We start from the raw sequence: 115,343 nt of genomic DNA on the forward strand, positions 1-115,343 counted from the left end.
ATGATGCTTGGCCGTGGTGAGCGCACCCTGGTCAGGATGGATAGTGATGAAAAAATTGTCGGCTGGGGCGTAGTTGGCGTGGAGCAGCTTCCGAACTTTCGCGTCCTCTATACCTACGAGATGTACGCCCCGCATGGGCACTTCGAAAGTTTCTTTGATGAGCTAAAAGCGCTGGCGTTTTCTCTGGGCTGCCTGAAGTTGAGGTGCGCAGCAAAGCCGGCTCAGGCACGTCTTTATCACCAGCGGTGCGGGTTTACGCCGGTCTATCAAGTCTTGGAGGTCGATCTGTGAATATTGAAACCTTGCATCAACAGCTGAGTGCTGATTTCGGCGGCCCGGCTATTGGCGCGCTGCCATCCTTCAAAGGCGACCAGATCCGTCCGCACAAGGGAGGCGGCGGGTCGAGCACGACCACGCAGACCATCCCTGCGGAGCTGAAACCGCTGGCTACTGCCTACAGCAACAAGGCAATGGATCTTGCGAATCAGTCTTATCAGCCATACGGCGGACAGCAAGTCGCCGACATGAACTGGTGGCAGGGCCAGGGCGAACAGGCCATCGCGAACCGTGTATTCGGCGGCGATCAGTTGCTGAATCAGGGCAAAAGTACCATGCAGAACGCCCTTGCCAGCGGTAACGCTGCGACTTCATTGGGCAACCTTGGCACCAATAGCTATGCCGGTCCAAACCCTTACCTTCAGCAGAACATCGATGCCGCGATGGGCGATATCACGCGCAACTATAACAACGCGATCGCTCCAGGCCTCACGACGCAAATGGTTGGATCTGGATCGTTCGGCAATACCGGCAATCAGGCTGTTGTGCAGAACTCTCTAAATGATCTGACCAAAAATCTCGGTAATACCGCCTCGAACATGCGCATGCAGGATTACACCGCTCAGCAGGGCCTGGCCGAAAACCAACTGAACCGTAACCTCGCCGCGGCTCAAGACTATGCCGGGCGAAATGACCAGCTCAAATCGCAATACCTGAATCTGGCGCCGACCTACGGCAATCAGGCCTACGAAGATGCGGCGCAATTGATGAAGGTCGGCCAGCAGCGTCAGGAAAACACCCAGCAGGGGCTGGACGCCAGATATCAGAGCTATCTCGACCAGCAGAATCTCCCATACAAGCAGCTCGCGGCCATGTCCGGCGTGTTTGATTCCGGTCTTGGGCAGTCTTCGTCCACCAAATCCTCTGGAGGCGGCAAATAATGCTCCCATTACTGATTCCGATCGCAATCGGCGCTATTGCTGGCGCGATGTCGAACAAACAGAACCCGTTGAAAGGTGCAGCGATTGGCGGCGCGATGGGGGCTGGCGGTGGCCTGCTGGGCGGCGCGGCTCTTGCTGGCGGTGCTGCCGCCGGCGGTGCAGGAGCTGCAGGTGGTGCTGGCGCAGCAACAGCCGGTGCCGCCGGTGCTGGTGGCGCAGGAAGCGGTGTTGGTTTCGGCCTTGGGCAGTCTCTGGCTTCCGGGACTGCTGGATCGGCCACCATGGCTGGCGGCGCTTCGGCCGCTCCGTCGACCGGCCTCTTGGGGACTTTCGGCCAACAAGCTGGTCAGTTTGCCAGCAGTGCCAAACCGTTCATGGACGCGGCTTCAACTGGCATGACGGCCGCCGGGCTGCTGTCTGGTGGCCAAAACCAGCAGCAGGCGCCACAAATGCAGCCATTGAGCGCCAGTGGTTCACAAACTCTTTCCCAGCTCGCCCAAGGATCGCAGGACCCGCTGTTGGCCCGGCGTCAGCAAATGATGGCGCAGCAACGCGGCATGTGGGGTTGATATGGACGGATTACTCGACTTTGTGAAAACCCCAGCGGGCCAAGGTCTGTTGGCTGCGGCATTTGGCGGTTTGGCGACGGCGGGGCGCGGCGGACCGATGAATACGCTGGGCGCTGCCGGTCTTTCCGGGATCGCCGGTTACTCTGCTGCCGGTGCAAACGCATTGAAGCAGCAAAAGGCTCAACTTCAGCTTCGACAAGCCGAGGCGATTCCTACCCTTTATGGGAAAGATGCTGATGGCAATAGTACATTTGACTGGAAAACAGCCGCATCTTTGGCAATACCGCCTGAAGAAATTGCCAAATATGCCCAGTTGCCAAATTCTACGCTGAACAAAGTGGCGCGCACGGTCGAAGTGCCTGGAGCCAATGGCAGCAAGCAGACCATGCAGTATGACGAATACGGGCGACCAGTGGGCAATGCGATTGACTCCTACGTCGCGCCGCAGCTTGTGGATCTGGGCGCAACCAAACAGTTCGCCGTGCCAACTGCCGGCCAGAGCTTCGGCGTCAGCATGTCGCCGGCAGAGCAAGCCGCCAATTCGCGCGGCTGGGCCGGTATCGCCAACCAGCGGCAGCAGAACAGCATCATGAACGATGCGAACAACATCAACAAAGAGGCCCAGCGCGTTCAAATTATTACCGGTCCAGACGGTAACACTTACCGCGTCGATAAAGGTACGGGGCAAGCAACGCCAGTGATGACGCAAAGCGGGACGCCTTTCAAGGATGGGAGCGCTTCGAAACTGACGGAGTCGGAAGGCAAGAACACTCTGTACCTAAGTCAGATGGCAAGCGCCGAAAACGTCCTTGATAGCCTCAGTGGTTCGGCTTCACCTGCGCGTGTAGAGCTTGCGCGTAATCCGCTGACCAATGTTCTTGCTGGTAAAGACGGTCAGCGAATTGCCCAGGCTCAGGAACAGTGGGCAGAGGGATTTTTGCGAGCAAAAACTGGTGCTGCATCAACTCCAGCTGAGGTAGCAGCCAACTTGCGTACCTTTTTCCCAGTGGTAGGCGATAGCGACGAAGTGATCAAGCAAAAGAAATTAGCTCGCGAGCAAGCGGTCAAGGATATGGCGATTCCAGCTGGTCGTGGCGCGGAAAAGGCCGCTCAACGCAGTGCGCAGCCTCCGGCGCCAATGGCAATGCCACAAGCTGGCGCATTTTCCGATCCAGCTAAAGAAGCTCGCTATCAAGAATTCAAACGCCGGCAGGGGCAATAACCATGTCCGAAGACGAAGAGTTCGAGTTTCGTTTGCGCCTCGAGCAGGAGCAGGAGCAGGAGCAGGTGCAACAATCTGGTGGCTCGCCTCAGAAAAACCCTGTGCAGCCGGTCGCGCCACAACCGCAATCCAATAGTACGCCACCCGATCGACTCGCGGGCCGCAACTGGCTGGAAAAAGGCACTCTCGGAGCAGGGAAGGCAGTCGCTGACCTAATGGAAGGCATAGGCCTGGGAGGTGTTTTGTGGTCGCGCGGCTGGCAGCGTGCTCCGGGCGCAGATTCCGATCTGATGTCTGACCCGGCCGGCATCGTTGGTAACGTCGGTGGCCAGATTGGATTGGCCTATCTCGGTGGGCGTGGTCTGCAGGCAGGCGGCAAAGCGATTCAGGCAACGAGCGCAGCACGCACTATGCCGGCTGTCAAAACCTTGGGCGGCCTGGTGGAGGGAGGCGGAAACGCCATAATCAATCCGGCCAGCTACAAACAGGCTGCGACCGGCGGCGCGGCTTTTGGTGCGGTCTCTCAGCCTGGTGATATGTCCGACCGAGCTGCCAACGCATTGACCGGTGCGGTAGGTGGCAGTGCAGGTTTGGCAGTTGGTCGCGGCATCAGCAAGGTGGCGAGCGGCGTCAAAGCGATGGTGACGCCTACCGCACCAGTCGAGATGGAAATTTCAGCCAAATTCGCCCAGAAAGGCATCGACTACAACGCGCTTCCGCAAGCCGTCAAAGACAAAGTCATCAATATCGCCAAGAAGTCCATGGAGGACGTGGACAGCCTCGACGCCGTCCAACTTGGACGCATGGCCGACTTCAATGCGCTGGGTATCAAGCCAACGCGAGGATGGCTGACTCGAGATCCCAAACAGTGGTGGCTGGAAAACAACCTCAACACGGTTGATGACCAACTCAAAACGCGATTTATGGATGCTCACCAGTCACTGCTCTATGGCGTGAGAAAGGGCGCAGGTGACGCGACGGATTATCAGCGCGGGCAAGTGCTGCAAAAGTCCGTGACCGACTATGACGCGGGACTGAGGGCCAAGGCCGACGATCTGTATCAAGCGGCTCGAAACACCGCCGGCCGAGATATTCCCCTCGACCCTCACAAGTTCGTCAACGACACCTCCATGGAGCTTGATCAGCAGATGCTGGGCTCGAAGTTGCCGGCGGACACGCTGAGCTGGTTCCAGAAGGCGACCACCGGCAAAGAGCCATTCGACATGGGTACCGCTTTGCAGCGCCTACAAGCGCTGAACGGCAGGATTTACAGCACGAACGATCGCGCGGAAGCCGTGGCGCTCGGGATCGTCAAAAAGCACCTGATCAATGCGATCGACAATGGAGAGACGGCGGCATTCAACCCTGCACCGGGCATGCGCAGTCCCAACTCGTTCACTGGCGATTCGAGGCAGCGGTTCACTGCCGCGCAAATTGGCGGGCAGGCAAGGCTCTCAGGCGCAGCACAAGGCTCTAATAAAGGTGCAATAGTCCCATTCCAAGGTGGTGTTGGTCCTGTCGGCGCTGGGCAGTCTGGTGAACAAGCGATCCCTGGTATTGCGGAGGCGTTCCGCTCCGCACGCTCGGCCGCAGCCGATCGGTTCCGCTTCCAGGAAGCCAGCCCATTGATCGAGAAGGTCTTGAAGGGCAATTACGCGCCCGAGGATCTGCCGGACATCGTCGGGAAGATGAAGGTTGACCAGCTCAAAGGCTTGGCCAAGCTGGAGCAGGAGCGCGGCGTGCCGATCATGAGTTCGCTTCAGGATGCCGCCCGGGCTTATATCCGCGATTCGGCAACACTTCAGGGGGAAACAGGTGGTTCGTTTACAATCAATGGCCTGCGCAAGGCGCTCGACAAGATTGGGCCGGAAAAGGGTAGGGCTCTTTTTGGGGCTGATGGATGGGCTGAATACCAGAGGATCTTGCGGGTTGGTGGTGCTATCAACAATCCACCGATGAAGCCGGCCGGATCGACCACGATGCCGAACTTAATGCGCTTTACGCAAACCCTTGGGAAAATTCCGATTCCGGGTGCCAAAGGGCTTCTCGACATTACGATCAGTGCCGCCGGCAAGGCCAAGCAAATGTCTGATGTTGGCTCAGCGCTGAATCCGCCATTGAGCATGACGGTGCCCAAGAAGCCACAATCAAGCTTGCTGCCATTGCTCATGGGGCCTGGACTGTTGGGGGTCTCGGAGCAGTAACGACTAATCCTCGTCAGGCTTGATCAGGACGATTTTCCTGATCAGGCTGCCCTTGGGCAGATATTTTTTGGCAAGGATCGTCAGCCAGTCCTCCAGTTTGACCACCAGTTGCACGCCGACGAGCACGGCAGAGATTTGTAGCGCCTGCAATAAATGATCGCCAACCACAAACACCTCCAAGCCCGCCTAGTGCGGGCTTTTTCATGGGATGACCAAAAATGCCGATCCCTTCTTCGATCAATGACCTTTCGACCACCGCCGGCAGTAACTCTCCGTCAGGCTCAGAATCGCCATCGCTCATTGACGACTATCTGCGAACGTATGCCTCGTATATTGCCCTGTTGCACGATACCAAGCTGGCAATTGCTGGTGGCACCCTGTCAGGGGCAGTAAATGATGCACCGCCACCGACAGTTGCGTCAGCTACCACTACTGACATTGGCGCCGTGTCGGCAAATGTGATGTACATCAGTGGAACAACCACGATCACCGGTCTTGGCACTATAGCCGCGGGTGCGCGGCGCACACTCAGGTTTTTGAATGTGCTGACCCTTACCTACAACGGGGCATCATTGATTCTGCCGTCAGGTGCCAACATTGTTACGGCTATCAATGATACTGCCGAGTTTCTGAGCTTGGGTGGCGGCAACTGGATTTGCCTTTTCTACAAGCGCGATAGCGGCGGAACGATCGCTTTCTCCTACAACCGGTCGAACATTGTAGGCACTGTCTCGCAGTCTGCTGGAGTGCCAACCGGTGCAGTCATTGAGTACGTCACCAATGGCAATGGATCATGCATCAAGCTTGCTGATGGGACGATGGTGGCGTGGCGGTTAGGTGCCGGCGGCATCGGCTTCTTCAACACGTCAAATATCGGGTTCACCTGGACATTCCCCATTACGTTCGCAGCCTTGGGCTACGTGGGCGCCAACCTGCTCGGCACGCTCGGCACAGCAAAGCAGGTAACCTCCGCGAGCGCCTTCAGTCGCACAGGCGCAAGCGCAAGCGTCTCTGTATTCAGTCTCGCACAGTTCGTTGTTGGTGATATTGCCACTTACTCGATCGACTTCGACTGCATTGCAATCGGGAGATGGTACTAATGAAAATAGTTCTTAGCCCTCAGCGCCGCGATGACACCCTCGTTGTTTATAAGTCCGGAAGTGTCCTTACAATCAATGGTGAGGTTTTCGACTTTTCACGAATGGCAGACGGCGATACTTTGCCGCGATCAGCATTCCATAGCGTCTGGCTGTCTGAGGCTGGAGCTGTTGAGGTCGTAGGCGGGGAGCTGTCGATCACGCTGCTTTTCCCGATCCCGTGGAATTACAGCCAAGAGCAGGCCTTTCCTGTTCCGCTTCTGGACGTTCCGGATGGCTATGTTGCATTTCCTCAGCCGGTTCTTGGCGAGAACGACCCGCCCTATCAGGCACCTGAGTTCCCTCCAGAGAATACATCTGACGGGTATATCAACTGGTCTCTACTCGTTACTGCTGCGATGAAGGCAGCGGCCGCAGATGCCGAGCATTTGGCGGCAATGAAAGCAGAACTGGCGCAGCGCAATGCGCAGGCAGTCTTTCAAATCGCGCGTATCACCGATCGGATAGAGACCATTGGGTATGGCATCGAGCTCGGCGAAGCAACAGAAGATGAGATTGCCGAGCAGGCGGCATTGGCCCCTGTCCTAACCGCATGGAAGGCCTACAAATTCGCACTGGGCAAAGTCACCAAACAGCCAGGATGGCATGCAAATCCGACATGGCCGGTTGCGCTAGCAATCCCGGTTATCGTGGCAGACCCTCAAGGCAAATCGCCTGACGCGTCCTAACAGGAGGCAGTATGCCTATCACACAAAAGCAGCTATTGCAGATCCTCCCGAACGCCGGCAGCCAAGCCGGCGTTTTTGCATCTGCACTGAATTTGGCGATGGACCGCTACCAGATCAACACGCCACTTCGTATGGCGGCGTTCATCGCTCAGGTCGGTCACGAGTCAGGCCAGTTCCGGTACGTCCGGGAGCTGGGCGGCGACCAATACCTGAGCAAGTACGATACCGGTCCGCTGGCCAAGAGACTGGGCAATACGCCAGAGGCTGATGGCGATGGGCAGCTATACCGGGGGCGCGGCGCAATTCAGATTACGGGCCATGACAACTATCTCGCCTGCAGCAAGGCGCTGTTCGGCGATGACCGCCTGTTACGCACTCCTGAACTGCTTGAGCAAGCCGAATGGGCGTGCAAGTCGGCGGCATGGTTCTGGAACTCGCGCAATTTGAACGCCCTGGCAGACGCTGGCGACATGGAAGGCATTACCCGGCGCATCAATGGGGGCTTGAACGGTCTTGCTGAGCGCTTGGAGTTCTATGACCGCGCCAAGAAGGTGCTGGCATGACTTCCATCTGGCTGAGATTCCTTCCTTATATAGCTGCGCTGCTGCTCGGTGCCGCCTGCGCATTGCAGCTACAGGACTGGCGCTACGGGAAGCAACTGGCCGAGCAGGATCGTCTGCACACCGAAACCCTGAATCAGCTGACCATGGCAGCCGCATCCGCGCAACAGGCCGAGCAAGACAAGCGGCTGGCGCTCGAGCAGCGGCTGGCGGCCAGTGATAAAACCCACTCCGAGAAAATGACCAATGCACAAAAAGACCAAGCTCTCCTGCGCGATCGCCTTGCCACTTCTGATCTGCGGCTGTCAGTCCTCCTCGATGCGAGTTCAGCCAGTGGCTGTTCAGTGCCTGCCGCCACCGGCGCCGGCGGCTTGGATCATGCAGCCATACGCGCCCGACTTGACCCGGCGTATGCTCAACGAATTATCGCCATCACCGCCGCCGGGGACCGGGGATTGATTGCTTTGGCAGCATGTCAAGCCTATGTGAAAACAGTTTCCCAAAAGCCGTTGGGACTGGAGTAGACATTTGATCCTCGTTTAGGATTAGATTGTCATACTTACATGTGTCGGGAGACAGCACTGTGAAGGTATTTGATATCGTTAAGCCTGGCACCAATATTGTTCTTCAAGGTTTTTCTGATGAAGAGCGACATAGAGTGGAGTCATTAGTGTTTGCTATCACTCGCGCGTTCGAAACCGCTGCTGTTGCGTTGGAAATGTTCAAGACTGCTTCGGCTGAGAGCCGCTTGATTGTTAACTCCAGAGAAGAGTTTCAATATCGAAGGGCTCGTACCGAAGAATTGCGCAAAGAACTCGATTCAAAGTCGATAGCTGCCCAACTAGATCTCGATGCCATGCATAAACGGGACAACGAAATTACCCGGCTTTTTCTTGTAGAACAGTGGAGGAAAGGAGAAGTACCAAGCGCATTCAAATCACATAAAGTCGCGATAGTTGCGCGGGCTTTTATTTTTGCACTGGATGAATTTGAAAAGTGCCTGAAGAAATTAACGAAAAAAGTACTGCCCGGTTGGAATGGCCTAGCGAAAGTTTATGATGAAATGCTCGCAGAGTTCGGGAGTGTTTATGATGTGAGGAATACTGCGCACCATTTAGAGGATCGTATATTAGGTCAGAATAGACATGGAGATAAAATAGTGCCAGGAGGAGGGGTTTTTATAGAGAATTTTGACGGTTCACGGTATATGACTTTATTGGAAAATGGTCAGCAGGGATATGTTGATATATCCGATGAAAGTATGGATAGGCTGGGGGCTGTGCTAATTAGTTTCTACGCGTGCTTCACTTGGGATGGTCGAGAAAGTTTGCTGGTATACTAATTTGCCTCGTAAAAATTGTACGATTGTTTTGGTAGTGGGTGTCAGCCCATCTAGAGTTTCACGCAGCCGATTAGCTTCGCGCAGATGACCTCTTGACGTGATGCCTAGGTCATAAAGGTTTTTGCGAAGCTTGGCCGTTTCCGCCGCTTTTTCCCTTGGGGTTGTCATTGCTTCGTCTTTTTGACTGATGGTTTCAGCGTGCATATCGACCAGCTTGAATATCAGTTCACGGGCTTGTCGAAGATGCAAATTCAGTTCATCGAATTCGTACTCGTGCAGCCTCAACTGGTGCTGGCAGGTTTCAGGGGCGTGGGGCATCCAAGCCAGTCGTCTGTGTTTTCGATATCGGAAGGATCCACGGTGGCGCCTTGCTTTATGCTAGTTGGATATACAGTAATCGAGGCAAGAAAAAGCGGGCGAGGGTTATGCGACGAGCTGTAATAAGCGGCTGCGTTCGGCCAAAAGCGGACGTTTGCCGCGCTCCGAAACAAGCCGTCGGACATTCACGAAAAGCTTCATTCGGCCAGAAAGAGAATCTTTAAGCCCGAACCCGAGCAACCTTGGGAGGCAGGGGGACGCCCTCACCAAGCTTTCCACTTGAACAGCCTTGGCCCCTCATACAGAAGTCATGGTTGCTTATGAGCGGCCTTGTGCCGCGAAAGGGTCGCAAGCGACCCCAGCAATCTCAAATCGAAACGCCGTAATATCAGATACCCCAGACACATCGAAAAGGTTAGACCTTTGGTCGACACTGATCTGCCGAAACTGTTAACCAAGTCTCCCTCTCTGCGAAAATTGCAAGTCCAGCCTTAAGGATGGAGAAGGTCGGGGTTCCCCCAGGTCAATCTCTACCGTCCAGTTAAATCAGAAGACTCAAGTTTTTGAAGCGCATTTGGAATAAGTGTCTCACTAAAGCCCGCTGCTATACACACAGCCAGCATTGCGTACATAGGTTCAGCAGAAGTCAGAACGAGACTAAGTACTAAGCCACTTTTTACTGCTACAAACGCAAAAGTCCCACCTAGAGCGGCCAAAACAATACGCTGCACTCCATAAACAAAGTATGCGTACAACTGCAGCTCTCGCTCAAAGGCTATGGACTTCAAGTTTAGCGATATGGATAGCAACCCGCCGAGCGCAGAAAAAGATACAGCATATAAAAAATCCTTAATCACACCAATATTTTGCGCCCATTCGGAATTGCGAAGTGAGTATGAAATCAATGCAAATAAAACCAACATGATCGCCGAAGAGAATGCTCCAGAAAGGTACAGAACTCTACCTCTCTGAACTATCATATACTCCTTGTTTACCTGCTCGCGTATTTTAATAAATATCTTTTTTGCCGAATCAGGATCGCCACGAAGGGCGGTGGAAACAGCATTGGCAGCGCGATGTTTTATAGACTTATCGTGCACTCCCTTGTGCAAAATTGATCTAAAATCTGCCAATTCCTCTTTAATCGATTCCAGTCTGCCCATGATATTTTTCGGGTCTGACTCGATTTCTGTATCGACATAAACTTTAAATGTTTCAGGCTCATCAGCATCAGCTATTGCGTAAACAACAAACTCATCCCCTCTTGTAAAGACATTTACAATAGTATGCCCAGATGTATCCTTGCCACCGATAACAAATTGCCTGAGGCGCTCACGCTGCCCTTGCTTGTAAATTACAGAGCTATTCTCAAGGTTATTATCGTTATCCGGTTCATCGTCAAGCATTTCAACCCCAAAAATCAGTAATTATTAATCACTTTCATCAAGACTTACCAAGGTTGATATCATAATGATATTGGGGGGCGGGGATCAAGATCTGCCGCACATCCCCATTCTGCCGGAGTGTTAACAAAACAAGGTGCTATAGACCCCACCAATAGCGGCTGAGCGTCTTTTACATTCCCTCATAAAGGGCGACTGGTTGGCTAAGCAGGCGGCTAGGGGAGTAGTGAAGCTTCGCAGCGAGTAAGAAGGCTCCGCAGCCGAGGTGTGTGGCCCCTACGCATGGAACACCTTCACTGCCACCTGCTCAAGCCCCGGCGAAGTTCGCTATCGGATTACGGAGGCTATTCGAGATCTGTGGTCTCCCGGTTCTTGTGGGAGTGGAGGGTTGGTCGATCTGAGGAGAATAATTGAAGAACGGCTCAAATCCGTCGCAGTCAAGTTCAAAGGAAAAATCTCGAACATCGATGACTACTGCACAACTCTCTGGGCCTATTTACTATCAGATGACAGTGAGTGTCACCTTACTCATACCTCCATACACCTAATCAGGATATCGTTGCGCCGATGGATGTCCCGTAATACGCATCTTGGGAAAAAAGGCCGACTGCCCCAGCGCGAAAGCCATGGAAACCGTTGGCTATCCACGGAGTTCTGAGTCCCGGTTGAATTGCCCGCTTTCGGCCGATAGCTGTCAGTCAGGTGTCATCAATACGGCCAGGGTCATCTTGATGAACTCCTCATTCCGATCGATTGCGGCCAGAGACTCGCGAACGTTTTCTGCGACGTCGGCAGATCCGCGCTGCTCCACCCAGAGGGTGAGCTCCATGATGGCGGCTTCAAGGGCGAGTTGGTTCTCGTTGATTTTGAAGAGCAGGGAAGGGAGCAGATCAGAGTTCGGCATTCGGGTTTCCTCTGTGGACGAAACCAGCCTAGCAGGGGGAACGTTCGAGGGGCGCCATGAAAAGTGGTGGTTCGATTTCGCAGAGCGAGCTACTGATTAAGATTCAAAATAATTTTGGACATTTTCCAGCATTGCTAGCACTGCATCGGTTTCAGTGATTGTACCGGTTGACAGGTCTATCTTCACGGAAACTCCTTGGCCGTCATCTGCGTCTATGCCTACAGCAGGCGTTATGAAAATGCCTGCAAAGGTGCCGAAAAGCTGTACCGATGTAACGAGCTTTTCATTCAGCACTGTAGATATAAGGACATGCGTGTTTGCTTCGCTTTTGCAGGAAATTCCTGGGATTCTAGTTGTGGTTCGTTGTAGGCCGAACGAATCCATGTCGTCATCGCGGTCTTTTTCAAGTCCTATTCGGTAAATCCTCCCGCTTTCTGAATCGATTGCTTGGTCTCCAAAACACCAAACCGTCATCAAGTAGGCAATTTTCAGCAGTTCTTTACCGATAATATAAGTGTCGCCAGTGAACGATACGTTCAATTGTGGTCGCGGATCGCTAATTGTTTCACCAATATCTAAATTGATATTTTTCTTCGCGTAGTCCCGTTTAATTCTTTGGGCGTGCTCGTGAGCTGCATTACCAAACCCCCTGACAGCCGAAACTCTTCCAGTCTCTGGGTCAGTCACAACTGGATTCGTAAATTTCAGTTCTAAACCATTTTGGGAGAACGCCACTTTTACAGCTTCTCCGCTTGAGGTGACGGTGGCTGGTAGCTGAGCGGTAACTGGCCCTGATCTGGACACGACACCCTGGCTCATAGCTAAAAAACGAATGAGTTGATCATTAGAAAACGGGGCGTCGATGAGATCGTTCATCTTGCTGTTTTCCAGTTCGGAAGCCATGACGGAAAACTTCACTGGTGCGCCAATCGCTACAGGTAATACATGCTCTTCATTGATCCGCTGGATTGAGCTGAGCGGTTGATTGCTATAAGGGCACAACGTCTGCGAAGCTTGCACGAATCAGGAACCTTGAATTTTGGCTGATCCTGAAACGATATCACAATGACTTTTAGACTGACGTTACCTGCCTAGTCCATCATCGAACTTCGATCAACGATTACATCTGAGGGCACTCGCAAAAATGCGGGGTGTGCTCGATGCTGGCACAAACGTGATGCGCAAAACCTCCTCTGGAGGCCGCGTGTTTCCGTTTGCATAAGCACAAAAAAGTGGATGTTTTGTTGTCAGTTAAACGCGCCATATTCCTTTTAAATCAATAGATTGCGATTCTTCAGTCCCCAGCATGGGGTGCTAGGGGTCGAGTGTTCGAATCACTCCGTCCCGACCATATAATTCAAAGGGGTCGCGAGATTTTATCTCGCGACCCCTTTTTGTTTTTAAGTGTTTTTACTCCCACAAAACAGCTGGCTCCGGATGGATTTTTCGGATGTGGTACCAAGATCGGAATTTGTCCTGCGGACTTTGGCCCCAGCTTGATAATTAAGCTGCTTCGGTCTCCGTAGTCGGACATTCGATGATGGGATGAGAACTCAGTGACGACCAAAGGCACATTACGGCTCTCACTAGAAGGGATATCATCCAGCCATCAGCTCAAGAGGGGCTCCCAGGCCGGCCGATACCGACACTCCCTTGGGCATAACGACAAGGATGGTTGCACATGGACGACATCGTTCAGCCCCTCACGCCCCAAGAAGACGTCCAGCCTAAAGAAGTAAGAATCCTTGCCACCTTGGTGGCGAAGCTGAACCTTGCAGATTTCCAGAACGCCATTCCAGTGATTCGCGAGCTTCGCATCTCGAACGAGACGAGTTATCGTTTCGTCAATGCCACGCTTACCCTGACCTCGGTGCCCGAAGTATTTAAGTCCAAGATCTGGCGGATTGACGAGATCGCTGCAGATAGCTTCCGGGTCATACCAGGGCTTGATCTTGTCCTGGACGGCCCGTTGTTGAGTCGTCTGACAGAAGCAGAGATGTCGACCTTTACCTTCGTCCTTGAAGCCGACGACAAGGAGGCGGAGAACGGTCGCAAGGAAGTTGCTCGGCTTGAACAGGTCGTAGACCTTTTGCCCAGAAACCAGTGGGGCGGATTGCGGCATATACCAGATATGACTGCGGCTTTTGTTCAGCCGAATGATGCAGCGGTTGAGCGGTTGCTCAAACAGGCAGCCGAGTTGCTTCGTCTTAGCGAGAAGCCATCTGCGCTTGATGGATATGAGGGAGGCCCTAAACGAGCCTGGCAGTTGGCATCTGCAGTGTGGGGGGCGGTGGCGCGCATGAAGCTCGACTATGCCTTGCCACCGGCTAGCTTCGAACAATCAGGACAGAAGATTCGTAGCCCCAGTCAGATTGCTGACTCCGGCTTGGCCACCTGTCTCGACCTGACTCTGCTTTTCTGTGCGGCATTGGAGCAGATCGGCCTGAACCCTGTGATCGTATTCACTCATGGTCATGCCTTTGTTGGTTTGTGGCTTAAGCCTGAGGAGTTTACAACTGCGCTAGTGGATGATGTCACTGCCATACGTAAGCGAGTGAAGCTCCAGGAACTCGTGCTGTTTGAGACCACCCTTGTTACCCACAACCCAATACCACCGTTTTCTTATGCGGTGGAAAGGGGAGCGAAACAGATAGCCGAAGACGCTGAAAGTGTTTTCGAAATGCTTTTGGATATTCGTCGCGCCCGTCTGCAACGTATCAAGCCACTCGCCAGCTCAGAGGCTCAGATTGCGCGTGTTGCCGTTGCTGAATCTGATGAAGCTCCATCGCTTCTGGTGGAGGAAGGGATCGGCATCGCCGATGACAACATTGAGGTGCAGGTTGAGGATCTGTCCAAGCTCGACCCAGCAGATCGCCTCGGTCGTTGGCAGCGTAAGCTTTTGGATCTGTCGCTTCGAAATAACTTGCTCAATTTCAAAATGGGTAAGCGAGCGCTGAAGCTAGAGTCTCCTGATCCAGGTGCGCTCGAGGACATTCTTGCAAGTGGACAAGCGCTGAAGCTGCTTACCAGGCCTGACCTGATGGACGGAGCAGATCCGCGGGAGCGCGCACTCTATGAGCAGCGTGAGCGAGAAGATGTCCGTCGTCGTCATGCTGAAGATGCTCTCAAGCGTAGGGAAGTATTCGTTGCGCTGACGTCCGCCGAAATGGATGTCCGGCTAACTGAGTTGTATCGAAGCGCTCGTACTGCTTTGCAGGAAGGTGGCTCCAACACGCTGTTCCTGGCCATCGGTTTCCTTAGCTGGACGCGTGAGGATAGGGCCGGGCAGAAATACAAAGCACCGCTGGTCCTGGTTCCGGTCACTTTGGAGCGTAAGAGCGCTCGCTCCGGATTCACCATGGTGCTGCACGATGATGAGCCTCGTTTTAACCCAACTCTGATCGAGATGCTGCGTCAAGATTTTGAGCTGGGCTTGGGGTCGCTGGAGCAGGAGTTGCCTCGGGACGACTCCGGTCTGGATATCGCAGGCATTTGGAACAAGGTTGGTCATGCGATCAAGGACATCGCTGGTTGGGAGCTGAACGAGGACGTTGTGCTCTCGATGTTCTCGTTTGCTAAGTATCTCATGTGGAAGGATCTTGCCGAGAATGCAGAGCACCTTCGACAGAGTCCTGTAGTCCAGCACCTTCTGGATACGCCACGCGATTCGTTCATCTCAGATACCCCGTTTCCGGAGGCTGAGTCGTTGGACCGTGATTACGGCCCGACTGAAGTGTTCTGCCCACTGCCATCTGATTCATCTCAGCTTGCGGCTGTGATGGCAGCAGCCAAGGGCAAAGACTTCGTTCTCATCGGCCCACCTGGTACGGGTAAAAGCCAAACGATTTCCAACATGATCGCCCAGTCGATCGCTCAAGGGCGCCGTGTGTTGTTCGTGTCTGAGAAAATTGCTGCGCTGGATGTCGTGTACCGGCGCTTGCGTGAAATAGGTCTGGGTGAGTTCTGCCTTGAACTTCACTCCAGCAAAGCTCGGAAAACGGATGTCCTTGCTCAATTGCAGTCGGCTTGGGAAGCGAAAGGGCAGGTAGACGCTGCCGCATGGGAGGTGGAAGCGCAGCGGCTCGCTTTCCTGCGTGACAGCCTCAATATTTATGTCGAGCGTCTGCATCGCAGGCACCGCAACGGCTACACCATTTACGATGCCATCGGAACGGTGATATCAGGTGTTGATGAAGCAGTAGCTCCACTTGGTTGGCCATCTCCAGACACGCATGATCAGAGGGCCATGCTTGAGCTTCGAGAGCTGGGCGATCGCCTTGAAGTGAACGCCCAGGCTGTGGGTTACAGCCAGTTGGCACGTAACGCTTTGTCCGCGGTAGGCCAAGCAGAGTGGTCGCCTCATTGGCAGCAACAATTCGTGCAGGCTGCTCGTGACGTGCTGCCCGCTGTGCTTGAGGTCCAGCGAACTGCTGATCGCTTTGTTGAGCTGTCCGGGCTTCCTGTTATGGAATACACCCCAACAGCGCTTGAGGGATTATCGATTCTTTCTCGAGCACTTCCTGCTGCCGCTGGGCAGGATTGGCGTTTCGCACTTCGACCCGATGCTCGCTCGATTTCTCAACGTCTGAGTGACGGTTGTACTTGGGTCGATGAGCACCGGGACATTAACTCCAGGCTCTCAGCTCTCTGGCCATCTCGTATTATTGCTGAAGCTAAACAAGGTATTGATCTGCTGCAGCAACGCCGCGCTATTTCCGTTGATCTAGGCCCGGCCTGGCCACAAAGCGTCACTGACGTTATTGGGCAAGCTGTCACATTGCTGGGACAGATAGACGACCTCAAGCGCCAGCTAACGGCGTCCTACGGTGACGCCATTGAAGCACTTGATGTCGAGCTACTGCTGCGCGAGTGGAAAGACGCGGAGGAGTCTTTCTGGCCTAAGTCTTGGTTCGGAAAACGCCGCATCGCTGGGCTATTAGCTCCGACACAGACATCAACAGGTGAAGTCGACAATGGCAAGGATCTCGCTATTTGGGTAGAGATTCGGTCGGTGCGTCGAGCAATCGATGAGCTGGAGCCAGGTCATGAGTGTGTTGCTGTTTGGCAAGGTGCCAAATCCGAAGCAACGCATCTCCTGACAGCGATCAAGCTGCAAGAGGCCATTAGGCTTCAGAAAAATGACTCTGCCTGGATCGATGACGACTTGCAGTTGGTTGAGCAGGGCCAGCTTGGTGATGAATTGAAGGAGGAACTCCGCCGGCTGCGTGCGCTGACTCGCCTCGATGCTGGGTTAGATGAGCTGGTTGATCTCAGCTCAGCAACTAGCGCTCTCTGGAGGGGTTTGACCACTGATGTTGACGTGCTGATTGCAGCGCTGCGCTTCCAGGCTGAACGACGTGACATCGAAGAGCGCGGTCGTCTTGTCGACGACCATCCTCATGTAGAGGAGGGGCGTTGTGGCTCGTCGTTAAAAGCTGATTTTGATCTGCTCAAGCAAAGAGCAGCAGTTGAACGAGAGTTGATGGATCTGGCTGATCTGCGAGAAATCGTTCCTGTCTGGAATGACTTGAAAACGAAGGTTGATGTCGTACGTAGGGCGGTAGCGTTCCAAGGGGAGATGGCTACCGCGGTGGCGAAGCTTGCACTCAATCCTGAGCAGGTCGCGGCCTACAAAGCACCGCTTCAAACTTTGCTGGGGGATGGTAACGCACTGCTTGAGCCGGAAGCTGCTATAGCCATTGCCGGCGTTACCCTTCGTGAAAAGCTTGAGCTGCTCCAGGAGCGAGTAGCGCAGCTGACTGCTGTCGGTCATTTCACCGAAATGGGCGTCATCGAAACTGCCCACCTGGCACTAAGTGATATCAAGAAAAACTGCGAAACTGTCGTCTCGTCTGAATCGCGCCTCAAGGCATGGTGCGCTTGGCGGAAGGTTCGCGATGAGGCCTACGCTGTCGGCCTGGCTCCGATTGTTCAAGCGATGGAAACAGGAGCCATCACCTCTGGAAAAGTCCGCCGTGTATTGGAAGTAAATTATGCCCGCTGGTGGCTGAACACGATGGTGGACAACGAGGAGGTGATCCGGACGTTCGTCAGCGTAGAGCATGAACAACGCATTCGTGATTTCCGGGCTTTGGATGACAAGTTCACCAAGTTGACCAAGGACTGGCTCCGAGCTCGGCTGTGTTCCGACCTACCGAGCCAAGACAGCGTAAGTCGCTCTTCAGAATGGGGAGTCCTGCGCCATGAGATGGGCAAGAAGACCAAGCACATTCCATTGCGGGAACTGATGAGTCGTGCGCCAGAAGCGCTAACCAAGCTGACTCCTTGCTTGCTCATGAGCCCTCTCTCTATTGCTCAGTATCTGCCGCCTGCCTCAACACCATTCGATCTCGTTATCTTCGATGAGGCATCTCAAATACCTGTCTGGGATGCCATTGGCGCCATGGCCCGGGGAAAGCAGGTGGTGATGGTGGGCGACCCCAAACAGCTCCCTCCAACTTCGTTCTTTAACCGAGCTGAGTCGACTGCTGAAGATGAGGATGTAGAGGCTGATCTCGAGAGTATTCTGGACGAGTGCATCAGTGCCAACCTGCCGATGCGTAACCTGAACTGGCACTACCGTAGCCGCCACGAGAGTCTGATTGCTTTCTCGAACCAGCGTTATTACCAGTCCAAGCTGGTGACCTTCCCATCACCGTTTACGGCCGACAAAGCAGTACGGCTGTGCCCTGTCCCGGGTGTATATGACAAGGGCGGGGCGCGAACCAACTTGATCGAAGCAAGATCTTTAGTTGCTGATCTGGTTGCTCGTCTTCAGTCGCCGGCCTTCCGCGAAAGCAGGCGAACCGTGGGGGTTGTAACCTTCAACGGAGAGCAACAGAAACTCATCATGGACATGTTGGATGAAGCATGCCGGAAAGATCCAACACTCGATTCGTACTTCGCAGAGTCCGAGTTGGAGCCGGTGTTCGTCAAGAACCTGGAGAGCGTTCAAGGTGATGAGCGAGACATCATCTATTTCTCGACCACCTATGGGAAAGACGCTGCTGGTGTGCTGTCGATGAACTTCGGCCCGATGAACCGCCCTGGTGGTGAGCGTCGGCTGAATGTGGCTATCACTCGCGCTCGACAGGAGCTTGTGGTGTTCTCGACTCTACGACCAGAGCACATTGATTTGGCCCGTACGCAAGCGATTGGGGTGCGTGATCTGAAGCACTTCCTAGAGTTTGCAGAGCGTGGCCCGCGGGCCCTGGCAGAAGCTGACTTTGGTAGCGTAGGTGGTTTCGACAGCCCATTCGAAGAGGCGGTTGCAGCAGCCTTGGCCAAAAAGGGGTGGCAGATTCATACCCAAATTGGCGTTTCCTCCTTCCGAGTAGACCTTGGGGTTGTTCATCCTGATGCTCCTGGTCGATTTCTTGCCGGCGTTGAATGCGACGGTGCTACCTATCATCGCAGCGCGACTGCTCGCGATCGTGACAAGCTCCGTGAATCTGTACTGCGTGGACTTGGCTGGGAGATCGTTAGGATATGGTCGACGGACTGGTGGATAGATGCAGTTGGAACTGCCGAGAAGGTACATCAACGTCTGAACGAGATCCTTGCTGAGTCCCGAGCAAAGCAGGCTGTCATCGATGCTGCTCAAGAGGCAGAGCGACTGAAAATCGACGCGGCTATGGCTGAGGTCATTGAGGTAGTGGATCAGGTTGCTGTGGTCGCCGCAGCGGATGGAGTGGCTGAAGCGAATGATCCCTCAGGCGCTTTGGATGAGTTGAAGTACGCCAAGGCGGCATCCATCACGCCAGTTGAAGATGTCCTGGCCTTTACTCGTCCCCTTGTAAATTTGGTTTATAAGGAAGCCGATCCTCGTCAAGCGGTAGGGTTGGTCGATCCAGATCAGTTCTTTGAGCCGAGTTACACAGTAACGTTGGAGCAGATGATTGCTCATGTGGTTGCGGAGGAGGGGCCGGTTCTGGACACCGCGCTCGCAAGGCGCATTGCCCGGGCGCATGGCTGGGTACGAACCGGCTCGCGGATTCGTGATCGGGTTGACCAAATTGCCCGGGCACGATTCCGGTCGCATGAAGAGGAACAAACTGGGGTCTTCTTCTGGCCCGCTCATATCGAGTCGGACACCAGTGTCGTCTTCCGTAGGCCCGGCGACGAAGACTCCATGAGAGCGCTAGCTGAAATCTGCCTACCAGAACTGCGTGCTTTGGTTGATGAGATGGTGCGGCGGGGGCACGAGGGGGAGGCCTTGATATACGCGGTCGCTAAGGAAGCTGGTGTAAGCAAGCTTGCTCATGCGGGACGTCAGCGAATTGAAAAGGCCATACGTCGAACAGTGTAGTAGCGAGAAGGAGGGGTACTGTAGAGGTACCCCTTATTTTGTGGATTTTGATCCTGCCCTTACTCTGTGATGCATGAAGTAAAAATGTGCTCCTTCTGGATTTCCTAGTATTTTCAATTTCCAGGAGCTCAGGTGATTCAGGCAGAGCTATGCTTGTGCCATCACATCAATGGTATGGAGAGTCGTGATGGGCTGGAAAGGGACTGTACGCTCGCTGCAAGCGTCTGCGCGGAGGTCAGAGCGCAACGCTCATCGCCGGCAACGTGAGCTCGAAAAGCAACAGAAAGAGTACGCAAAGATGGAAGCGCTGGAGCAAGCAGCGTATGAAGTCGATGTGTACGAAAATCACATAGATATCCTCCTTTCGATGCACAAGGAGTGTGCCGAGCCTGTGAAATGGAAGCGGCTTCTCTCCAATCCCGAACCTAGACAGCCACTGAAGAGCGGTACGCTTGAGCAAGAAGCCACGCATGCGGCCGCTACATATCACCCAATTTCTGGGCTCGGCTCTTCAAGCTAGAGGCTCGTCAACGCGCAGTCCTATTCGACAAGATTGGCGCCGCACAGGCGGAAGATGAAAGGCAGTATCAGGCTCAGCTTGATGAATGGAAGACTGCCCATACCGAGTGGGCAGAGGAGCGGGATATTGCGATCCGTATCCTTGATGGTGACCGTCAAGCCAAGCTCGATGCCATCGTAGCTTTCGAGTCGTTTGCAGAAATCTCGCACCTCGGCTCAGCCATTCAGATGATTGTTCATGAAGGAGGCATCCTAGAAGCCAAGCTCGCTATCCATGGCTCCGACGTGATTCCGACTGAAATCAAATCTCTACTCAAAAGTGGCAAGCTGTCGACCAAAGCTATGCCTGTTGGGCGGTTCAACGAGCTTCACCAGGACTACGTGTGCAGCTGCGCTCTGCGAGTAGGTCGAGAGTTGTTGGCAATTCTGCCGGATGACCTAGTCATCGTCACCGCTCTGGACAATGTGCTCAACAGCTCGACAGGTCATATGGAAGAGCAGCCAATTCTGAGTGTTGCTTTCTCTAGGTCAACTGTTGACGGACTTAACCTCGAAACCATCGACCCGTCTGATGCGATGAAGAATTTCGTCCATAACATGAGCTTCAAGAAGGGCGCAGGATTCTCGGCCGTTGCCGCCCTTGATGCTCAGCGTTTCGCCGTAACCGTGTAACTGAATCGCATGCGCAGTCGGTGGCCGACTATGAAGAGTTGTTGCCGTGGAACTGCGCACCAGAGATGTCACGGTAAACACGAAACGCTCCTGGCGGTAGGTGTACTTCGTGGATCGCATACCCACGGTCGGTGACCGCACAGCAGTGTCCCGCCTGCTACCAGCAAAGTAGCGAGCGGGGAGTGCTGAGTTATTTTGGTCAAGAGCGCGGTGCCATCTTTGATCCGGTTGGCACAAGCGTTTAAGAAAGGCAGCGACTTTTCTCATGTGTTTCCGCGATGTATGAGCACGCTTGCTGAGTGAAAAGATCAGTGCAGTGAATCATCGAATACTCGTCCAGTTCATGCACGAAAAGTCGGGCGTTATCCTCAGGGCTGCGATTGGCTATAAACATATCGATTTCCCCATCGGAAATAAACGCCAAATCGGTGCGCTCGACGATCTCGTCCCGGCTAGTGGTGTGGCGAAATCTTACAGACTCTAGATAAACGATATTATCGCGGTGGACGATTTTGATCGAGTGAAAAGCAGGATCCAGATAAGTCGGGTACTTGCGCTTCAAGTCCGGAAGAATTTCCACGCCGCTGTTAGAGCCCACCTGAGGCACGCGGAAGTTCAGTGCCTCCTCCATCAATCCTCGAATGGCCTCGCGAATGGGGAGTTGGAAGAACTCTCGGTTGGGTTTGTATTGGTAGTCCAGGTAACGTTGTTTCATCAGGATTTCTACCTGCCGGCAGTCGGTGACAAGTTCATCGTAGACGACCTCAAAATTATCAGGTACCCAAGTTCCTTTTCCCTCCCTCGCCCGTTGTTTGGATGAGCGTGTTGACTGGCCGATTTTAACCAGTCCGGGCATGCTGGGATTGATAATCAAGTAAACAAAACCTGCGCTCATTGTTGGGGTTCCTTGAGCTACGTAATGAATCAATCGTTGTATGGGGCGCGCTCTGCGTGTGCTTTTTGAACGGCAGAGTGCTCAACCCACCTCAACGCCTACGTGAAATAAAAATGACCCGGAGCAAAACTCAAGGGGCATTTCTCGTTATGTTGGCGCTAGTGATTTCGTCGGGTGTAGTGGGCCAGCGTTAGGTTTGAGAACAAATCGTGGAGAGAAAAGTCTTTTTCCTGGAACGGTTGCTCAAGCGTTTCAATCAGTGATTGTGGTGCGACCTGTAAGCCTTTACTGCGCTTTGACGGTACATCGAGATCATCGAGAAACCCCGGATCGCAGTACACCACGATCCCATGATGAATAGCATCCTTGAGCACCCGCTTGTCAATCAGGTCGCAAAGTGACAGCAGGGCGGCCTGGATATTCACGACCACCGTGGAGTTTTCAGCCCTTCTGGTTAGCAGGGATTGAGTGATCAAGTTATAGCTTTTTTTGTTACCCGCCCGATACGCGATCAAGGCTAAGCTAGCCTTTTCAAGGAGCGACTCTTTAGCCTCAACTTTCATAAGGAAATTGGAGGTCCCAAGTTTCGATTGATACCCCATGAGTCGTCGCGTTGATGCGTAATCCACGATTTTCGATGCAAGGAAGGGATTGTCGGTTTGAAGCACAAAGAACTCTTCGTCACCAGACGGTTTGAGTTCGACCTTCAAATAACTGTCGATCGCAAAATTCGAGGCAGGCGTGATGTAGAACAGCTTGTGGTAACGGCCTTCGGATTGAAATTGATCAAGTTCGCAATCCGAGTGAGAAAAGACGCCATCCATTAGACTTTTGAAATGCTCATGGTGTTCACCATCATGCTGCCGTGTCTGGTTGTTGATGGTGATCCATTCAATACACACAGGCTGCTTGCCGAGCGTCACCAGAGTGGTGTCGTTGTCCCACTCTGAGTCAAACGCGACTGAAGTACTGTTGAGCACAGGGAGATTGGCAGGAGCGGTACAGGGTACGCCGAGCACTAGGTAACACCCTACTGGAAGAGCATAGGGCACAAAATATTGGTCACTCTCACCATAACGGCTTTCGTCACGCCATGCGTTCAAGGCATTGTCGAACCATCGTTGGTGAATGCGCATGGCCTCATCCAAATGTTCCTCAGGCAATATCAGCTCGACGTCATATTCATCGTCATCCGCTGTACGGTCAAAGGCCTCCAGATAGTCGCAGGTTGCCTTGTACCAACCCATCGGGTCGGACCAAATGATTTTGATCTTCTCGTTGTAAGGCTCGGCTATTTTTGCGAGAGGTTGGTAGTGCTCTCCGAGATCGTAATATTCTGGAAGGTAGACACGAGTCGCAATGAGTTTGATATAAGTGTCATTGATTCTCGTATAAGCATGAATAACAGCGGCAGGATCGGGGCCGATGTGACTTGGCTGCCAGGCGCTGGCCTCTATCTTCGTAGCAATATCACTGAGCGAGACTGGTACTTGGGATATAACAAAGACGTACCTGAGTATTTCGTACAAACCGGCCAAATTGGTGTTTGTCAAAATGCGGCGGCTGAGCGCCTTCGCCAGCTCACGTATGTTGTTGGCAAAATAAGCTTGTGCCGCGTCCACGTGCGGTAAAGCCGCAAGGATCAATGATTCGTCGTGTGGGGAAGGTGACTCCAGTCGGGCGTTTAAATCCGCCCAGCTCGCGCAACCGTAAGGCCCTGAAGCGAGTATCTCTTTGGCGGTAGTTAGCGGGACGGCAAGTTTCTCGCTAAGACGTTTGGATTGACGAACGATGTTTTCACGAAGATAGGAGGTTTTCAGCAATGCCATGGTGATTTCCGTTGCTCTCGAAGAGCTACACCGGAGACGCCCACCCACATTCCCCGGTGCCCGAAACAGGAGCGGCCAGAGGCTTCTATAGATACATGGTTGAATATCCACTTAGCTGCGGCCTCTAGGGCCCCTGGGGGTGGGCAGCGCGCCGACCATGAGCGGCGCTGGTGACTGAGCTTATCGCGAAACGTAAATGAATCGCAAGGCAGACCCTGCCACAAGTGCATTTCCTTCGATCAGAAGCATTCCAGTTGTATGAAATTCAGTATTGGCGGTTCGATTTTGGACAGGGTGTTCTGAAAAAATAACCGATCGGTAACCCTATTCACTTCACCGGTTCTTCTCGGTTGGATCATAGTTTGAGCTGGTGCTCCCCCTACTTTTCCCCCCACAAAAACGTCGGCTCTTGATGGACGTTGCTGGACTCTCGTAGAGCAGAACACCGCTGGAGCTCAAGTAAATATTCACTTGGAAAAATCCAGAGTGATATTTTCAAAGCTTTCAAGAAGTATGCAAAAGGAGATGGGGTGCTAGGGGTCGAGTGTTCGAATCACTCCGTCCCGACCATATAATTCAAAAGGGTCGCGAGATTTTATCTCGCGACCCTTTTTTATTTTTGTTTTTTTACCCCCACAAAACGGCTGGCTCTGGGTGGAATCTTAGGTCGCGCGTTGTTTCTGGAAAGGCTGTACAAGGGGGCGCTGATCGGCAAGAACCAACAACTTCCGCCTCCCCCTTTGCATTTCGAGAGCGTACGCCTTACTAAACCACCGCTCCGAAAAGCGATCCCACCATTGCCGTAATGCCCATAGCCAGCGCACCCCAGAATGTCACCCGCCAGGCCCCGGTGATGACCTTGGCTCCGCCGGCCTTGGCGGCGATGGCGCCTAGTGTCCCGAGAAACACCAAGGACATGCCTGATATCCAGGGCACCACGCTGTGCTCCGGCGCGACAAACGTCACCGCCAGCGGCAAGGCGGCGCCCACCACGAAACTGGCGGCGGAGGCCAAAGCTGCCTGCAAGGGTTTGGCGGTGAGGGTGGCGCTGATGCCCAACTCGTCCCGGGCGTGGGAGCCCAATGCGTCATGGGCCATCAATTGATCGGCCACTTGATGGGCCAGTTCGGGTGATACGCCGCGATGCATGTAGATGTTGGCGAGCTCGATGTGCTCGGCTTTCGGGTCGCTCGACAGTTCTGCCCGTTCGCGGGACAGATCGGCCCGCTCGGTATCGGCCTGGGAATGTACGGAGATGTACTCGCCAGCGGCCATGGACATGGCTCCGGCCATCAGGCCCGCCATTCCGGTGACCAGCAATGTGGCGTGGCTGGCATTGGCGGCCGCGACGCCCATCAACAGGCTGGCGGTAGATACAATCCCGTCGTTGGCGCCCAGGACGGCGGCGCGCAGCCAGCCGATACGATCGCTTCGGTGTGCCTCGGTGTGCCTGTGCATGAACTTCATTGTAGAACGGGGCTCCCTGTCATTAGGCGGTTCACGTCGGATGGGTTCCGAGCGGCCCGGCAATCTGCGTCAGCGGGTTTCAATTTGCGCCTGCAACTGGCCGCCGACAATGGATATTTCTTTGAATTGTTCACCCTCGCGCAGCACGAACAACGCGTCCATCCCGCGTTCCTGAGCCAGACGTGGGCCCTCGGTTTCGCCCAGGACCATCAACGCTGTGGCCCAGGCATCGGCGAGCATGCACGAGGCCGCCACCACGGTGACGGCGGCGAGCGGGTTACACAGCGGCGCGCCGGTGGCCGGGTTCATGGTATGAGCATAGGACTGACCGCCCACGTCTACCCAATGTCGATAGTCCCCGGAGGTCGCGATAGCGGCATCGCCAAGTTCCATCACGCCCATGACTTCACGCACGCCCCGGTTGGGCTTTTCCAGGGCCACGACCCAGCATTGGCCGTCAGGTTTGACGCCCCGGGCGCGCATTTCGCCATCGATGCCGACCAGGTAGCGGGTGATGCCCAAACCCTCCAGGCAGCGGGCCAGTTCATCCACGCCAAAACCTTTGGCGATGCCACTCAAGTCAAGGTTCAGCGGCACGCGCTTGCGTGCCTGATTGTGTTGCGGGTCAACCACCAATGCGGCGCTGGCCAACAGTCGGGCGCGCAGCGGCATCGTGCCGATCGCCTGCTCTGTGATTGTCTGTTCCCCGGGGCCGAACCCCCAGGCGTTCACCAGGTCACCGACAGCGATGTCGAAGGCGCCGCCCGATTGCTGACTGACGCGCAGCGCAGCCGACAGCACCGTAGCCAGTTCCTTGGGCACGGACACCCACTCCTGCTCGGGGGCGGCGTTGAGGCGGTTGATGTCCGAGTCGGGTTTCCAGGTGGACATTTGCTGGTCCACTCGGGCCACGGCGCGCGCCAGGCGACGGCCAACGTCGTCGGCATCGATCCCGGCCCCTGCATAAAACAGGGCGGTGTAGCGAGTGCCCATGGTTTCGCCGTTCAGGCTATAGCGCTGCAACTCAGTAGACGTCTTCACGGTAGCGTCCTTGTGCCTTGAGGGTCAGCACACTCAGGTTGAGAGGCGCCAACACTTCATCGAGGGCCTGTATCACGCCTTTGGCCATTTCGCGGCTGCCACACACCAGCACTTGGGCACCTTTTTCAATCAGCCGGCGCAAGGTCAAGGCATCGCCGATCAGCCGGTCTTGAACGTAGCAGCGGTCCTGAACCTGAGAGAAGGCCGCGCGCAGTGCCGTGAGGCGACGGTCTGACAAGTATTGGTTGAGCTCCGGCTCATAGAGAAAGTCCGAGGTCGGGTTGCGCCCGCCCCAATACAAGTGCATCGGGTGCCTGGCCTTATTGTTTCGGATAAAACCGGCCAGAGGACCGATGCCGGTACCGGCGCCGATCAGGATCACCGGGTGCGCGCCCGACGCCGGACGAAATTGCGGGTTGGGCTGGATAAAAGCTTCGATCTGCGCGCCGATGTTCAGGCCATGAAGGAATTGCGAGCACATGCCACCGTTGTGTTTACGCACACAGATCTCCAGCACGCCGTCCCGGGAGCCGCTGGCCAGCGAGTAGAAGCGCGGGATCGGGCTGCCGGGGGGCACAATCCCGACCAGGTCACCGGCCAGAAAACCCGGCAGCTCGCCGCAGGCTTTGAAGCGCAGGATGTGGGTCGGCGCATTCACCTGTTCGCCATAGGCAATCCGCTCTGTCAGCTGCAATTGATGGGTACGCGGCTGCTGCGGGGTGTGAACCAGCACCAGATCCTGCCCCAACACTTCGCCCAACGCATGACCCCAGCGGGCAAACTCCTGAGAGGACTGGCGGTTGACGGTTTCCAACCCCAGCAATGGCGAGCCACCGGCCTGCAGCATCGCGTCCTGCACCTGATGGGCGTACTGACAGAACTGTGCAAACTGACGGTCGCCCAGGCCCAGCACCGCAAAAGGCAGACCGGGCTTGAGGCCGGTTTTGGCCAGCCGTGCCAGGAACTGCGAAGCCGAGGCCGGCGCATCGCCGTCACCGTGGGTCGCGGTGAGGATGAACACCCGTTGGGCTTTACGGTAATCACCCACCCAATCATTCATCGCCGCGCTGTGCACCTGATGACCACTCTGGTGCAAGGCGTCGTGCAAGGTTTTGGCAAAGCCCCAGGTGCTGTTATTTTCACTGCCTACCAGAATTACGCTGTCGGCGGAGTGGGCAGGGCTGTTGTGGCGGATATTCGGGCCAGCCTTGCGGCGGCGCCACCACAACAGGATGCCGGTCACGCTCATCAACGGCACGCAGAGGGCGCAGAGTCCAAGCGGCAGGCCCAGCCACCAGAAGCCTTCACCGGTGTGCAACTGATAGATCCATTCGTAGAGGTTGTGCATCGAGTCATGGGCTTGATAGGACAACAAGGCGCCGCTGGCCTGGTCCACGTAGCCGTCTCCCTGGGCCGTGCGCAGGGAAAACACATCGTGCGGGTTGCCAGGGCTCGGGTAAACCAGCTCGCGCAGGTCGTTGAGGTCGGTGGCCTGCAAGGCTTGCAGTGTCGCCACCGGCAAGGTCGGACCGGTACTGACGTGGGCGGGGAAGGCGGGTTCACTCTGACTGCCGTCGGCGATAAAACCGAACGTGGTGGCGGACATGTAGAGCCCGCTCAATGCCGACAGCAGCAGCCCGAGCAACGCCAGTCGCCCAACTTCAGCATGCCAGCGCTGGCTGAAGGTGCCCCGCAGTGGCCGCAGCAAGTTGCGCCAGCCACCCAGGCGCCGGGCCAGCAATAGCGCGCCGGACACCGACAACATCAGCATGAACAGCGCGCCGACACCCGACGCTCCGTGGCCTGGCGTGCCAAGGAACATCGAGCGGTGCAGCTCTTTCACCCAACGCGTAAACGCGGAGGGTGCATAAGGCGCCAGGCTTTCGCCGGTCAGTGGATCGACCGTTTCAGCCCCGGCCTGACCGTTCTTGTTGTAGTAGACGATGACCGTCCCGGACGCCGTGCGCTGGATCTGCTCCACGCCCGGGAAGTGATTGGCCACACGTCCGGCCAGTTGGCCGACGTTGAGTTGCCCGGTGGCGGTGTTGTGCAAGCGTTCCAGCGCCGGGTCGACCGACAGGATCGCACCGCTTATGGCCAACAGCATGACCAACAGGGCGGCGATCAGGCCGGGCAGGGAATGGGACTGGCGAAGCATGTTCAGCCTCCAGAAAGGGCAGGTGCTACAGATCGTAAGTAAAGGACTCGACATAGGTGCTGCCGGTCGCCGGCTGGCCCGCGCCCTTGGACGTGAGCGGCGCGCTGACATCGGCGCGAGCGTCGCGTTTGTCCTCGACGGCACTGTCGATGCGGATCTGATACCCGGCATCAATCAGGGTGTCTGCCAGTTCGACGCTGACTTTTAGCGTGCGCCCACTGCCGACACTGGCGCCGCTGACCCCGTCAAACTCGCTCGGGTTCATCCCGCTGCCACGGGCCCAGTCGCTCAGGTGCTTGTAGTACTTGGCTTTCTTGCCGGCCACCCAAAGGGTTTTCTGGTATTGGCCGTTGGCGTCGGTGACATAGATCGCCAGGTAGGCATCATTGCCGCTGTAGTCCTTGAGCTGTGTGGTCAAGGTCACTTCACGAGCCTGAGCCAGACCCGGCAGGGCAATGGCGCCGGCAAGGCAGGTGGTTGCGATGATCTTTTTCATGAGGGTGTCCTTTTGATCGTTAGGTCGAGAGCCTGGACCTGCTTGCTGACAGCAACCTGAAGCGCAGGGAAAACTCATCGACAGGTAAGGCGTCATTCGGTGAGCGGGCTGCCGAGGTAATCCCTGGCATCGCCGTCGTCGCGGAAATGGATCTCGAGTGTGCGCAAACGCAGCGAGGCCGGTGAGTAGCTGGCTTCGATGGCGTTGCCTTTTCGATCCAGCCCCTTGAGCTCGTAACAACCGTCGTCGACCTTGATGCGTTGCACGCTCCAGCCGTATTGCCGCTCGACCTGCTGACGCAAGGTTTCGCGCGGTTGCCAGTCGCTCACCGGGTCGCTGCAATCGTCATCGGCCAGGGCGTAACCACTGAGCAGCAGGCTCAACAGCGTGGCATTGGCAATAGAACCTGTTTTCATGATCTGTCTCCTGCCGAGGTCGGTGTCTGTGGCATACCCTAAGGTGCATTCCTGACAACCAGCTGAATCTTCAGATTCACGTCAGGTAAAGCGATTAAGGTGCTGCATGACAACCATCGCAGGAGGTGCCAGATGCGGGTTCTAGTGGTCGAGGACGCTCCAGGCTTGGGGGAAGCGGTGCGCGAGCAGATTGCCGATGACGGCCACGCCGTCGATTGGGTGCAGCGCCTGGACCACGCGCGCAACAGCGTACGCACCACGCCTTACGACCTGATCCTGCTGGACCTGATGCTCCCGGACGGTCGCGGGCTGGATTTTTTGCGTCAGCAACGTTCGGCAGGGGACGTGACCCCGGTGATTATCCTGACCGCCCAGGATCAGATTTCCGATCGTATCGCTGGCCTCAACGCGGGCGCCGACGACTACCTGGTCAAACCGTTCGATCTGTTCGAGCTGTCGGCCCGTGTGGCGGCGGTGGCCCGGCGCTGCAGCGGCAACCCCAATCCACAGATCAGACTCGGCGACTTGCAGGTCGACATGAGTGCCCGCACGGTGTTGCGGGCCGGTGCGACGGTGGACCTGACCGCGCGGGAGTGGGCGCTGTTCGAAGCGTTTGTGCAGCGCCCCAGCGCGCTGCTGTCCAAGTCGCAGCTAGAAGAGCGGTTGTATGCCTTCGGCGCCGAAATCGAGAGCAACACTATCGAGGTCTACATCAGTCGGTTGCGTAAAAAACTCGGGCGCGACCTGATTGAAACTGTGCGGGGCATGGGCTACCGGTTGATGTCCGCATGAAGCCGTCGTCAAGCCTTCAAAAACGCCTCGGCCTGGGGCTGACGTTGGGCACGACCTTACTGTGGCTGGCGGCGACCGTTGGCGCCTGGCTGGTGGTGCAGCATGAATTGAACGAGGCGTTCGACAGTGCACTGGAAGAGACTGCGCAGCGCATTCTGCCTCTAGCCGTGCTGGAAATCAGCAACCGGGAAAACCCCAGTGAGGCACAACATGTCGCCACCCTGAAAATGCACAAGGAATACCTGACGTACCTGGTGCGCGATGCCAAGGGCGAGATCCTGATGCAGTCCCACGACGCCAACCCGAAGATCTTCAACCAACAACCGGCCGAAGGCTTTTCAACCACAAAAAAATACCGTCTGTACGGCGCCAGTGCGCTACGTGAAACAGTGTTTATCGAGATTGCCGAACCTCTGGAACACCGCCGTGAAGCGGCACGTGAAGCGTTGCTTGCCCTGTTGTTGCCATTATTGGCGCTGATTCCCATCAGTCTGTTGGGCACGTGGTTGTTTGTGCGCATCAGCTTGCGCAGTGTATTGGCCTATCGTCGTGCCGTGGAGACTCGTGGGGTGGGTGATCTGTCGCCGATCAGCGGAGCGCGATTGCCGGCGGAAATCGCACCACTGGCGGAGGCGGTCAATCATCTGCTGGAGCGCTTGCGCAAGGCTTTGGAGAGCGAACGCAGCTTTACTGCCAACAGCGCCCATGAACTGCGTACGCCACTGGCGGCAACCCTGGCGCAAATCCAGCGACTCCACCAAGAGGCGCCCGAGGGTCCGTTGCGAGTACGTGCGGCGAAAATCGAAAACGCGTTACGTGAGCTGGCGCGGCTTTCGGAAAAACTCATGCAACTGGCCAAGGCCGAAGGCGGTGGCCTGTTGTCCGAAACGCCTCAGGACCTCATTCCGTTGCTCGCCCATGTGGTTGATGAGTGGAACAACCGCAGTGGGCACCGGATCAGGTTGCAGCTGCCAAACCAGACCTGCGTGTACTCGACCATTGATCCGGACGCCTTTGGCATCCTGTTGCGCAACCTGATCGAAAATGCGCTGAAGTACGGGGCAGCGGATCAACCGATCGATGTCAGTCTCACCGAACAGGCACAGCTACGGGTGGTCAATAGCGGCCCGGCGGTGCCGCAGTCGGTATTGCAGCACCTGACAGAGCGCTTTGTGCGCGGTCACAGTGAAATCAGTGGTTCAGGGCTGGGGTTGGCGATTACTAAAACCATCGTGCAGGGGGGCAACGCGAGAATGAAATTGTTTTCCCCTGCAACAGGTCGACAGGAGGGGTTCGAAGTGTGCGTCTGGTTACCGCTTGCCTAGTTCCAATCAGGTCGTCAGGCGCCACTTGGCTTTTTCTCAGCGTCGAGAATAACGAGCAAAAGTTGAGTTCGGCGCGTCTACAGGCTCATTTCATTCATGTCCTCTACTCCTGGGATGCAGGCGCACTAGTGCACGGACGGATCGCCAAGACAGGCCGCGATCTCATTCACTGTGCTGCGTGCTGTGCGTGTTACACCGATCAGCGTGGCGGAAGCCGAACCTGTCCACTCGCCATAGCCCACCAGCCATAGTCTTGGTTCCTGGATCGAGTGAGTGCCGTCGACCTTAACGCGACCTTCAGTGTCGATCACCCCCAACGTATCCAGATGCTGAAGTGCGGGCCTGAACCCGGTACACCAAATGACCGCGTCCACTGCAGATTCAGATCCATCGGCCCACATCACGCCATCGCGAGTGAAACGTTCAAATGGGCGTACAGACTTGAGAGCATCACGCTCACGGGCTTCTACAACGGGTGGCACCATGACGATGTCTCCCAACCCGCCGACCGGCTGGTCAATGACACGCCCCTCTTGCTGGGCCTTCAAGCGCTGAGTGGCGCGCTCGAACAGCACCCGTCCATCCACATCGTCAGGCAAAAAGACCGGTTCAGTAACGGTTACCCAAGTGGTCTCGGCGACCTTGGATATTTCTGCCAGAATCTGCGCTCCCGAATTGCCACCACCCACCACCAAAACCTTCTTGCCAGCAAACGCTTGTGCATCGACATAGTTCGCGGAATGCAATTGCCGACCGGCGAATAATTCGGCACCAGGGTAGTGGGGGATATACGGATTGCTCCAGGTGCCGGTAGCGCTGATTACAACCTTGGCATCCCAATACTTGCTGTCAGAACGTACTCGTAAGCCAGACTCTAAGCGTTCCACGGAAACGACCCGAACCGGGCGTTCCACCGGAAATTGGTAGCGCTGCTCATATTGGTTGAGATAGTCGATTACATGATTTCGTGTGGGATAGCCTTCTTGCGCGGGCGGCATCATCCAGCCGGGTATTGAACTCCAGGTGGCCGGAGAGAATAAGCGCAGCGAGTTCCAGCCATGCCGCCAGGCACCACCGGGCTCTTCCTCTGCGTCGAGGATGACGAACGAAAGTTGAGTTCGGCGCAGGAAATACGCTACCGCCAAGGCTGACTGACCTCCACCGATAATCACTACATCTCGTTGGTTGCTGGGCGAAGGAGTCATGGTGGAAACCTAAAGTCGATGCCGGTGGCCAGTATAGCGACCCACGTTTGAATCCAACTGATCTGGCTCATAGTTTGAGGATGCTGATCGACATTGATTAAATGCTTCGAATGACTGCTTATCGGTTTTGGATCCTCGATCCACGTAGCAGCTTGAATGTCTGTACGCCGGGCATCTGCAGTAGTAGCCCGGATCGTTCAATCACAAATCCAAATGCCATCAGCGAAAGGCTGGTTCGGTTCCACGCCAGCAATGTTCGCTCAGCGGCAAAGAACACGCGTGGATCGTTCAGGAAATGGAGTGCTCACTACCAGTGGCCAGCGGCACTAAACTGATCCGACCCCCGCGCCGATCACACCGGACAGACTGAGGCCAATGAGAAGCAGGCCAGCGACAATGCGCAGGCGACGGTCAATGGTTCGAATGTCCGCTTTCATGGCGGATCTCCCGATCAATGGCTGCGCCGGCGCTCCAGTGCAGTAAACAACAACATGCCGGCCAGCATGGCCAACATGAACACGATCACTTGCCAGTGTCCTGTCAGTAGAATGGCCACTGCGGGGCCAGGACAGATGCCCGCTATTCCCCAGCCGATGCCGAACAACAGGCTCCCGCCAATCAAGCGCGGGTCCAACTCACGTTTGATCGGTAGCTGCATTGGCCTTCCCAACAGCGAACTGGATTGTCGGCGGGCCCAGGTAAGCGGGCCAATGGCCACGCCAATGGCCCCGACCATGACCAACCCCAGGGAAGGGTCCCAGGCACCGGTTAAATCCAGGAAAGCGAGTACTTTGCTCGGGTTTGCCATGCCTGCCAGAAGCAGGCCCAGGCCGAAAAGCAGGCCAGCAATGAACGCAGTCAGTTTGGTCATGTTCAACCCCCCAGCAGATGACGCAAGACAAACACCGTGACGAAACCGCTGAACATGAAGCACACAGTGGCGACCATCGATCGCGGCGAAAGGCGCGATATGCCGCAGACCCCATGGCCACTGGTGCAACCTGATCCGTATCGGGTGCCGATGCCGACCAATACACCGGCGACGATCAGTCCGCCCCCGCCACTTTTGAACTCAATCTGCGGCAGCACGGCGAACAAACCCCATAGAAGCGGCGCGATGAGCAGGCCCAGGAGAAAAAGTGCTTTCTCACTCACCCCCTCGCTCCCACGCTGTAAAAGACCGCCGATCAAGCCGCTGATCCCGGCGATGCGCCCGTTGGCGACGACGAATAGACTGGTCGCCAGGCCAATCAATGCGCCACCGGCAAGTGATGACCAGGGAGTGAAGTTGAGCCAGTCGACATTCACGAGCTTTCTCCTACGCAAAAGTGTTGATACAGGGTTTGGATGACTGCCAATGCTGCGGGACTGCTGATGCAATAGACCACCTGCTTTCCGTCACGGCGAGTGCTTGGGTACATGGCAACCTCCAAGATAGCGATTTAAGTATCGCTTCTTGGCGTCCGTTGTCACGGGACAGGTCCACGGGACAGGTCCACCAGTTTCCCTCCTCATCAAAGTCCGACACTCAAGCCGATCGCCTGGATCGGCTTTTTTGTGTCCCCACAAAACTAGCCAGTGATTTCACTGACAGACACCCAGCGCCGCTCCTCAGCCGCGATCCGAATCGCCGTCGCCAGCCTCTCCACTTCAAACGCCTCCTCAAAATCAGTCCCGGTTTGCCCGTTCCCGGCCAACGCTACGATCAGTTCATGCACTTCCAGCGTCTTCAATTCGTTGTAACCCAACTGATGCCCCGGCGCCGGGCTGAATGCGGCGTAGCCGGGCAAGTCCGGTCCGGCCAGTAAACGCTGGAAGCCGCCTTGGCCGGCGCGACACAGGCGTAGCTCGTTCAGGCGCTCCTGATCGAACGCCAAGGTGCCTCGGGTGCCACTGATTTCGAAGCTCAGATGATTCTTGTAGCCATGCTTGAGCCAGCTGCTGCTGAAGGTGCCGCGCGCGCCGCTTGCAAAGCGCAGCAGCGCATGGGCTTGGTCATCGACCGCAATGTGGCGTTGTTCCTGGCTGCCGGTTGTGGCCGGGCGTTGGCGATGGACGGTGTGGGAATCGGCGCACACCGCTTCGACATCGCCCAGCAGGTAGCGCGCCATGGCGAGCAGGTGGCTGCCCAGATCCGCCAGTGCTCCACCGGCATGTTCGGGTTCACAGCGCCACGACCAGGGGGAGGCTGGATCGGCCATGAAGTCTTCGCTGAATTCACCTTGAAAACTGATGATCTCGCCGAGTTCGCCACTCAGCATCAGATCGCGTGCCAGACCAATAATCGGGTTGTGCTGGTAGTTGTAGCCGACCCGGGTGACGACGCCCGCATGCTTCGCCGCCACGTGCATCGCATGAGCTTGCTCAAGATTCACCGCCAGCGGCTTTTCGCAGTACACCGGTTTGCCGGCAGCAAGGGCGGCCATGGCCATCGGGTAATGCAAGTGGTTGGGAGTGGTGATGGCGATCAAATTGACCTTGGGGTCGTCGATCAATCGCTGCCAGTCGCCATGGGCCTGCTCGAAGCCCCAGGCGGTGGCGCAGGCTTTTGCGCGTGCGGGATCGGCGTCAGCCAAGGCGGCCAGGCGAAGGGTGAAGGGCAGTTCGAATGCCCCGCTGACATTGCGAAAGGCCAGGGCGTGGGCGCGCCCCATGAAGCCCGTGCCGATCAGGCCGATTCCGAGTTCACGCATGACAGGATCCTTTGAGTTCTTGTTTTCAGAGGTCCTGTTTATAGAATAAATATTCCCTATACTCAAATAATGGAATAAATATTTTGAGTCGGCGTGTCAGCTGGGATGACGGAGCTCCGGTCAGTCCTCGAATCCGACCTGCTCGTGAATCTCGTCCACCTTCAACTCCAGTCGATAGGCCACCGCGATAAACAGCGCCTGGCACAGGCACAAAGTCGCACTCAAGGAGCGGAACGCGAACGAACTGCCTTCGTTGACCAGCAGCAAAGTGTTGGCGCGCTTGGCCAATGGCGAGAGATTGCTGTCAGTGATGATCAAGGTTTTCGCCTGATGGTGCTGGGCGATGCGCAGGCAGTGCTGGGTTTCCTTGCCGTACGGCGTGAAGCTGATGGCGATCACCAGGTCATTGGCGCGCACGCTGCGCATTTGCTCGCGGTAGCTGCCGCCGAGGCCCGAGACCAAATGGATGCGCTTGTTGGTGTGTTGCAGGTTGTAGACGAGATAATCGGCCACCGCGAACGAGCGGCGCACGCCGACCACGTAGATATTGTCGGCATTGACCACCAGGTCCACGGCCTTTTCGAAGGCCTGGTCATCGAGTTCCTGTCCCAGACGTTCGATGCCCGACAGGGTGGCGTCGATGCATTCGCGGGCCAGGTCGCCGCCGCTGGCTTTCTGCGACTTGTTGGCGATCATGCTGCGAATGCGCTGCTGGTAGTTCTGCACCGGCGTAGCTTTGTGGGTATACGCCTCGCGGAACAGCGCCTGCATTTCACTGAAACCGCTGAAACCGAAACGCTGGGAAAAACGCACGATGGCCGACGGGTGCACTTCGCACTCGCGGGCGATGTCGCTGATGCGGTCGACCATGATCCGATCACTCTGCTGGCTCATGTAACTGGCGATACGTTTGAGCTGGCGCGGAAGGCTTTCGTATTCAGTGGTAATGAGTTGTAGCAGACGCTCGGCATTGATCGGGGGGCTGGCAAGATCGCTCTCGGGCGTGCTCTCGGCGGTAGCCGGCTGATCGGTGCGGGACATAAATAATCCTTCTGGCTTGTTCTTATAGGGACGGTTGTACGTATCGTCCCCTGACAATAGGTTGGCTGTGCGCAGTCTACAGGCTCGGCCCGGACAAAATCTTGAGCTTGCGCCAGCAGGATGCCTGCTGAAACGATGCACTGTGTCTGGAGCGCCTGCACTGAAGTTTATTGGAAAAAATATTCCATGTGAAAAACAATTGGAATATTTATTGATTGTTCGATCCGGCTCGTTTTAGTCTGCATCCACCAAGAGTGCCCGGCGCGGTCACCGCGTTGGGCGCAGGCTGATAAAAATAACAGGAGCCAGCATGGGCCAGACTCGTTTTGCCAGTGGACGTCAATTGGATCTGATTTGCCTCGGGCGCCTTGGCGTCGACCTCTATGCGCAGCAGGTCGGGGCACGGCTGGAGGATGTGAGCAGCTTCGCCAAATACCTCGGCGGCTCGTCCGCCAACATCGCGTTCGGCACCGCCCGGCTGGGGCTCAGGTCGGCGATGCTGAGCCGGACCGGCGACGATCACATGGGGCGTTTCCTGATTGAATCCCTGGCCCGTGAAGGTTGCGATGTCAGCGGCATTAAGGTCGATCCGGAGCGACTGACCGCCATGGTGCTGCTCGGTCTCAAGGATCGGGAAACCTTTCCCCTGGTCTTCTACCGTGAAAATTGCGCCGACATGGCGCTGCGGGCCGAAGACATCAGCGAAGCGCTTATCGCCTCCAGCAAAGCCTTGCTGATCACTGGCACCCATTTCTCCAGCGATGGCGTCTATAAGGCGAGCACCCAGGCGCTGGACTACGCCGAAAAGTACGACGTCAAACGGGTGCTGGACATCGACTATCGCCCGGTCCTGTGGGGGCTCGCCGGCAAGGCGGACGGCGAAACCCGTTTTGTTGCCGATCAGAACGTCACTCAGCATGTGCAGAACATCCTTCCGCGCTTCGACCTTGTGGTCGGGACCGAAGAAGAGTTTCTAATGGCCGGCGGTTCCGAGGATTTGCTCACTGCACTGCGCAATGTCCGGCGATTGAGCGCGGCAACCCTGGTGGTCAAGCTCGGCCCGCAAGGTTGCACGGTGATTCACGGAGAGATTCCGGCGCGTCTTGAAGACGGCGCGATTTATCCCGGGGTGCGCGTTGAAGTGCTGAACGTACTGGGCGCCGGCGATGCGTTCATGTCGGGTTTCCTCAGCGGTTGGCTGGAGGACGCCAGCGACGAGCGTTGCTGCCAGTTGGCCAATGCCTGCGGGGGGCTGGTGGTGTCGCGCCATGCCTGCGCGCCGGCGATGCCGACCCGGGCCGAGCTCGATTACCTGTTCAGCAGCCCGGTGCCGATTACCCGGCCGGATCAGGACGCCACCCTGCAACGCCTGCATCAGGTCAGTGTGCCGCGCAAACAGTGGAAGCAACTGTTCATCTTTGCCTTCGACCATCGCGGGCAACTGGTGGAACTGGCCCAGAAGGGCGGACGCGACCTCGGCGCCATCGGTGAACTCAAGCAACTGTTTATCAAGGCCGTGGAGCGGGTCGAAAGCGATTTGCGCGAGCAGGGCATCGAAGCCGATGTCGGGCTGCTGGCGGATCAGCGTTTCGGTCAGGACTCGCTGAACGCCGCGACCGGTCGTGGCTGGTGGGTGGCGCGGCCGGTCGAGATGCAGGGCTCGCGGCCGCTGGCCTTCGAACACGGGCGCTCGATCGGCAGCAACCTGATCGCCTGGCCGCAGGAGCAAATCATCAAATGCCTGGTGCAATTCCACCCGGACGACGAACCGATGCTGCGCCTGGAGCAGGAAGCGCAGATCAAGGCGCTGTATCAAGCATCGCAGGTCAGCGGTCATGAACTGCTGCTGGAAATCATCCCGCCCAAGGATCACCCCTCAGCGCATCCCGACGTGTTGTATCGCGCGCTCAAGCGCCTCTACAACCTGGGCATCTATCCGGCGTGGTGGAAGATCGAAGCGCAGAGTGCCGAGCAATGGCAACAGCTCGACGAACTGATCCAGGCGCGCGATCCCTATTGCCGAGGTGTGGTGCTGCTGGGCCTGAATGCCCCGGCATCAGCATTGGCCGAAGGCTTCCAGCAGGCCAGTCAGAGCCAGACCTGCCGCGGGTTTGCCGTGGGCCGGACGATTTTCCAGGAGCCGAGCCGCGCCTGGCTGGCCGGGGAAATCGATGACGAGACGCTGATCCGCCAGGTACAGGGCACCTTCGTCGAACTGATCGATGCCTGGCGAACGGCCCGGGCCTGAGCCGCGGTTGAACATTCTAGAAATAACAATAAAAGGTGCAGCCATGCCCGCTATCCGAATTGGCATCAACCCGATTTCCTGGAGCAACGACGACCTGCCGTCCCTCGGCGGTGAAACACCGCTGAGCACCGCCCTCAGCGAAGGCAAGGCCATCGGTTATGAAGGCTTCGAACTCAACGGCAAGTTTCCCAAGGACGCCAAAGGCGTTGGTGATGTACTGCGTCCGTATGACCTGGCCCTAGTGTCCGGTTGGTATTCCAGTCGTTTGGCGCGGCGTTCGGTGGCCGAGGAAATCGACGCGATTGCCAGCCATGTCGAGCTGCTGGCGAAGAACGGCGCGAACGTGCTGGTTTACGGTGAAGTCGCCGATTCCATTCAGGGCCAGCGAATTCCGCTGGTCGAACGCCCGCGTTTTCACACCGAACAGGCGTGGCAACAATACGCCGACAAGCTGACCGAACTGGCACGCTTCACCCTGTCCCAGGGCGTGCGTCTGGCGTACCACCACCATATGGGCGCCTACGTCGAATCGCCGTCGGACATCGACACCCTGATGGCGTTGACCGGCAATGAAGTCGGGCTGCTGTTCGACTCGGGCCATTGCTACATGGGCGGCGGTGAACCCTTGCAGGTGCTGCGCAAACACCTGTCGCGCATCTGCCACGTGCATTTCAAGGACGTGCGCAAACCGGTGGTGCAACTGGCGCGCAACAATCTGTGGAGTTTCCCCGACTGCATCATCAACGGCACCTTCACCGTGCCGGGGGATGGTGACATCGACTTCGCCGAGTTGCTGGACGTGCTGCTGGCGGCCGATTACCACGGCTGGCTGGTGGTCGAGGCCGAGCAGGATCCGGCAGTGGCACCGAGTTATGTCTACGCGAAAAAAGGCTTCGACACCTTGCGTGCGCTGCTCGACGAGAGGGCTGCACGATGAGCCTGCTGGTCAAAAGCAATGCCCGTGGCCGGACCATGGTCGAGTTGGCTGAAGGTGAACTGCAATACGTGGGATTCGCCGCCTATCGCTTGAGCCTGGGTGAAACCTTGCCTGTCGCGGCGGGCGACAAAGAGTTGTGCCTGGTGCTGCTCAGCGGTCGGGTCGGCATCCACGGCGAAGCACCGGGGCAGGGTACGTTCAGCTGGGACAACATCGGTGATCGCCAGTCGGTGTTCGAAGATAAATCTCCGTTCGCCGCGTACCTGCCACCCGGCAGTCAGGCTCAAGTGGTGGCGTTGAGTGATGCGCAAGTGGCGGTCTGCGCCGCTCCCGGTTCGACCATCACGGACCTGGGCCCGCGCCTGATCAGACCTGAAACCATGAAGCGCAGCGTGCGCGGCAAGGGCGCCAACACCCGCTATGTCTGCGACATCCTGCCGGACAGCGAGCCGGCGCATTCGCTGCTGGTGGTGGAAGTGCGCACGCCGTCGGGACATTCCTCGAGCTACCCGCCGCACAAACACGACACCGACGACCTGCCGCATCAGAGCTTCCTCGAAGAAACCTACTATCACCAGATCAACCCGCCCCAAGGCTTCGTGTTCCAGCGGGTCTACACCGACGACCGCAGCATCGATCAAGCCATGGCCGTGGAAAACAGCGACCTCGTCGTCGTGCCCAGGGGCTATCACCCGGTCAGCGTGCCGTATGGCTACGAGTCCTACTACCTGAACGTGATGGCCGGGCCGAAACGCGTCTGGCAGTTCCATAACGACCCGCAGCACAGCTGGCTGCTGGATCTCTGAATTCCAACTTTCGCACGGAGAACAAGAACAATGAGCGACGCCCCGGTCATAGGCCATTACCTCGACGGTCAGGTGCAGGACAGCGGTAGCGAACGATTCAGCGATGTCTTCAATCCGGCCACCGGCTCTGTCCAGGCGCGGGTTGGGTTGGCCAGCCAGAAGACCGTGGACGCTGCCGTCGCTTCGGCGCTGAAGGCCTTCCCGGCGTGGTCCGAGCAATCGTCCCTGCGCCGTTCGCGGGTGATGTTCAAGTTCAAGGAATTGCTTGATCGTCATCACGACGAACTGGCCGAAATCATCAGCCGCGAACACGGCAAGGTGTTTTCCGACGCCAAGGGCGAAGTCACCCGAGGCATTGAAATCGTCGAGTACGCCTGTGGTGCGCCGAACCTGTTGAAAACCGAGTTCAGCGACAACATCGGCGGCGGCATCGACAACTGGAACCTGCGTCAGCCGCTCGGCGTCTGCGCCGGGGTCACGCCGTTCAATTTCCCGGTGATGGTGCCGCTGTGGATGATTCCGCTGGCGCTGGTTACCGGCAATTGCTTCATCCTCAAGCCCTCCGAGCGCGATCCGTCCGCCAGTTTGCTGATGGCTCGCCTGTTGACCGAAGCCGGTTTGCCGGACGGCGTGTTCAACGTGGTTCAGGGCGACAAAGCGGCGGTCGACGCCTTGCTGCAGCACCCGGACGTCGAGGCGATTTCGTTTGTCGGTTCGACGCCGATTGCCGAGTACATCCACCAGCAGGCGACCTCGCGCGGCAAGCGGGTGCAGGCGCTGGGCGGCGCGAAGAATCACATGATCGTCATGCCCGACGCGGATCTGGATCAAGCGGCGGATGCCTTGATCGGCGCCGCTTACGGATCGGCCGGTGAGCGCTGCATGGCGATTTCGATTGCGGTCGCGGTCGGCGAAGTCGGCGATCAGCTGATCGCCAAGCTGTTGCCACGCATCGATCAGTTGAAAGTCGGCAACGGTCTGCAAGGCGACAACGACATGGGGCCGCTGGTCACCGCCGAACACAAGGCCAGGGTGGAAGGCTTTATCGATCAGGGCGTGGCCCAGGGCGCGCAGCTGATTGTCGACGGCCGCCACTTCAAGGTACCGGGGGCCGAGAAGGGCTTTTTCGTCGGCGCGACGCTGTTCGATCACGTCACCACCGAGATGAGCATCTATCAGCAGGAAATCTTCGGCCCGGTGCTGGGCATCGTGCGCGTGCCGGATTTCGCCAGTGCGGTGGCGTTGATCAACGCCCATGAGTTCGGCAACGGCGTGTCGTGTTTTACCAGCGATGGCGGGATCGCCCGCGCCTTCGCCCGCAGCATCAAGGTTGGGATGGTCGGCATCAATGTACCCATTCCGGTGCCCATGGCCTGGCATTCGTTCGGTGGCTGGAAGCGCTCGTTGTTTGGTGATCACCATGCCTATGGGGAAGAAGGCATTCGTTTCTACAGCCGCTACAAGAGTGTGATGCAACGCTGGCCCGACAGCATTGCCAAGGGTCCGGAATTCAGCATGCCGACGGCCAAATAAAATCATCTGCGCGGAGAACAACAAGAATGAGTACTCCCCTGCGTTTTGCCCTGAACCGAATGGTCGCTCCACGTTTGTCCCTGCCGGCGTTCATCGACTTGGCGGTGGTCCTCAAGGCCGGTGCCATCGAAATCCGTAACGACCTCAAAGGCGTCGAGATCGAGGACGGCACCGCACCCGAATATGTGCGTGAGTTGTGCGCGGCCAACGGCATCAGCGTGCTGTCGATCAACGCGTTGTATCCGTTTGATGTGTGGAACGACGAGCGCCGCGAGCAGGCCTTGAAGCTGGCGGCCTATGCCCGCGATTGTGGTGCGCGGGGGGTGGTGATGTGTCCGTTGAACGACCGCGCCGATCCGCGCGGCGTCGCCGAACGTTCGTCAGGCCTGCGCACCGCGTTGAGTGAGCTGGCGCCGATCCTGCGTGATCACGACTTGCTGGGTTTCATCGAGCCGCTGGGTTTCAAAGCCTGCTCGCTGCGCCGCAAACGCACGGCGGCGGAGGCGATCAAGGCCGTCGGCGGTCTGGATGTGTTCCGTCTGGTGCATGACACCTTTCACCACCACCTGGCCGCTGAACAGGAGTTTTTCCCCGAGCTGACCGGGCTGGTGCACATCTCCGGTGTCGAGGAAAACGAGGCGCCTCTGGCGGCCCTTGGCGATGGCCACCGGGTGCTGGTGGGCGCGGATGACATTCTCGGCAACGCGGCGCAAATCAACAGCCTGCTCGCTGGCGGTTACAGCGGCTATCTGTCGTTTGAACCGTTCGCCGACAGCGTCCATGGCCTGGCGGATATCCAGACGGCGATCGGCGCGAGCATGGACCACCTGAGCAAATCCCTGAGTTGACAGTGCCCCTTGCAGGGATCGGATCTGAATTTGAAAGGTGCGGTTATGACCACAACAAGATTGACCATGGCCCAGGCCCTGGTGAAATTTCTCGACAACCAGTACATCGAGGTCGATGGCGTTCAGAGCAAGTTCGTCGCCGGGATCTTTACCATTTTCGGCCACGGCAACGTGCTGGGTCTGGGGCAGGCGCTGGAGCAGGACAGCGGTGACCTGATCGTCCATCAGGGCCGCAACGAACAAGGCATGGCCCATGCGGCGATCGGTTTCGCCAAGCAGCATCTGCGGCGCAAGATCTACGCCTGTACCTCGTCCGTGGGGCCGGGCGCGGCGAACATGCTGACCGCTGCCGCCACCGCGACCGCCAACCGGATTCCCTTGCTGTTGTTGCCGGGCGATGTCTACGCCTGTCGTCAACCGGACCCGGTGTTGCAACAGATTGAGCAGTTCCACGACTTGAGCATCAGCACCAACGATGCGTTCAAGGCCGTGAGCAAATACTGGGATCGCATCAACCGTCCCGAGCAATTGATGACCGCGGCGATTCACGCCATGCGCGTGCTCACCGACCCCGCTGAAACTGGCGCCGTGACCCTGGCCTTGCCGCAGGATGTGCAGGCCGAGGCCTACGACTATCCCGATTATTTCCTGCAAAAACGTGTGCACCGGATCGAGCGTCGCCCGGCTACTGAAGCAATGCTCGGCGATGCCGTGGCGCTGTTCAAAGGCAAGCGCAAACCGCTGATCATCTGTGGCGGCGGCGTCAAATACTCGAGCGCCAACGCGGCGTTGCAGGCGTTTGCCGAGCGTTTCGATATTCCCTTCGCCGAGACCCAGGCCGGCAAGAGCGCGGTGGTGTCCAGCCATCCGCTGAACGTCGGCGGCATCGGCGAAACCGGTTGTCTGGCGGCAAACCTGCTGGCCAGGGAGGCGGATCTGATCATCGGGGTCGGCACCCGCTACAGCGATTTCACCACGGCGTCGAAATCCTTGTTCCAGCACCCTGACGTGCAGTTTCTCAACCTCAACATCAGCCCGTGCGATGCCCTGAAACTCGACGGCGTGCAACTGCTGGCGGATGCCCGAACAGGTTTGTCGGCGCTGGCCGAAGCGCTGGGCGACTACCGTTCCGCTTGGGGCGATCAGCCTCGTCAGGCTCGGGCGCAACTGGATGAGGAAGTGGATCGGCTGTATCAGATCGACTATCAGGCTCGGGATTTCATCCCGGAAATCAACGACCACCTCGATCCGGCGGTGTTGCGCGAATTCATCGAGTTGACCGGTTCCTGCCTGACCCAGAGCCGCGTGCTCGGCGTGCTCAATAACAGCCTCGCCGATGACGCGGTGATCGTCGCCGCCGCCGGCAGCCTGCCCGGTGACTTGCAACGCAGCTGGCGCAGCAAGGGGGTGAACACCTATCACGTCGAATATGGATATTCGTGCATGGGCTATGAGGTGAATGCCGCGCTGGGCGTGAAGCTCGCCGAGCCCGAGCGCGAGGTCTATGCGCTGGTGGGCGACGGCTCTTACATGATGCTGCACTCGGAACTCGCCACCTCGATCCAGGAGCGGCGCAAGATCAACGTGGTGCTGTTCGACAACATGACCTTCGGTTGCATCAACAACCTGCAGATGGGCAACGGCATGGACAGCTTTGCCACCGAGTTCCGGTTCCGCAATCCGCAGAGCGGCAAGCTCGACGGTGCTTTCGTACCGGTGGATTTCGCCATGAGCGCGGCGGCTTACGGCTGCAAGACCTACAAGGTGAACACCGTTGAAGAGCTACAGGCGGCGCTGGCCGATGCGCGCTTGCAGACGGTCTCGACCCTGATCGACATCAAGGTTCTGCCCAAGACCATGATTCACGGTTACCTGTCGTGGTGGCGGGTCGGCGTGGCGCAAGTCTCCACCAGCGCCCGCACCGATGCGGTGGCCAAAACCCTGAACGAACGACTGGCCAAGGCCCGTCAGTACTGATTGCCCTGAATCGAACAACCACAAGGAATCCCTTTCATGTCATTGCTTTCCCAAGCGTTGCGGCTAGGCGTCATCGGCACCGGGGCCATCGGCCAGGACCACATCCGTCGTTGCAGCCAGACCTTGCTCAACAGTCAGGTCGTGGCGGTCACCGACATCAATCTGCAGCAGGCGGCCAAGGTCGTGGATGACCTGAAACTGACCGCTGAGGTCTATCCTGACGGCCACGCGGTGATCCAGGCGCCGGACGTCGAGGCGATCCTCGTCACTTCCTGGGGCCCGAGCCACGAAGAGTTCGTGCTGGCCGCGATTGCGGCGGGCAAACCGGTGTTCTGCGAGAAGCCGCTGGCGGTCACTGCCGAAGGCTGCCGCAAGATTGTCGAGGCTGAAATGGCCCACGGCAAACGGCTGGTGCAGGTCGGTTTCATGCGCCCGTACGATGAAGGTTATCGGGCGTTGAAGTCGGTGATCGACAGTGGCCAGATCGGCGAGCCGTTGATGCTGCATTGCGCGCACCGCAACCCGAAAGTGGGTGAAAACTACAAGACCGACATGGCGATCACCGACACGCTGATTCATGAGCTGGACGTGTTGCGCTGGTTGCTCGACGACGATTACGTCTCGGTGCAGGTGGTGTTCCCGCGCAAGAGCAGCAAGGCGCTCGCGCACCTGAAGGATCCGCAGATCGTGCTGCTGGAAACCGCCAAGGGCACGCGCATCGACGTGGAAGTTTTCGTCAATTGCCAGTACGGCTACGACATCCAGTGCGAAGTGGTGGGGGAAACCGGCATCGCCAAACTGCCGGAACCGTCCCAGGTTCAATTGCGCAGCGGGGCCAAGCTGTCCAACGCGATTCTGATGGACTGGAAGGATCGCTTCATAGCGGCCTATGACGTCGAGTTGCAGGCGTTCATCGATGGCGTGCGGGCCGGGCAGGTCGGTGGGCCTTCGGCGTGGGATGGCTTCGCCGCCGCTGTTGCTGCCGATGCGTGCATCGAAGCGCAGAGCAGTGGGGCGATCGTCAATGTTGTACTGCCTGATCGCCCGAGGTTCTACGGCTAACGCTGCTCCCACAACCACCGCGGTTTTCCCGAAACGCGGTGACATAACAATAAGAAGGAGTTCAGACATGCGCATCGGACTTGTCGGTTACGGCCATGGCGGCCGGTTTTTTCATGCTCCGCTGATCAGCAGTCTGCCGGCGGCGACGTTCGTCGGCGTGGTCACCCGTTCAGCGGAGCGCCGACAGTTGCTGGCGGCGGAGCATCCGGGGGTGCCGGCCTTCGACAGCATCGGCCAATTGGTGGAAGCCGGGATCGATGTGCTGGTGGTATCGACGCCCCTCAAGGGGCGGCCGGCACTGGTGCTCGACGGCATCGAACACGGCGTGGCGGTGGTCAGCGACAAGCCGTTCGCCGCCGACTGGCAGCAGGCGCAAACCCTGATCACCATGGCCGAGCGCCAGAATGTACCGCTCAGCGTCTATCAGAACCGGCGCTGGGACTCGGACTTTCTAACCGTACGCAAACTCATCGAATCCGGCGCATTGGGCCAGGTCAGCCGGTTCGAGTCGCGGATCGAGCGTTACTCGCCGTCATCGGTTCACAACGGCAGCGGCGGTGGTTTCCTGCGCGATCTGGGCAGTCATCTGGTCGATCAGGCGCTGTTACTGTTCGGCCCGGTGACGCGGGTCTACGCCGAACTGGACTACCTGGAAAAAGACCAGGCATGCGATCACGGCTTCTTCATGTCCCTGACCCACGCCAACGGCGTGACCTCGCATCTGGGTGGCAGTTGCCTGCAAAACAGCCCCGGCCCGCGCTTTCGGGTGAGCGGTACGCTGGGTTGTTACAGCGTCGAGGGGCTGGACGGGCAGGAGGCCCAAGCGCTGGCCGGGCTCTCGCCGAAAACCGAAGGCGAGCGCTGGGGCGTCGAGGAACATCGACGTTGGGGCTGGTTAGAACACGGAGAAGAGCGCGAACGGGTTCCTTCCGAACGTGGCTGCTGGAGTCAGTTCTATTTGCAGCTACAAATCGCGCTGCAAAACGGGGGGGGCCTGCCCGTGGATGCCCGTGATGCACTGGCGACAACCCGCGTGCTAGACGCTGCGCGACTGAGTTTCAAGCGCCGTCAGGTGGTGGAACTGAGTGAGTTTGCAAGCCATGGAATGAAATCATAATAAAATTCTAAAACAGGTTGATATGGAAAATATTTTCCAATAAAGTCGATTCCAGATTCACTGTCTCGCGACACGTTCCAACGCCTCGACTGCTTGTCCGCTTACTGAAATCGTCATGCCTCATCCATAAAACCAACAAGAATGTGGAGAAAGACTTTTCATGAAGACCAAGACCCGTTTTGCCTCACTGGCCTTGTCCCTGATGTTCGCCAGCGGCGCTGTGCTGGCCGATATGAAGATCGGCGTCAGCATGTCCCAGTTCGATGACACCTGGCTGACCTACCTGCGCGAATCCATGGACAAGAAAGCCAAGTCCTATCCCGACGGCGTCAAGCTGCAGTTCGAAGACGCCCGCAGCGACGTGGTCAAGCAACTGAGCCAGGTCGAAAGCTTCATCAGCCAGAAGGTCGACGCCATCGTGGTCAATCCGGTGGATACCGCCGCCACCAAAAAGATTACTGAAGCGGCGGTGAAGGCCGGCATTCCGCTGGTCTACGTCAACCGCCGCCCCGATGACTTGAACCTGCCCAAAGGCGTAGTAACTGTTGCGTCCAACGACCTGGAGGCCGGCGAGATGCAGATGCAGTATCTGGCCGACAAGATGGGCGGCAAGGGCGACATTGTGATTCTGCTGGGTGATCTGGCGAACAACTCCACCACCAACCGCACCAAGGGCGTCAAGGAGGTGCTGGCCAAATATCCGGACATCAAGGTCGAGCAGGAGCAGAGCGGCGTCTGGCTGCGGGATAAGGGCATGACGCTGGTCAACGACTGGCTGACCCAGGGCCGTAAGTTCGACGCGGTCGTCTCCAACAACGACGAAATGGCGATCGGTGCCGCCATGGCCCTGCAACAGGCCGGCGTCGCCAAAGGCAGCGTCTTGATTGCGGGTGTCGACGGTACGCCGGATGGCTTGAACGCCGTGAAGAAGGGCTCGCTGGCCGCTTCCGTGTTCCAGGATGCCAAGGGGCAGGCCGACGGCTCCATCGATACGGCGGTGAGAATGGCGAAGAACGAGCCGGTCGAGCCGGCGGTCTGGGTGCCGTTCCGCCTGATCACGCCGCAAAACGTTGACCAGTTCAAATAGTCCGTCCGTTCAATAACAACAATAAGCCCGCAAGGTGGCGATCGCTGCCTTGCTGATGGAGTACCTGATCATGTTCGCTTCAGCGACTGCTTCGAGCACCCCTGTGACGGGGAGCCCGCCCACTGCAATACCTGTCGAAGAGCCGTACCTGCTGGAGATCCTCAACGTCAGTAAGGGATTCCCCGGTGTGGTGGCGTTGTCCGATGTGCAACTGCGGGTACGCCCCGGTTCCGTGCTGGCGCTGATGGGCGAAAATGGCGCGGGCAAATCCACCCTGATGAAAATCATTGCCGGCATTTACCAGCCAGACGCCGGCGAACTGCGCCTGCGGGGCAAGCCCGTGATATTCGAAACGCCGCTGGCAGCGCTTCAGGCCGGGATCGCGATGATCCACCAGGAACTCAACCTGATGCCGCACATGAGCATCGCCGAAAACATCTGGATCGGCCGCGAGCAACTCAACGGCTTTCACATGATCGACCACCGGGAGATGCACCGCTGCACGGCGAAACTGCTGGAGCGCCTGCGGATCAATCTCGATCCTGAAGAACTGGTCGGCAACCTGAGTATTGCCGAGCGGCAGATGGTCGAGATCGCCAAAGCCGTGTCCTACGACTCCGACATCCTGATCATGGACGAACCGACGTCGGCCATCACCGACAAGGAAGTCGCCCACCTGTTCTCGATCATTGCCGACCTGAAAAGCCAGGGCAAAGGCATCATCTACATCACCCACAAAATGAACGAAGTGTTCGCGATCGCCGATGAAGTGGCGGTGTTCCGCGACGGCGCCTACATCGGCCTGCAGCGGGCCGATTCGATGGACAGCGACAGCCTGATCTCGATGATGGTCGGTCGCGAGTTGAGCCAGCTTTTTCCGGTGCGTGAAAAGCCGATCGGCGATCTGCTGCTGTCGGTGCGCGACCTCAAGCTCGATGGCATTTTCAAGGGCGTTTCCTTCGACCTGCACGCCGGGGAAATCCTCGGCATCGCCGGGTTGATGGGCTCCGGCCGGACCAACGTGGCCGAAGCGATCTTCGGCATCACGCCCAGCGACGGTGGCGAGATCCGTCTCGATGGCGAGGTAGTGCGCATCAGCGATCCGCACATGGCGATCGAGAAGGGCTTCGCGCTGTTGACCGAGGACCGCAAGCTCAGCGGCCTGTTCCCGTGCCTCTCGGTGCTGGAAAACATGGAAATGGCCGTCCTGCCGCACTACGCCGGCCACGGGTTCATCCAGCAAAAAGCCTTGCGCGCCTTGTGCGAAGACATGTGCAAGAAGCTGCGGGTGAAAACTCCGTCGCTGGAGCAGTGCATCGACACCCTGTCAGGTGGCAATCAGCAGAAAGCCTTACTTGCCCGCTGGCTGATGACCAATCCGCGAATCCTGATTCTCGACGAGCCGACCCGCGGCATCGATGTCGGCGCCAAGGCCGAGATTTACCGGCTCATCGCTTACCTCGCCAGCGAAGGCATGGCGGTGATCATGATTTCTTCGGAGCTGCCGGAAGTGCTCGGCATGAGTGACCGGGTGATGGTCATGCACGAGGGCGACCTGATGGGCACCCTCGACCGCAGCGAGGCGACTCAGGAGCGGGTGATGCAACTGGCTTCGGGCCTGTCCTCGGTTCATTAATGGATACCGCTGGTGGCCGAGGCCGCCGTCGATGATGCGATAGAAAGGTGAGTGGTTATGAACGCGATACTGGAAAACAAACCGGCCACGGCACCGGTCAAGAGTCGCCGGCGCTTTCCGACGGAACTGAGCATTTTCCTGGTGCTGATCGGCATTGGCCTGGTGTTCGAACTGTTCGGCTGGATCGTGCGCGACCAGAGCTTCCTGATGAACTCCCAGCGGCTGGTGCTGATGATCCTGCAAGTGTCGATCATCGGCCTGCTGGCGATTGGCGTGACCCAGGTGATCATCACCACCGGAATCGACCTGTCGTCGGGCTCGGTCCTCGCCTTGTCTGCGATGATTGCGGCCAGTCTGGCGCAGACCTCGGATTTCGCCCGGGCGGTGTTCCCGTCACTGACCGATTTGCCGGTCTGGATTCCCGTGATTGCCGGGCTCGGTGTCGGGCTGCTGGCGGGGGCGATCAACGGCAGCATCATCGCCATCACCGGGATTCCGCCGTTCATTGCCACACTGGGCATGATGGTTTCGGCTCGCGGCCTGGCGCGTTACTACACCGAAGGCCAGCCGGTGAGCATGCTCTCGGACTCCTATACGGCCATCGGCCACGGCGCGATGCCGGTGATCATTTTTCTGGTGGTGGCGGTGATCTTCCACATCGCGCTGCGCTACACCAAGTACGGCAAATACACCTACGCCATCGGCGGCAACATGCAGGCGGCGCGCACTTCAGGCATCAACGTCAAACGCCATCTGGTCATCGTCTACAGCATCGCCGGATTGCTGGCGGGGCTGGCAGGCGTAGTGGCTTCGGCCCGCGCCGCCACCGGGCAGGCCGGGATGGGCATGTCCTATGAGCTGGACGCGATTGCCGCTGCCGTTATCGGTGGTACCAGTCTGGCGGGCGGGGTAGGGCGCATCACCGGCACGGTGATTGGCGCACTGATTTTGGGGGTGATGGCCAGCGGGTTCACGTTCGTCGGGGTTGATGCGTACATCCAGGACATCATCAAGGGGCTGATTATCGTGGTCGCGGTAGTGATCGACCAGTACCGCAACAAACGCAAGCTCAAGCGCTGAAATTAATCGTCCTGGCCTGCCAAGGCGGGATTAAAGCCGATCGAGAGATCGGCTTTTTTATGCCTGTGAAAACTGCTGAGGTGGCTAAGTCGTTCAGGGTTTCTTTTCTTTCATCCCATCCTTTGAGCCGCTGGACGTTTGCGCATCCTTCTCGGTTTCATGGGCCTCTGCACCGGAGTTCGAGCCCGAGGCCTCTTCACCCTTTTTGTCGGCCTTTTCTTCCTTGGACTCGGTGCCTCCCTGGTTGACCCCGGGAATACCGGTAGGCGGGACGGTGCTTCCCGCCATCGCAAGCGGTGCGGTGGCGGATAAAAGGCTTCCAAGCATGAGGGCTGCAATGGTTCTGTTCATCGTCGGGCTTCCGCATCAGGTGAATAAATGTTGGAAGATCTGACGCGGGGGAAAGTGCCGGTCAACTGACGGGCGGGAACTCGGGAGTCACCGGCATTAGCCCCGACGGCATCCATTCGTTCACGGACGCTTCACTGCTCGCGCAGCTGGCTCCAGTCAATGCCGAACCGTGCGAGGTATTTCCTCAAACGGTCGGCATCGTTGGGCTGCGCCTTCGCCTGTCGCGAGACGCCGAAGAGTCGCCTGCCGGCATCCGACAGACTGTCTGCCTGTCTGCAAACCTCCAGCACCGCCTTCAATTGCAATCGATCAAACAGATCCTGCGTCTTGGCATCGCCCGGCAGGTCATCCGCAACACCGCCCGGTTGCGCCAGCCCCCAGGCATACCGCAGCCGATCAATTTCCTCCTCGACCTGCGCTTCATCGATTCGCCCGCTGTCGGCCAGTGTCGCCATGCGCGTGATCGATGCCGAAAGTTCACGGAAGTTACCCAGCCACGCAGCTTCCCGTGAGCTGGCGAACCCCAGATAGCGCCGTCGGGCTTCAAGGTTGAAGCGCACCATTTGGCCGTGTTCGCGCGCGTGGCGTTCAAGCTCGAAATCGATGTTGGGTTCGATGTCTTCGCGGCGGCCTGCCAGGCCTGGCAGGTCGAACGTCCAGAGGTTGATCCGAGCGTAGAGATCTTCCCGGAACAGACCTTCAGCGACGCGACTGCGCAGGTCGCGGTGAGTGCCGGCGATGATCAGGAAGTCGCTGTCGACCTCCTTGTCCGAGCCCAGCGGAAAGAAGCGCTTCTCTTCGATGGCCTTGAGCAGCATGGCTTGTTCGTCCGCCCCGAGTTCGCCGATCTCGTCGAGAAACAACATGCCGCCGTCAGCCGCTCGCAGCAGGCCGTCGCGGGCATTTTGCGCGCCGGTAAAGGCACCTTTGACGTGGCCGAACAGCGCGGACATTGCACCGTCGCCACGCAGGGTGGCGCAGTTGACTTCAACGAAACGCCCCTGCATTTGATGGCGACTGCGTTTGAGCTCGTAGATGCGTCGGGCGAGAAAGGACTTGCCGGCGCCGGTCGGGCCGACCAGTAGCATCGGCGCTTTGGATCGCACAGCCACGCGTTCGATCTGCTCGATGGAACGGTTGAACGCGGTGTTGCGGGTGGCGATGCCGGACTTGAGAAATTCCAGGCCTTCCAGACGTTTGTGGGTGAAGCGTGAGGCAATCCGGTCGTAGCGCGACAGATCCAGGTCGATCAGGGCGTGGGTACCGGTGGCCGGCTCTTCTTCGCTCTTGCGGCGGGCGGGGGAGGTCTGGATCAGGCGTGCCGGCAGGTAGCGCGCCTCGGTCAGCAGGAACCAGCAGATCTGCGCGACGTGGGTCCCCGTGGTGATGTGCACCAGATAGTCCTCACGCTCGGTATCGAAGGTGTATTCGGAGGTGAAGTCGTGGAGGGCGCCGTAGACCTCTTCGAAATCCCAGGGGTTGCGCAGCGCCATCGGGTGCAGGCGCACTTCTGTGTCCGGTGACACCTGACGGATATCCTCGCGAATGCGTTCGGCCAGGCTCGCGTCCCGGGCATCCGTGCCGTGTATCAGTTCCAGTCGATGGATCAAGACATCCGGTTGCTGACACAGGCCCACGCTCGGGCGCCAATGGTTCCAGCGGTTGGCGCCTTTGCCGACGCGATCAAGAGTGGCGCCGATGAAACCGATGGCGACGGTGCGCTTGCTGGACATTGATTATCCTGAAAGATAAATGACGATATCCAATGATAGTGTTCGAGGGCGTTATTTGTCGTGACGAAAATTCAGGAGTACTCGCTATTGAAGTAAAACCTTTAAAAATCAAATAGATAAAAATAACTCACGAACGTTTTCAAAAACTGGCACAGCGGCTGCAATACCTGTCGCAACGAACAGGACAACACAGCGAGATGCCACGATGGCCAACTTCAACCTCTTCAACACGCAATCGAAAAGCCTGCCGGCCTGCGACACCTTGAATGCTTCCGGAGCTGCGGCTTATGCCTACACGCCCAAGCATCAACTGGCCCAACTGGCCGTCACCGGTTGCCTGAATTCGACTTTTTACGCATCTGCTCAAAGTCAGTTTGATCAGGTGTTGAAGCTGGTGGCGGAGCTGGACAGCCGCTACGTGGCGAATGCTGCTCTTTACGCTCGCCAGAAAGGCCATATGAAAGACATGCCGGCCTTGTTGCTGGCGGCGCTGACGGCTCAGCGTTCGGCTTTGGTGCCGGAGGTGTTCGGGCAAGTCGTGGACAGCGGCAAGATGCTGCGCAATTTCGTGCAGATCCTGCGCAGTGGCGCCACCGGTCGCCGCTCCCTGGGTTCTCAACCCAAGCGTCTGGTGCAGAACTGGCTGAACAGCGCAACCGAACGACAGCTGTTGCAGGCATCGATCGGCAATCAGCCTTCGCTGGCGGATGTGGTGAAGATGGTTCACCCAAAACCGTCCGAGGCCTGGCGCGAAGCGTTTTTCGCCTGGCTGATCGGCAAACCGGTGGATGTACAGGCGTTGCCCGCCCTCACTCGCGATTTGCTGGTCTTTCGCAGTGGCGCGAGTGATCAAGTGCCTGAAGTGCCTTTTCAATTGCTCGGTAACGAAACATTGAGCAAGGAGCAATGGGCGGTTCAGGCGCGGAACATGGGCTGGCAGGGGCTGCGCATCAACCTCAATACGCTGGCGCGCCACGGCGCTTTTGAAGTGCCGGGGTGCGCCGAATACGTGGCCGCGCGGTTGGCGGATCCCGAAGCAGTGGCCAGGGCGCGGGTGTATCCGTACCAGTTGCTGGCGGCGTACCGGATGGTCGGCGATGACGTGCCGGCGCTGATTCGCGAGGCTTTGCAGGATGCGCTGGAGCTGTCGTTGACCAATGTGCCGAACCTTCAGGGTGCAGTGGTGGTTTGCCCGGATGTTTCCGGCTCGATGGGCAGCCCGCTGACCGGTTATCGTCAGGGCGCGACCACCGCGGTGCGCTGCATCGATGTGGCGGCGCTGATTACGGCGGCGGTGTTGCGTAAACAGCCGACGGCACGGGTGATGCCGTTCGAATGGAAGGTGGTGGATATCACCCTCAACCCGCGCGACAGTGTGATCAGCAATGCCGAAAAACTTGCGGGCATTTTCGGCGGCGGAACCTGCTGTTCGGCGCCGTTGAAGAAACTGGCGGACAGCAAGGCCAGGGTCGATACGCTGATCATGGTGTCGGACAACGAATCCTGGATTGATGCGCGACGCCAGGGCGCCAGCGAGACGATGCTGCAATGGGAGCGGATAAAGCGGATCAACCCGCAGGCACGCCTGGTCTGCATTGACCTGCAACCGGGTTGGGCAACACCAGCGGCGGATCGTGATGACATCCTGAATGTCGGCGGTTTCAGTGACGCGGTGTTCGATGTGATCGAGCAGTTCACCGCCGGCCGGTACGGACCGCAGCACTGGGTCGAAGCGATTGAAAGCATGGGATGACGCGATGAGCCACCCAATGAATTGATTTGTCACGGGCACTGAATGCCGGTGGGACTACATCCAAGACGTCTCACCAAACCCTTGTCAGTGTGCGTGACGGCACGAATGCCGATGGCTGTACATCTGAGGCCGGCTAACCCCGGTGCGCGGCAACGCGCAACAGTCATCAACTTTTGTCGTGCCACCTTTTTTGAATCTGCCGGCGAATGCCGGTGGAACTACCTGAAGAATCGAGATGATGAAAGAACACACTTACCAATTGCTGGAAGTCGCCAACGGCAAACCGATCAAGCTCTGGACCGAAGGCGTCCCGGTGGAAAACGAAGCGCGCGAGCAGTTGATGAACACGGCGAAGATGCCCTTCATCTTCAAGCATCTGGCGGTCATGCCGGACGTTCATCTGGGCAAGGGCTCGACCATCGGCAGCGTGATTCCCACGGTCGGCGCGGTCATCCCGGCAGCGGTCGGGGTGGACATCGGTTGCGGCATGATTGCCGCGCGAACCTCGCTGACTGCGGCCGATCTGCCGGACAACCTGCATGGCCTGCGCAGTGCCATCGAGCAAGCGGTGCCTCATGGCCGCAGTTCGACCCGGTCGCGCCGGGACAAAGGCGCCTGGGACGAGATTCCGCAACAGGCCGATCAGGCCTGGGCGGCGCTGAGTCCACGGTTCAAGGCGATCACCGACAAGTACCCGAAACTGGCCAACACCAACAACCGCGGGCATCTCGGAACACTGGGCAGCGGTAACCACTTCATTGAAGTGTGCCTGGATGAGGCCAACCGGGTCTGGTTCATGTTGCACAGCGGCTCGCGCGGTGTCGGCAACGCCATCGGCAACCTGTTCATTCAGATGGCCCAAGCGGATATGCGTCAGCACATCGCTAACCTGCCGGATCGTGACCTGGCGTACTTCGAAGAAGGCAGCCGACACTTTGATGATTACGTAGAAGCCGTGGGCTGGGCCCAGGATTTCGCCAAGCAGAACCGGGCGCTGATGATGCAAGCGGTGATTCAGGCCACGCGGCAGATTATCCGCAAGCCGTTCGAAGTCGCGCTGGAGGCGGTGAACTGCCACCACAACTACGTGCAGAAAGAACGGCATTTCGGCGAGGACATTCTGGTTACCCGCAAAGGCGCGGTGTCAGCGAAGAAGGGCGAGTTGGGGATCATCCCCGGTTCGATGGGCGCCAAGAGTTTTATCGTGCGGGGTCTGGGCAACGAAGAATCGTTTTGCTCCTGCAGCCACGGTGCCGGTCGGACCATGAGCCGTACCAAGGCCAAAAACACCTTCACCGTCGAAGACCAGATCCGCGCCACTGCGCACGTTGAATGCCGCAAGGATGCTGAGGTGATCGATGAAATTCCGATGGCCTACAAGGACATCGACAAAGTCATGCACGCCCAGCGTGAGCTGGTTGAAGTGCTGCACACCCTGCGTCAGGTGGTGTGCGTCAAGGGATAACGCGTGCCGCAAGGCGCGCCGGAAAAAGGATTAAAGGACATGAAATTTGAAGAACGACACCCGCTATGCAGCGCCATGCGCGCTCGGGTGTTGGAAGAACTGGCGCGCATAGAACGCGAACGCAATGTCACGGTGCTGTATGCCTGCGAATCAGGCAGCCGGGCCTGGGGTTTTGCCTCGCCGGACAGTGATTACGATGTGCGCTTCGTTTATGTGGAGAAACCTGAGTGGTTCGTCCAGGTCGATGCGCCAAGTGATGTGATCGAGCGACCGCTGGATGACGAGCTGGATGTCAGTGGCTGGGAGCTGCGCAAGACCCTCGGGCTGTTGCGCAAATCCAACCCGACCTTGCTGGAGTGGCTCGACTCCCCGCTGGTTTATCGCAGCGAGACCGCAGCGGTTGCGCAACTGCGGGCGCTGGCCGAGACGTTCTACAGCCCGCCGGCCGCGCGCAATCATTATCTGTCGATGGCGAAGAAGAACTTCCGTGGTTATCTGCAGGGTGAAAGCGTGCGGTTCAAGAAGTATTTCTACGTACTGCGGCCGCTGCTGGCGGTGCGCTGGATCGATCAGGGGCGGGGTCGGCCGCCGATGACGTTCAGCGATCTGCTGAGTACGGTCGATGATCGTGCATTGCTCGATGAAGTCGACGAACTGCTCGCGCTCAAACGCAATGCCGACGAGAGCGCTTACGGTCCTCGTCGTCCGGCGTTGCATGCGTTCATCGAAGCGGAACTCGAGCGTGCGGTGCCAGCATTGCCAAGAACCCGGGAAGATTCGCGGCAGCTCGATCGATATCTGCGGGAAACCGTTGGTTTGTACGCATAAGGAAAAAAATGAAACAGGACGTTATTGAACTGGACGGCGCCATCGGTGGTGGCCAGGTGTTGCGCAGTGCGCTGAGTCTGTCGATGGTGACGGGCCAGGCGTTTCGCATTGAGCGGATTCGGGCCAGACGCAGTCGTCCGGGACTGTTACGCCAGCACCTGACCGCCGTGATGGCGGCGGCTCAAGTCTGCGGTGCAAAGATCCAGGGGGCTGAGCTGGGCTCGCAGACATTGAGCTTCGAGCCGGGGCCGATTCGTGGCGGCGATTATCGCTTTGCCATTGGAACCGCCGGCAGTTGCACACTGGTGTTACAGACCTTGCTGCCCGCTTTGTTGCTGGCGCCGCAAGCCAGCCGTGTGCGGATCAGCGGCGGCACGCATAATCCGCTGGCGCCACCGACCGATTTTCTCAGCCGCAGCTGGTTGCCGCTGCTGCGACGGATGGGCGCGGAGGTTGAACTGACGTTGCTGCGCCACGGGTTCGTACCGGCGGGCGGCGGTGAAATTGACGTCAGGGTGCAACCATCGAAACTGTCAGCACTGCACCTGTGTGAGCGCGGCTTGCCGCTCTCGCAACAGGCGTTTGCGCTAACGGCCGGACTGGCACCGAGCGTCGGTGTGCGCGAGCTCGACAGGGTGGCCCTGCGATTGAAAATGGCGTCAGCAGAATTGAACGCCGTCACCCTTGATCCCGCATGTGGCCCGGGCAATGTGTTGCTGCTGGAATATGCGTTTGAACACGTCACGGAGATCTTCAGCGCTTTCGGTCAAGCCTCACTGCGTTCGGAGAAAGTGGCGGACGCCGCGATCGATCAGGCGGCCGATTGGTTGCACAGCGGTGCAGCGGTGGCAGAGCATATGGCCGATCAACTGTTGTTGCCGATGGTGCTGGCCGGGGGTGGATCGTTTACCACGCCCAGGATGACCGAGCATTTGCACAGCAATATTTCGGTAATCCAGCGTTTTGTCCCCGTCGTCGTCCAGTGCCGGGAAGAAGGCACAGAGCGGTTGAAGGTGGAAATCCGCACCCGGGAGCAATAGGCGGCAAATTGCTGGCCCCCGAACGTTTCAAGTCCCGGCAAACTCGCCTTTTTTCAAAAGGTTAGGTGGGCCATATGCGGACGATTGTCATCACCGTAGCAACGCTTTCCCTCGCTCTGTTCGCGTTGGAGGCCCAAGCCAGGGAGCTGAGCAAGAGCCATCGTTTTGCGTGTACCTGGGGTTCGGACATCGCCGCCGGTGCGCAACAGTCGAAGCTGTCAGGCATTTCCCTGTATGGCGCGCGCAAGCGCTTGCAGGCGCGCAAGTTCCAGCAACCGTGGATGCGCATGACCGCCATGGGTATTACCGAGCAGACTTACGACAGCGCGTCGCGACTCAAGCCGGCGGCCGTCAAGCAAACCTATTACGAACAGTGCGTTCGGCACGAACTGGCCCAACGATGAACGAAAAAGCCCGACCTGAAGAGGTCGGGCTTTTTCATGTCCGGAGCAGTGGCAGCATCATTTGTCACTTTCGCAATTGACCATCCACGACACGCCAAAACGATCCACCAGCATGCCGAAGCGCGCGGCCCAGAAGGTGGCTTCCAGCGGCATGTCGACGCGACCATCCTTGGCCAGGGCGTTGAACACCCGTTCTGCCTCGGCGATGGTGTCGACATTCAGGGAAATCGAGCAACCGCTCATGCCTTGGGTCGGGCGGTCGGGAGTGGTGTCCGAGGCCATGAGCATCTGATCGCCGACTTTCAGGCAGGTGTGGATGATCAGGTTGTGATGCTCTTTGGGTACATGTTCGGCGGCTGGGGTTTCGCCGAAGGTCATCATCGCTTCGAGCTTGCCTTGCAGGCATTGCTCGTAAAACGTGAAGGCAGCGCGGCAGTCGCCGTTGAAGATCAGGTACGGGTTGATTTTCATGGTGGTGCTCCCGAATAGGCAGTGGAACGCTGCGCGGCCGGGTGTGCCGAAGCAGCATCATGGATTGACTCCATCCAGCAAAGCGTTAGAACGCCGGATTGCCAGCCGATGCTGCAAGAATTTCTGTTCAAGGTGACCGATGGTCTGTTGGAAGGGCGTCAGGAGTCGCGCGGGTTCTTCTGCACCGCAGCGCCCGCCACCCGGGCGGCAGGTCGGGTTTGCATCAGCGCATCAATCGCCTTGCGATAGTTCTGTCCGCCCAGCGCCATGCTGTTGTTGTGCGTAGCACCGGGCACCAGCAACAGGCGTTTCGGTTGCCGGGCGGCGGCGAACAGTTGCTCGCTGAAGCGTGACGGCACAAATGCGTCAGCCAGACCGTGCACCACCAGCAACGGCATGTGGATCTCGGCGATCTTGTCGATGGAGTCGAATTTCTGCGACAGCAACCAACGGACTGGAAGGGAAGTGTTGGCCACGGCTGCCGCCACATCCGCCAAGGAGGTAAACGTGGATTCGATAACCAGTCCGCGCACCGGCAATGGGGTGTGATGGCTGGCGGCATCGCGACCGAGTTCGGCAGCCAGATCGATGGCGACTGCGCCACCCAATGAATGCCCGTAGATCAGGCGTTTGTTCGGGTCGGGTTGCAACAGCTGGAAGCGTTCCCAGGCCACTCGCGCATCCTCATACACCGTGCTCTCCGACGGCAGGTCGCCATGACTCTGGCCGAAGCCGCGATAGTCGATGGCCAGTACCGAATAACCCGCCGCGCGCAGTTGCTCGATACGAAACAGTTGCCCGGTCAGATTCCAGCGTACGCCGTGCAGATAAAGGATGGCCGGCGCATCGGCGCGTTCCGCCGGCCACCACCAGGCGTGAATGTTTTGCCCGGCCTTGAAGCTTTTCGGTTGCAGGTCGAGTTCCTGCACGCTGCCGGGCAATCCGTGATACCAGCCGGCGGTGCCCGGTTCGATGCGAAACAAGAGTTTGCGTTCGGTGTGTTCCAGCACAGCACAACTCGCCGGCACGCCGATAATCAGGGCAGCCATGCAGGCGAACGCCAGACGGCGGCGTCGAAGTCGGGTCATGAAGGCAAGGAACATTAAACGTTTCACCACGGCGTGGACAAAGAACGCTTTTTACCAGATGCCTTGACCCGCGCGTGACATTTTCGACCACCGCACGCCTGCAACGATTACAAAATGCTGCAACGACTCAGTTGACCGTCAGCACGATCTTGCCGATGTGGTCGCCCGCTTCCATGCGCGCATGGGCTTTGGCCGCTTCGGCGAGCGGGTAGATCTGGTCGACGATCGGCAGGCAGCGCCCGGCAGCCAGCACTGGCCAGACGTGTTCGCGCAATTGATCGGCGATGGCTGCCTTTTCCGCAGAGGTCCGGGCACGCAGGAGGGAACCGGTGACCACCGCACGCTTGCCGAGGATCGCCAGCAGATCGATGTCATTGGCTCGCGCGCCACCGAGGAAACCAAGCATCACCAACCGCCCATCCATCCCCAAGGCGCTGATGTTCCCGTTGAGGTACGAGCCGCCCATGATGTCGAGAATCACATTCACGCCCTGGCCAGCGGTTTTCTCGGCGATGACAGTCGCGAAATCCTGTTCCCGGTAGTTGATCGCTTCGCCGCCCAGATTGCGGATCGCTGCGCATTTGTCGGCGCTGCCGGCGGTGGCGAAGGCTTCGATGCCAAACTCGCGGCACAGCATCAATGCGGTGGTGCCAATGCCGCTGGTGCCGCCGTGGATCAGGGCGCGCTGACCACGGCTGGCGCCGCCGAGGCCGAACAGATTGGCCCATACCGTGAAAAAGGTTTCCGGAATGGCCGCTGCCTGAATCCAGTCCAGCCCATCGGGGATTGGCAGGGCCTGGCCGGCCGGGACTGTGCAGTACTCGGCATATCCTCCGCCATTGGTCAGCGCGCAGACCCGGTCACCCACCGCAAATCTGCTGACACCGCTGCCAATCGCCACGACCTCGCCGGCCACTTCAAGGCCCGGAATCGGGTTCATGCCGGGCTTCATCGGGTACTTGCCGGCGCGTTGCAGAGCGTCGGGGCGATTGATGCCGGCGGCGTGCACGCGGATCAGTATTTCGCCTTCTGAAGCAATCGGCAGCGGCACGCGTCGGGATTGCAGAACTTCGGGCCCGCCCGGTTCGGTGATTTCGATGCGGGTCATTTCAGTGGGCAATGTCATTTTCGATTCCTCTTGAAACAAGTGATCAGTAGATGGGAGCGCAGTCAGGGCCTAATGATTCCCGTCAATGGGCGCAGCGGCGTTGTTCGATGGAGGAGGGCAGCAGTTTCATGACGTGCTCAAGTATCAGCGCGATCACGATGGCACCGCCGGCAATCACGAAGAGCAGCACATGCTGTCCACCTGTGGCGTTGAACAGCGCCGAGTAGGCGAAGCCGGCCAGCGCCTGAAACGTGGCGAACGACACCGTGGCGCGGCTCCACGCCACCTGTTGGCGATGATGATCCGGTACCAGTTCATGCACCCGGGCCAACGCCAGCGGGACAATGCCCGGCGGAAACGAACCGAGCACAACCGCCAGCAGTGCCAGCGCCAGGAACGAATGCGAAACGGCCAGCAAGCCAAGGGTGATCGCCTGTATCACAAGCACCAGACGAATGCCGGTCCGCGCACCTAGATGATCGGCGAGAAAACCATAGCTCACCGGACCGACGATGGCACCCAGACCGTACATGACCCAGACCAGCGCGCCGACGTGCGCCCCGGCGCCCAGCCCTCGGGCGACGTAATCCACCAGGAAAACCATGGCCGGCACCAGCCCGGCGGCCATGAACGCGTACTGGGCAAACAACAGATACACCGCAGGCGGTGTGGGTTCTGCCGGATCCACCTGAGCCGTTGTGGTAATTGCATGAGGCAGCTCCGAAGGCCAGCCGAACCAGCTCAATACCGTCAGTGCCAGCGACAGCGCGCCCAGTCCCAGCCAGGTCGCTTGCAGGCCCAGACTCAACAGCATGGGGACGATCGTGCCGGAGCCGGCGATGCCCAGACCGATGCCGAGGAAAATCGCACCACTGGCCAGGCCCTTGCGCGCGGCGGGTACATGGGGCAATACAGTCGCGGCCACCAGCACCATGATCGCGCCGCCCGCGATGCCGGACAGCAGGCGCCAGCCGAAATACCAGCTCACCGACACCGGGTACGCACAGGCAAAAAACGCCGCGGTCACCGCCAGCATCATCAGGCGCAAGGCGTTTCTCTGAGTGACCCGGCGTGCCAGCGGTCGGCCGAGGAGGGCGCCGATCAGGTAACCGACCAGGTTGGCCGCGCCGAGGTAGACCACATCATGGGCGGAAAACCATTGCGCCTGAATCAGCGAAGGGATCAGCGGCGTGTAGGCGAAACGCGCCAGACCGATGCTGACCAGGCTGGCGCAGAGTCCGGCGAAGATCGCCAGCCAGACACTCGTGTCCGGACGTTCGGGCGAAGCAGTTGAAGTGCGCATGACGGCGGTCCTGTGGAAAGGTTTATGGCGCCCAGCATATCGGCTATCGTTGCTGCGTTAATGCAGCGAGTTTGCGTTGTTGTGATGCGTTTATGCATCAATGGGGAACGTTATGAACTGGGATGATGCAAGGGTCTTTCTTGCGGTCTGCCGCGAGTCGACATTGCGCGGCGCCGCACGGGTGCTGGGCGTGGATCAGGCGACGGTCGGGCGACGCATCACGGCTTTGGAAAAGTCGTTGGGCGCGACCTTGTTCCTGCGCACCTCCGAGGGCTATGCGCTGACGGCAGTCGGTGAAGCTGCGTTCAAGTCGGTGGAAAAAATGGAGCATTCGGCGCTGGAGCTGGAGCGGCGTATCCAGGGCCTGGACGATCGCCTGACCGGCAGCGTGCGGGTCAGCACCACCGATTCGCTGGCCATCGATTTCCTGATCCCGGCCATTGCGCAGTTGCACGAACGGCATCCGGACGTGCGCGTACACCTGGACGCCTCTACGCAGATCCTCAGCCTGGCCAAGCGCGAAGCAGACATCGCCGTGCGCAACACCCGTCCGGACAACCCAGACCTGATCGCCCGGCGCATCGCGCGTTGGCCGGTGGGTTTGTTCGCCTCGCAGGCCTATGTCGACAGCCATGGTGTGCCGGTGCCTGGCAGTGCGTTCGAGGGCCATGATCTGGTGGTGTACCAGCCTTATCTGCAAGGCAACAAGGACCTGACTTTGGTGAACGAGCCCGTGACTCGCGGGCGGATCGTCGCCGGTCTGAGCTCCAGCTTGCTGGTACGACGCTCGATTGCCGCCGGGCTGGGTGCAGGAGAAATCCCGGTCTATATGGGCGAGCGCGATGGTCTGGTCAGGCTGTGGCCGGAGCGTACACGGCCAGAGCCTTATGACGTGTGGCTGGTGACCCACGCGGATTTGCGCCATACCGCGCGGGTCAGGGCTGTGATCGAACACATTGTCGAGGCGTTCGCGCTGGAGAATGAGTAGTTCATTGAGGCTGTGTAGGACGGCTACATCAGCTGACGATCTTGCCTACAACAGCGCCAGAATCCGCTGGCTTGTGAGTTTTTTGGCCGGGCCCTATCGTTTCTCGCACCCGGAGTGAGCAGGTGAAACGCTCCGAGGTGATCAATCCAGGGAAGTATTGATAAACGTCAGGGGTGCGGAATTGATTGCAAGGGAATTCAGCCAATTTCAAGCAAGCGACATGGCCGGGAAAACGGATAGTAGTGAGTCTATGAACTACATAACACGAGACGAATTCAGCGCCAGGATCGAAGTCATCGAGACAAGAATCGATGCACGGATCGAGTCCATGTCCGCCAAGATCGATGGCTTTCTGACCCAGCAGGCCGAGCGGGATCAGGCACGGCTGGAGCTCGAGAAAAGTCAGGGGCAGGCCCGACTGGAGCAAAAACGCTCCATGGAGGAGGCCCGATTCGGTTGGGAGCGATCTCAGGAGGGCGCGCGGCTGGAGCAGAAACGAGAGCAGGAGGCTTCACGGCAGACGTGGGAGAAGTCTCAGGAGAAGTCGCGCGTTGAGCGGGAGGAGGCTCAGGAGAAGTCGCGCGTTGAGCGGGAGGAGGCTCAGGAGAAGGTGCGCCTTGAACGGGAGCAGGCTGAGAATAAAATTCAGCTGGCGCATGAGCAGAATATGGAAAACCTGCGGCAGGAGCGCTTGAAGGCTCAACTGGGGTATGAAAAGGTCTTGGAGACAGCCCGACAGGAGCGGGAAACCGCTCGGGTCGAGCGAGAGAAAGCCTACGAAAAAGTCAGACTGGAGCAGGAAAAGGCTCACCTTGAGCGCGACCAGCGTTACGCGATCGTTTCGGCTCGCATTGACAGGTCTCTGGAGCGAATTGACGAAGCCGTCAGGCAGGTCTCGACGATCAAGGCGAATTACTGGGCGGCAACGGCCGTACATTTTCTCGGGATGGTTGCCATACTCGCGGGTTCTTACTACGCGAATCAGGCAAACGTACTCGTCACGATGCAGACCACTCTGGCAATGGTTCAGTCGGTGAAAGAGGCTGGAAGCTCTGCGCCGGCAGCGATGATGACATTGCCGGCAGAATGAAAAACGGCCTTCAACAAAGGCCGTTTTTTTCGAGCGATGAAACCACCGAATCATGGCATTTCCGGCAGTTCCTGCGGGCGCAGATCAAACACCAGGACTTCGGCATCATGGCCATTGCTCAGGGTCAGTGCCTGCTCTTCACGAACCCGTACGCCGTCGCCTTCCTTCAACTGCACGCCGTTCAGTTCAACGCTGCCGCGAGCAACGTGTACGTAGGCGAAGCGGTTGGCAGGCAGCTTGAGGGTGGCACTTTCCTCGCCATCGAACAGCCCGGCATACACCCGTGCATCCTGGCGCACTTTCAGCGAGCCGTGGTTGCCTTCGGGCGAGATGATCAGTTGCAGACGACCGCGTTTTTTCTGCTCGCTGAAGTGCTCTTGCTGGTAACGCGGTTTCGCGCCGCTGACGTCTGGTACGATCCAGATCTGCAGGAAGTGCACAGGTTTGGTCGCCGAATGGTTGAACTCGCTGTGGGCCACGCCGCTGCCGGCGCTCATCAGTTGCACATCGCCGGGGCGAATCACCGAGCCGGTGCCGAGGGTGTCCTTGTGTTCCAGGGCGCCTTCGAGCACATAGGAGAAAATCTCCATGTCTCGGTGGGGGTGTTGGCCGAAGCCCTTGCCGGCGGCGACGCGGTCATCGTTGATCACCAGCAGGTCGGAGAAACCCTGTTCACGCGGGTCACGATAGCTGGCGAAGGAAAAGGTGTGGAACGACTTCAACCAGCCATGATTGGCCAGACCGCGGTCGGAAGCTTTACGAAGGGTCAGCATGATGAAATCTCCTTTCAGGACGTTGATTCGTCCGAGTGAGGAGAAGGTTACTGGTAACCCTGTGATGCAATAAGTAGATAAAAATTGAAATACTGTCCCTTTTGAGTTGACAGTTGTGTGCACTGGATCACGTATTCTTTCCAACGGTTCCACCGTATCTGGCCATAATGCGCAGACTTATGATTTTGCATGGATTTTGGTGATACTCCCATGAAGACCGTGGCAATGGTGCTGTTCCCGGAGTTTCTGCTGCTCGACATGGCCGGGCCGCTGGAGGTCTTTTCAGTTGCCAACCGTTACCTGAAACCGCAAGCCCACTATCACCTGACGACCCTGGGCACCGAGCGTGGGCCGTTGCGTGCGTCCAATGGCGTCCTCGTGCACGCCGATCGGCACATCGACGAAGCCGATGAGTGCTATGACTTGTTGCTGGTGCCGGGTGGCCCCGGCGCCTACAACGAAAAACACCCGCCGTTGCTCGCCTGGCTGCAGGACGCGGTCACGCGTGCCGGGCAATATGGCTCGATCTGTACCGGCGCCTTCGTGCTTGGACACGCCGGTTTGCTCGACGGCTACCGTGTAACCACCCACTGGAATTACACCGAACGCCTGATCAAGGGCTTTCCAATGGCAAACGTCGCAACTGACCAGATTTTTGTCGAGGATCGCAATCTGATCACGTCCGGGGGCGTCACGGCCGGCATCGATATGGCGTTGGCGGTGGTCGCTCGCGATCATGGCAAAAAGATTGCCCAGGACGTGGCCAAGGTGTTGCTGGTGGTGATGAAGCGCCAGGGTGGGCAAGCGCAGTTCAGCCCGTTGATGGCAGCAGTGGCGCCCCAGGAAACACCGATTACCCGGGTGCAGAACCATGTGCTGGAAAATCTGGAGGAAGCTTTCACCGTCGAGCGCATGGCAAGTCTTGCGAACATGAGTGCACGACACTTCGCTCGGGTGTTCGCCCGCGAGGTCAACATGACACCCATGGAATTCCTGCAAAGTGCGCGCATCGATTGCGCGCGCAATCTGCTGGAAACCAGCGATCTGCCGTTGAAGACCGTTGCCTATAAAAGCGGTTTCGGCAGCGTGCGGCACATGCGTTTTCTGTTCGGCGAAAAGCTCGGGCTGACCCCCACGCAATATCGCGAACAGTTCAGCTAGAGCGGTTCTGTCCGTCAAACGCACCCGGATGTCCGTGCTGCGCCCCGTGTGACGGTTGTACCGTCATCGAGGCCTGCGAAGATAACGGACATGAACAGCCTCAACCAATTGAACTCGGCGTCGGTCCTGCGTTTCGGCCCGTACGCGTTCCATTTGCGCCAACGGCTGATCCTCGAAGGGGATCGGCAATTGCGCATGGGCGGTCGTGCGCTGGATATCCTGCAGGTGCTGGTCGAGCGCGCCGGGCGGGTGGTCAGCAAAGAGCAATTGATTGCTCTGGTGTGGCCGACCTCGGTGGTCGAGGAGATCAACCTGCGTGTGCACATCGCCGCGTTGCGTAGGGCTCTCGGCGACGGCGAGAACGGTCAGCGCTACATTGTCAATGTGCCGCAATGCGGGTACAGCTTCGTGGCACCGGTGCAGGGCGACAGCGTCGCTCAGGTGGTTTTCGAAAGCCTGCAAGCGCCCCAGCATAACTTGCCCGCACGGCTTACGCCGGTCACCGGGCGCGACTCACTGGTCGGCGGTCTGGTCCGGCAACTGCCGTTGTCCCGGCTCCTGACGGTGACGGGACCTGCCGGCGTCGGCAAAAGCACCGTGGCGCTGCGCGCAGCGGAACTGCTGCTGCAACATTTTCGTGACGGCGTTTGGCAGGTCGATCTATCGCTGATCGATGAAGACATTCCGCTCCTCGATCACCTGCTGAAAACCCTCGACATCGACTTCCCCACATTGGCCGCGCGCCACGCCTTGCTGGTGCTGGACAACTGCGAACACCTGCACGAAGCCTGCCGGAGCCTGCTGGAAACGCTGCTCGACGTTGCCCCCCGTCTGTCGATTCTTGCCACCAGCCGCGAACCATTGCGCCTCGGTCGGGAAGTATTGCAACCACTGCCGTCCCTGACCCTTCCCAAAGCCACGGCGCTTAACAGCGTCGATGAGGTCATGGGCTATTCGGCGGTGCAGCTGTTTGTCAGTCGTGCCCGTGCGCGTCAACACGGGTTTGGTCTGCGTGAGCAGGATCTGGAAACGGTGCGCGATATCTGTCGACGCCTCGACGGCCTGCCGCTGGCGATCGAACTGGCAGCGGCGCAGATCGATGCGCTGGCGCTGGTCGGCCTTCAGACGCAACTGGATCAGGGTCTGCAAGTCCTGAGCCATGGACGCCGTACCGCTGTGCCACGCCATCAGTCGATGAAAGCTGCGCTGGACTGGAGCTATCAGCGCTTGAGCGAGCAGGAAAAACGTGTGCTGCAAAGGTTATCGGTGTTCAAGATGGCATTCACCCTGGACGCCGCCATCGGCGTGATCAGTTGTGCGCAATTACCACCCTCGACGCTGGTGGCTGTGGTTGAACAGTTGGCGGCCAAGTCGCTGCTGGCAATTGATCGATCTAGCGGAACACTGCGCTATCGAATGCTCAACACCACGCGCCGGTATGCCCGCGAGCAACTCGAGCAGGGCGGCGAACTGAACGATGTCGAGCGTCGGCACGCGCGTTACCTGGGCCGCACACGGCCAGCCTCACGCAGCCGACTGACCGCCCAATTCGTCGAGTAGTAAACGCACTTTGCGCAAATCGGGGGTGGCATAGCCTTCGGTGAAGCGCTGGTAGATCGGTGTCAGCAATTCGAGTGCTTCACGGAAACGCGACTGGCGCTGCCACAATTGAGCCAGCGACGTTGCGCTGCGCAGTTCCCAAGCCAGTGCGCCTTGTGTCCGGGCGATCTCAAGGGATTGCTGCAAGGCGCTTTCGACCGTGTGATGGCAGGGCGATTCAGTCGCCAGCAATCGCTCGGCGCGGGCCCGCAAAATCTCCGCAGTGCTCCAGCCGGCCGCGCCGCTTTGTGCTCGTTCGAGCAAAGCATCATCAACGAAAACCGGATCCAGCGTGACCATGATCTCCCTGACCAGACCGCTATCGGCGGGCGGGATGGCGGGAGCCTTGTCGGCGTCGATCACCTGCGCGTAATGCCGCGCCCAGGTGTAGAACAGCAGCACCGAATGTTTCTGCGCCTGTTCGAGCAGCAGTTGCAGCAGCGCGCGAGCGTTCTGCACATCGCCGTTGTAGTAGGCGATCAGGCACGAGGCGAGTGCCAGGGTGTAGCAGATCGAGGTGCCGTGGTTGATCTGCACCGCGATGTCCAGCGCCTGCCGCGCCGTGCGCCAGGCCTGCTCGGGAAAACCCTGCAGCCACAGCACCCGGGCGAGGACGGTCAGCGAGGCGACGCTCTGATCGTATTGCACGCCGAAACCGTGCGTGAAGCGGTTGAGGTGGCCGCTGTGGGCCATGCGCTGGATCACTTGTTCGGCGTGGATCCGCGCCTGATGCTGATCGCCGGCGTAATGCAGCGCGAGCACTCGCAAGCGGTGGGTACTCAAGGACAACTGCGCATCGCCCTGCACGCCGAGGCTTTCGAATTGCTCGCTCTGCTCCAGCGCCATCTGGTAATGCCCGCAACTGAGATTGACCGCCATGTGCCCGGATATGGCGCGCAATTGCCCGGCCATGTCGTCGTGCCGTTGCGCCAGCAGACGGGCGCTGACGAAGGCTTCGATGGTTTCCGGTGTGCCGCCCCAGGTGTGATAGCAGGCGCTGCCGAGGGCCAGTTTCAAGGCGATTTCCAGTCGCGGGCAGGGCTCGTCGGATGACGCCAGCAATGCGAGTGCCCGCCGCACGTGAACGCCGTATTCCTTTAGCAGAGACAACTCTTGCCACAACGGCGCCGAGGTCGCCGTCAGTCGAACGCCGAGAGGGCGCGAGCCTTCGTCATTCAGCGTCCAGTCCAGCGCCGCGCGCAGGTCTTCGAGGCTACGGGCGTAGCGCTCGATCCAGACTTCAGTCGCGGTGTTCTCCCAGTCGGCCTGGGCCTGGTGCATCAGCGCCAGGCTGCGTTCGGCATGGCGTTCGCGGGTTTCGCCGAGTTCGGCAGCCTGATCGAGTTTTTCCAGTGCATAGCGGCGGGTGGTGTCGAGCAGGCGATAGAACACCTCTTCATCACCGACCTCTACGGTGAGCAGCGACTTGGCCACCAGTTGCGTGATCGAGGCGAACACTTCGTTCGGCTCGATGTGCTGACCGACAATGACCGCCGCCGCAGATTCCAGCGTGAACGCGCCACGGAACACACCCAATCGGCGCAGGCCGGTCTGTTCGCAGGCGTTGAGCAGATTGAAGCTCCAGTCCAGCGTAGCGCGCAGCGTTTCGTGCCTGCCGAGACGCGTCTGATTGCCTGCCGGCAACCGCCCCTGAAGTTGACTCAGCAAACCGTCCAGCCCAAGACCCGCCACCTGCGCGGCGGCCAGTTCCAGTGCCAGCGGGATGCCATCCAGTCGGCGGCAGATTTCGATGATCGAGGGCAGATCAGCGTTGCCCGGCTCAAAATGTTCGTGGGCCGCCATCGCCCGTTCGACGAACAGTTGCAGCGCAGAAAACCCCATCGCCTGATCACGTTCGAGCACCGCAATCGGCGGTGGACAATCAAGAGATTCCAGACGCTGCACATACTCGCCCTCAGCTCGCAGGCTTTCGCGGCTGGTGGCCAGAATATGCACCTGCGGCGCGCCGCGCAGAATGCTTTCACTGAGCAATGCCACGGCATCGATCAAATGCTCGCAGTTGTCGATCACCAGCAGCATCTGCCGCTCGCGCAGGCTGTTGATCAGGCACGCCATCGGTTCACTGTCGTGCAGCGAAAGATCCAACAGGGCGGCGAGGTGCGAGCAGATCGAATCAGGGTCATCTAGCGGTGCCAGATCCAGCAGACGAATACCGTTGCGATAATGGCCGATCAGTTGCTCGGCGACCCGCAGGGCCACGGTAGTTTTGCCGATGCCACCGGGGCCGACCAGGGTGATGCAGCGCTGGCGCGGCAGTTGGGTCATCAGGCTGTCGACCACCGACTGGCGACCGATCATCCGTGTGCGACGCAGTGGCAGGTTATGCTGGCCGAGGTTGGCGGCGGGGCGTTGTTCAATCGATTGCAGCACGACCGGCGCGACGAAACTGTAGCCGCGCTGCGCCACCGTGACGATGTAGCGCTGGCCGGCCTGACCGTCGCCGAGGGCCTTGCGCAGGGCCGCCATGTGCACCCGCAGATTGATGTCTTCCACCACACTGTCCGGCCATACCCCAGCGATCAGTTGCTGCTTGCTCACCACCTCGCCGGCGTTGGCCAGCAGGATCAGCAGAATGTCCATGGCGCGCCGGCCCAGGCGCAAAGGCTGGTCGCCTTCAAGCACCAGCCGCTGGCCAGGGTGGATCCGATAGGGGCCGAAACCGATGGCCTGATTCGGGGAAAGACTCAACCGCTCACTCCTTCGACGTTTTTTTGATCCTGATCCGTCGGGGTGAAGAATCCGTGACGGGCAGGGCGCAGAGCGACTCGAAGGTCACGCAAGCCGTCTGATCCGCTGTATCCCGGCATATTCCTCAGGATTTGCCGCCAGTGCAACGTGCGCGAGAGGCCATACGTTCGGGCATCGCTCGGCATCCAGCGCAGTCACTACTGTATTTAAAGGGCAGAACCTGTGTCCGCTCACCCGACAGCCGGGAAAAATTAACAACGATTAACTCGTCCGCGCCCGCGTCAAAGCCAAAACTTCGGGGCAATGGAATGCATACGTCCGGAGGACGCTGCGATGAGCAAAGTAGTGGTGGTCTATCACAGTGGCTACGGGCACACCCGCGTCATTGCGCAGGCGGTGGCCCAGGGTGTGGAGCGCCATGTGGGCAGCACCTGCCTGTTGCTGGCGGTGGAAGACGTCGAAGCCCACTGGGATGACCTGCACCGCGCCGACGCCATCATCTTCGGCGCGCCGACTTACATGGGCAGCGCCTCGGCCGCGTTCAAGCAATTCATGGAGGCCACGGCCTCGTTCTATCTCGCTCGGCCATGGCGCGACAAGCTCGCGGCGGGCTTCACCAATTCCGGCAGTCTGTGCGGCGACAAACTCAATACCTTGCTGCAAATGGCAGTGTTCGCCGCCCAGCATTCGATGATCTGGGTCGGACTCGATCTGCTGCCGGCGCGTGCGTGCGAAGGTGTGTTCGACGGCCAGTTGAATCGCCTCGGCAGCTCCCTCGGGGCGATGTCCCAATCCTGCGTCGAACAACCGCCCGAGCAGGTACCTCCTCTGGAAGACCAACACACCGCCGCTCACCTGGGCGAGCGGGTGGCGCGACTGGCTCAGCGGATGGCTCGGGACTGAAACCGCCTCAGCGGTTTTTCATGACCTGACACCGCCACGCAAACGGATTGATCCCTTCGCTGCGGGTGAAGATGTGGCAGAAGTGCGCCTGATCGCAGAAGCCGCATTCCAGGCTGATTTGCGTGAGGCTGTGGTTGGTGTGCTGGATCAACAACTTGGCCCTGGCAATGCGCTGGGTACGAATCCAGTCTTGCGGCGAGTACCCGGTGCTGCACTTGAACGCCCGGGAAAAATGGCTGCGTGAGAGTGAGCAGGCGCTCGCCAGTTCGGTGACCTCAAGGCTGTCGCCCAGGCGTTCGAGGATCAACTGCTTCACCAGCCGCTCGCGCTGCGGGCTGAGGCCGCCCGTACCGGTTCTGCGTGGTTCGATGGCAGGAGCGAGGGCGACGGTTTGTTGTGAATGAGCCATGGCCAGGGTCCGTGTTGGGGGGAATGCACTGTCAGGCTTTCCCTTGGTTCAAAAAACAACGTTGCGCAGAGGGTTTCATTGTTCGGCGAGAGGCGAGGGCTGACGAGTTAAACGTTGTTAATTACGCTGGCGGAACCTGAACACAGCACACCGCTGCAAGTCCTCGCGGCGCAGGGCGGGCAGGATGGCGAGGATAGGCGGGCCATTGGGGGCCGCAGTTTCGGGCTCGACCAAGGGGATACGCATGAAAGGATTATTCAGCGCAGTGACTGGTCTGGCGCTTGCCGGTGTGATGAGCAGTGCCATGGCGCAAGCGCCACAGATCGGTACTCAGGCACCCGGTTATTTCCGTCTGGCACTGGGCGATTACGAAGTCACCGCGTTATTCGACGGCTACAACGATCTGTCGCCGAAACTGTTGCAGGGCATGAGCCAGAGTCAGATCCGTGCACTGCTGGCCCGTCGCTCGATTGAAACGCCGGGTGTGCAGACCGCGTTCAATGCGTTTCTGGTCAATACCGGCAAGCAACTGATTCTGGTCGATACCGGTGCGGGGCAGTGCATCGGCGCCACCGCCGGTCAGCTCTCGGCAAACATGCAGGCCGCCGGATACAAGCCTGAACAGGTCGATACGATTCTGCTGACCCATCTGCACCTGGATCACGTTTGTGGATTGGTCGACGGCCAGCAACAGCCGATCTTCGCCAACGCTACGGTCTACGCCGCCAAGGCTGAAGCCGATTACTGGCTTGATCCGCAGGCAATGGCCAAGGTGCCGGCCGGCGCCCGGGAATTCTTCAAGATCGCTCAGGACTCCACCGCGCCTTACGTGGCGGCCGGACGCTTCAAGACATTCGCAGAGGGGCAGTCGCCTTTGCCGGGTGTGGTCGAAGCTACACTGGAAGCCGGGCACACGCCGGGCAGCACCACCTATCGCTTCACTTCGCAGAACCAGAGCATCGTGTTCATGGGCGACCTGGTGCACAACCTCGCGGTGCAGTTCGATCATCCCGAAGTGTCGATCAGTTTTGACGTCAACAATCAGCAAGCGATCAAAAGCCGTCATGCAGTGTTCAGCGCAGCGGCCGCGAGCAAAACCTGGGTAACGGCCGCGCATTTGCCGTTTCCGGGTATCGGCCACATCACGGCGGTTGACAAGCACTTCCAGTGGGTACCGGTCGAATACGGCCCCTACAAACGCGCGGCCAAAGTGCCGCTGATCGAGTAAAGTGCCCACCTTTCACGTCAGGCTCAAACAAGGAAAACGTGCCCCATGAACCGAAACGATCTGCGCCGCGTCGACATGAACCTGCTGGTGATTTTCGAAGCGCTGATGTTCGAAAAGAACCTGACCCGCGTCGCCGAAAAACTGTTCATGGGCCAGCCGGCGGTGAGCGCGGCGCTGGGCCGCTTGCGCGATCTGTTCGACGATCCGCTGCTGCTGCGCAACGGTCGCGGCATGGAGCCGACAGCGCGGGCGCTGGCGATTCTTCAGGAGCTGCAACCGGCGATGGACGTGATTTCCGGCGCGGTCAGCCGGGCCAAGGAATTCGATCCGGTGACCAGTTGTGATGTGTTCCGCATCGGTCTGTCGGATGACGCCGAGTTCGGACTGTTCCCGCCATTGCTGCGCCAGTTGCAGGAAGAGGCGCCGGGGATCGTGGTCGTGGTGCGCCGCGCCAACTATCTACTGATGCCGACGTTGTTGGCGTCCGGGGAAATCTCCGTGGGCGTGAGTTACACCACCGATCTGCCGGCCAACGCCAAGCGCAAGAAACTGCGCGACATTCCCTGCAAGGTCCTGCGCGGCGATAACCGCCCGGGCCCGCTGACCCTCGACGAATATTGCGAGCGGCCTCATGCGATGGTGTCGTTCTCGGGGGATTTGAGCGGCAACATCGACGTGGACCTGGCCAAGGTCGGTCGCAGCCGTCGTGTGGTGCTCGGCGTGCCGCAATTCAGCGGTTTGCGCGCGCTGCTGGCCGGCACCGAGATGATCGCGACCGTGCCGGATTACGCGGCGTGTGCGTTGGTTGAGGGTTGTGCGTTGCGGGCTGAAGATCCACCGTTTCCGATTGATGCGGCGCAACTGTCGATGGCGTGGAGCGGGGTGCATGACAACGATCCGGCAGAGAAATGGCTGCGTTCACGGATCAGTCAATTCATGTCGGCGTCGCTGGATATTCCGGCGATCTAGTTGCTCCGGTTACAAAGAAAACGGCCAGCGGATCGTTTTTTTATCGGTGCCATATAGCGTTGTTGGGCCGTTTGTCTTAAACCCACACGCACCTGTAATTTCTGACAGTAGCCAACCCCGCTACAGCGCCGTTCAATGCCTCCATCGTCCTGCCATTTGATCGGAGTTCGCGCGATGACTGTCAACAATCCCGCTGGTTCCTCACCGCTGGTACTCAAGGAGCTCGACGTTCCCGGTCGCACCGGTCCCGTGTCGCAAGCGCCGGATGTCTGGGGGCTCAATAAGGCGGCCGTGCAGGACAACTTCCCCAAACAGGGTTTGCTGTGTCGCGCCGGGGCGTGGGGGGTCATGAGCCGGGGCGACAAGTTGGTGATTTCATTGGGTGGTCAGGCAGTACTTAACAAAACCGTTGACGCACACGAAGTCGACACCACGCTGGCGATGTTTGTGCCCGCCGCGCGCTTCAGTGATGGCTCGTCCACCCTGTCCTACGCCGTCACCCGACAGGGCGGAACGGCCGAGCCTTCCGAGGTGATGCAGGTGCGGGTCAAACTCACCCGCCCCGGCGGCCATGACAGCGACGAAGGCCCGGGCCACTCGAAACTGAAAATGACCGTCCCCAAGGAGATTCTCGAGGGCGGCATCGACAAGGACAACATCGCCGCTGGCGTGCCGATCACGATCGGCCCCTCCGACGACGGGCCAAAACCCTATCCCGACGCAGCGGTCGGTGACTGGGTCCAGGTGAGCTGGGGCGGGGTTTTCGTGCTCTACGGACCGCTGACTCAGGCTGAGGCCGACGGCACAGTGCCGCTTGTCGTGCACATTACCGAGGCAACCATTCGCGAGGCGGGTGACTCCGGAGATTCCGGTCTCGCCGTGGCCTTTGAGCTCTACGACATGGTCGACAACCGCTCCGAAGACTGGAGTCATGAGCAGCGTGTGGTGGTCGCGGTCGACGCCGACAGATTAAACGCACCAATCTGCAAGGAAGCGCTGAACAATGTGCTGGACGCCGACAAACTGGGGGATACCGATGGCACGGCGCAGATCATTGCCATGGACAGCAACAAGTTCAAGGTCGGTGACATCCCCATCGTCCGACTCAGGGGCACACCGGATGAAGGGGCACCGATCAACATCGAAATCACCGGTGAGCCGCTGGCCAGTGTGCCGAGCATCCCCGAAATCAAAATTCCCAATACCGCGCTGCGGCAACTGGCCAAGACCCAGATCGCCTTGTCCTTTCGCCTGAAAAAAGCCGATGGTTCCGCCGATCTGTTGTCGAAGACCCAGTTCATCAATGTCATTGGCGAGGTTAAACGATTACTGGCCCCGGTCGCCCTCGACGCGGCACAGGGCGCCCTTGATCCGGAACTGGCACAGGCCCGCATCCAGATTCCATTTGACAAGTCCTTTGCTGCCGGCCAGGCGATCAAGCTGTTCTGGCTCGGCACCCGGCCTGACCTGAGCACCTATTTGCCCGACCTGCCGCTACGCCCGATTACCCAAGGCGATATCACGGCCGGTGCGCCCTTGCTGATCAACGTCCCAGGCCTTCATCTCAAACAGATCGAAGGTGGCAAACTGGAGCCGTATTACCAGTTACTGATCGAGGATGCGGTGCTGGGGACGATGAACCGCGTCAACGCCACCCACGCCATCCGCGAGTCGATCCACGCCGAGAGCCTGAACGTCGGCGAACCGAGGCAAGAGCTGCCAGAGCCGAAAGTGGACGGCGTGGTGGACGGCGTACTGCCGGCGGATACGGCCGGCACCACGCTGACTGTGGAATACCTGAACACGGTCAAGGATGACGAGGTGACCTACTTCTGGAATGGCTCGAAAACCGGGCCGGACAGCGACTCGGTCAAGCTGTCCTCGTTTACCGCCGGCCAACCGATACCGTTCACCATCAAGGCTGAGCTGATCAAGGGTAATGAAGGCGGAACGGTCGAGGCGTCCTATTCAATCAAATGGGCGGATGGGCGGCCTACGAGTTATTCCGATGTGAAGGCGTTCAGTGTGGGGGTGGCGCTGGAGCTGAAAGCCCCGAAAATCAAGGAAGCGCCGAACGACACCAGTCTGGTGCCCAATGCTGCGAAAGATACCCTGACCGCTATCGTGGATTACGTCGGCATGGTGCTCGGCGACAAAATCAGTGCCAGATTCACCGGTGCGTCGGGTACGCCGGCTGGGGGCTCACACACGGCGCCGGAAAAAACCGTCACCGTGCTCGGGCCGCAGGAAATTGCACTGACCAATAGCGTGGTGGCTTTCAACCTGAACAAAGCGGTGACGGTCAGCTACACGGTCGAACGCGGGAATGCGCCACCATTGCCTTCGGATATTCGTTCCCTGGCGGTACAGTCGCTGGTGCTGGATCTTTCCAACGTGCCAAAGATTCTTCAGGCGGCCAATAACGGTGATGGGCTGGAACTGGATCTGGAAGCGATCAAGTCGTCAGCAACATTACGCGCCCTTGGCTGGCCGTTGATTGCCCTGAAACAATGGGTATGGCTGCGATTCAAGGGGACACTCAACGACAACACCCCCTATGACAAAGCTTTCTGGGCCCAACCGGGGCCCGTAACCAATAGCGGTTGGATAACTAATGATTATTACGACTCTGGCGTCTCTGCTACGATTTTGAACGAATTAAAAAATCTGAAGGATGGCTCATCGTTTTCCATCGAATTCAAAGCCGCGTTGGGGGGAAGTCAGATTGAAGTCGAAGCAGTGTCCTTTCCGCTGCGAACCTACACGATCAAGGCTATCGCGGATGTAAAACCGGTGATCACCCGAGCAGAAGACTCCAAAGGCGTCGAAATCCTGCCTGGTGGTTTTACCGTCGACCCCGCCGTAACACTGATCGGCACGTCAGCCCCAGGTCAGAAAGTCCAGATATTCGATGGCCCCACACCCGATGGCCAGCCAACAGCCGATCCCGTCACTGGCATCTGGAAACACACACTTAGCGGCCGGACACTCACGCTGCACACATTCACTGCAAAGGCGCTGTACGCGTCAGGGCAGACATCAGCCCCGCTCACGTTGACCGTGACGGCCGCCACCCCGCCGACCATCACCTCGGTCAAGGGCTCGCCGAGTAATGTCGAAATCCCCAACGGCGGCACCACCGTCGAAACCAGCGTCACCCTGACCGGCGCCGCCGCCAAGGGCCAGAAAGTTGATGTGCTACTGGGCATCGTGTCCGCCATTGCCTACGTGTACGCCAGAATCCGCCGGCTTGTGCGCCTTGGGGGCGGGTTCTATTGTTTGGCGGTCGCTGAAAAACAGTGATCGGGTTTAGCAGCCCGGATCTACTCTAGACGCACAACTCCGTTCGTTCGTGATCAGGCTCACGCCTGTCCGTTCACGTTATGGCGGCTTTGCGTGGGGCACTTCGGTGCGCCGGGTTCTAGAGTCCTGGTCTGCTAACCCGCGTACGGCCGCCACCTCTTTCGTTTAGCAGCGAAGCGTGGCGCCTCCACTACTCTAGAGGCTTTACCCATGATCAAACCCACGCCAAACCCGCCGGAAGTCGATTCGACTTCCCCCTACGAAACCCTCGATTCCAAGAAATTCCACGAAGCCGCCGAACGCGCGCTCGATCACTACCTCAATCCGCTTCTCCCCAGAAAACCTCTGCTCAAACCCAACGCCCGCTACCTCATAGCGCCCGCTGTAGCCTGATCACTGATCGATCCAGAGCAAAGAGAGCACACCCATCCAATTTCCCCTTGATCAATCGTTGCACCATTACCTGCAATGATTGATCAAGGATGGGCCCATGAACGCGGCACAACGCAATGACCAGGCGCAAGACTTCGGCCTGCTGTTCCTGCGGGTTACCGGCGGGTTGTTTCTGCTGTTCGTCCACGGCTTGCCCAAGCTGCTGGACTTCACCGCGCAGCTGCAACTGATCGAAGACCCGTTCCACCTCGGTGCCCACCTCACTTTGATTCTGGCGATCTTCGCCGAAGTCCTCTGTCCACTGCTGATAGTCGCCGGGGTGCTGGCGCGTCTGGCGTGTTTGCCTATTCTGTTTGTGCTGCTGGTGGCGCTGCTGCTCGTGCATCCGCAATGGAGTGTGGCCGAAGGGCAGTTCGGCTGGTTGCTGTTGATTCTGTTCACCACTGTTCTGATCGCCGGGCCCGGACGGCTCGCGCTCAATGTTCGTTTGCCCGGAGTACTCCGTTATGCCTGATGCCCAGACCCTGAAAAAACCGGGACCCGAAGAAACCGTGACGCTGATCGTCAAGCACCGGGTCAAGGCCGGTTTTGAGCAGCCGTACGAAGCCTGGCTGCGCAATATCGTCAGCGTGGCGGGGCGCGAAGAAGGGCACCTGGGCGTGGACGTGATGCGCAGCCAGCAGGGCGGGCTCGCGCTGTTCACTTGCGTGCTGCGTTATTGCTCGACCGAGGCGATGCAGCGCTGGCTCGACTCGCCGCAGCGTCAGAAGCTGATCGACGAAGCCGCGCCAATGCTCGCCGACGGCGACCAGACCGAGGTCAATGCGGCCAACGAGTTCTGGTTCACACCACTGGCCGATGCCGCTTCACCACCGCCGCGTTGGAAGCAGGCTGTGGTGACGTTATTCGTGATTTTGCCGCACACCTTGCTGGTGCCGCTGATCTGGGGGCCGCTGCTGCAACTCAATGCGTTCCTGTCCAACTACGTGGTCGCCACGTTCCTGATCACCCTGACCATCGTGCTGTCGGTGGTCTACGTCTGCATGCCGGTCGCGACCCGTCTGTTCGCGCCGTGGCTGACCGCCAGTCAGCTCCATGAACATCTGGATTCCAACACCAACCCGCCGCGCTGAGCCGGCAGGTCTGGGTTTCGTTTCACTTATATCGAAGGAACTGCGATGAACGCCAACGCTGATCTGATTCTGTTCAATGGCCAATTTCATACCGTAGACCGCGCAAAACCCCTCGCCAGTGCCGTGGCGATCAAGGACGGCCGCTTCGCCGTCGTCGGCAACGATGCGCAAGCCATGGCCCTGCGCGGCGCCGGCACCCAGGTCGTCGATCTCAAGGGCCGCTGCGTGATTCCCGGCCTCAACGACTCGCACTTACACCTGATACGTGGCGGTTTGAACTACAACCTCGAACTGCGTTGGGAAGGCGTGCCGTCGCTGGCCGATGCGCTGCGCATGCTCAAGGATCAGGCTGACCGCACGCCAACCCCGCAATGGGTGCGCGTGGTCGGTGGCTGGAACGAATTCCAGTTCGCCGAAAAACGCATGCCGACCCTCGAAGAAATCAACCAGGCAGCGCCGGACACCCCGGTGTTCATCCTGCACCTGTATGACCGCGCGCTGCTCAACCGCGCCGCATTGCGTGTCGCCGGCTACACCCGCGATACGCCGAACCCGCCGGGCGGCGAAATCGTGCGTGATGCCAACGGCAACCCGACCGGCATGCTGGTGGCACGACCGAACGCGATGATTCTGTACTCGACGCTGGCCAAGGGGCCGAAGCTGCCGCTGGAATATCAGGTCAACTCGACCCGCCAGTTCATGCGCGAACTCAATCGCCTCGGCCTGACCAGCGCCATCGATGCCGGCGGCGGTTTCCAGAACTACCCGGACGATTATCAGGTGATCGAACAACTGGCCAAAGACGACCAGTTGACCGTGCGCATCGCCTACAACCTGTTCACCCAGAAGCCGAAAGAAGAGCTGACCGACTTCCAGAACTGGACCGGCAGCGTCAAGTTGCATCAGGGCGATGACTTCCTGCGTCACAACGGCGCTGGCGAGATGCTGGTGTTCTCGGCGGCGGACTTCGAAGACTTCCTCGAACCGCGCCCGGACCTGCCGCAGACCATGGAGCAGGAGCTGGAGCCGGTGGTGCGCCACCTGGTCGAGCAGCGCTGGCCGTTCCGTCTGCACGCCACCTACAACGAATCCATCAGCCGCATGCTCGACGTGTTCGAGAAGGTCAACCGCGACATCCCGTTCAACGGCTTGCCGTGGTTCTTTGACCACGCGGAAACGATCACTCCGCAGAACATCGAGCGGGTCAAAGCGCTGGGCGGCGGTATTGCGATCCAGGATCGCATGGCGTTCCAGGGCGAATACTTCGTCGACCGTTACGGCAAGCAGGCCGCCGAAGCCACGCCACCGATCAAACGCATGCTTGCCGAAGGCGTGCCGGTCGGCGCGGGTACCGATGCCACGCGGGTGTCCAGCTACAACCCGTGGACTTCGCTGTACTGGATGGTCAGCGGTCGTACCGTCGGTGGTCTGGCGCTGTACGAAGAAGGTTTGCCACGCGCCACCGCGCTGGAACTGTTCACCCACGGCAGCGCCTGGTTCTCGTCCGAGCAGGGCAACAAGGGCCAGATCAAGGTCGGTCAACTGGCGGATCTGGCGGCGCTGAGCGCGGACTTCTTCCACGTAGAAGAAGAAGCGATCAAGTGGATCGAGTCGGTGCTGACTGTGGTCGGCGGCAAGATCGTTTATTCCGCTGGCGACTTCGAAGACCTCGGCCCACGTGCATTGCCGGTGCTGCCGGACTGGTCGCCGGTGGTCAAAGTCTCTGGCCACTGGCGCCCGAATTCGCCATTGCAGGCCCAGGTGCACCAGTGCAGCGGCCCGTGCGCGGTGCATACCCACAGCCATGAAAAAGCCCGGATGTCGAATGCGCCGGTCAGCGATTTCGCTGGTTTCTGGGGTGCGTTCGGTTGTTCCTGTTTCGCTTTCTGATCCCGTAAACGGCGCCGGTCTTCGTGGCCGGCGCTTGTCGCATCACCCATCCCCGAGGAGTTTCACATGAGCAACGTTCCTTACAAACGCCTGAACAAAGACGACGCCGTGGTGCTGCTGGTCGACCACCAGACCGGCCTGATCTCGCTGGTGCAGGATTTCTCGCCGAACGAGTTCAAGAACAACGTGCTGGCCCTGGGCGACATCGCCAAGTTCTTCAAGCTGCCAACCATCCTCACCACCAGCTTCGACAGCGGCCCGAACGGCCCGATCGTGCCTGAGCTGAAAGCACAATTCCCGGACGCGCCGTTCATTGCCCGCCCTGGCCAGATCAATGCCTGGGACAACGAAGACTTCGTCAAGGCGATCAAGGCCACCGGCCGCAAGCAACTGATCATCGCTGGTGTGGTGACTGACGTTTGCGTGGCGTTCCCGACCCTGTCGGCCATCGCTGAAGGTTTTGAAGTGTTTGTGGTGACCGATGCTTCCGGCACTTTCAATACCACCGTGCAGCAAGCTGCCTGGGCGCGTATGTCGGCCGCTGGTGCGCACCTGCTGAACTGGTTCGCCGTAGCCTGCGAGCTGCAGGGTGACTGGCGCAACGATATGGAAGGCCTGGCGAATCTGCTGTCGGAACGCCTGCCGAACTATCGCAACCTGATCAACAGCTACACCAAGTTCACTGCCAAGTAATTGGTTGAAGAAAAATGCCCGCTGAAGAGCGGGCATTTTTTTGTCTGCCGAAAAGGGCTCAACGCTTTTGCAACCACCCCAAAAAGCCACCCTTGCGAACGGGCACAGGCTTGGCCATCAACGCCAGCCGGCTGTTCTGCTGCCGTACCGCCTGCAACTTGTTCAACGCCTGGCCCACTTCACTGCGCTGTTCCATGCATTGGCGAGTCAGGTTTTTGTCGAGGCGATAAATGATCGAAGACGTCAGCGCGGTAAACGTCGCCTGCGAAGGTGTATCCGCCAGAATGCTTTGCTCGCCCATGACTTCGCTCGGGCCCATGCGCCCGGCCTCGGTGAAACCATTGCCGTCCGGCACGCTGGCGCTGACCACGCCGGTGGCGATCACGAACAGGCTATCGGGGACTTCCTCCAGACCGAGCACCACCTGCCCGGCGCTGTACTGCTGCGCGACCATCGATTCTGCGAGGCGATCGCGTTCTTCATGGCTCAGCGAGCGGAAGATCTTCACTTCATCGAGCAAGGCGCGAGCGCGGGTCGAAGGTTCGATCACGCCGTCCGGGTGCCGCGAAATGCCGGCGGCTTCGAGATGGCGGTGGGCGAGGTCGAACAGTTGATTGCGCACTTCAGCCTTTTTGCCCAGCTCGGCGATAAAACCGCTGGCCACGTATTCCGACATTTCTTCGCCGGCCTCTTTGAGCACGGCTTTCGGCGCAGGCGTCAGCAACAGGCTGCTGCTGCCTTGCAAGGTGCGGTCGAGGGCGTCGAGTACCCGGCGCGGGCGAATGTGGTTCGGCACCTTGATGCTGATCGACACGCCGTGCAGGTTGGTCGGGCGGCTGAGGTTGACGATCTTGGCCTTGGCCGCCACCGAGTTCGGCACCACGGCCAGGGTGCCGGCGCTGGTCAACAGGTGCGTGGCGCGCCAGTCGATGTCGAGCACTTTGCCTTCGACGCCGTCGATCACCACGAAATCGTCGACCTGATACGGCTTGGTGGTGTTGAGCACGATGCCCGAGAACACATCGCTCAAGGTGCTTTGCAGCGCCAGACCGACCACGATGGCGAACACTCCGGAGGTAGCGAGCAAGCCTTTCACCGGCAGCTCCAGCACATAACCGGCGGCCGCGACGATGGCCACCAGAAACACCAGTGCCCCGATCACGTCCTGCAGCAGACGGCCGCTGTGGCCGATGCGCCGCATCAGGATCAGGCCGATCACTTCGGTCAGCGCCCGCGCGGCGTACAGCCACCAGAAAATCCCCAGGGCCGTCGCGCCCAGTTGCGCCACCTGATCATCGGCAAAGACTGGCGCCTGCAATGGGCTGACGCCGGCATTGATGATCAGCGCACTGAAGGCCAGAAACAGCACCAGTCGCACACCGACCCGTTGCGCGCGATGCTTGAACGGCGCGAGGTGCCAGAGCAGGGCGTCGAGTACCAACAGCAGGGCACTCCAGGACAGCAGGTGGGCAGAAAAAAGGCTCATGGGATGAACTCCGGCGGGCACAAAAGAAAACGCCACACCCGAAGGTGTGGCGAGGGGTTGCACTCAGTTCAGATGGGTCTTCAGTTCTGCCGCTGCCTGGCGCACGGCGGCCTTCACTTCAGGAATCCCGTTCAGCGGGTTGAGCAGGCCGAAGTCGTGAATCATCCCGTTGTAGCGCACCGAGGTCACCGGCACACCGGCGGCGTCAAGGTGGCGGGCGTAGCCTTCGCCTTCGTCACGCAGCACGTCGAACTCGGCGGTCTGCACCAGTGCGGCGGGCAGGCCCTTGAGCTGTTCGGCGCTCGCGTTGAGTGGCGAGGCATGGATCTGCGCACGCTCGGCCGGGTTGGTGGTGTAGTTGTCCCAGAACCACTGCATCATGCCTTTGGTCAGGAAATGGCCCTCGGCGAATTGCTGGTACGAGCCGTTATCGAACCCGGCGTTGGTCACCGGCCACATCAGCAACTGGAAGCGCAAGGCCGGGGTTTTCTGTTCCTTGGCCATCAGTGCCACGACCGCTGCCATGTTGCCGCCGACGCTGTTGCCGGCCACCGCCAGGCGCTTGCCGTCGACGCCGATATCTTTACCGTGCTCCGCCACCCACTTCGTCGCGGTGTAAGCCTGATTGATCGCGGTCGGGTACTGCGCTTCCGGCGACGGCGTGTAATCGACATACACCGCGACCGCACCGGAACCCACCACCAGATCACGAATCAGGCGTTGGTGCGTCGGGAAGTCGCCCAGCACCCAGCCACCACCGTGGAAGAACATGAACACCGGCAGCTCGCCCTTGACCTTGGCTGGACGCACCACTTTCAGGTTGATCGTCTGGCCATCGACCTTGATCGCCTTGTCGCTGACTTCAACGCCCGACAGGTCAACCTTCACCGAAGCCTGGGCGCCGGTCAGCACCGCACGGGCGTCTTTCGGGCTCAGTTGCTCAAGCGGTTTGCCACCACCGGCGGCGAGGGCATCGAGGAAGGCCTGGGTGTTGTGTTCGACGCCAGTGCCTTCGGCGGCGAATGCGTTGCCGATGGACAGGGCGAGGAGGGAAGCGGCGAGGGTTTTCTTGATGTTCATGTGTAATTCCTTTTTAAGTCGTTTGAGTTTTTGTATGCCTTGGGATAGGGCTGCTGTGGCGCTGGGCTTCAGGTCTCAGCAACACCGTGAGCACAGATTAATGAGGTGCCGGAAAGTGAAAAAGCGGCTATAAAGCGTTTAACTGTCAACCAGAGAGTGACAATGAACCCGTTCGAAGACATGCGTATTTTTTGCCAGGTGATGGATTCCGGCAGCTTCACGGCGGCGGCCGATCAGTTGGGTCTTTCCAAGCAGTTCGTCAGCCGTCGGTTGATGCAACTGGAGGAGCGCCTCGGCGTGCGTCTGCTCAACCGTTCGACCCGGCGCCTGGACGTGACACCGCTGGGCCAGAGCTATTACGAGTCCGCGCTGCGGCTGTTGAGCGAAATCGAACAGGTGGAGCAGGGCATCGCCGGGCAGACTGCCGAACCCCGTGGGACGATTCGTGTCAGTGCGCCGTTGTCGTTCGCGGTGGCGCACCTGGGGTGTCTGCTGCCGCTGTTCTTGCAGCGTTATCGCGAGGTGACGGTGGAGGTCGATCTGAGTGACCGCCCGGTGGATTTGCTCGGCGAGGGGTACGACCTGGCGCTGCGCATCGGCGTGCTGGAAGACTCGACCCTGATCGCCCGGCGCATCGCTGCCATCGAGCGGGTGTACTGCGCCAGTCCCGCGTATTTGGCCGAGCGCGGTACGCCGGTCAAACCGGAAGACCTGCTCAGCCACGACTGCCTGCCTTACGGCCACGGGCGCTCGGTGCAATGGCGATTCAATGCGGGGCAGGCCAAGCCGCTGCTGGTGAATGTCACCGGGCGGATGCGGGTCAACAACGGTGAGCTGCTGCGGGATGCGGCGGTGGCGGGGATGGGGATTACTTATCTGCCAACGTTCATTGTCGGCGCGGCATTGAAGGATGGACGGCTGGTGCCGGTGCTGGATGATTTGCGTCCGGAGCCGTTGATCCTGTCGGCGGTGTACCCGCAGCATCGCCAGGCGTCGCGGCCGGTGCAGGCGTTGATCGAGTTTTTGCGCGAGCGGCTGGATCAGCGTCAGGGGGTGTTGTAGCCCCAGCCGCTCGCACAATCTTCAGCGTGGCTCAGTTGGCGCGCTTGTCATCGCCTGGCTCGCCGCCAACGTGTACGCCACGGTTATCACCGATTTCGCCAGCGCGGTGTACGCCATGGTCGTCGCCGATTTCGCCAGCGCGGTGCACGCCATGGTCGTCGCCGATTTCGCCAGCGCGATGTACGCCATGGTCGTCGCCGATTTCGCCAGCGCGGTGCACGCCATGGTCATCGCCGATTTCTCCGGCCCGATGAACCCCATGATCGTCGCCAGCTTCGGCGTGGGCGCCGTTGCGTCCTGAAGAGGCGCTGTCACCGGAATGACCCGAACCATGGTCGCTACCGCTGTGGCCACTGTTTCCACCGCCGCCACTGCCGCTGCCGCCGTGGCTACCACCATTTCCGCCACCGCCACCGCCACCGCCACCGCCGCCGTTACCACCCCCTCCGTTGCCGCCCCCGCCGCCCCCATTTCCGCCACCACCCCCTCCATTGCCGCCTCCACCGCCACTACCTCCGCCGCCGCCACCACCGCTGCCTCCACCCCCACTGCCACCTTCCTTGGCCTGAACGCTGGACACCCCGGACAGGTTGTCCGGGATCAATACGGTAGACGCCGACAGGACTGCGCCGATGGTCATCGCTAGCATGAGCTTTTGAATGTGCATATCGTTCTCCGTCTTTGTTGTCTTGAATGGGAACGTGGATGTGCCTTGTTTGCGTGTGATCCGACCCGTTCCCGGGGTCAGTGGATACTTGAAGCGAGTTCGAAGATCGGGATGTACATCAGGATCACGATGACCCCGATCAACAGACCGATGAAGGTCATCAGCAGCGGTTCGAACAGCCGCACGAACCACTCGATCCAGCGGCTGATTTCCTCGTCGTAGAAATCGGCGCTGCGTTCCATCATTTGCCCGAGGTTGCCGGACTGCTCGCCAGCGCGCAGCAGGCGCAGAGACACCGGCGTCACCAGCCGATTGAGCTCCAGTGCGGTGGACAATGACTGTCCTTCGCGCACCCGCTCGCAGGCCTGGTCGAGCCGCGCCCGCGAGGCCACGGTGAGCAGGCCGCGCACCATGCCCATGGCGGTCACCAGCGGAATCCCGCCTTGCAGCAAAATCCCCAGTGATCGGTAAAACCGCGCCAGCTCATACATGAAGATCCGCTGGTGCACGGCGGGGAGTTTCTCCACCAGCCGATCCAGCCCGCGGCGAAACGCCGGTTGTTTCTGCAACACGGCGAGGGTGGTGATGATGGCCGCCAGAATCCCGAAAAACTCACCCTGATGCGCGTGCAAAAACATCCCGCTGCTCATCAAGATCTGCGATAGCCACGGCAGGTTCGAGCCCAGCCCTTCGAACACCAGGCTGAAACGCGGCACCACGTACCCCATCAGAAACAGCACCACGCCACCGCCGACTACCAGCAACAGCAAGGGGTAAATCGAGGCGCTGATGATCTTCTGCCGCACCTCGTCCATGCGCTGGCGATAGCTGACATAACGCCCCAGCGCATCGCCGACCGCGCCGGTCTTCTCGCTGGACTGTACCAGCGCCACGTACAGTGGCGGGAAGACCGCCGACAACTGGGCCAGTGCCTGGGAGAACGACTTGCCCTCATACAGAAGCCGCACCAGCTCACTCAAAGTTTTGCGGGCAGCGGGGGCGGTTTCTTTTTCCGCCAGGCTTTCCAGTGCATCGATCAACGGCAGGCCGGCGTTGAGCAACGTGGTCAGCTCTTGGCTGAACAGCACCAGATTGAAGGTCTCGTGTTTGCTCAGACGCAACGAACGCCAGTGCCGTTCGGCGTGCAGGCTGACCACGCGCAGGCCCTGATCCTCGGCGATGCGCCGCGCTTCGCTGTGACCGGGCGCCTCGATGTTCAGCGACACCACGCCGGCCTTGCCCACTGCCTTCAGATGAAAACGCATGCCCGGTGCTCCGCTCATTGCCAGTTGGTGATTTCGGCGTTTTCGCCTTCGCCGCCGGGCTGGCCGTCCTTGCCCATCGACAGCAAGTCGTACTCGGCGTTTTCGCCGGGGTAGCGGTAGGTGTAGTTGCGGCCCCACGGGTCCTGCGGCAGTTTTTTCTGCAGATACGGGCCAGTCCATTTCGCCTCGTCGCTCGGTGCGGTCACCAACGCCTGCAAGCCTTGTTCGGTGGACGGGTAGTGGCCGACTTCCAGCCGATACAAGTCCAGCGCCTTGCCCAGGCCTTCGATCTGCGCCTTGGCGACTTTCACTTCGGAGCGCCCCAGCTGGGCGAAATATTTGGGCGCGACGATCCCGGCCAACAGACCGAGCACCACCAGCACCACGAGCAATTCGAGCAGGGTGAAACCCTGTTGGGCGCGCGGACGAACATGCAGCTTCATGATGACCTCCGGTGAATGGCAGCCGAGTCGCCAGAGGGCTTATGCAATTGCCATGCTCAGCACCCGATAAATCCTGCGCGCGGGCTGAAGCCCTTGAAATACGGGCTTCTGAAGAGTCGGCACAGTGCTTGCGTACGGCTGAATCACGACAGGTCAGTGGGGCATTTCCCCCAATTTTTCGGGGCCTGTCAGGGGAGGCCCAATGCTCAATCCAATCTGCGCAGGACTGCTTGGCTGCATGCTGTTGACCGGCATCGCCGAGGCCGATGTGTTTGTCTCCGTGGACGCCAAGGGCAGCTATGTGCTGTCCAACGTCCACCGCCCCGGACGCACCTACGAACGGGTGATCCACGAGGCGCAAATGCCCGTGGTCAGCCTTGACCGGCAACCGCAATTGATCGCCAACCAGCCCTACGCGGAACTGGTATCGGCGGCGGCCACGGCCAATCACTTGCCCGAGGCACTGCTGCACGCGGTGATTAACGCCGAGTCGAACTACAACCCTGGCGCCACCTCGCCCAAAGGCGCCGGCGGGCTGATGCAACTGATGCCCGACACAGCCCGGGAACTGGGAGTGACCGATGTCTACGACCCCAAGGCCAACATTCAGGGCGGGGCCCGGTATCTCAAGCGTCTGATGACCCTGTTCGATAACGACATCGCCCTCGCCGTGGCGGCCTATAACGCCGGCCCCGACGCGGTGTTGAGCCGTGGCCGGGTGATCCCGCCGTTTGCCGAAACTCAGCGTTATGTGCCCAGCGTCCTGCGTCAGTACCGGCGTTTGCAGGGGCTGGCGGCGGACGCGCCGTTGTAAACCTTCAACCCGGTTTTCCCCACTTTCGGGGCAAACCTGCCGGGTTGGAAAAGCGGGGAATCGGGTGGGGAATATCCCCCGGATTCTCAAGTGGTTTTTGTAACTGACTGACCAGCAACAAAAATTTTTGTGGCATGCGGATTGCTCCGAGGGCTTTGTCGAGAATCATTCCCTGTGAGCACCCACTACGAGGTTTCCGATCATGGTTGGCATTCACCACGCACCGTCCCTGCTGAACTGGCTGCTGTTGCTGGCCTCGATGCTCAGCGTCGAACTGGCCAGCGCCGCCGTGCGCTGCGAACGCAATCTGGTGGCCAACGTCGTGGCCTTCGATCAGCCGCTGATGTTCAACCGCCTCGGCGCGCAGAACGTCAACGGCATGATGTTCGCCTTGCGCCGCGACGTGGTCGATGACCATGACCGGTCGCTGGCCCAGGGCGGATCGGCGGTGCCAGGCAAAGTTTCACTGCGTCCGGACAAGCGTCCTCGGCCACTGGTGCTGCGCGTGGCAGCGGGGGACTGCCTGACGATCAACCTGCAGAACCTGCTGGCTTATCAGGCCAACCCGAACCATCACTCTGAGCCTGAGGGCGAAGAGGAAAACGTCAATGTCGGCGAAGCCTTCAAGGCCGACGAGCAAGTCGCCGATCGGCATGTCGGCTTCCAGGTCAACGGTCTGCAAGCGGTGAACAGCATCGACGACATCGCCTCGTTCACCGGTCGCAATGCCAACAGTCTGGTCGCCCCGGGTGCCAGCCGTTCCTATCTGTTGTACGCCGAGCGCGAAGGGGCGTTCGACGTCAGCAGCCGTGGCGCGACGTTCGGCGGGGAGGGCGCGGCCGGCAACAATGCCAATGGTCTGTTTGCCCAAGTGGTGGTCGTGCCCAAGGGCGGCCGCACTTACCGCAACACCCTCACCGAAGAAGACATGCGCCTGGCCAGCACTGGCCGCACCCCCGCCGGACACCCGATCGTCGATTACCAGGCACGCTACCCGCAGCGCGAGCCGTGGCTGCGCGAAGGCAAGGCCGGCACACCGATCATCAGCATGGTCGACGGTAGCGAAATCATCTCCAGCGAAAGCGATGCCATTGTCATGGGCAGCAACCCCGACGGCAGCTTTCCGCCGATCACTTATCCGCTGGAATCGCTGGGCAAACGCAACCCGGCGCTGCCCAATCGGCTGGAGCCGTTCCGCGATTTCGCCGCGCAGTTCCAGGACGAAACCGCCGTCACCCAGGCGTTCCCGGCGTACTTCGCCGATCCAGTGATGGGGCACGTGCTGGAGCCGACCCGCGATTCGTTCATGATCAACTATGGCGCTGGAGGCATGGGCGCTGAAGTGATCGCCAACCGTTTGGGCGTGGGGCCGATGCACGATTGCCTGTCCTGCGCCTACGAAGAATTCTTCCTCAGCTCGCACACCGTCGGCGACGTGGCGATGCTGGTGGACGTCCCGGCCAACTCCGGGCTTGAGAACATCGCCCCTGGCCAGGCTCCGCGCGCTGATCAGGTCGGCGTCAAAGCGACGATGGCGCTTTATCCGTCGGAGCCGTCGAACGTCGCCCACAGCTACATCGGTGACTTCGTCAAATTCCGCAACACCCACAACGGTTACGAGCACCACATTTTCCATTTGCACGGCCACCAGTGGTTGTTCAACCCCAACGACGACAACTCCGATTACGTCGACGCTCAGGGCATCGGTCCGGGCGCCGGTTACACCTATGAAATCGCCAACGGCGGTTCGGGCAATCGCAACCGGGTGGCGGGCGATGCGATCTACCATTGCCACTTCTATCCGCATTTTGCTCAGGGCATGTGGGCCATGTGGCGGGTGCATGATGTGTTTGAAGAGGGCACCAAACTGGAGGTTTCCGAGCAAGGTGCCGACGGTTTCCACAGCGAGCCTTATGCCCTGCGCAGCGGCAAACCGGCCGCTGGCGCCCGCGCCTTGCCGGATGGCGAAATCATTGCCGGCACGCCAATCCCCGCCATCGTGCCGCTGCCGGGCAAAGCCATGGCGCCGATGCCGGGCAAGGTTGTTGTCGTACCGAAAATCGGTGAAACCCTGGTTACCGGCAACGATGACGACAATGAGGAAGAAGAGGGCGACGATGATCATCACGGCGGCAACGCTGGCGGTCAGGCGGTGGGTTCTCTGGCCCTGGTGGATCGCAGCGAAGCCAACCGCAACGCTGACGGCAGCCTGAAAAATCCCGGCTATCCGTTCTGGATCGGCGGCATGGAAAGTTCGGTCGGGCAGCGTCCGCCGACTCCGCCGCTGGACATGCTCGACGCCGCCACCGCGCAATCGCTCAAAGCCAGTGGAAAGGCACTGTGGGCCAACCTCGACCCGACGCAATCCGGCGGCTGGGACGGTGGTTTGCCGCGCCATGCACTGGACGGCAAATCCGCCGGTGGCGAAGCGCACACCGTGACCACGTCGCTGGATTTCTCCAAGGAAGTCACCCGCGCCAAACCGATCTATCTGCCCGAAGAGGGCACTGAAGTCGAACAGGCCGCGATGGCCTTCCACGCGAAAAAGGACCACCCAAGCTTCGCCTTGCTGCCCGGTAATCAAGTGGTGGCCAAAGCCTTCCGCACCAATGGCGCCCTGCCGATTGCTGGCGCGCCGTACTACGAACCGTGCATGGACGACCGGCAAAAACGCCTGACCAGCAGCGCCGGCAGCGGCGAATTCAACAGCGGCGAGCGCATCGACGGCATGTCGTTTGTCGGGGCCTCGGCGTTCACCGCCGACCGGCCACGAGTCTACAAAGCCGCCAACATCCAGTTCGACGCGGTGTACAACAAGGTCGGTTATCACTTCCCGCAAGCCCGGATCCTGGCGCTGTGGGAAGACGCCTGGCCGGTGATCACCAAGCAGCGTCCGCCAGAGCCGCTGGTGATGCGCATGAACACCTTCGACTGCGTGCAATACCAGCAAACCAACCTGGTGCCGGCCGTCTATGAGATGGACGACTATCAGGTGCGCACCCCGACCGACGTGATCGGCCAGCACATTCACCTGCCGAAGTGGGACCTGACGGCAGCGGACGGTTCCTCCAACGGCTGGAACTACGAGGACGGCGTGCTTTCCCCCGGCGCCGTGCAGGAGCGTGTGCACGCGATCCGCGAATTCAACCAGTGCGCCGGCACCGACACGCGCGACGGCACCCCGGCCTGCCCGAAAGCCAAGGCGCATCCGTTCTTCGGTCAGTACGGACGCAGCGACTGGATGGGCGCGCGCACGGCGATGCAGCGCTGGTTCGTCGACCCGGTGATCAACAGCAAAGGCGTGGATCGCGGCCTCGGCACGATTTTCACCCATGACCACCTCGGCCCATCGACGCACCAACAGATCGGCCTCTACGCCACCGTGCTGGCTGAACCGGCCGGTTCCACCTGGTTTCACGCCGAAACCGGCGAGCCTTTGTACAGCGGTGCCCGGCAGGATGGCGGGCCGACGTCGTGGCAAGCGGTGATCAACACCGGCGACCTCGACGGCGACGGCTTGAACGACAGCTTCCGCGAGTTTTTCCTGGAGTACAGCGACTTCCAGCACGCCTATGAAGCCGGTGTGTATGTTGGCGCCGGCCCGAATGGCATCCCGAATGCGCAAGCGTTCCCGGCCACGGCCGACAGCTTCCGCTTTGCGATCAACCCACCGGTGCGCAACAACGCCGGCAACCTGCTCGAAGCGGTGGTCGAGGCGCGCGGCGGGATCAAACCGGGCTGCCCGAGTCGGCCATGTCCGCAGGCGATTTCCGTGGATGACCCCGGCATGTTCGTCGTCAACTACCGCAACGAGCCGCTGGGCCTGCGGGTGTTCGATCCGAACAAGGTCGGCCCGGACGGCAAGCGCGGCATGCAGGCAGACGGCCTCGGCGGTGACCTGGCGTACGCCATGCAAAGCCGCACCGACCGGGCGATCCCGGCACTGAACCTGGCACCGAACCAGATCAGTTCGGCCACCGGGCCTACCGGCGGCACCACGCTGTTCCCGCCGCACATCAACAAGGGCGGTGCCGAGCCGGGCGATCCGTTCACGCCGATGCTGCGCACCTACACCGGTGACAACGTGCGGCTGCGGGTGCATGCCGGCGGCCACGAGGAAGAGCACAACGTCACCCTGCACGGCGTGAAGTGGCTGCAGAGCGGCTCCGGGTTCGGCAACAGTTCCAACTCTGGCTGGCGCGCTTCGCAGATGGTCGGGATCTCCGAGCAGATGGGCTTCATTGCGCCGGTGTCGATGCTGTCGAGTTCTGCGGCGACCACCGGGGATTATCTGTACTCGATGGACGCTTCGATCGAAGGCTACTGGAACGGCATCTGGGGTGTGATGCGTAACTACACCGCGCAACGCAACGACCTGTTCGCGCTGCCGAACAACCCGAAACCAACCGGCATGCGCAACACTGTTGCGTTCGAAGGCACCTGCCCACGGATCAGCGCCAACCCCAACGGCATCGGCACCCGGCCGACCGTGCAGCGCAACTATGAAGTGGTCGCGGCGCTGGCCAATGACATCCTGCGCAACCCGCTGGGGCTGACCATCGGCGATTCGGCCGGGCTTGGCCAGCATGTTGGCGGGCCGTTGAATCCCGCCGGCGGCACGCTGGTGTTCAACTCGCGGCCGGTGAGCATTCCGCAGGTGACGGTGACCGACCCCGAGGATGGCGAGACCATCACCATCGGCGGCCAGAGCGGGCCGATCCATGACCCGACCGCGATCCTTTATGTGCGCAAGGCGGATCTCGATCCGGCCACCGGCAAGCTCAAACCCGGCATTCCGGTGGAGCCGCTGGTGCTGCGCGCCGCTGCCGGCGACTGCATCAACATCACCCTGGAAAATCGCTTGCCGAGCGTGATGCCCGATCTGGCGCAGACCGCGATCCTGCAAGGTCTGGTCAAACGCGACCGTAACGGTGGCGACGGCTCGACCACCTTCAACAACAACCTGCTGCGACCCTCCAGCCACGTCGGCCTGCATGCGCAATTGCTGGCCTACGACATCACCAAATCCGACGGGGTGAACGTCGGCGCCAACCCGATCCAGACCGTGCCTCCGCGTGTCGGCAGCACCGGTGCCTACCCGACCCGTACCTATCAGTACTACGCCGGGCACCTGGAGCGTGAAGGCAAACCAGTTACCCAACTGGGGCGCAACGTCGACAACATCAACGCCACGGCGGTGGAGTTCGGCGGCCTCAACTTCACCCCGGCGGACGTGATCAAGCAACCGCAAAAAGGCCTGGGCGGGGCAATGAGCATCCTGCCGGTGGGTGCTACCTGGGTCGACGACGTACGCAAGGTCAGCGCCACGGTGACGGCGGCGGGGCAGACGGCTTATCGCGATTTTGCGATGGTCTGGCAGCGTGCGCTGAACCTGCGCTGGGCCAATGGCCGGCCGGTGGAAGGCATCGCCTCCGAAGGCATGGGCGTGCCGAACGATCCGAAGGACAACGCCGGCATGGCCATCAACTACAAGGCCGAGCCGATGTGGTACCGCTTCGGCCTGGCGCCGGACGCACCGTTCGGGCGTGCCGACGGTCATGGCTACGGCGACGTGCCGAACGCGCACATGGCCTACAGCAACGCGCTGGTCGGCGGCGATCCACAGACCCCGGTGTTCTACGCCAAGCCGGGTCAGCCTTTCCGCACCCACATCCTGATGCCAACCGGTGGCAGCCGTGGCTCGACCTTCCAGCTCGACGGGCATCTGTGGTCGGTCAACCCGTTCCAGTCGGAGAAGAGCGATGTCGGCGGCTACCCGATGAACACTCCCGGCGTGGGCTCGGTGAAGTTCGGCTACAACCCGATGTCGATGTACATCGGCGCCCGCGAAAGCGTGCTGCCGGCGGCGCACTTCAGCTTCATGTTGCCGAGCGCCGGCGGGGCCAATGCGATAGCGGGGGACTACCTGTTCCGCGACAACGCGTCGTTCGGCAACACGGCGGGGTTGTGGGGGTTGTTGCGGGTGACCAATGAGCCGGAGCCGGTACCGCCCGCTCAATGACCGGACGGGGTTGTATTGGCAGGGGAGAGCGACATGAACAGGATCATCAACATCATCGGCGTGTGTCTGCTGACCATCGCAGGTGCGCTGCTCACGCTCGGTGAGCTTGCCTTGGCGCAGACGTTGACCCGTGATGGCGTGTCCATCACGTTCAACCTGCAACCCCTGGCCCGCGACGGCAAATTGCGTGAAGGCGAGTTCGCCGACGTGCAGTTCCGCGTCACCGATGGCACCTCCGGCCAGCCGTTGTCCGGTGTCGCACCGGGAGCGTGGATCGATCCGGAAAGCGTTGGCGCCGACCAGGCCCAGGGCCGCGACAAGAGCTGCAAATCCCGGGTCGGGACGTTCCTCAAATCCAACATCGGCGCGCGGCCGTTGCTCGATCTCAATAGCTACTTCCTGCTGGTGATGAACCGCGATGCCAGCGTTTCGGTGATCGATCCTTCGGTGTCGGTCGGCGGCATCACCAGCACTCTGGCGCGGATCGAACTCAAGCAACCGCCGATGGACTGGGTCACGCTCAGAGACAACAAACGGGTGTTCGTGTCGATGCCGGCAGCAGGCGCAGTGGCGGTGATCGACAGCGAACAATTCAAGGTGCTCGACTCGGTGGACGCCGGCAGCCAACCGGTGCGGGTCGCGCTGCAACCGGACGAGCGCCTGCTGTGGGTCGGCAACAACGCGAACAAGGCTGAAGCGTCAGGCGTCACGGTGATCGACACCCAGAGCCTCAAACCGCTGAAACACCTGACGACCGGTCGCGGCCACCACGAAATCACCTTCAGCAAGGACAGCCGCTTCGCCTTCGTCAGCAACCGCGACGACGGCACGTTGAGCGTCATCGACATTGCCAGCCTGAGTCTCCTGCAACAGATCAAAACCGGTTCCAGCCCGTTGTCGGTGGCGTACTCGCCGCTGTCCGGTGCGGTGTATGTGGCCGATGGCAAGGACGGCACCGTCACGGTGATCGACGCCAACAGCCGCGCCGTACGGCGGGTGATCAAGTTGCAACAGGGCCTCGGCCCGATGGGGTTCAGCGCCGATGGCCGCTTCGGCGTGGTGCTGAATACGGTAGAAAATCGCGCCACGGTCATCGATGCGGCCAATGATTCAGCGATCCATGATCTGGACGTCTCGGCCGAACCCTATCAAGTGGTGTTCACCAAGGCCTACGCCTACGTGCGCGGGCTGGCGTCGCCGAAGGTCACCATGATCAACCTCGCCTCACTCGGCGAAGGACGGCAGCCGATCAGCCAGGGTTTCGAGGCCGGGCCGCAGCCGCCACGGCTGGCCGGGAATTTGCCGCTGGCGTCGAGCCTTGCTGTTTCGCGGGACGACAACGCGGTGTTCGTGGTCAACCCGGTGGACAACACCACCTATTTCTACGCCGAAGGCATGAATGCGCCGATGTCCGGCTACCCCAATCGCGGGCAGGTGGCGCGTGCGGCCATGGTCGTCGACCGCAGCCTGCGCGAGGTGTCGCCGGGCCTGTACAGCGCCCGGGTGAAACTGCCGGCGGCGGGGCGTTTCGACGTGGCGTTCCTGCTCAATCAGCCGAACATCATTCATTGCTTCAGCGCCCAGGTGGAATCCGACGGAGCGGCTGAAAAACACGTCGGCCCGCCGCAAGTCGAGTTCCTCTTGGACAAGACCGCCGTGGTGCTCAACGACCCGTACGTGGTGCGGTTCCGCATCGTCGAAGGCAAGCAAAAGGTGCAGCGCACGGGCGTGAAAGACGTGCAGTTGCGCTACTTCCTCGCGCCGACGTCGCGACCCCGTGAAGTCGCGGCCCTGGAAGTCGCCGACGGTGTGTACGAAGCCCCGGTGACCCTCGACCGCAGCGGCGCTTGGTACCTGCATGTGCGCGCGGCATCGCTGGGCGCCGGTTTCGATGACAAGACATTTGCCAGTGTCCGGGTGCTGCCCGGCCAGACTCAGTGACGAGGACAACGCCATGAACCGATTCGCATCATCCGGCCTGCTGACCCTGTGTCTGTTGGCCACCGGCATTCATCAGGCCCAGGCACATTCGGCGGATGAACACGCGGGGCACAAGGCACCGGCCGCCAGCTCTCAGGAACACACCCAGGTCAAATTCGTCGACGTGCCGCTGCTCGATCAGAACGGCAAGACCGTGCGCCTGGAACAGGATTTGGTGCACAACAAAATCGTCGTCATGAGTTTCATCTACACCAGTTGCACCACGGTCTGCCCGGTGGTCTCGTCGATCATGGGCAAGGTGCAGAAACAGCTGGGCTCACGGGTCGGCGGCGAAGTGCAGCTGGTGTCGATCAGCATCGACCCGCAACGCGACGACCCGAAACGCCTGCGCGATTACGCCCGCTCTTTTCAGCGCGGGCCGGGCTGGAGCTGGCTCACCGGTTCGACGCAGTCGATCAACGCCACCCTCAAGGGGCTGGGCAGTTTCAGCGGTGACTTCAAGAATCATCAGCCGCTGATCCTCGTCGGCGACGGCAACAGCCGTCACTGGATGCGCTACTACGGCTTCACCGACCCGGCGCTGCTGGCCAGGGAAGTAGAGAAACTCAGCGGTCTGCGCACCCACGCCAGACACACCGCGATTGCCATGGAGCAACAGCCATGAGAATGCTCGACTGGGTCACCCTGATGATCTGCTTCTGTATTTTCAGCGCGGTGGCGTTCGCCCACGAAGGTCATGCACCCGAGGCTCCGGCAACGGTTGCCGCCGCGCCGGCCAAAGGCACCCACGACGCAAAGACCTGGTTCACCGACACGCCGTTGCTGGATCAGCATGGCAACATTCAGCACTTCTACAGCGATGCCCTGAAAAATCGCGTGGTGCTGCTCAACGTCATTTTCACCAGTTGCAACGATGCCTGCCCGCTGATCACCCGCAAGCTCAAGGAAGTCCGCGAGCTGCTGGGTGACAAGGCTGACGGCGTCACTTTCATTTCCCTTACCAGTGATCCGCTGCGCGACACGCCGGCGGTACTCAAGGCATACACCTTGAAGCAGGGCGCCGATGACCCTCACTGGCTTTTCCTTACCGGCGACAAGGCGCAGATGGATCTGGTGCTCGGTCGCATCGGCCAGATCGTGCCGACGCCGGAGCAGCACTCGACCCAGTTGATCGTCGGCGATGTCGCCAACAAACGCTGGAGCAAGATTCGCCCCGACGCCCCGGCCGCCGCCATTGCCCAGCGCTTGCAGTTGCTGACAATGCCCGTGGCCGGCCGCTGAGTCCGCGCCATGAAACTCGGCCGCGTCCTCGCCCTGATCCTGCTCGCTGGCGTCAGCCTCGGCGCGGCCGCGTTGCCGCTGACCGATGAAGAAAGCGCCGGCAAGCGCCTGTACCGCGAAGGCCTGTCGGCCAGCGGCGAGGCGATCATGGCGCGGGTCGGCGCGGCGGACGTGTTGCTGCCGGCCACTAGCCTGCCGTGCGCCAACTGCCACGGCACCGATGGTCTCGGTCGGCCCGAGGGCGGCGTGCGGCCGCCGGAGCTGAACTGGTCGCGACTGACCAGCATTCACGGTCAGCAACATGTCAATGGACGCAACTACCCGGCATACACCGAAAGCAGCCTGGCGCAGGTGATCCAGCAGGGCCGCGACTCCGGCAACAATCGGCTCGATCCGAGCATGCCGCGCTTCTTGCTGTCGATGAAGGATCAGCGCAATCTCACTGCCTATCTCAAGCGTCTGGCTGATGATCGCGATCCGGGACTCGATGACCAGACCCTGCACCTGGGCACTTTGCTGCCCAGTCAGGGGCCGCTGGCCGAGGAGGGCGCCACGGTGGCGGCGGTGCTCAACGGCAGCGTGGCGCGGATCAATCAGTCGGGCGGCATTCATGGCCGGCAGTTGCGTCTGACCGTGCTCGATCCCGGCCCGGATCGCGCCAGCGCCGAGCAGGCCCTGCAACGGCTGATCGTCGAGGAAAAGGTCTTTGCGCTGATCGCTCCGCTGGCGCCGGCGCTGGACAGTGAACTGGCGCCGCGCCTGGAGCAGGCCGGTCTGCCGCTGATCGGGCCGTTGTCCTTGATGGGTTCGGTGCAGGCCAGTGCACAGATCTTTGAACCGCTGCCGGGATTGCGCGAGCAGTTGATCGCCCTGGCCGACTACGCCACCGCCAGCCTGAAAGTGCTGCAAGGGCCGACGCTGATCGCCTATCCCGACGACCCGGCTCAGGTGCAGGCCGCCCAGGCGCTGGGGCAATACTTGCAGGATCACGGCTGGCAAAAGGTCCGGCTACAGGCCTACGACCCGGCGGCGGACAGCTTGCCGCTGGGATCGCGTTCGGTGTTCTACTTGGGCAGCGGCAGCGGTTTCAGTCGGTTGGCGGCGGGGCTGCAGCATGCCGGGCAAGTGCCGTATCTGTTTGCGACGTCGGGTCAGGTAGCGGGCGACTTGCTGCAAGTGCCCGAGGGGTTTTCCCGGCGGGTGTTTCTGGCCTATCCCTTTGTGCCGAGCGACTGGACCCAGGCCGGGCGCATGGCCCTGACCCTGCTGCGCGAGCATCAGGGCCTCGGCGCGCAGCATGCGGTGCTGCAAGTCGGCGCCTACGCCTCAATGCTGTTGTTCAGCGAAGCCATGAAGCAGGCCGGGCGCGATGCCAGCCGCGAAAAAATGGTGACGGCCCTCGAAAGTCTGCACGACTTCGACACCGGCCTGACCCCGCGCCTCAGCTTCGGTCCCGGGCGACGATCGGGCTTGAGCGGGGCGCATGTGGTCACCGTGGATTTGCCCGATCAGCGCTTCTATCTGGTCGCGCCCTACAAACCGATTCTCGCGAGCCCCTGAACGGAGGCCTTGATCATGAAGCTCATAAGCGTGTTGTGGCTGCTGGCATGCTGGTTGCCGATGACGTTCGCCAATCCGGAACCGGTGGCGGCGCGGGTCAACGGTGAGGTGATTTCCGAGTTTCGCCTGGAGCGGTTTTTCGTTGAATACCTGGAAGACCGGGGCCGCGCCGTCGCGAGCATCCGTAGTCCCAAGGCCTATAAACAGCTGCGTCAGGCCGCGCTGGACACGCTGATCGACATGGAACTGTTGTGGCAGGAGGCGCAAAAACGTGGCCTGAAAATCGATGACCAGGCTGTGCAGCAACAGGTCGAGCAGATCCGCATCGCCATCGGCGGTAATGACAATTTCATGCGGCGCTTGCAGGATGCGGGGTTCGACCAAGCCTCGTTCACCGAGTACACCCGACGTGAACTGGCGGCGCAACAGATGTTCGCCGCGTTGATCCGCGCCAACATCTTGCAGGCTCGGCATCTGTTGGTTCGCGTGCCCCCGGGTGCCGATGCCGCCACAGACGCGGCGGCGCGTCTACGCTTGATGCAGATGCGTGCCTCCGTGGTCGAGGGGGCAACGTTCGCCAGCGATGCCGTTCGCTCCCCATTCGGCTGGCATTTGATTTATTTGCAGAACCACTTGGAGGCAGCCGATGTCCCACAGATGCAGGGGCTTGCAACAGTCCGGGTACAGCGTGCCCGACAGCAACAGGCCCAGGCTCGTCGCCAGGTGCTCGCGCAATTGCGGGCGCAGAACAGGATCGAACGAATTGACGACGATTGAAGGTTCCCCCCCAATAGTGGGGAATGGCTTCGATGCCCATTCAGGTGCTTCCCCGTTTCTGGGGAACGGGGTACCGGGACGAGCGGGCATTGTCATCAAATTCAAGGACATGAAGACCAAAATTTACCGGCACTCGGCCTGGCATGAAGTGTGCGTTACCTCTTGTGAGGCGCACTCCAGCAGGTTCGGGCAGTAGATGTGAAAAGGCCGGATCTGTCGCTGCAAGGAGTAGACCTTGGTTAACAAAGTACTGGTTGTCGAAGACGAACTGCTGCTTGCGCAGAACCTTCAGGATTATCTGTCGGCGCAAGGGCTGGACGTCCGGATTGCACATGACGGCGCAGACGGAATCGGCCAGGCCGAGACCTTCGCTCCCGACGTGCTGGTGTTCGATTACCGCTTGCCCGATATGGAAGGCTTTGAGGTGCTCGACGCAGTCCGCCAGAACAGGACGTGTCATTTCGTGCTGATAACGGGTCACCCGACCGCTGAAGTCTGTGAGCGGGCGCGGCAACTGGGGGTCAGTCACATCCTGTTCAAACCGTTTCCTTTGGCGGAACTGGCCCGAGCTGTCTGCGACCTTCTGGGGATCCAGCGCGAAGCGAAACCCGGTGCGAGCCCATCCGAAGGCTTCGTCGAACGACGCCAGAGCAGGACCGAGAGCTTCCCGTTGCAGTTGTACGATGGCAGTTGGGTGCTGGCGGACCGCCGACGAAACCGGTCGGAGGCCATGGCACCGGACGACGATCAAATGCTCACCGGGGAGTAATGGCGCGATAGACGTTCCGGCACTCGCCGAACCCGCCTCCCGCGCCGTCAGGGCCTCAAGCCCCGGGTGTTGGAGAGCAAGCCATGGATCGTCTGTCCGTTGTCGTCGAAGCGTTGCAGCCTGCGTGTGCCCCGACACGCTTCTCCAGTGAGCAACTGGCCCAGGCCCGGGCGCGGGCCAGCACTTCCGGGGAACGAGTTCTCGATGCACTGGCCGTGCTCTGCGAACTGGCGCCGATGCCGTTCATTGCCAGCCTCGGCGCCACCCTGCATTACCCGGTGCTCGACACCGACACCCTGTTCCAGGCGACGCCGGTGTTCGATCGGGTCACCCTCGCGCAATGCCTCAAACGTGAATTCATCCTGCTGCGCCACAACGACGAAGTCATCGGCGTGTTCGCCGACCCCTTCGACACGTCGCGCCTGGCCTGGATCGACGAATGCCTGCACGGCGCGCCGCTGTACCTGGTGCACGCCGACGACCTCAAGGCCTATCTGGCCCGCCATGAAGAAAGCTTCCACGCGGTTGAATCGCTCAACGCCCAGGCCGACGCCGGCAGTGAGGTCGACACCCTGCAAAGCCTGTCGCTGACCAGCATCAGCGAAGACTCGAGCGTGGTGGTGAAACTGGTCAACTCGACCCTCTACGACGCGCTGAAAATGCATGCCAGCGATATCCATCTCGGTACCACCGGCAACGGTCTGGTGATCAAGTACCGGATCGACGGCGTGCTGAACAACATCGGCAAGATCCAGGGCAGCGAGTTCGCCGAGCAGGTGATCTCGCGGGTCAAGGTCATGGCCGAACTGGACATCGGCGAAAAGCGCGTTCCCCAGGACGGTCGCTTCAAGATCGGCATCAGCGGCCGGCAGATCGACTTTCGGGTGTCGATCATGCCGAGCATCTTCGGTGAAGATGCGGTGCTGCGGGTGCTCGACAAACAGGACCTGGCCGACAAGGTCTGCGGCGTACAACTTCAGGCGCTGGGCTTTGAAGACGAAACCCTGCGCCAGCTGCGGCGTCTGGCTGCCGAACCCTACGGCATGGTGTTGGTGACCGGACCCACCGGTAGCGGCAAGACCACCACGCTGTACGCGATGATCACCGAGATCAACCACGGTGTGGACAAGATCATCACCATCGAAGACCCGGTGGAATATCAGTTGCCCGGCGTGCTGCAAATCCCGGTCAACGAGAAAAAAGGCCTGACCTTTGCCCGTGGCCTGCGCTCGATCCTGCGGCACGACCCGGACAAGATCATGGTCGGCGAGATCCGCGACCCCGACACTGCACAGATCGCCGTGCAATCGGCGCTCACCGGGCACTTGGTGTTCACGACGATCCACGCCAACAACGTGTTCGACGTGATCGGCCGCTTCACCCAGATGGAAATCGACCCCTACAGCCTGGTCTCGGCGCTCAACGCGATTCTTGCCCAGCGTCTGATCCGTCTGGTGTGCAGCAGTTGCAGCGCACCGGCCACCCCGAACGATGAAGAGCTGCGCGCTTCCGGCCTCGATCCGCACAAGGTCGGCCATTACCACTTCGTCCACGGCAAGGGCTGCGGCCACTGCCGGGGCAGCGGCTATCGCGGGCGCACGGCGATTGCCGAACTGCTGCACCTGGACGACGAACTGCGGCAAATGATCGTCGAGCGCCAACCCATCACCCAGATCAAAGCCCTGGCCTGCGCCCGCGGTTTGCGCCTGTTGCGCGAATCGGCGCTGGAGCTGGTGGAGCACGGTCGGACCACGCTGGAGGAGATCAATCGTGTCACTTTTATCGCGTGATCAATTTATCGCCGTGCTCGGCGCAAGCGGTGTCGGCCTCGGCCAGCGCCGGGGCAGCGACATCCTGTGGCTGGGCAGCGTCGGCTACATCGACGAAGGCTTCCACAGCTACACCGTGGCGCTGGACACCCTCGACCGTCTGCTCGGCGAACACGCCCGCGCAGGTTCGGAACTGAGTGTGGTGATCTCAGGGCATTTCAGCCGTTTCTGCCTGGTGCCGTGGAGCGAGCAGATCAGCACGCCAGAGGAACTGCGTGGCTTCGCCCAACTGTGTTTCGAAGACCTGTTCGGCGCACCGACCCAACCCTGGAGCTTGGTGTTGTCCGCCGAGCCGGCCGGTCACGACCGGATCGCCAGTGCCTTGCCACAGGATTTGCTGGAACACCTGCGCACGCTGGTCAGTGGTCGCAACCTGCGTCTGCGTTCGGTGCAGCCGTACCTGATGAGCGCCTTCAACCGTTTCGACAAAAGCCTCGATGCCGGCGACTTCCTGTTCGTGGTCGCCGAACCGCAACGCAGCGTGTTGCTGCTGGCGAGGGAAGGGCGTTGGGCATCGGTGCGCTCGGTGGGCGGCAGCGACAGTGATGCGGCGTTGACCGCGCTGATCGGTCGCGAACGGCAACTGCAAGCCTCCGTCAGCGAACGTGCCTTCAATGTTTACCTGCATGCCCCGGCGCGTCTCGATGCACAGCCGGATGTAGCGGGGGTGCACTTGCGCACCCTCGAAGACGACTCGATGAGCGTGCGTGACGCCTTGTACGTCATGTCCCGGGCGGTGGCCTGACATGCGTGCCTTGAACCTCGACTTCCAGCCTCGTCCGCGTTCCGGCCCGTTGGGCTGGAGCCTGTTCGGCGGCGGCGTATTCCTTGCGCTGGTGTGCTTCGGCGTGCAGCAGCACCTCGGCGACCAGGCCGAACAGCAGCAAGGTCACTTGCAGCACACCCAGCGCCAACTCACCGGCGACAGCGGCGCCAAAACAACCTTGAGCCCGGCGGAAACCCGCGAGCAGGCGCAGAACCTCGCCGAAATGCGCAAGGTCTCGCAGCAACTGCGCCGCCCCTGGGAACGCCTGTTCGCCATGCTCGAAGCCATGCCGCGTGACGACATCGCCTTGCTGACCCTGACCCCGGATGCCCGCAAGGGCCAAGTGCGAATCAGCGCCGAAGCGCGGGATCTGCAGGCGATGCTGGATTTCCACAAACGGCTGGAGGCCAGCGACGAGCTGTCCGACGTGTCGCTGCTGAGTCACGAAATCGTCGTCAAATCGCCGGAGCAACCGGTGCAATTCAACCTGTCGGCAACCTGGGAGATGGGCGATGCGAATCCCTAGACTGATCGTCCACGAATACCTGCAAGGCCTTGGCGTTCCGGGTCTGGCCGGGCTGGCGTTGCTGCTGGCGACGTTGATCTGGGCACTGGTCGGCTTGCTGCCGGGCTGGCAATCGCTGCAACAGCTCAGCCAGCAGACCCAGGAGGCCACCGAGTACCTGGCCAAGGTCGAGGACGGCAGCATCGCGCCGCCAGTGGTGCCGCAACGTCAGCTCGATGATTTTCGCAACAAGCTGCCGGCCCAACCGCAAGCGACCGTCGCCATCGACCGCATCTACGCCCTGGCCGCGCAGGAACACATCACCCTGGCGCGTGGCGAATACGCCCTCGGCGTCGATCCCAAGACCCATCTGGCGCGCTACCAGATCCTGTTGCCGGTGCGCGGCAGCTACCCGCAACTGCGCCGCTTCCTGCACGCCTTGCTCGGCCAGTTGCCGGCGGTGGTGGTGGAAGACGTCGAGTTTCAACGCAAGAAGATCGCTGACACCGACCTCAACGGCCGGATCCGTATGACCCTTTACCTGTCGAGGTCGTGATGAACACCAAGCGCGTAACAGGGTGGGTGGCGTTCTTCGGCGTGGCGGCGGCGCTGGCCTGGTTGCCCGAATACTTTTTGCCGAGCGACGACGCGGACGCCACTGACGTCGCCGTCTCGGCCCCGGCCAAAGCCACCGCTCGTGGTGCCTTGCCCGCCAGCAATGTCAAGGCTGGCGCAGCGCCGATCAAGGACCTGAGCCCGGCCGGCGACCTGTTTGCGAGCAAATCCTGGAAGGCTGCGCCGACGCTGGCCAGCGTCACCGAACAACCCGTCAACCCGACCCCGGTGGTGCAAGCCCCGAGCCTGCCACCGGTGCCGTTCCAGTTCGTCGGCCGCCTGCATGACCGCAGCGACCTGCAAGTGTTTTTGCAGGACGGCGAAAAAATCTACGTCGTGCGCAACGGGGATGTGATCGACGACACCTGGAAGATCGCGGCGATTTCCGACGCGGAACTGAGCCTGGTCTACCTGCCTCTGCATTTGTCGCAGACCTTGTCTGTGGGGAGTACGCAATGAACAGATCCCGTTTGCTGATGAGCCTTGGCCTGTGCGCCGGGCTGGCCGCGTGCAGTTCCGCGCAGGTCGCCAACAAGGAAGCCGCCGACCTGATCGATCAGGGGCAGTACGAGGCGGGTCTGGCCCGGATCCAGGAAGGCCTGCGGGAAAATCCACGGGATACCGAGCTGCACCTGCTGCTCAACAGCGGCCGGGCCAAGGCGATCACCGCGCTGCTGACTTCCGGCGACACCGACCGCGCCCGCCGTGACTTCACCAACGCACGCCTGGCTTACAACAGGGTGCTGACCATCGAACCGAACAACCGCCGCGCCCAGGATGCCCTGCGTCAACTCGACTACCTGCGCAGCATGGATGAGAAGCTCGAACTGGCCCGTGGCGACCTGCGTCGGGGCGACATCTACGGCGCCGACCGCCAGGTCAAACAGATCCTCGAACTCGACCCTAAAAACGACGGTGCGCTGGAGCTGCAAGGCAACATCCGCCTGGTGCAGAGCCGCAATGTGATCCAGTACCCGCAACTGCGCACCCGGCTCGACCGCCCGGTGACCCTGGAATTTCGCGACGCCAACCTCAAGACCATTTTTGAAGTGCTGTCGCAGGTCGCCGGTTTGAACTTCATCTTCGACAAGGACCTGCGTCCGGACATGAAAGCCACGATCTTCGTGCGTGACGTGCGCATCGAAGACGCCGTGCAACTGTTGCTGCAACAGAACCAGTTGCACCAGAAAGTGGTGAACGAAAACACCCTGCTGATCTACCCGGATTCGCCGCAGAAGCTCAAGGATTATCAAGAGCTGGTGATGCGCACCTTCTACCTGACCAGCATCGACGCCAACACCGCGCTGAACATGATCAAGACCATGCTCAAGACCCGCGACGTGTTCGTCGACGAACGCCTGAACACCCTGACCATGCGCGACACCGAAGACGCGATCCGCATGGCCGAGAAACTCCTGCAATCCCAGGATCAGTCCAACCCGGAAGTGGTGCTGGAAGTGGAAGTGATGGAAGTCGCCACCCAGCGCATTCTCGACCTGGGTCTGCAATGGCCGAGCACTTTCGGCGTGGTCAACGGCGACGGTTCGGCAGTGACCTTGCTGGGACAACTCAAGGGCATCAATTCCGACCGGATCTCGATCACGCCCTCGCCGCAGGCCAAGATCAACGCACAGGACAACGACATCAACACCCTCGCCAGCCCGGTGATCCGCGTCAGCAACCGCGAGCAGGCGCGCATTCATATCGGTCAGCGCGTGCCGATCATCAGTGCCACGTCGGTGCCGTCCACTCAGGGGCCGGTGATCACCGAAAGCGTCACGTATCTGGACGTCGGTCTGAAGCTTGAAGTGACCCCGACCGTGCACCTGAACAACGAAGTGGCGATCAAGATTGCGCTGGAAGTGAGCAACGCCACACCGCTGGAGCCGACCCGCCAGGGGACGATCCCGGTCCAGGTCGACACCCGCAACGCCCAGACTGCGCTGCGCCTGCATGACGGTGAAACCCAGATCCTCGCCGGTCTGGTGCGCAACGACCATGGCGCCACCGGCAACAAGATTCCGGGTCTCGGCGACATTCCGGGTCTGGGCCGGTTGTTCGGCAGCAACAAGGACACCATCGGCAAGTCGGAACTGGTGCTGTCGATCACGCCACGAATCGTGCGCAACCTGCCGTACCAGAGCCCGTCGGACATGGAGTTCCCCACCGGCACCGAAACCAGCATGCACATTCAGGCGCCGGATCGTTCGCAGAACTACGTGATGCCAACCCCGGCCGCCCAGCCTCGCGCCATTGGCGATGCCGCCGTGGCAACTACCCGTGTCACCGTCGAGAAGCCTTGATCATGAACGCCTCCCAGCGCGGTTTTACCTTGATTGAAGTCGTGGTGACGCTGGCCCTGATCGGCCTGCTGGCCGGCATGGCCGCGCCGCTGACCGAGACCCTGGTGCGGCGTGGCAAGGAGCAGGAACTGCGCACCGCGCTGTATCAGATCCGCGATGGCATCGACGCCTACAAGCGTGCCTTCGATGCCGGCTACATCGAGAAATCCCTGAACAGCAGCGGCTATCCGCCGAACCTCAAGGTGCTGGTCGAAGGCGTGCGCGACGTGCGCAGTGCCAAGGGGGCGAAGTTCTATTTTCTGCGCCGGATACCGCGGGATCCGCTGGTGCCGGCCAAGCGTGACGACAACGGCGGTTGGGGCCTGCGGGCCTACGATAGTTCGGCCCAGAACCCGCGCGATGGCGAAGACGTGTTCGACGTCTACTCCCACGCCAAGGGCCGTGGCCTCAACGGCATCGCTTATCGCGAGTGGTGATTCTCATGCGCCGGGAAAAGGGTTTTACCTTGCTCGAACTGATGGTGGTGATGGCGATCATCGCGACCCTGATGACCATTGCCTTGCCGCGTTATTTCAACAGTCTCGAAGCCTCCAAAGAGACCACGTTGCACCAGAGTCTGTCGGCCATGCGCGAGGCACTGGATCACTACTACGGCGATACCGGGCGCTATCCCGATTCTCTCGAACAACTGGTGGAACTGCGTTACCTGCGCAACACGCCACTGGACCCGATCACCGAACGCAATGACCAGTGGGTGCTGGTCGCACCACCGGAAGGTGTGGCGGGCGGCGTGGCCGACATCAAGAGCGGTGCTACCGGGAGGGCGCGCGATGGCAGTCAGTATTCCGAGTGGTAAGCGCGTGGAGCAGGGCGGGTTCACCTACCTGGGCGTGCTGTTCCTGATCGTGATCATGGGCATGGGTCTGGCCAGTGCCGGCGAGTTGTGGTCGACGGTGTCGCGCCGCGATCGCGAGAAGCAACTGCTGTGGGTCGGCACTCAATACGCCCAGGCGCTGCGCAGCTATTACCGCAGTTCGCCGGGGCTGGCGCAGTACCCGAAAGAGTTGGCTGACCTGCTGCAGGATGAACGTTTTCCGGAGCCCCGGCATCACCTGCGCCAGCTCTATCCGGACCCGATTGGCGGCGGCGAATGGGCGTTGCAACGCGGCTTTGACGGACGCATCACCGGGATCAACAGCCCGTCGACCGAGGTGCCGTTGAAGCAGGCGGACTTCCCGTCGCAATGGTCGGATTTCGAAGGCATGCAGCGTTATTCGGATTGGCAGTTCGTCGCCGAAAAGGCCTTCCTCGATGGTACCGGCCCTGGCAACGGAACCCCGGTCAAAGGCCAGTCGGCCCTGCCGCAGGCGTTGCAGCCATGAGCCGCCAGTGGTGGTGTGCGTTGATCTTGTCGGTGGTGGCCTGCTGTATCAGTGCCAGCGAGGAAGACGAAATGATGGGCTTCATCGTCGACGACACGATCTCGCACATCGGCCACGACTTTTACTACTCGTTCAGCGAACGCCTGCGCGACACCAGCCGCATGGATTTCAACCTGGTGGTGCGCGAGCGCCCCGACGCGCGCTGGGGCAGCCTGGTGACCGTCGAATATCAGCAACGCCTGGTGTATCGGCGCTTCCTGCCGCCGAACACCGTGGAACTGAAGGACGAGGCCTATGAGGCCGCCGACTCGGTTCGCCTGGAGGTCGTCCGGCGCAAGCTGGAAGCCCTGTTGCAGGACACCACCGACCTTGAGAAGGACGAACTATGAACACGACAACGTTCTCACGGCGCCACGGATTGTGGATCCCGGGTTTATTGATCGGGCTCGTCGGCGCCGCTGCTGTCCAGGCCACCGAACTGGTCTACACGCCGGTCAACCCGTCGTTCGGCGGCAACCCGCTCAACGGCACCTGGCTGCTCAACAACGCCCAGGCGCAAAACGACCACGACGATCCGGATCTCAAGAAGCGCTCGACGGTGGCCGGCACCTCGGCACTCGAACGTTTCACCAGTCAATTGCAGTCGCGGTTGCTGGGGCAACTGCTGGACAACATCTCCACGGGCAACACGGGGAGCCTGTCTACCGACGCTTTTATCGTCAACGTCGTTGATGACTCGGGGGCACTCACGATTGAAGTGACCGACCGAGCGAGTGGCGAAGTTTCCGAAATTCAGGTGAACGGCCTCAATCCATGACGGGATGACGGTTCCGGGGAGTGATGGACATGAAAAAAATAATAGCGCTAGGGCTGATGTTGGCAGCATTACAAGGGTGCAGTCTGCGCGAGCCGATGCCGGCCGAGCAGGACACCGAGACCCCGACCCTGACCCCCAGGGCCTCGACTTATTACGACTTGCTGAAAATGCCGCGACCCAAGGGCCGGCTGATGGCGGTGGTGTACGGCTTCCGTGACCAGACCGGACAGTACAAACCGACGCCGGCGAGTTCGTTTTCCACCAGCGTGACCCAGGGCGCGGCGTCGATGCTGATGGACGCGATGCAGGCCAGCGGCTGGTTTGTGGTGCTCGAACGGGAAGGGCTGCAGAACCTGCTGACTGAACGCAAGATCATTCGGGCTTCGCAGAAGAAGCCGAATACGCCGGTGAACATTCAGGGTGAGCTGCCACCGTTGCAGGCGGCGAACATGATGCTCGAGGGTGGGATCATCGCTTATGACACTAACGTGCGTAGCGGTGGGGAAGGGGCGCGGTATCTGGGGATTGATTTGACCCGGGAGTATCGGGTGGATCAGGTGACTGTGAATTTGCGCGCGGTGGATGTGCGCAGCGGGCAGGTGTTGGCGAATGTGATGACCAGCAAGACGATTTATTCGGTGGCACGCAGCGCCGGGGTGTTCAAGTTTATCGAGTTCAAGAAGTTGCTCGAGGCTGAGGCGGGGTACACGACCAATGAGCCGGCTCAGCTTTGTGTGTTGTCGGCGATCGAGGCGGCGGTGGGGCATTTGCTGGCGCAGGGGATTGAGCGGCGGTTGTGGCAGGTTGCCGGGGATAATTCTTCGCCTGCGGGGGATGAGACTTTGAATCGGTATTTGACTCAGAACAAGGTGGATCCTGAGGCTGAGTGAACTTGGCGGCCTTTGGGCCGACCAGGTTCTCTGGGTGGTTTGGGTGAATATCCGTTTCTTCGGGGGTTGCGGCTGGCGGTTTCGCCCTTACGGCGAGTCCCTTTTGCAAACGCCCAAAAGGAACCAAAACGCTGGGCCCCGGCGTTCGGCCCCTCGCTGGGGCTCGGGGTTCCTTCGCTCCGGGATTCATCCGGGGGCATCGCCTCCGGTTTGCTTCGCTGCACCTCCTCTCGATGTGTTCGACTTCGTCGAACGGTCGCTGCGCTCCCACCCCCCGGATAAATCCCTCCACTCAGCCTTCCGATGGGGCCGGCACGTCAAGAGCGGTACTCGAGCTAACGCTCATTGTGTTGAGTGGTGAGAGGCGAAAGGCGAAAGGCAGAAAGGCAGAAAGGCAGAAAGGCAGAAAGGCAGAAAGGCAGAAAGGCAGAAAGGCAGAAAGGCAGAAAGGCAGAAAGGCAGAAAGCAGACTGCTTTTGCTTTGATCGTTCCCACGCTTTGCGTGGGAATGCAGCCGGGACGCTCCGCGTTCCATTCTTGAATGTTTAAAAGTTGTGTCTGTTTCGGCGATCCTTCCCACAAGGTTTTCAGGTTGTCCGTCGGAAGCGCGGGCTCTAGCCTGTTTCGGTCGCTGCCAATTCAGCGATCGGGCATGGAAACCCGCGTAACAACAGAGCGCACAAGCGCCATTCATAACGTATCCTGCGCACCTTCATGGTGTGCACTTTGTTATGGCGGCTGTGCGTAGGAGACCTCGTGTCTGCCGGGTTGCTCTGTCCCGGGTTTCCAGCCTGCGTACAGCTGCCACCTATTCGCTTGGAAACCGAATAGGGCCAGCTATAACCGTCATACAGGGTAAAAAATCATGAAGAAACCAACACCCAACCCACCCGAAAACCAATCCAACCTCGAAACCGACCCAACCTCCCCATACACCTCCATCAACTCGAAAAAACTCCACGAAGCCGCCGAACGCGCCCTCGATCATTACCTCTGCCCCGGCGCCCACATCATGGGCAGCGTCAACGAACCCGCCCCGATGTACCTCGCCAACCCGGCTTACAACACCGAATCCCTGCTCGCCAACGCCTGCGAGTCCCTGGGCTCCGCCAGCGAAATGCTCAACAACTTCGCCGCCGCCCTCGACCCCGCCCACCGCAAGACCGCGCTGGGGATCGCGCAGATCCTCATGCTGAGTGAGCTGGCCGTAAATCAGGCCTTGGATCACGTCGAGCTGAAGGGTTGATCCAGCACCATCCCCAATAAAGAACGCGACCCGGAAATGGGGTCGCGTTTTTCACATTCAAACTGGAGTCACCATGGATTCCCTGATCTCCACAATCGTTTCAGATTTCGAAAGCGAAGAGCAGGCTGCCAGCTATGACCGCTGGTTGCGTGCCAAAGTACAGGCTTCAATCGATGACCCACGACCCAGCATTCCGAATGAGCAGGTGATGGCTGAAATGTCGGCCCTGATGGAGGACAAACGAAGAAAACATGAGGCGGGGTAAGTGCTTTCCGGTGGCAATGCGAAAAGTAGAAAAGCGCAATGCCGGTTTTGGTTACTCTACTGCTTCCTGACGACTAACTATTTTTGAGGAGTGCATGGACCTTTCACCGCCACTGGAAATCGACAGCGCTACGTATGCAGAATTCTTGGGCCTGTGGGAAATGGGTTTTTTTGATAACCAGCGATTGGGACAAGCCTTCTACAACCATTTTCGCCTCCATCGGTTAGCTGATCAGGCTTTGTTGCAGGGGCTTTACGAGGCAGACGGCAAGAAGGCTCGAGCCGCTGTAAGCCGCATATTTCATCTCAATTAGCATCAGCCCTTTTGCGCATTGATTCCATCAAGGCATGTATCTCGGCCATCACCTGGTCATGCGGAATGCTCGGACGCGGATCATCGAGAGAAGCCTGTACTTCGGCACGAAACCAACGGTCATAACTCGCAGCCTGCTCCTCGGGATCAAGATCCGAAACCACCGGGCACAGTGGGTCGAACGGTATCGCTGTCGTCGCTGTCTGGATGAATTGCATGTAGGCCAAGCTCCGTGGGGATCAAGTTGTCCCGACAAATCCTAGAGCCTGCACTTCCGACGGCCAACCGCCAGAATTCGTCAGAAAACTCCTCGAATTTCTGAAAACGTTCCGTTTTCCGTAGGACGCCACTCGAGCCTCAGCGCAAAAAAAACCGCGACCCTCAACAGGTCGCGGTTTTCCAACACCCAACCCTTACTGCTGCAAAACCGTCGCCTGGTTTGCCGACCCGAACTGTTGAATATTCGCGGTCTGCGTCATCCCGCTCTGATCCACATTGGCAATGTTCCCGGTCCCGCCCTGGGTCACGTACGCCACGTTCATGGTGTCAGCCTGTTTCACGGTGATCATGTTGTCGCTGCCGTACAGCTGCGCGGTGTAGGCCTGGTTGCCGGTGCCGGATTGATCGAATTCGGCGCTGTTGCCCGAGCCGTTCGACGAGCCCTGAACCAGGTTGGTGGTGCCGCGCTGGTCGGCGATGAGGATGTTGTCGCTGCCGTTCTGATCGAAGTACAGCTCGTTGTAGGAGTCCGCCTGGCTGACCGTGGTTTTGTTGCCGGTCCCGGTCTGGTTGGTGGTCATGATGTGGCCCACGCCGTCCTGGGTGAAGCTGGCGATGTTGCCGTTACCGGCCTGATTGACGGTCGCACGCTGGTTGCTGCCGAACTGGCCGCCGTGTTGCGGGCCTTTCCAGTTGCTGGCGTAGACCTTGTTGTCGTTGCCCACGGACGTGGCGTTGAGCGTGTGACCGTCGCCGCTTTGGTAGGTGTAATGCACGTTGCCGTTGCCGACTTGATAGAGCGACAGCGTCGAGTTGACCGACTCGAACTGGTCGGCATAGATGGCGTTGGTGTTGCCGACCTGGGTGACGGCGGCGGTGTTGTTTTCGCCATAGCTCTGGTCGACCACGGTTTCGTTGCTGTCGCCGTACTGGTTGACGGTGGCCTGGCTGGCCAGTTGCGAGTCTTGCCAGATTTCGGTGCCGTTGAGGTTACCGAACTGGTTGATGGTGATGTTGCCACCGGTGCCGTTGCGCTGGTCGCCGTAGGCGTAGTTGTTTTCGCCGGCCTGGTTGATGTCGATCTGTCCGCCGTTGTGGGTGACCTGTTCGGCGGTGCCGTAGTTGGCGGTGCCGTACTGGGTGATCACCGAGCTGTTGCCGCTGCCTTCGTACAGTTGCTCGATGTTGGCTTCGTTGCTGTCGCCGAACTGGAAGGTCTTGCCTTCGCTGCCGTTCTGCGAGTCCTGGTAGACGAACGAGAAGTTGCCGGTGCCTTGCTGCTGTTGCAGAGCGGTGTTGGGTGAGCCGAAGCCCAGCGACTGGCTGGCGTGGGTGGTGTTGAAGGCGCCGGACTGTTGCTGGGTGATGGTGCCATTGTCTTCGTAAAGTTGTTCGGCATAGGCGGCGTTGTAGTCGCCGACCGCGTCCTGGGTGATAACGCTGCTGGCGGTGTCTTGCACGGCGGCGGCGTTGTTGCCCTGGCCCAGTTGGGTCTGGGTCGCGGTGCTGAACGGGGCCTGGGTCTGCTTCACATCAGCGATGTTGGCAGTGCCGAACTGGCTCTGAGTGGAAATGCTGTCGTCGGCCATGGCCTGGGCACTGATCATGACCAGGATGGCGGCGGTGAGGGGCGTCAGTTTGAACATGATGAACTCTCCGATGATTGCAGTGCTTAGCGATATTGCTTGACCGAAACGCTCATGCCGTTGCCCGACTGGGTCACGGCGCTTTGCAGCCCCGTGCCCGCCTGCTCGATGCTGGCGTCGTTGTTGTTGCCGTTTTGCGAAATCTGCGCACGGTTGTGGCTGCCGGTTTGCGTGATGGACGCGGCGTTGCCGGAGCCGTTTTGGGTGATCAAGGCCATCAGGTCGCTGCCTTGTTGCAGGATGTACGCCTCCTGATTGCTGCCCGACTGCACGATTCTGCCCAGCAGCGACTGACCGTTCTGCGAGAGCAGGGCAAGGTTGACCTGGCCGTTCTGGTCGATCAGGGCTTGCTGGCCAACCGGGGGCGGCAGTTCGCCAAGGTCGGCGGAGGGTGCCAGGTCGTCGTTTTCCATCAGGTCGTCGGCGCGCGCGCCCGCACTGCCGCACAGGGCGAGCAGGCAAAGCAGGGCGGCGGTCGGCGTGTTCATGGCGTTGTCCTGTGGTGTGTCGTGTTGCGCAAACCTGAAGTCGTGGCTGAGACCTGCCCCACCCACTCCGCGCCAGGCGGTGTGGGGCGGGTGGGGCGTGGGCTCAGAGCGTGGTCACCGAAACGGTGCGAACGGTGCCCTGGGACGAGCGGATGGTGGCGGTCGGGTTAGCCGAAGGCACCACGTTGGTGTTGTTGAGCGTCAGCCGCCAGCGTCCGGTGACCGGTACCGTCGTCGTGCCGAGGGTGACCAGCCCGGTCGGGGTGGTGACCTGCACGGTGATGGTATTGCCGGTGGTCACCGACGAAGTGCCGGCGAAGTCCCAGTTGAAGCGGTTGCCGGAACGGGCCTGCACGGTCGAGGTAGTGATCGTGAAGGTTTCCGCCGCTGGCCGTGGCGACACTTGCACGGTGACCGTGGCCGGCGTCGACTGGGCGCCGAAGCTGTCCCGGGCGATGTAGGTGAAGGTCGTGGTGAAGGCCGTGGTCACGGTGGCCGGTGGGGTGTAGGTGATCACCGTACCGTCGGTGCTGACCGTGCCGCGTCCTGCCGGCGGTTGGGTCAGGCTGGCGACGCCCAGCGGCACGTTGCCTTCCGGATCGGTGTCGTTGGCCAGGACGTTGATCGGGATTGCGACACCCAGCGTGGCAACGCTGTCGGCGACGGCGGTCGGTGGCCGGTTGGGCGCAACGGTAATCGTCACGGTCGCCGGGTTGGCCGAGGCCAGGCCTTTGCTGTCCTGGGCCTTGTAGGTGAAGGTGGTGGTCAGCGGAGTGTTGACCACGGCTGGCGGGGTGTAGACCACCGAGGTGGTGCCGCTCAGCGCGACGGTGCCCTGGCCTGCGGCCGGTTGCGTCAGCGCGGTAATGGTCAGCGGCACGTTGTTGTCCGGGTCGCTGTCGTTGGTCAACAGGCTGAGGGTGATCGGCACGCCGAAGCTGGTGCTGCCGGTGTCTGCAACGGCCAGCGGTGCCTGGTTCTCGCCGGTGTCCGGTGCGGTACCGACCACCACCACTGGCTCGGTGTCGCTGCCGCCGGCGGCGGACTTGACCGTGACGGTGGCCGGAGGCTGAGTCAGGTCGGCAACGGTGATTTTTTGCAGGGTGCCGGTTTTCGACAGGCGTCCGTAGCCTTGGGCAACCATGTCCGGCACCGCGACTTCATCGGTCGAGGTGGCCTCGATCAGCAGGCTGTGGTTGGCCCAGCTGTAGCGGGCGGTCTGGATTTTCACCACGTCGGTGAGCTTCGCCGAAACGGCGGTCGGACGGGTCGTGCCGGCCGGGTTGGTCGCGGTCACGACCACCACCGACGGCAGGGTACCGGTGCCCAGACGCTGGCCGAAGAACAGCCCGTTGT

Annotated in this window: 103 protein-coding genes and 3 pseudogenes (2 of these 106 cut by a window edge); 68 read left to right on the plus strand and 38 right to left on the minus strand. The window is 59.9% G+C overall.

The annotated features are described in order from the left end of the window. The 5 genes in view from NH234_RS11285 to NH234_RS11305 are tightly spaced (at most 2 nt apart) and all read left to right on the plus strand, a layout consistent with a single transcriptional unit that may run on beyond the window. Positions 1-291, plus strand: the 3' portion of a protein-coding gene (locus NH234_RS11285; RefSeq protein WP_367256518.1) for a hypothetical protein. 120 nt of this gene lie to the left of the window's left edge; only the last 291 of its 411 coding nucleotides appear in the window; its start codon lies beyond the left edge, outside the window; it ends in the stop codon at positions 289-291. Beyond that, positions 204-1,217 (plus strand): hypothetical protein, encoded by a 1,014-nt coding sequence (locus NH234_RS11290; protein WP_367256519.1) that lies wholly within the window; start codon positions 204-206, stop codon positions 1,215-1,217. The genes NH234_RS11285 and NH234_RS11290 overlap by 88 nt, the downstream gene beginning before the upstream one ends. Further along, on the plus strand, positions 1,217-1,786 hold the full coding sequence (locus NH234_RS11295; RefSeq protein WP_367256520.1) for a hypothetical protein: 570 nt from the start codon (positions 1,217-1,219) through the stop codon (positions 1,784-1,786). Before NH234_RS11290 ends, NH234_RS11295 begins: the two co-directional genes overlap by 1 nt. 1 nt (position 1,787) lies before the next feature. Further along, positions 1,788-3,008: a hypothetical protein gene (locus NH234_RS11300; protein WP_367256521.1), complete on the plus strand. Its 1,221-nt coding sequence runs from the start codon at positions 1,788-1,790 to the stop codon at positions 3,006-3,008. Between the two features lie 2 nt (positions 3,009-3,010). Continuing rightward, entirely contained in the window at positions 3,011-5,212 is a 2,202-nt protein-coding gene (locus NH234_RS11305; protein WP_367256522.1) for a hypothetical protein, read from the plus strand. Between the two features lie 3 nt (positions 5,213-5,215). Here the strand turns inward: NH234_RS11305 and NH234_RS11310 are convergent, their stop codons facing one another. Further along, on the minus strand, positions 5,216-5,380 hold the full coding sequence (locus NH234_RS11310) for a hypothetical protein (protein ID WP_367256523.1): 165 nt from the start codon (positions 5,378-5,380) through the stop codon (positions 5,216-5,218). 50 nt (positions 5,381-5,430) lie between these two features. On the opposite strand from NH234_RS11310, the gene NH234_RS11315 reads away from it, so the two are divergent. The 6 genes and pseudogenes from NH234_RS11315 (at position 5,431) to NH234_RS11340 (ending at position 8,939) form a co-directional block, all read left to right on the plus strand. Beyond that, positions 5,431-6,312: a hypothetical protein gene (locus NH234_RS11315; protein ID WP_367256524.1), complete on the plus strand. Its 882-nt coding sequence runs from the start codon at positions 5,431-5,433 to the stop codon at positions 6,310-6,312. Continuing rightward, a pseudogene (locus tag NH234_RS11320) lies at positions 6,312-6,611 on the plus strand (hypothetical protein); the annotation flags it as partial. The gene NH234_RS11315 and the pseudogene NH234_RS11320, both read left to right, overlap by 1 nt. 96 nt (positions 6,612-6,707) lie before the next feature. Continuing rightward, positions 6,708-7,037 carry a phage tail protein gene (locus NH234_RS11325; RefSeq protein WP_367257160.1) on the plus strand — a complete coding sequence of 110 codons (330 nt, stop codon included), beginning with the start codon at positions 6,708-6,710 and terminating at the stop codon, positions 7,035-7,037. An 11-nt stretch (positions 7,038-7,048) separates the two neighbouring features. Beyond that, positions 7,049-7,600 carry a glycoside hydrolase family 19 protein gene (locus NH234_RS11330; protein WP_367256525.1) on the plus strand — a complete coding sequence of 184 codons (552 nt, stop codon included), beginning with the start codon at positions 7,049-7,051 and terminating at the stop codon, positions 7,598-7,600. Beyond that, positions 7,597-8,121, plus strand: coding sequence for a lysis system i-spanin subunit Rz (locus tag NH234_RS11335; RefSeq protein WP_367256526.1), 525 nt, complete (start codon positions 7,597-7,599; stop codon positions 8,119-8,121). Before NH234_RS11330 ends, NH234_RS11335 begins: the two co-directional genes overlap by 4 nt. A gap of 59 nt (positions 8,122-8,180) precedes the next feature. Beyond that, complete coding sequence (locus tag NH234_RS11340; RefSeq protein WP_367256527.1) at positions 8,181-8,939, plus strand: hypothetical protein; 759 nt, start codon at positions 8,181-8,183, stop codon at positions 8,937-8,939. 848 nt (positions 8,940-9,787) lie between these two features. Here the strand turns inward: NH234_RS11340 and NH234_RS11345 are convergent. From NH234_RS11345 to NH234_RS11355, 3 genes are all read right to left on the minus strand, one after another. Then, complete coding sequence (locus tag NH234_RS11345) at positions 9,788-10,663, minus strand: hypothetical protein (protein ID WP_367256528.1); 876 nt, start codon at positions 10,661-10,663, stop codon at positions 9,788-9,790. A 691-nt stretch (positions 10,664-11,354) separates the two neighbouring features. Beyond that, complete coding sequence (locus NH234_RS11350) at positions 11,355-11,564, minus strand: hypothetical protein (protein WP_367256529.1); 210 nt, start codon at positions 11,562-11,564, stop codon at positions 11,355-11,357. A 96-nt stretch (positions 11,565-11,660) separates the two neighbouring features. Further along, on the minus strand, positions 11,661-12,584 hold the full coding sequence (locus tag NH234_RS11355) for a hypothetical protein (RefSeq protein WP_367256530.1): 924 nt from the start codon (positions 12,582-12,584) through the stop codon (positions 11,661-11,663). 661 nt (positions 12,585-13,245) lie between these two features. On the opposite strand from NH234_RS11355, the gene NH234_RS11360 reads away from it, so the two are divergent. Next, positions 13,246-19,872 (plus strand): DUF3320 domain-containing protein, encoded by a 6,627-nt coding sequence (locus tag NH234_RS11360; protein WP_367256531.1) that lies wholly within the window; start codon positions 13,246-13,248, stop codon positions 19,870-19,872. Between the two features lie 747 nt (positions 19,873-20,619). Continuing rightward, positions 20,620-21,063, plus strand: a complete 444-nt coding sequence (locus NH234_RS11365; protein ID WP_367256532.1) for a hypothetical protein — start codon at positions 20,620-20,622, stop codon at positions 21,061-21,063. A gap of 241 nt (positions 21,064-21,304) precedes the next feature. On the opposite strand, the gene NH234_RS11370 is transcribed toward NH234_RS11365, so the two are convergent. The 7 genes from NH234_RS11370 to NH234_RS11400 form a co-directional block, all read right to left on the minus strand. Further along, positions 21,305-21,958, minus strand: a complete 654-nt coding sequence (locus NH234_RS11370) for a GIY-YIG nuclease family protein (RefSeq protein ID WP_024076463.1) — start codon at positions 21,956-21,958, stop codon at positions 21,305-21,307. Between the two features lie 158 nt (positions 21,959-22,116). Then, positions 22,117-23,787: a hypothetical protein gene (locus tag NH234_RS11375; protein WP_367256533.1), complete on the minus strand. Its 1,671-nt coding sequence runs from the start codon at positions 23,785-23,787 to the stop codon at positions 22,117-22,119. A gap of 765 nt (positions 23,788-24,552) precedes the next feature. After that, positions 24,553-25,254: a VIT family protein gene (locus NH234_RS11380; protein WP_084317898.1), complete on the minus strand. Its 702-nt coding sequence runs from the start codon at positions 25,252-25,254 to the stop codon at positions 24,553-24,555. A 69-nt stretch (positions 25,255-25,323) separates the two neighbouring features. Continuing rightward, positions 25,324-26,295 carry an FAD:protein FMN transferase gene (locus tag NH234_RS11385; RefSeq protein ID WP_367256534.1) on the minus strand — a complete coding sequence of 324 codons (972 nt, stop codon included), beginning with the start codon at positions 26,293-26,295 and terminating at the stop codon, positions 25,324-25,326. Beyond that, the gene (locus tag NH234_RS11390) at positions 26,279-28,453 is read right to left on the minus strand and encodes a PepSY domain-containing protein (RefSeq protein ID WP_367256535.1); all 2,175 of its coding nucleotides are present in this window, start codon (positions 28,451-28,453) and stop codon (positions 26,279-26,281) included. Before NH234_RS11390 ends, NH234_RS11385 begins: the two co-directional genes overlap by 17 nt. 25 nt (positions 28,454-28,478) lie before the next feature. Beyond that, positions 28,479-28,949: a DUF2271 domain-containing protein gene (locus tag NH234_RS11395; RefSeq protein ID WP_169429685.1), complete on the minus strand. Its 471-nt coding sequence runs from the start codon at positions 28,947-28,949 to the stop codon at positions 28,479-28,481. A gap of 92 nt (positions 28,950-29,041) precedes the next feature. Continuing rightward, positions 29,042-29,365: a PepSY domain-containing protein gene (locus NH234_RS11400; protein WP_169429686.1), complete on the minus strand. Its 324-nt coding sequence runs from the start codon at positions 29,363-29,365 to the stop codon at positions 29,042-29,044. Between the two features lie 132 nt (positions 29,366-29,497). Here NH234_RS11400 and NH234_RS11405 point away from each other — a divergent pair, with 132 nt between their 5' ends. Beyond that, positions 29,498-30,157 (plus strand): response regulator transcription factor, encoded by a 660-nt coding sequence (locus tag NH234_RS11405; protein WP_323160831.1) that lies wholly within the window; start codon positions 29,498-29,500, stop codon positions 30,155-30,157. After that, positions 30,154-31,482: a sensor histidine kinase gene (locus NH234_RS11410; protein ID WP_367256536.1), complete on the plus strand. Its 1,329-nt coding sequence runs from the start codon at positions 30,154-30,156 to the stop codon at positions 31,480-31,482. The genes NH234_RS11405 and NH234_RS11410 overlap by 4 nt, the downstream gene beginning before the upstream one ends. 125 nt (positions 31,483-31,607) lie before the next feature. On the opposite strand, the gene NH234_RS11415 is transcribed toward NH234_RS11410, so the two are convergent. The 8 genes and pseudogenes from NH234_RS11415 to NH234_RS11450 all read right to left on the minus strand — a co-directional run bounded on the left by NH234_RS11415 (position 31,608) and on the right by NH234_RS11450 (position 36,421). Further along, on the minus strand, positions 31,608-32,687 hold the full coding sequence (locus NH234_RS11415; RefSeq protein WP_367256537.1) for an ArsO family NAD(P)H-dependent flavin-containing monooxygenase: 1,080 nt from the start codon (positions 32,685-32,687) through the stop codon (positions 31,608-31,610). Positions 32,688-32,805: 118 nt separating this feature from the next. Next, positions 32,806-32,964 carry a DUF202 domain-containing protein gene (locus tag NH234_RS11420; RefSeq protein ID WP_367256538.1) on the minus strand — a complete coding sequence of 53 codons (159 nt, stop codon included), beginning with the start codon at positions 32,962-32,964 and terminating at the stop codon, positions 32,806-32,808. Positions 32,965-32,996: 32 nt separating this feature from the next. Further along, positions 32,997-33,124, minus strand: a pseudogene (locus tag NH234_RS11425) (YgaP-like transmembrane domain); the annotation flags it as partial. A 14-nt stretch (positions 33,125-33,138) separates the two neighbouring features. Then, positions 33,139-33,558, minus strand: coding sequence for a DUF6691 family protein (locus NH234_RS11430; protein ID WP_207864851.1), 420 nt, complete (start codon positions 33,556-33,558; stop codon positions 33,139-33,141). A gap of 2 nt (positions 33,559-33,560) precedes the next feature. After that, complete coding sequence (locus NH234_RS11435; RefSeq protein WP_367256539.1) at positions 33,561-33,995, minus strand: YeeE/YedE family protein; 435 nt, start codon at positions 33,993-33,995, stop codon at positions 33,561-33,563. Next, positions 33,992-34,096 (minus strand): annotated as a pseudogene (locus NH234_RS11440) (transcriptional regulator); the annotation flags it as partial. The pseudogene NH234_RS11440 and the gene NH234_RS11435, both read right to left, overlap by 4 nt. 162 nt (positions 34,097-34,258) lie before the next feature. Continuing rightward, on the minus strand, positions 34,259-35,380 hold the full coding sequence (locus NH234_RS11445) for a Gfo/Idh/MocA family protein (RefSeq protein ID WP_367256540.1): 1,122 nt from the start codon (positions 35,378-35,380) through the stop codon (positions 34,259-34,261). Positions 35,381-35,500: 120 nt separating this feature from the next. Beyond that, complete coding sequence (locus NH234_RS11450) at positions 35,501-36,421, minus strand: MurR/RpiR family transcriptional regulator (protein ID WP_085607793.1); 921 nt, start codon at positions 36,419-36,421, stop codon at positions 35,501-35,503. Between the two features lie 310 nt (positions 36,422-36,731). Here NH234_RS11450 and iolC point away from each other — a divergent pair, with 310 nt between their 5' ends. The 11 genes from iolC to NH234_RS11505 all read left to right on the plus strand — a co-directional run bounded on the left by iolC (position 36,732) and on the right by NH234_RS11505 (position 50,752). Continuing rightward, entirely contained in the window at positions 36,732-38,669 is a 1,938-nt protein-coding gene (gene iolC, locus NH234_RS11455) for a 5-dehydro-2-deoxygluconokinase (protein WP_367256541.1), read from the plus strand. A 43-nt stretch (positions 38,670-38,712) separates the two neighbouring features. After that, entirely contained in the window at positions 38,713-39,606 is an 894-nt protein-coding gene (gene iolE / locus NH234_RS11460) for a myo-inosose-2 dehydratase (protein WP_085732508.1), read from the plus strand. After that, positions 39,603-40,412, plus strand: a complete 810-nt coding sequence (iolB, locus tag NH234_RS11465; RefSeq protein ID WP_085732509.1) for a 5-deoxy-glucuronate isomerase — start codon at positions 39,603-39,605, stop codon at positions 40,410-40,412. The genes iolE and iolB overlap by 4 nt, the downstream gene beginning before the upstream one ends. Positions 40,413-40,442: 30 nt before the next feature. Next, entirely contained in the window at positions 40,443-41,945 is a 1,503-nt protein-coding gene (locus NH234_RS11470; RefSeq protein WP_367256542.1) for a CoA-acylating methylmalonate-semialdehyde dehydrogenase, read from the plus strand. Positions 41,946-41,971: 26 nt separating this feature from the next. Beyond that, positions 41,972-42,793, plus strand: a complete 822-nt coding sequence (locus NH234_RS11475; protein ID WP_367256544.1) for a TIM barrel protein — start codon at positions 41,972-41,974, stop codon at positions 42,791-42,793. 45 nt (positions 42,794-42,838) lie between these two features. Further along, complete coding sequence (gene iolD / locus NH234_RS11480; protein WP_085732512.1) at positions 42,839-44,770, plus strand: 3D-(3,5/4)-trihydroxycyclohexane-1,2-dione acylhydrolase (decyclizing); 1,932 nt, start codon at positions 42,839-42,841, stop codon at positions 44,768-44,770. A gap of 36 nt (positions 44,771-44,806) precedes the next feature. Beyond that, a complete protein-coding gene (locus NH234_RS11485; protein WP_085732513.1) occupies positions 44,807-45,832 on the plus strand; it encodes a Gfo/Idh/MocA family protein in 1,026 nt (341 codons plus the stop codon). A 67-nt stretch (positions 45,833-45,899) separates the two neighbouring features. Continuing rightward, positions 45,900-46,949, plus strand: coding sequence for a Gfo/Idh/MocA family oxidoreductase (locus NH234_RS11490; RefSeq protein ID WP_367256547.1), 1,050 nt, complete (start codon positions 45,900-45,902; stop codon positions 46,947-46,949). Between the two features lie 160 nt (positions 46,950-47,109). After that, the gene (locus NH234_RS11495; protein WP_085732515.1) at positions 47,110-48,036 is read left to right on the plus strand and encodes a sugar ABC transporter substrate-binding protein; all 927 of its coding nucleotides are present in this window, start codon (positions 47,110-47,112) and stop codon (positions 48,034-48,036) included. 70 nt (positions 48,037-48,106) lie between these two features. Then, complete coding sequence (locus NH234_RS11500) at positions 48,107-49,672, plus strand: sugar ABC transporter ATP-binding protein (protein WP_367256549.1); 1,566 nt, start codon at positions 48,107-48,109, stop codon at positions 49,670-49,672. 57 nt (positions 49,673-49,729) lie between these two features. Then, positions 49,730-50,752: an ABC transporter permease gene (locus NH234_RS11505; RefSeq protein ID WP_007956055.1), complete on the plus strand. Its 1,023-nt coding sequence runs from the start codon at positions 49,730-49,732 to the stop codon at positions 50,750-50,752. A 93-nt stretch (positions 50,753-50,845) separates the two neighbouring features. Here NH234_RS11505 and NH234_RS11510 read toward each other — a convergent pair whose 3' ends face one another. Next, entirely contained in the window at positions 50,846-51,103 is a 258-nt protein-coding gene (locus NH234_RS11510; protein WP_085732516.1) for a hypothetical protein, read from the minus strand. 131 nt (positions 51,104-51,234) lie between these two features. Then, positions 51,235-52,836, minus strand: a complete 1,602-nt coding sequence (gene rtcR, locus NH234_RS11515) for an RNA repair transcriptional activator RtcR (RefSeq protein ID WP_367256551.1) — start codon at positions 52,834-52,836, stop codon at positions 51,235-51,237. Positions 52,837-53,041: 205 nt separating this feature from the next. On the opposite strand from rtcR, the gene NH234_RS11520 reads away from it, so the two are divergent. The 5 genes from NH234_RS11520 to NH234_RS11540 all read left to right on the plus strand — a co-directional run bounded on the left by NH234_RS11520 (position 53,042) and on the right by NH234_RS11540 (position 58,326). Then, positions 53,042-54,589, plus strand: coding sequence for an RNA-binding protein (locus tag NH234_RS11520; RefSeq protein WP_367256553.1), 1,548 nt, complete (start codon positions 53,042-53,044; stop codon positions 54,587-54,589). A 238-nt stretch (positions 54,590-54,827) separates the two neighbouring features. After that, positions 54,828-56,054 (plus strand): RtcB family protein, encoded by a 1,227-nt coding sequence (locus NH234_RS11525; RefSeq protein WP_367256555.1) that lies wholly within the window; start codon positions 54,828-54,830, stop codon positions 56,052-56,054. A gap of 39 nt (positions 56,055-56,093) precedes the next feature. Continuing rightward, the gene (locus NH234_RS11530; RefSeq protein WP_367256557.1) at positions 56,094-56,882 is read left to right on the plus strand and encodes a nucleotidyltransferase domain-containing protein; all 789 of its coding nucleotides are present in this window, start codon (positions 56,094-56,096) and stop codon (positions 56,880-56,882) included. A gap of 8 nt (positions 56,883-56,890) precedes the next feature. Then, entirely contained in the window at positions 56,891-57,922 is a 1,032-nt protein-coding gene (gene rtcA, locus NH234_RS11535) for an RNA 3'-terminal phosphate cyclase (protein WP_367256558.1), read from the plus strand. A gap of 74 nt (positions 57,923-57,996) precedes the next feature. Continuing rightward, positions 57,997-58,326: a hypothetical protein gene (locus NH234_RS11540; protein WP_007956060.1), complete on the plus strand. Its 330-nt coding sequence runs from the start codon at positions 57,997-57,999 to the stop codon at positions 58,324-58,326. Between the two features lie 57 nt (positions 58,327-58,383). Here NH234_RS11540 and NH234_RS11545 read toward each other — a convergent pair whose 3' ends face one another. The 4 genes from NH234_RS11545 to NH234_RS11560 form a co-directional block, all read right to left on the minus strand. Beyond that, the gene (locus tag NH234_RS11545; RefSeq protein WP_085732520.1) at positions 58,384-58,797 is read right to left on the minus strand and encodes a VOC family protein; all 414 of its coding nucleotides are present in this window, start codon (positions 58,795-58,797) and stop codon (positions 58,384-58,386) included. A gap of 158 nt (positions 58,798-58,955) precedes the next feature. Beyond that, positions 58,956-59,900 (minus strand): alpha/beta fold hydrolase, encoded by a 945-nt coding sequence (locus NH234_RS11550; protein ID WP_085732521.1) that lies wholly within the window; start codon positions 59,898-59,900, stop codon positions 58,956-58,958. Between the two features lie 112 nt (positions 59,901-60,012). Beyond that, on the minus strand, positions 60,013-61,011 hold the full coding sequence (locus NH234_RS11555; RefSeq protein WP_367256560.1) for an NAD(P)H-quinone oxidoreductase: 999 nt from the start codon (positions 61,009-61,011) through the stop codon (positions 60,013-60,015). Positions 61,012-61,075: 64 nt separating this feature from the next. Further along, entirely contained in the window at positions 61,076-62,296 is a 1,221-nt protein-coding gene (locus tag NH234_RS11560; protein WP_367256562.1) for a YbfB/YjiJ family MFS transporter, read from the minus strand. A gap of 112 nt (positions 62,297-62,408) precedes the next feature. Here NH234_RS11560 and NH234_RS11565 point away from each other — a divergent pair, with 112 nt between their 5' ends. Together NH234_RS11565 and NH234_RS11570 are read left to right on the plus strand one after the other, a co-directional pair. Beyond that, positions 62,409-63,284: a LysR family transcriptional regulator gene (locus NH234_RS11565; RefSeq protein ID WP_085732524.1), complete on the plus strand. Its 876-nt coding sequence runs from the start codon at positions 62,409-62,411 to the stop codon at positions 63,282-63,284. Positions 63,285-63,612: 328 nt separating this feature from the next. Next, positions 63,613-64,374: a hypothetical protein gene (locus tag NH234_RS11570; RefSeq protein WP_367256565.1), complete on the plus strand. Its 762-nt coding sequence runs from the start codon at positions 63,613-63,615 to the stop codon at positions 64,372-64,374. A 50-nt stretch (positions 64,375-64,424) separates the two neighbouring features. Here NH234_RS11570 and NH234_RS11575 read toward each other — a convergent pair whose 3' ends face one another. Next, positions 64,425-65,147 carry a pirin family protein gene (locus NH234_RS11575; protein WP_085732525.1) on the minus strand — a complete coding sequence of 241 codons (723 nt, stop codon included), beginning with the start codon at positions 65,145-65,147 and terminating at the stop codon, positions 64,425-64,427. 210 nt (positions 65,148-65,357) lie between these two features. Here NH234_RS11575 and NH234_RS11580 point away from each other — a divergent pair, with 210 nt between their 5' ends. Beyond that, on the plus strand, positions 65,358-66,308 hold the full coding sequence (locus NH234_RS11580) for a GlxA family transcriptional regulator (protein ID WP_367256567.1): 951 nt from the start codon (positions 65,358-65,360) through the stop codon (positions 66,306-66,308). A gap of 90 nt (positions 66,309-66,398) precedes the next feature. Next, on the plus strand, positions 66,399-67,868 hold the full coding sequence (locus tag NH234_RS11585) for a winged helix-turn-helix domain-containing protein (RefSeq protein WP_367256569.1): 1,470 nt from the start codon (positions 66,399-66,401) through the stop codon (positions 67,866-67,868). Here the strand turns inward: NH234_RS11585 and NH234_RS11590 are convergent. Beyond that, entirely contained in the window at positions 67,833-70,616 is a 2,784-nt protein-coding gene (locus NH234_RS11590) for a winged helix-turn-helix domain-containing protein (protein WP_367256570.1), read from the minus strand. The genes NH234_RS11585 and NH234_RS11590 overlap by 36 nt on opposite strands. A 333-nt stretch (positions 70,617-70,949) precedes the next feature. Here NH234_RS11590 and NH234_RS11595 point away from each other — a divergent pair, with 333 nt between their 5' ends. Further along, on the plus strand, positions 70,950-71,519 hold the full coding sequence (locus NH234_RS11595; RefSeq protein WP_085732529.1) for a flavodoxin family protein: 570 nt from the start codon (positions 70,950-70,952) through the stop codon (positions 71,517-71,519). Between the two features lie 7 nt (positions 71,520-71,526). Here NH234_RS11595 and NH234_RS11600 read toward each other — a convergent pair whose 3' ends face one another. Then, complete coding sequence (locus NH234_RS11600) at positions 71,527-71,928, minus strand: helix-turn-helix domain-containing protein (RefSeq protein WP_085701207.1); 402 nt, start codon at positions 71,926-71,928, stop codon at positions 71,527-71,529. Positions 71,929-72,172: 244 nt separating this feature from the next. Between NH234_RS11600 and NH234_RS11605 the strand changes: the two genes are divergently transcribed. From NH234_RS11605 to ycaC, 8 genes are all read left to right on the plus strand, one after another. Next, positions 72,173-73,156: an MBL fold metallo-hydrolase gene (locus tag NH234_RS11605; RefSeq protein ID WP_085732530.1), complete on the plus strand. Its 984-nt coding sequence runs from the start codon at positions 72,173-72,175 to the stop codon at positions 73,154-73,156. Positions 73,157-73,201: 45 nt separating this feature from the next. After that, positions 73,202-74,125 (plus strand): LysR family transcriptional regulator, encoded by a 924-nt coding sequence (locus NH234_RS11610; RefSeq protein ID WP_085732531.1) that lies wholly within the window; start codon positions 73,202-73,204, stop codon positions 74,123-74,125. Between the two features lie 174 nt (positions 74,126-74,299). Further along, entirely contained in the window at positions 74,300-77,428 is a 3,129-nt protein-coding gene (locus NH234_RS11615) for an Ig-like domain-containing protein (RefSeq protein ID WP_367256573.1), read from the plus strand. A gap of 210 nt (positions 77,429-77,638) precedes the next feature. Then, positions 77,639-77,821 carry a hypothetical protein gene (locus tag NH234_RS11620; protein WP_085733256.1) on the plus strand — a complete coding sequence of 61 codons (183 nt, stop codon included), beginning with the start codon at positions 77,639-77,641 and terminating at the stop codon, positions 77,819-77,821. A 97-nt stretch (positions 77,822-77,918) separates the two neighbouring features. Beyond that, entirely contained in the window at positions 77,919-78,335 is a 417-nt protein-coding gene (locus NH234_RS11625; RefSeq protein ID WP_367256575.1) for a DoxX family protein, read from the plus strand. Then, positions 78,328-78,954: an antibiotic biosynthesis monooxygenase gene (locus NH234_RS11630; protein ID WP_085733254.1), complete on the plus strand. Its 627-nt coding sequence runs from the start codon at positions 78,328-78,330 to the stop codon at positions 78,952-78,954. The genes NH234_RS11625 and NH234_RS11630 overlap by 8 nt, the downstream gene beginning before the upstream one ends. A 45-nt stretch (positions 78,955-78,999) precedes the next feature. Then, positions 79,000-80,844 carry an amidohydrolase gene (locus tag NH234_RS11635; protein WP_367256577.1) on the plus strand — a complete coding sequence of 615 codons (1,845 nt, stop codon included), beginning with the start codon at positions 79,000-79,002 and terminating at the stop codon, positions 80,842-80,844. Positions 80,845-80,910: 66 nt separating this feature from the next. After that, complete coding sequence (gene ycaC / locus NH234_RS11640) at positions 80,911-81,537, plus strand: isochorismate family cysteine hydrolase YcaC (RefSeq protein WP_085733252.1); 627 nt, start codon at positions 80,911-80,913, stop codon at positions 81,535-81,537. Positions 81,538-81,595: 58 nt separating this feature from the next. Here ycaC and NH234_RS11645 read toward each other — a convergent pair whose 3' ends face one another. Together NH234_RS11645 and NH234_RS11650 are read right to left on the minus strand one after the other, a co-directional pair. Then, positions 81,596-83,023, minus strand: coding sequence for a mechanosensitive ion channel family protein (locus NH234_RS11645; protein WP_085733251.1), 1,428 nt, complete (start codon positions 83,021-83,023; stop codon positions 81,596-81,598). Between the two features lie 63 nt (positions 83,024-83,086). Beyond that, positions 83,087-84,103: an alpha/beta hydrolase gene (locus tag NH234_RS11650; protein ID WP_367256580.1), complete on the minus strand. Its 1,017-nt coding sequence runs from the start codon at positions 84,101-84,103 to the stop codon at positions 83,087-83,089. 162 nt (positions 84,104-84,265) lie between these two features. Between NH234_RS11650 and NH234_RS11655 the strand changes: the two genes are divergently transcribed. Next, positions 84,266-85,165, plus strand: a complete 900-nt coding sequence (locus NH234_RS11655) for a LysR family transcriptional regulator (RefSeq protein WP_085733250.1) — start codon at positions 84,266-84,268, stop codon at positions 85,163-85,165. 31 nt (positions 85,166-85,196) lie between these two features. Here NH234_RS11655 and NH234_RS11660 read toward each other — a convergent pair whose 3' ends face one another. The 3 genes from NH234_RS11660 to gspG all read right to left on the minus strand — a co-directional run bounded on the left by NH234_RS11660 (position 85,197) and on the right by gspG (position 87,540). After that, the gene (locus tag NH234_RS11660) at positions 85,197-85,832 is read right to left on the minus strand and encodes a hypothetical protein (protein ID WP_367256582.1); all 636 of its coding nucleotides are present in this window, start codon (positions 85,830-85,832) and stop codon (positions 85,197-85,199) included. 77 nt (positions 85,833-85,909) lie between these two features. Further along, positions 85,910-87,097, minus strand: a complete 1,188-nt coding sequence (locus NH234_RS11665; RefSeq protein WP_085733248.1) for a type II secretion system F family protein — start codon at positions 87,095-87,097, stop codon at positions 85,910-85,912. A 14-nt stretch (positions 87,098-87,111) separates the two neighbouring features. Then, the gene (gene gspG / locus NH234_RS11670) at positions 87,112-87,540 is read right to left on the minus strand and encodes a type II secretion system major pseudopilin GspG (protein WP_367256584.1); all 429 of its coding nucleotides are present in this window, start codon (positions 87,538-87,540) and stop codon (positions 87,112-87,114) included. A 202-nt stretch (positions 87,541-87,742) separates the two neighbouring features. Between gspG and NH234_RS11675 the strand changes: the two genes are divergently transcribed. After that, complete coding sequence (locus tag NH234_RS11675; protein ID WP_085733246.1) at positions 87,743-88,354, plus strand: lytic transglycosylase domain-containing protein; 612 nt, start codon at positions 87,743-87,745, stop codon at positions 88,352-88,354. Positions 88,355-88,358: 4 nt separating this feature from the next. Here NH234_RS11675 and NH234_RS11680 read toward each other — a convergent pair whose 3' ends face one another. Next, positions 88,359-88,523: a hypothetical protein gene (locus tag NH234_RS11680; protein ID WP_170929647.1), complete on the minus strand. Its 165-nt coding sequence runs from the start codon at positions 88,521-88,523 to the stop codon at positions 88,359-88,361. Positions 88,524-88,556: 33 nt separating this feature from the next. On the opposite strand from NH234_RS11680, the gene mnxG reads away from it, so the two are divergent. The 22 genes from mnxG to NH234_RS11790 all read left to right on the plus strand — a co-directional run bounded on the left by mnxG (position 88,557) and on the right by NH234_RS11790 (position 111,635). Then, on the plus strand, positions 88,557-94,376 hold the full coding sequence (gene mnxG / locus NH234_RS11685; protein ID WP_367256586.1) for a manganese-oxidizing multicopper oxidase MnxG: 5,820 nt from the start codon (positions 88,557-88,559) through the stop codon (positions 94,374-94,376). A gap of 33 nt (positions 94,377-94,409) precedes the next feature. Next, positions 94,410-96,317 carry a cytochrome D1 domain-containing protein gene (locus tag NH234_RS11690; protein WP_367256587.1) on the plus strand — a complete coding sequence of 636 codons (1,908 nt, stop codon included), beginning with the start codon at positions 94,410-94,412 and terminating at the stop codon, positions 96,315-96,317. A gap of 13 nt (positions 96,318-96,330) precedes the next feature. Then, on the plus strand, positions 96,331-96,981 hold the full coding sequence (locus NH234_RS11695; RefSeq protein WP_367256589.1) for an SCO family protein: 651 nt from the start codon (positions 96,331-96,333) through the stop codon (positions 96,979-96,981). Continuing rightward, positions 96,978-97,598, plus strand: coding sequence for an SCO family protein (locus NH234_RS11700; RefSeq protein WP_367256591.1), 621 nt, complete (start codon positions 96,978-96,980; stop codon positions 97,596-97,598). Before NH234_RS11695 ends, NH234_RS11700 begins: the two co-directional genes overlap by 4 nt. A gap of 9 nt (positions 97,599-97,607) precedes the next feature. After that, positions 97,608-99,158 carry an ABC transporter substrate-binding protein gene (locus NH234_RS11705; RefSeq protein ID WP_367256592.1) on the plus strand — a complete coding sequence of 517 codons (1,551 nt, stop codon included), beginning with the start codon at positions 97,608-97,610 and terminating at the stop codon, positions 99,156-99,158. Between the two features lie 15 nt (positions 99,159-99,173). Next, positions 99,174-99,935 carry a SurA N-terminal domain-containing protein gene (locus NH234_RS11710; protein WP_367256594.1) on the plus strand — a complete coding sequence of 254 codons (762 nt, stop codon included), beginning with the start codon at positions 99,174-99,176 and terminating at the stop codon, positions 99,933-99,935. 235 nt (positions 99,936-100,170) lie between these two features. Further along, positions 100,171-100,704, plus strand: a complete 534-nt coding sequence (locus NH234_RS11715) for a response regulator (RefSeq protein ID WP_367256596.1) — start codon at positions 100,171-100,173, stop codon at positions 100,702-100,704. Between the two features lie 83 nt (positions 100,705-100,787). Continuing rightward, complete coding sequence (locus tag NH234_RS11720; RefSeq protein ID WP_085733238.1) at positions 100,788-102,494, plus strand: GspE/PulE family protein; 1,707 nt, start codon at positions 100,788-100,790, stop codon at positions 102,492-102,494. Next, on the plus strand, positions 102,475-103,278 hold the full coding sequence (locus tag NH234_RS11725) for a hypothetical protein (protein WP_367256598.1): 804 nt from the start codon (positions 102,475-102,477) through the stop codon (positions 103,276-103,278). Before NH234_RS11720 ends, NH234_RS11725 begins: the two co-directional genes overlap by 20 nt. A 1-nt stretch (position 103,279) precedes the next feature. After that, positions 103,280-103,825 (plus strand): PilN domain-containing protein, encoded by a 546-nt coding sequence (locus NH234_RS11730; RefSeq protein WP_085733236.1) that lies wholly within the window; start codon positions 103,280-103,282, stop codon positions 103,823-103,825. Next, the gene (locus NH234_RS11735) at positions 103,812-104,360 is read left to right on the plus strand and encodes a GspMb/PilO family protein (RefSeq protein ID WP_085733235.1); all 549 of its coding nucleotides are present in this window, start codon (positions 103,812-103,814) and stop codon (positions 104,358-104,360) included. Before NH234_RS11730 ends, NH234_RS11735 begins: the two co-directional genes overlap by 14 nt. Continuing rightward, positions 104,360-104,878 (plus strand): hypothetical protein, encoded by a 519-nt coding sequence (locus tag NH234_RS11740; protein WP_085733234.1) that lies wholly within the window; start codon positions 104,360-104,362, stop codon positions 104,876-104,878. The genes NH234_RS11735 and NH234_RS11740 overlap by 1 nt, the downstream gene beginning before the upstream one ends. Then, entirely contained in the window at positions 104,875-106,722 is a 1,848-nt protein-coding gene (locus NH234_RS11745) for a secretin N-terminal domain-containing protein (RefSeq protein ID WP_085733233.1), read from the plus strand. The genes NH234_RS11740 and NH234_RS11745 overlap by 4 nt, the downstream gene beginning before the upstream one ends. A 2-nt stretch (positions 106,723-106,724) precedes the next feature. Further along, positions 106,725-107,198 (plus strand): type II secretion system protein, encoded by a 474-nt coding sequence (locus tag NH234_RS11750; protein ID WP_085733232.1) that lies wholly within the window; start codon positions 106,725-106,727, stop codon positions 107,196-107,198. A gap of 5 nt (positions 107,199-107,203) precedes the next feature. Beyond that, complete coding sequence (locus NH234_RS11755; protein WP_085733231.1) at positions 107,204-107,578, plus strand: type II secretion system protein; 375 nt, start codon at positions 107,204-107,206, stop codon at positions 107,576-107,578. Continuing rightward, complete coding sequence (locus NH234_RS11760) at positions 107,553-108,104, plus strand: type II secretion system protein (RefSeq protein WP_085733230.1); 552 nt, start codon at positions 107,553-107,555, stop codon at positions 108,102-108,104. Before NH234_RS11755 ends, NH234_RS11760 begins: the two co-directional genes overlap by 26 nt. Further along, the gene (gene csgE / locus NH234_RS11765) at positions 108,101-108,493 is read left to right on the plus strand and encodes a curli production assembly/transport protein CsgE (protein ID WP_085733229.1); all 393 of its coding nucleotides are present in this window, start codon (positions 108,101-108,103) and stop codon (positions 108,491-108,493) included. Before NH234_RS11760 ends, csgE begins: the two co-directional genes overlap by 4 nt. Next, positions 108,490-108,921, plus strand: coding sequence for a curli assembly protein CsgF (locus NH234_RS11770; protein ID WP_085733228.1), 432 nt, complete (start codon positions 108,490-108,492; stop codon positions 108,919-108,921). Before csgE ends, NH234_RS11770 begins: the two co-directional genes overlap by 4 nt. 29 nt (positions 108,922-108,950) lie before the next feature. Further along, positions 108,951-109,811, plus strand: a complete 861-nt coding sequence (locus NH234_RS11775) for a CsgG/HfaB family protein (protein ID WP_085733227.1) — start codon at positions 108,951-108,953, stop codon at positions 109,809-109,811. Between the two features lie 865 nt (positions 109,812-110,676). Beyond that, on the plus strand, positions 110,677-111,057 hold the full coding sequence (locus tag NH234_RS11780; protein ID WP_367256603.1) for a hypothetical protein: 381 nt from the start codon (positions 110,677-110,679) through the stop codon (positions 111,055-111,057). A 73-nt stretch (positions 111,058-111,130) separates the two neighbouring features. Then, positions 111,131-111,322, plus strand: coding sequence for an antitoxin (locus NH234_RS11785; RefSeq protein WP_367256605.1), 192 nt, complete (start codon positions 111,131-111,133; stop codon positions 111,320-111,322). Positions 111,323-111,416: 94 nt separating this feature from the next. After that, positions 111,417-111,635 (plus strand): hypothetical protein, encoded by a 219-nt coding sequence (locus NH234_RS11790; RefSeq protein ID WP_085733224.1) that lies wholly within the window; start codon positions 111,417-111,419, stop codon positions 111,633-111,635. Here the strand turns inward: NH234_RS11790 and NH234_RS11795 are convergent. The 4 genes from NH234_RS11795 to NH234_RS11810 all read right to left on the minus strand — a co-directional run. Further along, entirely contained in the window at positions 111,628-111,852 is a 225-nt protein-coding gene (locus NH234_RS11795; RefSeq protein ID WP_085733223.1) for an antitoxin, read from the minus strand. The two genes, NH234_RS11790 and NH234_RS11795, sit on opposite strands and share 8 nt — an antisense overlap. A gap of 195 nt (positions 111,853-112,047) precedes the next feature. Then, positions 112,048-113,499 (minus strand): curlin, encoded by a 1,452-nt coding sequence (locus NH234_RS11800; protein WP_367256606.1) that lies wholly within the window; start codon positions 113,497-113,499, stop codon positions 112,048-112,050. Between the two features lie 26 nt (positions 113,500-113,525). Next, a complete protein-coding gene (locus NH234_RS11805; protein WP_367256607.1) occupies positions 113,526-113,987 on the minus strand; it encodes a curlin in 462 nt (153 codons plus the stop codon). A gap of 103 nt (positions 113,988-114,090) precedes the next feature. Further along, positions 114,091-115,343, minus strand: partial view of an Ig-like domain-containing protein gene (locus NH234_RS11810; protein WP_367256609.1) — the 3' portion only. Its footprint extends 982 nt past the window's final position; 1,253 of the gene's 2,235 nt are visible here — the last part of the coding sequence; its start codon lies beyond the right edge, outside the window; its stop codon occupies positions 114,091-114,093.

This window comes from Pseudomonas sp. stari2 (assembly GCF_040760005.1).
Classification (GTDB): Bacteria; Pseudomonadota; Gammaproteobacteria; order Pseudomonadales; family Pseudomonadaceae; genus Aquipseudomonas.

Excerpts from the sequence above, each read along its gene's own strand:
- NH234_RS11655 (WP_085733250.1), top strand. The coding sequence starts at position 84,266 with ATGAACCCGTTCGAAGACATGCGTATTTTTTGCCAGGTGATGGATTCC.
- NH234_RS11600 (WP_085701207.1), bottom strand. The coding sequence starts at position 71,928 with ATGGCTCATTCACAACAAACCGTCGCCCTCGCTCCTGCCATCGAACCA.
- NH234_RS11720 (WP_085733238.1), top strand. The coding sequence starts at position 100,788 with ATGGATCGTCTGTCCGTTGTCGTCGAAGCGTTGCAGCCTGCGTGTGCC.
- NH234_RS11335 (WP_367256526.1), top strand. The coding sequence starts at position 7,597 with ATGACTTCCATCTGGCTGAGATTCCTTCCTTATATAGCTGCGCTGCTG.
- NH234_RS11585 (WP_367256569.1), top strand. The coding sequence starts at position 66,399 with ATGAACAGCCTCAACCAATTGAACTCGGCGTCGGTCCTGCGTTTCGGC.
- NH234_RS11550 (WP_085732521.1), bottom strand. The coding sequence starts at position 59,900 with ATGTTCCTTGCCTTCATGACCCGACTTCGACGCCGCCGTCTGGCGTTC.
- csgE (WP_085733229.1), top strand. The coding sequence starts at position 108,101 with ATGAGCCGCCAGTGGTGGTGTGCGTTGATCTTGTCGGTGGTGGCCTGC.
- NH234_RS11580 (WP_367256567.1), top strand. The coding sequence starts at position 65,358 with ATGAAGACCGTGGCAATGGTGCTGTTCCCGGAGTTTCTGCTGCTCGAC.
- NH234_RS11325 (WP_367257160.1), top strand. The coding sequence starts at position 6,708 with ATGAAGGCAGCGGCCGCAGATGCCGAGCATTTGGCGGCAATGAAAGCA.
- NH234_RS11510 (WP_085732516.1), bottom strand. The coding sequence starts at position 51,103 with ATGAACAGAACCATTGCAGCCCTCATGCTTGGAAGCCTTTTATCCGCC.
- NH234_RS11475 (WP_367256544.1), top strand. The coding sequence starts at position 41,972 with ATGAGTACTCCCCTGCGTTTTGCCCTGAACCGAATGGTCGCTCCACGT.
- NH234_RS11560 (WP_367256562.1), bottom strand. The coding sequence starts at position 62,296 with ATGCGCACTTCAACTGCTTCGCCCGAACGTCCGGACACGAGTGTCTGG.
- NH234_RS11345 (WP_367256528.1), bottom strand. The coding sequence starts at position 10,663 with ATGCTTGACGATGAACCGGATAACGATAATAACCTTGAGAATAGCTCT.
- NH234_RS11300 (WP_367256521.1), top strand. The coding sequence starts at position 1,788 with ATGGACGGATTACTCGACTTTGTGAAAACCCCAGCGGGCCAAGGTCTG.
- rtcA (WP_367256558.1), top strand. The coding sequence starts at position 56,891 with ATGAAACAGGACGTTATTGAACTGGACGGCGCCATCGGTGGTGGCCAG.
- NH234_RS11615 (WP_367256573.1), top strand. The coding sequence starts at position 74,300 with ATGACTGTCAACAATCCCGCTGGTTCCTCACCGCTGGTACTCAAGGAG.
- rtcR (WP_367256551.1), bottom strand. The coding sequence starts at position 52,836 with ATGTCCAGCAAGCGCACCGTCGCCATCGGTTTCATCGGCGCCACTCTT.
- NH234_RS11760 (WP_085733230.1), top strand. The coding sequence starts at position 107,553 with ATGGCAGTCAGTATTCCGAGTGGTAAGCGCGTGGAGCAGGGCGGGTTC.
- NH234_RS11485 (WP_085732513.1), top strand. The coding sequence starts at position 44,807 with ATGTCATTGCTTTCCCAAGCGTTGCGGCTAGGCGTCATCGGCACCGGG.
- NH234_RS11700 (WP_367256591.1), top strand. The coding sequence starts at position 96,978 with ATGAGAATGCTCGACTGGGTCACCCTGATGATCTGCTTCTGTATTTTC.
- NH234_RS11410 (WP_367256536.1), top strand. The coding sequence starts at position 30,154 with ATGAAGCCGTCGTCAAGCCTTCAAAAACGCCTCGGCCTGGGGCTGACG.
- NH234_RS11525 (WP_367256555.1), top strand. The coding sequence starts at position 54,828 with ATGAAAGAACACACTTACCAATTGCTGGAAGTCGCCAACGGCAAACCG.
- NH234_RS11795 (WP_085733223.1), bottom strand. The coding sequence starts at position 111,852 with ATGCAATTCATCCAGACAGCGACGACAGCGATACCGTTCGACCCACTG.
- NH234_RS11805 (WP_367256607.1), bottom strand. The coding sequence starts at position 113,987 with ATGAACACGCCGACCGCCGCCCTGCTTTGCCTGCTCGCCCTGTGCGGC.
- NH234_RS11575 (WP_085732525.1), bottom strand. The coding sequence starts at position 65,147 with ATGCTGACCCTTCGTAAAGCTTCCGACCGCGGTCTGGCCAATCATGGC.
- NH234_RS11775 (WP_085733227.1), top strand. The coding sequence starts at position 108,951 with ATGAAAAAAATAATAGCGCTAGGGCTGATGTTGGCAGCATTACAAGGG.
- NH234_RS11415 (WP_367256537.1), bottom strand. The coding sequence starts at position 32,687 with ATGACTCCTTCGCCCAGCAACCAACGAGATGTAGTGATTATCGGTGGA.
- NH234_RS11555 (WP_367256560.1), bottom strand. The coding sequence starts at position 61,011 with ATGACATTGCCCACTGAAATGACCCGCATCGAAATCACCGAACCGGGC.
- NH234_RS11675 (WP_085733246.1), top strand. The coding sequence starts at position 87,743 with ATGCTCAATCCAATCTGCGCAGGACTGCTTGGCTGCATGCTGTTGACC.
- NH234_RS11770 (WP_085733228.1), top strand. The coding sequence starts at position 108,490 with ATGAACACGACAACGTTCTCACGGCGCCACGGATTGTGGATCCCGGGT.
- NH234_RS11650 (WP_367256580.1), bottom strand. The coding sequence starts at position 84,103 with ATGAACATCAAGAAAACCCTCGCCGCTTCCCTCCTCGCCCTGTCCATC.
- NH234_RS11690 (WP_367256587.1), top strand. The coding sequence starts at position 94,410 with ATGAACAGGATCATCAACATCATCGGCGTGTGTCTGCTGACCATCGCA.
- NH234_RS11505 (WP_007956055.1), top strand. The coding sequence starts at position 49,730 with ATGAACGCGATACTGGAAAACAAACCGGCCACGGCACCGGTCAAGAGT.
- NH234_RS11295 (WP_367256520.1), top strand. The coding sequence starts at position 1,217 with ATGCTCCCATTACTGATTCCGATCGCAATCGGCGCTATTGCTGGCGCG.
- NH234_RS11350 (WP_367256529.1), bottom strand. The coding sequence starts at position 11,564 with ATGCCGAACTCTGATCTGCTCCCTTCCCTGCTCTTCAAAATCAACGAG.
- NH234_RS11665 (WP_085733248.1), bottom strand. The coding sequence starts at position 87,097 with ATGCGTTTTCATCTGAAGGCAGTGGGCAAGGCCGGCGTGGTGTCGCTG.
- NH234_RS11595 (WP_085732529.1), top strand. The coding sequence starts at position 70,950 with ATGAGCAAAGTAGTGGTGGTCTATCACAGTGGCTACGGGCACACCCGC.
- NH234_RS11490 (WP_367256547.1), top strand. The coding sequence starts at position 45,900 with ATGCGCATCGGACTTGTCGGTTACGGCCATGGCGGCCGGTTTTTTCAT.
- NH234_RS11790 (WP_085733224.1), top strand. The coding sequence starts at position 111,417 with ATGGACCTTTCACCGCCACTGGAAATCGACAGCGCTACGTATGCAGAA.
- iolE (WP_085732508.1), top strand. The coding sequence starts at position 38,713 with ATGCCCGCTATCCGAATTGGCATCAACCCGATTTCCTGGAGCAACGAC.
- NH234_RS11470 (WP_367256542.1), top strand. The coding sequence starts at position 40,443 with ATGAGCGACGCCCCGGTCATAGGCCATTACCTCGACGGTCAGGTGCAG.
- NH234_RS11735 (WP_085733235.1), top strand. The coding sequence starts at position 103,812 with ATGCGAATCCCTAGACTGATCGTCCACGAATACCTGCAAGGCCTTGGC.
- NH234_RS11330 (WP_367256525.1), top strand. The coding sequence starts at position 7,049 with ATGCCTATCACACAAAAGCAGCTATTGCAGATCCTCCCGAACGCCGGC.
- gspG (WP_367256584.1), bottom strand. The coding sequence starts at position 87,540 with ATGAAGCTGCATGTTCGTCCGCGCGCCCAACAGGGTTTCACCCTGCTC.
- NH234_RS11645 (WP_085733251.1), bottom strand. The coding sequence starts at position 83,023 with ATGAGCCTTTTTTCTGCCCACCTGCTGTCCTGGAGTGCCCTGCTGTTG.
- NH234_RS11395 (WP_169429685.1), bottom strand. The coding sequence starts at position 28,949 with ATGAAAAAGATCATCGCAACCACCTGCCTTGCCGGCGCCATTGCCCTG.
- NH234_RS11605 (WP_085732530.1), top strand. The coding sequence starts at position 72,173 with ATGAAAGGATTATTCAGCGCAGTGACTGGTCTGGCGCTTGCCGGTGTG.
- NH234_RS11365 (WP_367256532.1), top strand. The coding sequence starts at position 20,620 with ATGATTGTTCATGAAGGAGGCATCCTAGAAGCCAAGCTCGCTATCCAT.
- NH234_RS11680 (WP_170929647.1), bottom strand. The coding sequence starts at position 88,523 with ATGATTCTCGACAAAGCCCTCGGAGCAATCCGCATGCCACAAAAATTT.
- NH234_RS11730 (WP_085733236.1), top strand. The coding sequence starts at position 103,280 with ATGCGTGCCTTGAACCTCGACTTCCAGCCTCGTCCGCGTTCCGGCCCG.
- iolB (WP_085732509.1), top strand. The coding sequence starts at position 39,603 with ATGAGCCTGCTGGTCAAAAGCAATGCCCGTGGCCGGACCATGGTCGAG.
- NH234_RS11400 (WP_169429686.1), bottom strand. The coding sequence starts at position 29,365 with ATGAAAACAGGTTCTATTGCCAATGCCACGCTGTTGAGCCTGCTGCTC.
- NH234_RS11755 (WP_085733231.1), top strand. The coding sequence starts at position 107,204 with ATGCGCCGGGAAAAGGGTTTTACCTTGCTCGAACTGATGGTGGTGATG.
- NH234_RS11380 (WP_084317898.1), bottom strand. The coding sequence starts at position 25,254 with ATGAAGTTCATGCACAGGCACACCGAGGCACACCGAAGCGATCGTATC.
- NH234_RS11445 (WP_367256540.1), bottom strand. The coding sequence starts at position 35,380 with ATGCGTGAACTCGGAATCGGCCTGATCGGCACGGGCTTCATGGGGCGC.
- NH234_RS11390 (WP_367256535.1), bottom strand. The coding sequence starts at position 28,453 with ATGCTTCGCCAGTCCCATTCCCTGCCCGGCCTGATCGCCGCCCTGTTG.
- NH234_RS11495 (WP_085732515.1), top strand. The coding sequence starts at position 47,110 with ATGAAGACCAAGACCCGTTTTGCCTCACTGGCCTTGTCCCTGATGTTC.
- NH234_RS11520 (WP_367256553.1), top strand. The coding sequence starts at position 53,042 with ATGGCCAACTTCAACCTCTTCAACACGCAATCGAAAAGCCTGCCGGCC.
- iolC (WP_367256541.1), top strand. The coding sequence starts at position 36,732 with ATGGGCCAGACTCGTTTTGCCAGTGGACGTCAATTGGATCTGATTTGC.
- NH234_RS11620 (WP_085733256.1), top strand. The coding sequence starts at position 77,639 with ATGATCAAACCCACGCCAAACCCGCCGGAAGTCGATTCGACTTCCCCC.
- NH234_RS11705 (WP_367256592.1), top strand. The coding sequence starts at position 97,608 with ATGAAACTCGGCCGCGTCCTCGCCCTGATCCTGCTCGCTGGCGTCAGC.
- NH234_RS11660 (WP_367256582.1), bottom strand. The coding sequence starts at position 85,832 with ATGCACATTCAAAAGCTCATGCTAGCGATGACCATCGGCGCAGTCCTG.
- NH234_RS11530 (WP_367256557.1), top strand. The coding sequence starts at position 56,094 with ATGAAATTTGAAGAACGACACCCGCTATGCAGCGCCATGCGCGCTCGG.
- mnxG (WP_367256586.1), top strand. The coding sequence starts at position 88,557 with ATGGTTGGCATTCACCACGCACCGTCCCTGCTGAACTGGCTGCTGTTG.
- NH234_RS11305 (WP_367256522.1), top strand. The coding sequence starts at position 3,011 with ATGTCCGAAGACGAAGAGTTCGAGTTTCGTTTGCGCCTCGAGCAGGAG.
- NH234_RS11360 (WP_367256531.1), top strand. The coding sequence starts at position 13,246 with ATGGACGACATCGTTCAGCCCCTCACGCCCCAAGAAGACGTCCAGCCT.
- iolD (WP_085732512.1), top strand. The coding sequence starts at position 42,839 with ATGACCACAACAAGATTGACCATGGCCCAGGCCCTGGTGAAATTTCTC.
- NH234_RS11635 (WP_367256577.1), top strand. The coding sequence starts at position 79,000 with ATGAACGCCAACGCTGATCTGATTCTGTTCAATGGCCAATTTCATACC.
- NH234_RS11625 (WP_367256575.1), top strand. The coding sequence starts at position 77,919 with ATGAACGCGGCACAACGCAATGACCAGGCGCAAGACTTCGGCCTGCTG.
- NH234_RS11545 (WP_085732520.1), bottom strand. The coding sequence starts at position 58,797 with ATGAAAATCAACCCGTACCTGATCTTCAACGGCGACTGCCGCGCTGCC.
- NH234_RS11785 (WP_367256605.1), top strand. The coding sequence starts at position 111,131 with ATGGATTCCCTGATCTCCACAATCGTTTCAGATTTCGAAAGCGAAGAG.
- NH234_RS11630 (WP_085733254.1), top strand. The coding sequence starts at position 78,328 with ATGCCTGATGCCCAGACCCTGAAAAAACCGGGACCCGAAGAAACCGTG.
- NH234_RS11500 (WP_367256549.1), top strand. The coding sequence starts at position 48,107 with ATGTTCGCTTCAGCGACTGCTTCGAGCACCCCTGTGACGGGGAGCCCG.
- NH234_RS11430 (WP_207864851.1), bottom strand. The coding sequence starts at position 33,558 with ATGACCAAACTGACTGCGTTCATTGCTGGCCTGCTTTTCGGCCTGGGC.
- ycaC (WP_085733252.1), top strand. The coding sequence starts at position 80,911 with ATGAGCAACGTTCCTTACAAACGCCTGAACAAAGACGACGCCGTGGTG.
- NH234_RS11540 (WP_007956060.1), top strand. The coding sequence starts at position 57,997 with ATGCGGACGATTGTCATCACCGTAGCAACGCTTTCCCTCGCTCTGTTC.
- NH234_RS11800 (WP_367256606.1), bottom strand. The coding sequence starts at position 113,499 with ATGTTCAAACTGACGCCCCTCACCGCCGCCATCCTGGTCATGATCAGT.
- NH234_RS11450 (WP_085607793.1), bottom strand. The coding sequence starts at position 36,421 with ATGTCCCGCACCGATCAGCCGGCTACCGCCGAGAGCACGCCCGAGAGC.
- NH234_RS11375 (WP_367256533.1), bottom strand. The coding sequence starts at position 23,787 with ATGGCATTGCTGAAAACCTCCTATCTTCGTGAAAACATCGTTCGTCAA.
- NH234_RS11565 (WP_085732524.1), top strand. The coding sequence starts at position 62,409 with ATGAACTGGGATGATGCAAGGGTCTTTCTTGCGGTCTGCCGCGAGTCG.
- NH234_RS11750 (WP_085733232.1), top strand. The coding sequence starts at position 106,725 with ATGAACGCCTCCCAGCGCGGTTTTACCTTGATTGAAGTCGTGGTGACG.
- NH234_RS11710 (WP_367256594.1), top strand. The coding sequence starts at position 99,174 with ATGAAGCTCATAAGCGTGTTGTGGCTGCTGGCATGCTGGTTGCCGATG.
- NH234_RS11740 (WP_085733234.1), top strand. The coding sequence starts at position 104,360 with ATGAACACCAAGCGCGTAACAGGGTGGGTGGCGTTCTTCGGCGTGGCG.
- NH234_RS11370 (WP_024076463.1), bottom strand. The coding sequence starts at position 21,958 with ATGAGCGCAGGTTTTGTTTACTTGATTATCAATCCCAGCATGCCCGGA.
- NH234_RS11780 (WP_367256603.1), top strand. The coding sequence starts at position 110,677 with ATGAAGAAACCAACACCCAACCCACCCGAAAACCAATCCAACCTCGAA.
- NH234_RS11610 (WP_085732531.1), top strand. The coding sequence starts at position 73,202 with ATGAACCGAAACGATCTGCGCCGCGTCGACATGAACCTGCTGGTGATT.
- NH234_RS11315 (WP_367256524.1), top strand. The coding sequence starts at position 5,431 with ATGCCGATCCCTTCTTCGATCAATGACCTTTCGACCACCGCCGGCAGT.
- NH234_RS11570 (WP_367256565.1), top strand. The coding sequence starts at position 63,613 with ATGTCCGCCAAGATCGATGGCTTTCTGACCCAGCAGGCCGAGCGGGAT.
- NH234_RS11695 (WP_367256589.1), top strand. The coding sequence starts at position 96,331 with ATGAACCGATTCGCATCATCCGGCCTGCTGACCCTGTGTCTGTTGGCC.
- NH234_RS11745 (WP_085733233.1), top strand. The coding sequence starts at position 104,875 with ATGAACAGATCCCGTTTGCTGATGAGCCTTGGCCTGTGCGCCGGGCTG.
- NH234_RS11405 (WP_323160831.1), top strand. The coding sequence starts at position 29,498 with ATGCGGGTTCTAGTGGTCGAGGACGCTCCAGGCTTGGGGGAAGCGGTG.